The organism is Alteromonas sp. RW2A1, assembly GCF_001886475.1.
GTDB lineage: Bacteria > Pseudomonadota > Gammaproteobacteria > Enterobacterales > Alteromonadaceae > Alteromonas > Alteromonas hispanica.
The window spans coordinates 383,529-498,871 of record NZ_CP018031.1 but is presented as its reverse complement, the minus strand read 5'-3'; the positions used below and the strand labels follow the sequence as shown (position 1 = coordinate 498,871).

Annotated in this window: 90 protein-coding genes, 2 tRNA genes, 3 rRNA genes and 4 pseudogenes (2 of these 99 cut by a window edge); 49 read left to right on the top strand and 50 right to left on the bottom strand. The window is 44.6% G+C overall.

Going from position 1 to position 115,343, the window contains the following annotated elements; translation table 11 throughout:
• The 9 genes and pseudogenes from BM528_RS19035 to mobA form a co-directional block, all read left to right on the top strand.
• A pseudogene (locus tag BM528_RS19035) lies at positions 1-714 on the top strand (molybdopterin-dependent oxidoreductase); its annotated part reaches 768 nt to the left of the window's first position; the annotation flags it as partial.
• 3 nt (positions 715-717) lie between these two features.
• A pseudogene (locus BM528_RS19030) lies at positions 718-1,356 on the top strand (molybdopterin oxidoreductase family protein); the annotation flags it as partial.
• 54 nt (positions 1,357-1,410) lie between these two features.
• Positions 1,411-2,013 carry a (2Fe-2S)-binding protein gene (locus BM528_RS19025; protein WP_442855907.1) on the top strand — a complete coding sequence of 201 codons (603 nt, stop codon included), beginning with the start codon at positions 1,411-1,413 and terminating at the stop codon, positions 2,011-2,013.
• On the top strand, positions 2,010-2,906 hold the full coding sequence (gene cobA / locus BM528_RS02220) for a uroporphyrinogen-III C-methyltransferase (protein ID WP_071978473.1): 897 nt from the start codon (positions 2,010-2,012) through the stop codon (positions 2,904-2,906). Before BM528_RS19025 ends, cobA begins: the two co-directional genes overlap by 4 nt.
• Before the next feature lie 385 nt (positions 2,907-3,291).
• On the top strand, positions 3,292-4,695 hold the full coding sequence (locus BM528_RS02215) for a CmpA/NrtA family ABC transporter substrate-binding protein (RefSeq protein ID WP_071978472.1): 1,404 nt from the start codon (positions 3,292-3,294) through the stop codon (positions 4,693-4,695).
• 107 nt (positions 4,696-4,802) lie between these two features.
• On the top strand, positions 4,803-5,720 hold the full coding sequence (locus BM528_RS02210; RefSeq protein WP_232230626.1) for an ABC transporter permease: 918 nt from the start codon (positions 4,803-4,805) through the stop codon (positions 5,718-5,720).
• A gap of 29 nt (positions 5,721-5,749) precedes the next feature.
• Positions 5,750-6,598: an ABC transporter ATP-binding protein gene (locus tag BM528_RS02205; protein WP_071978471.1), complete on the top strand. Its 849-nt coding sequence runs from the start codon at positions 5,750-5,752 to the stop codon at positions 6,596-6,598.
• A 92-nt stretch (positions 6,599-6,690) separates the two neighbouring features.
• The gene (locus BM528_RS02200) at positions 6,691-7,902 is read left to right on the top strand and encodes an alginate export family protein (RefSeq protein WP_071978470.1); all 1,212 of its coding nucleotides are present in this window, start codon (positions 6,691-6,693) and stop codon (positions 7,900-7,902) included.
• 33 nt (positions 7,903-7,935) lie between these two features.
• Positions 7,936-8,592: a molybdenum cofactor guanylyltransferase gene (gene mobA / locus BM528_RS02195; protein WP_071978469.1), complete on the top strand. Its 657-nt coding sequence runs from the start codon at positions 7,936-7,938 to the stop codon at positions 8,590-8,592.
• Here mobA and BM528_RS19020 read toward each other — a convergent pair.
• Positions 8,483-8,728 (bottom strand): ATP-binding protein, encoded by a 246-nt coding sequence (locus tag BM528_RS19020; RefSeq protein ID WP_442855906.1) that lies wholly within the window; start codon positions 8,726-8,728, stop codon positions 8,483-8,485. The genes mobA and BM528_RS19020 overlap by 110 nt on opposite strands.
• Positions 8,677-9,126: a hypothetical protein gene (locus BM528_RS18615; RefSeq protein WP_071978468.1), complete on the bottom strand. Its 450-nt coding sequence runs from the start codon at positions 9,124-9,126 to the stop codon at positions 8,677-8,679. Before BM528_RS18615 ends, BM528_RS19020 begins: the two co-directional genes overlap by 52 nt.
• Here BM528_RS18615 and BM528_RS02180 point away from each other — a divergent pair.
• From BM528_RS02180 to BM528_RS02170, 3 genes and pseudogenes are all read left to right on the top strand, one after another.
• A pseudogene (locus BM528_RS02180) lies at positions 9,029-9,571 on the top strand (transposase); the annotation flags it as partial. The gene BM528_RS18615 and the pseudogene BM528_RS02180 overlap by 98 nt on opposite strands.
• Before the next feature lie 573 nt (positions 9,572-10,144).
• Positions 10,145-10,570, top strand: a complete 426-nt coding sequence (locus BM528_RS02175) for a cadherin repeat domain-containing protein (protein WP_071978466.1) — start codon at positions 10,145-10,147, stop codon at positions 10,568-10,570.
• A 90-nt stretch (positions 10,571-10,660) separates the two neighbouring features.
• Positions 10,661-11,989 (top strand): annotated as a pseudogene (locus tag BM528_RS02170) (IS4 family transposase).
• 51 nt (positions 11,990-12,040) lie between these two features.
• Here BM528_RS02170 and BM528_RS02165 read toward each other — a convergent pair.
• Positions 12,041-13,732 carry an NAD-dependent malic enzyme gene (locus tag BM528_RS02165; RefSeq protein WP_071981110.1) on the bottom strand — a complete coding sequence of 564 codons (1,692 nt, stop codon included), beginning with the start codon at positions 13,730-13,732 and terminating at the stop codon, positions 12,041-12,043.
• Positions 13,733-13,809: 77 nt separating this feature from the next.
• Positions 13,810-16,470 (bottom strand): penicillin-binding protein 1A, encoded by a 2,661-nt coding sequence (locus BM528_RS02160; protein ID WP_071978465.1) that lies wholly within the window; start codon positions 16,468-16,470, stop codon positions 13,810-13,812.
• Between the two features lie 138 nt (positions 16,471-16,608).
• On the opposite strand from BM528_RS02160, the gene pilM reads away from it, so the two are divergent.
• The 9 genes from pilM (at position 16,609) to BM528_RS02115 (ending at position 25,762) form a co-directional block, all read left to right on the top strand.
• Complete coding sequence (gene pilM / locus BM528_RS02155) at positions 16,609-17,673, top strand: type IV pilus assembly protein PilM (protein WP_071978464.1); 1,065 nt, start codon at positions 16,609-16,611, stop codon at positions 17,671-17,673.
• Complete coding sequence (locus BM528_RS02150) at positions 17,661-18,236, top strand: PilN domain-containing protein (protein ID WP_071978463.1); 576 nt, start codon at positions 17,661-17,663, stop codon at positions 18,234-18,236. Before pilM ends, BM528_RS02150 begins: the two co-directional genes overlap by 13 nt.
• Positions 18,237-18,241: 5 nt before the next feature.
• Positions 18,242-18,853 carry a type 4a pilus biogenesis protein PilO gene (locus tag BM528_RS02145; protein WP_071978462.1) on the top strand — a complete coding sequence of 204 codons (612 nt, stop codon included), beginning with the start codon at positions 18,242-18,244 and terminating at the stop codon, positions 18,851-18,853.
• The gene (locus BM528_RS02140; RefSeq protein WP_071978461.1) at positions 18,853-19,377 is read left to right on the top strand and encodes a pilus assembly protein PilP; all 525 of its coding nucleotides are present in this window, start codon (positions 18,853-18,855) and stop codon (positions 19,375-19,377) included. The genes BM528_RS02145 and BM528_RS02140 overlap by 1 nt, the downstream gene beginning before the upstream one ends.
• Before the next feature lie 2 nt (positions 19,378-19,379).
• Positions 19,380-21,152 carry a type IV pilus secretin PilQ gene (locus tag BM528_RS02135; RefSeq protein ID WP_071978460.1) on the top strand — a complete coding sequence of 591 codons (1,773 nt, stop codon included), beginning with the start codon at positions 19,380-19,382 and terminating at the stop codon, positions 21,150-21,152.
• 268 nt (positions 21,153-21,420) lie between these two features.
• Positions 21,421-21,936 carry a shikimate kinase AroK gene (gene aroK / locus BM528_RS02130; RefSeq protein ID WP_071978459.1) on the top strand — a complete coding sequence of 172 codons (516 nt, stop codon included), beginning with the start codon at positions 21,421-21,423 and terminating at the stop codon, positions 21,934-21,936.
• Between the two features lie 30 nt (positions 21,937-21,966).
• Complete coding sequence (gene aroB, locus BM528_RS02125) at positions 21,967-23,034, top strand: 3-dehydroquinate synthase (RefSeq protein WP_071978458.1); 1,068 nt, start codon at positions 21,967-21,969, stop codon at positions 23,032-23,034.
• 79 nt (positions 23,035-23,113) lie between these two features.
• The gene (locus BM528_RS02120; protein WP_071978457.1) at positions 23,114-24,649 is read left to right on the top strand and encodes an SPOR domain-containing protein; all 1,536 of its coding nucleotides are present in this window, start codon (positions 23,114-23,116) and stop codon (positions 24,647-24,649) included.
• A gap of 207 nt (positions 24,650-24,856) precedes the next feature.
• Positions 24,857-25,762 (top strand): Dam family site-specific DNA-(adenine-N6)-methyltransferase, encoded by a 906-nt coding sequence (locus tag BM528_RS02115; protein WP_071978456.1) that lies wholly within the window; start codon positions 24,857-24,859, stop codon positions 25,760-25,762.
• A gap of 3 nt (positions 25,763-25,765) precedes the next feature.
• On the opposite strand, the gene BM528_RS02110 is transcribed toward BM528_RS02115, so the two are convergent.
• The 3 genes from BM528_RS02110 to BM528_RS02100 form a co-directional block, all read right to left on the bottom strand.
• Positions 25,766-25,954: a DUF2970 domain-containing protein gene (locus BM528_RS02110; RefSeq protein ID WP_071981109.1), complete on the bottom strand. Its 189-nt coding sequence runs from the start codon at positions 25,952-25,954 to the stop codon at positions 25,766-25,768.
• 8 nt (positions 25,955-25,962) lie between these two features.
• The gene (locus BM528_RS02105; protein ID WP_071978455.1) at positions 25,963-26,271 is read right to left on the bottom strand and encodes a hypothetical protein; all 309 of its coding nucleotides are present in this window, start codon (positions 26,269-26,271) and stop codon (positions 25,963-25,965) included.
• A gap of 256 nt (positions 26,272-26,527) precedes the next feature.
• Positions 26,528-27,253 carry a TorF family putative porin gene (locus BM528_RS02100; RefSeq protein WP_071978454.1) on the bottom strand — a complete coding sequence of 242 codons (726 nt, stop codon included), beginning with the start codon at positions 27,251-27,253 and terminating at the stop codon, positions 26,528-26,530.
• Between the two features lie 397 nt (positions 27,254-27,650).
• Between BM528_RS02100 and rpe the strand changes: the two genes are divergently transcribed.
• The 8 genes from rpe to BM528_RS02060 all read left to right on the top strand — a co-directional run bounded on the left by rpe (position 27,651) and on the right by BM528_RS02060 (position 36,473).
• On the top strand, positions 27,651-28,328 hold the full coding sequence (gene rpe, locus BM528_RS02095; RefSeq protein ID WP_071978453.1) for a ribulose-phosphate 3-epimerase: 678 nt from the start codon (positions 27,651-27,653) through the stop codon (positions 28,326-28,328).
• A 29-nt stretch (positions 28,329-28,357) separates the two neighbouring features.
• Positions 28,358-29,365, top strand: coding sequence for a tryptophan--tRNA ligase (gene trpS, locus BM528_RS02090; RefSeq protein WP_071978452.1), 1,008 nt, complete (start codon positions 28,358-28,360; stop codon positions 29,363-29,365).
• 146 nt (positions 29,366-29,511) lie between these two features.
• Positions 29,512-30,129, top strand: a complete 618-nt coding sequence (locus BM528_RS02085) for an anthranilate synthase component II (RefSeq protein ID WP_071978451.1) — start codon at positions 29,512-29,514, stop codon at positions 30,127-30,129.
• Positions 30,130-30,287: 158 nt separating this feature from the next.
• Positions 30,288-31,556, top strand: a complete 1,269-nt coding sequence (locus tag BM528_RS02080) for an HDOD domain-containing protein (RefSeq protein WP_232230549.1) — start codon at positions 30,288-30,290, stop codon at positions 31,554-31,556.
• A 337-nt stretch (positions 31,557-31,893) separates the two neighbouring features.
• Positions 31,894-33,102, top strand: coding sequence for an aspartate aminotransferase family protein (locus tag BM528_RS02075; protein ID WP_071981107.1), 1,209 nt, complete (start codon positions 31,894-31,896; stop codon positions 33,100-33,102).
• Positions 33,103-33,122: 20 nt separating this feature from the next.
• On the top strand, positions 33,123-34,160 hold the full coding sequence (astA, locus tag BM528_RS02070) for an arginine N-succinyltransferase (protein WP_071978450.1): 1,038 nt from the start codon (positions 33,123-33,125) through the stop codon (positions 34,158-34,160).
• Positions 34,161-34,175: 15 nt separating this feature from the next.
• Positions 34,176-35,645 carry a succinylglutamate-semialdehyde dehydrogenase gene (gene astD / locus BM528_RS02065; RefSeq protein WP_071978449.1) on the top strand — a complete coding sequence of 490 codons (1,470 nt, stop codon included), beginning with the start codon at positions 34,176-34,178 and terminating at the stop codon, positions 35,643-35,645.
• A 21-nt stretch (positions 35,646-35,666) separates the two neighbouring features.
• Positions 35,667-36,473: a DUF1338 domain-containing protein gene (locus BM528_RS02060; RefSeq protein WP_071978448.1), complete on the top strand. Its 807-nt coding sequence runs from the start codon at positions 35,667-35,669 to the stop codon at positions 36,471-36,473.
• A gap of 107 nt (positions 36,474-36,580) precedes the next feature.
• On the opposite strand, the gene BM528_RS02055 is transcribed toward BM528_RS02060, so the two are convergent.
• From BM528_RS02055 to parC, 3 genes are read right to left on the bottom strand one after another with little or no spacing between them, the layout of a single operon-like run.
• A complete protein-coding gene (locus tag BM528_RS02055; protein WP_071978447.1) occupies positions 36,581-38,737 on the bottom strand; it encodes a putative bifunctional diguanylate cyclase/phosphodiesterase in 2,157 nt (718 codons plus the stop codon).
• Positions 38,738-38,745: 8 nt separating this feature from the next.
• The gene (locus tag BM528_RS02050; protein WP_071978446.1) at positions 38,746-39,285 is read right to left on the bottom strand and encodes a heme NO-binding domain-containing protein; all 540 of its coding nucleotides are present in this window, start codon (positions 39,283-39,285) and stop codon (positions 38,746-38,748) included.
• Positions 39,286-39,342: 57 nt separating this feature from the next.
• Positions 39,343-41,628 (bottom strand): DNA topoisomerase IV subunit A, encoded by a 2,286-nt coding sequence (parC, locus tag BM528_RS02045; RefSeq protein WP_071978445.1) that lies wholly within the window; start codon positions 41,626-41,628, stop codon positions 39,343-39,345.
• 313 nt (positions 41,629-41,941) lie between these two features.
• Here parC and BM528_RS02040 point away from each other — a divergent pair, with 313 nt between their 5' ends.
• Positions 41,942-45,061 carry a hybrid sensor histidine kinase/response regulator gene (locus BM528_RS02040; RefSeq protein WP_071978444.1) on the top strand — a complete coding sequence of 1,040 codons (3,120 nt, stop codon included), beginning with the start codon at positions 41,942-41,944 and terminating at the stop codon, positions 45,059-45,061.
• A gap of 45 nt (positions 45,062-45,106) precedes the next feature.
• On the opposite strand, the gene BM528_RS02035 is transcribed toward BM528_RS02040, so the two are convergent.
• The 3 genes from BM528_RS02035 to BM528_RS02025 all read right to left on the bottom strand — a co-directional run bounded on the left by BM528_RS02035 (position 45,107) and on the right by BM528_RS02025 (position 50,356).
• Positions 45,107-45,805: a DUF2982 domain-containing protein gene (locus BM528_RS02035; RefSeq protein WP_071978443.1), complete on the bottom strand. Its 699-nt coding sequence runs from the start codon at positions 45,803-45,805 to the stop codon at positions 45,107-45,109.
• A gap of 190 nt (positions 45,806-45,995) precedes the next feature.
• Complete coding sequence (locus BM528_RS02030) at positions 45,996-49,199, bottom strand: efflux RND transporter permease subunit (RefSeq protein WP_071978442.1); 3,204 nt, start codon at positions 49,197-49,199, stop codon at positions 45,996-45,998.
• Positions 49,196-50,356, bottom strand: coding sequence for an efflux RND transporter periplasmic adaptor subunit (locus BM528_RS02025; protein WP_071978441.1), 1,161 nt, complete (start codon positions 50,354-50,356; stop codon positions 49,196-49,198). The genes BM528_RS02030 and BM528_RS02025 overlap by 4 nt, the downstream gene beginning before the upstream one ends.
• A gap of 131 nt (positions 50,357-50,487) precedes the next feature.
• Between BM528_RS02025 and BM528_RS02020 the strand changes: the two genes are divergently transcribed.
• From BM528_RS02020 to BM528_RS02005, 4 genes are all read left to right on the top strand, one after another.
• Positions 50,488-51,156, top strand: coding sequence for a TetR/AcrR family transcriptional regulator (locus tag BM528_RS02020; RefSeq protein ID WP_071978440.1), 669 nt, complete (start codon positions 50,488-50,490; stop codon positions 51,154-51,156).
• A gap of 167 nt (positions 51,157-51,323) precedes the next feature.
• Positions 51,324-52,337, top strand: coding sequence for an aspartate carbamoyltransferase (locus BM528_RS02015; protein WP_071981106.1), 1,014 nt, complete (start codon positions 51,324-51,326; stop codon positions 52,335-52,337).
• Positions 52,338-52,341: 4 nt separating this feature from the next.
• Entirely contained in the window at positions 52,342-53,622 is a 1,281-nt protein-coding gene (hemL, locus tag BM528_RS02010; protein ID WP_071978439.1) for a glutamate-1-semialdehyde 2,1-aminomutase, read from the top strand.
• A gap of 286 nt (positions 53,623-53,908) precedes the next feature.
• A complete protein-coding gene (locus tag BM528_RS02005; RefSeq protein ID WP_442855896.1) occupies positions 53,909-54,991 on the top strand; it encodes an adenylate/guanylate cyclase domain-containing protein in 1,083 nt (360 codons plus the stop codon).
• Between the two features lie 5 nt (positions 54,992-54,996).
• Here the strand turns inward: BM528_RS02005 and BM528_RS02000 are convergent, their stop codons facing one another.
• The 4 genes from BM528_RS02000 to glnK form a co-directional block, all read right to left on the bottom strand.
• Positions 54,997-55,932, bottom strand: coding sequence for a Dyp-type peroxidase (locus BM528_RS02000; protein WP_071978438.1), 936 nt, complete (start codon positions 55,930-55,932; stop codon positions 54,997-54,999).
• 232 nt (positions 55,933-56,164) lie between these two features.
• The gene (gene ggt / locus BM528_RS01995; RefSeq protein WP_071978437.1) at positions 56,165-57,883 is read right to left on the bottom strand and encodes a gamma-glutamyltransferase; all 1,719 of its coding nucleotides are present in this window, start codon (positions 57,881-57,883) and stop codon (positions 56,165-56,167) included.
• A gap of 170 nt (positions 57,884-58,053) precedes the next feature.
• Entirely contained in the window at positions 58,054-59,301 is a 1,248-nt protein-coding gene (locus tag BM528_RS01990; protein WP_071978436.1) for an ammonium transporter, read from the bottom strand.
• Between the two features lie 32 nt (positions 59,302-59,333).
• A complete protein-coding gene (gene glnK, locus BM528_RS01985) occupies positions 59,334-59,672 on the bottom strand; it encodes a P-II family nitrogen regulator (RefSeq protein ID WP_071978435.1) in 339 nt (112 codons plus the stop codon).
• A gap of 256 nt (positions 59,673-59,928) precedes the next feature.
• Between glnK and BM528_RS01980 the strand changes: the two genes are divergently transcribed.
• The 3 genes from BM528_RS01980 (at position 59,929) to BM528_RS01970 (ending at position 62,493) form a co-directional block, all read left to right on the top strand.
• Complete coding sequence (locus tag BM528_RS01980) at positions 59,929-60,762, top strand: hypothetical protein (protein ID WP_071978434.1); 834 nt, start codon at positions 59,929-59,931, stop codon at positions 60,760-60,762.
• Between the two features lie 113 nt (positions 60,763-60,875).
• Positions 60,876-61,796, top strand: coding sequence for a DUF808 domain-containing protein (locus BM528_RS01975; protein WP_071978433.1), 921 nt, complete (start codon positions 60,876-60,878; stop codon positions 61,794-61,796).
• Positions 61,797-62,208: 412 nt separating this feature from the next.
• On the top strand, positions 62,209-62,493 hold the full coding sequence (locus BM528_RS01970; RefSeq protein WP_071978432.1) for a hypothetical protein: 285 nt from the start codon (positions 62,209-62,211) through the stop codon (positions 62,491-62,493).
• A gap of 254 nt (positions 62,494-62,747) precedes the next feature.
• On the opposite strand, the gene mrcB is transcribed toward BM528_RS01970, so the two are convergent.
• Positions 62,748-65,123 carry a penicillin-binding protein 1B gene (gene mrcB / locus BM528_RS01965; protein ID WP_071981104.1) on the bottom strand — a complete coding sequence of 792 codons (2,376 nt, stop codon included), beginning with the start codon at positions 65,121-65,123 and terminating at the stop codon, positions 62,748-62,750.
• A 198-nt stretch (positions 65,124-65,321) separates the two neighbouring features.
• Here mrcB and BM528_RS01960 point away from each other — a divergent pair, with 198 nt between their 5' ends.
• Positions 65,322-66,611 (top strand): lytic murein transglycosylase, encoded by a 1,290-nt coding sequence (locus BM528_RS01960; protein ID WP_071978431.1) that lies wholly within the window; start codon positions 65,322-65,324, stop codon positions 66,609-66,611.
• 112 nt (positions 66,612-66,723) lie between these two features.
• Here BM528_RS01960 and BM528_RS01955 read toward each other — a convergent pair whose 3' ends face one another.
• The 3 genes from BM528_RS01955 to hrpB form a co-directional block, all read right to left on the bottom strand.
• Complete coding sequence (locus BM528_RS01955; protein WP_071978430.1) at positions 66,724-67,866, bottom strand: HDOD domain-containing protein; 1,143 nt, start codon at positions 67,864-67,866, stop codon at positions 66,724-66,726.
• A gap of 9 nt (positions 67,867-67,875) precedes the next feature.
• Positions 67,876-69,135, bottom strand: a complete 1,260-nt coding sequence (locus BM528_RS01950) for an EAL domain-containing response regulator (RefSeq protein WP_071978429.1) — start codon at positions 69,133-69,135, stop codon at positions 67,876-67,878.
• Positions 69,136-69,654: 519 nt separating this feature from the next.
• On the bottom strand, positions 69,655-72,351 hold the full coding sequence (gene hrpB, locus BM528_RS01945; protein WP_083595167.1) for an ATP-dependent helicase HrpB: 2,697 nt from the start codon (positions 72,349-72,351) through the stop codon (positions 69,655-69,657).
• 306 nt (positions 72,352-72,657) lie between these two features.
• On the opposite strand from hrpB, the gene thpR reads away from it, so the two are divergent.
• Together thpR and purU are read left to right on the top strand one after the other, a co-directional pair.
• Positions 72,658-73,314 carry an RNA 2',3'-cyclic phosphodiesterase gene (thpR, locus tag BM528_RS01940; RefSeq protein ID WP_071978428.1) on the top strand — a complete coding sequence of 219 codons (657 nt, stop codon included), beginning with the start codon at positions 72,658-72,660 and terminating at the stop codon, positions 73,312-73,314.
• A 113-nt stretch (positions 73,315-73,427) separates the two neighbouring features.
• Complete coding sequence (gene purU / locus BM528_RS01935; RefSeq protein WP_071978427.1) at positions 73,428-74,282, top strand: formyltetrahydrofolate deformylase; 855 nt, start codon at positions 73,428-73,430, stop codon at positions 74,280-74,282.
• A gap of 48 nt (positions 74,283-74,330) precedes the next feature.
• On the opposite strand, the gene BM528_RS01930 is transcribed toward purU, so the two are convergent.
• Positions 74,331-74,849, bottom strand: coding sequence for a YgjV family protein (locus tag BM528_RS01930; RefSeq protein ID WP_071978426.1), 519 nt, complete (start codon positions 74,847-74,849; stop codon positions 74,331-74,333).
• Between the two features lie 284 nt (positions 74,850-75,133).
• Here BM528_RS01930 and BM528_RS01925 point away from each other — a divergent pair, with 284 nt between their 5' ends.
• Together BM528_RS01925 and BM528_RS01920 are read left to right on the top strand one after the other, a co-directional pair.
• Entirely contained in the window at positions 75,134-77,332 is a 2,199-nt protein-coding gene (locus BM528_RS01925; RefSeq protein ID WP_071978425.1) for a M3 family metallopeptidase, read from the top strand.
• Positions 77,333-77,832: 500 nt separating this feature from the next.
• Positions 77,833-79,743 (top strand): methyl-accepting chemotaxis protein, encoded by a 1,911-nt coding sequence (locus BM528_RS01920; RefSeq protein WP_071978424.1) that lies wholly within the window; start codon positions 77,833-77,835, stop codon positions 79,741-79,743.
• A 178-nt stretch (positions 79,744-79,921) separates the two neighbouring features.
• Here BM528_RS01920 and BM528_RS01915 read toward each other — a convergent pair whose 3' ends face one another.
• Entirely contained in the window at positions 79,922-80,674 is a 753-nt protein-coding gene (locus BM528_RS01915) for a hypothetical protein (RefSeq protein ID WP_232230548.1), read from the bottom strand.
• A 303-nt stretch (positions 80,675-80,977) separates the two neighbouring features.
• Here BM528_RS01915 and BM528_RS01910 point away from each other — a divergent pair, with 303 nt between their 5' ends.
• Entirely contained in the window at positions 80,978-82,804 is a 1,827-nt protein-coding gene (locus tag BM528_RS01910; RefSeq protein WP_071978422.1) for a cation:proton antiporter, read from the top strand.
• 333 nt (positions 82,805-83,137) lie between these two features.
• Here the strand turns inward: BM528_RS01910 and BM528_RS01905 are convergent, their stop codons facing one another.
• From BM528_RS01905 to rpsJ, 12 genes are all read right to left on the bottom strand, one after another.
• Positions 83,138-84,451 carry a 3-deoxy-D-manno-octulosonic acid transferase gene (locus BM528_RS01905; protein WP_071978421.1) on the bottom strand — a complete coding sequence of 438 codons (1,314 nt, stop codon included), beginning with the start codon at positions 84,449-84,451 and terminating at the stop codon, positions 83,138-83,140.
• A gap of 163 nt (positions 84,452-84,614) precedes the next feature.
• Positions 84,615-84,872: a 30S ribosomal protein S17 gene (gene rpsQ, locus BM528_RS01900; protein ID WP_071978420.1), complete on the bottom strand. Its 258-nt coding sequence runs from the start codon at positions 84,870-84,872 to the stop codon at positions 84,615-84,617.
• Complete coding sequence (gene rpmC, locus BM528_RS01895) at positions 84,872-85,063, bottom strand: 50S ribosomal protein L29 (protein WP_071978419.1); 192 nt, start codon at positions 85,061-85,063, stop codon at positions 84,872-84,874. The genes rpsQ and rpmC overlap by 1 nt, the downstream gene beginning before the upstream one ends.
• Positions 85,063-85,473, bottom strand: a complete 411-nt coding sequence (gene rplP, locus BM528_RS01890; RefSeq protein ID WP_032095149.1) for a 50S ribosomal protein L16 — start codon at positions 85,471-85,473, stop codon at positions 85,063-85,065. The genes rpmC and rplP overlap by 1 nt, the downstream gene beginning before the upstream one ends.
• Positions 85,474-85,475: 2 nt before the next feature.
• Positions 85,476-86,180, bottom strand: coding sequence for a 30S ribosomal protein S3 (rpsC, locus tag BM528_RS01885; RefSeq protein ID WP_071978418.1), 705 nt, complete (start codon positions 86,178-86,180; stop codon positions 85,476-85,478).
• Positions 86,181-86,189: 9 nt separating this feature from the next.
• Positions 86,190-86,522 carry a 50S ribosomal protein L22 gene (gene rplV / locus BM528_RS01880; RefSeq protein WP_032095147.1) on the bottom strand — a complete coding sequence of 111 codons (333 nt, stop codon included), beginning with the start codon at positions 86,520-86,522 and terminating at the stop codon, positions 86,190-86,192.
• Between the two features lie 11 nt (positions 86,523-86,533).
• The gene (gene rpsS, locus BM528_RS01875; protein WP_012516961.1) at positions 86,534-86,809 is read right to left on the bottom strand and encodes a 30S ribosomal protein S19; all 276 of its coding nucleotides are present in this window, start codon (positions 86,807-86,809) and stop codon (positions 86,534-86,536) included.
• A 15-nt stretch (positions 86,810-86,824) separates the two neighbouring features.
• A complete protein-coding gene (gene rplB / locus BM528_RS01870) occupies positions 86,825-87,649 on the bottom strand; it encodes a 50S ribosomal protein L2 (protein WP_071978417.1) in 825 nt (274 codons plus the stop codon).
• A gap of 14 nt (positions 87,650-87,663) precedes the next feature.
• On the bottom strand, positions 87,664-87,963 hold the full coding sequence (rplW, locus tag BM528_RS01865; RefSeq protein ID WP_012516959.1) for a 50S ribosomal protein L23: 300 nt from the start codon (positions 87,961-87,963) through the stop codon (positions 87,664-87,666).
• On the bottom strand, positions 87,960-88,565 hold the full coding sequence (gene rplD / locus BM528_RS01860) for a 50S ribosomal protein L4 (RefSeq protein WP_071978416.1): 606 nt from the start codon (positions 88,563-88,565) through the stop codon (positions 87,960-87,962). The genes rplW and rplD overlap by 4 nt, the downstream gene beginning before the upstream one ends.
• Before the next feature lie 18 nt (positions 88,566-88,583).
• A complete protein-coding gene (rplC, locus tag BM528_RS01855) occupies positions 88,584-89,222 on the bottom strand; it encodes a 50S ribosomal protein L3 (RefSeq protein ID WP_032095144.1) in 639 nt (212 codons plus the stop codon).
• Positions 89,223-89,240: 18 nt separating this feature from the next.
• Positions 89,241-89,552 carry a 30S ribosomal protein S10 gene (gene rpsJ / locus BM528_RS01850; protein WP_006012796.1) on the bottom strand — a complete coding sequence of 104 codons (312 nt, stop codon included), beginning with the start codon at positions 89,550-89,552 and terminating at the stop codon, positions 89,241-89,243.
• A 687-nt stretch (positions 89,553-90,239) separates the two neighbouring features.
• Here rpsJ and BM528_RS01845 point away from each other — a divergent pair.
• On the top strand, positions 90,240-92,456 hold the full coding sequence (locus BM528_RS01845; protein WP_071978415.1) for a GspE/PulE family protein: 2,217 nt from the start codon (positions 90,240-90,242) through the stop codon (positions 92,454-92,456).
• 80 nt (positions 92,457-92,536) lie between these two features.
• Here BM528_RS01845 and acnA read toward each other — a convergent pair whose 3' ends face one another.
• On the bottom strand, positions 92,537-95,254 hold the full coding sequence (acnA, locus tag BM528_RS01840) for an aconitate hydratase AcnA (RefSeq protein ID WP_071978414.1): 2,718 nt from the start codon (positions 95,252-95,254) through the stop codon (positions 92,537-92,539).
• Positions 95,255-95,569: 315 nt separating this feature from the next.
• Here acnA and BM528_RS01835 point away from each other — a divergent pair, with 315 nt between their 5' ends.
• Positions 95,570-96,043 (top strand): cupin domain-containing protein, encoded by a 474-nt coding sequence (locus tag BM528_RS01835; protein WP_071978413.1) that lies wholly within the window; start codon positions 95,570-95,572, stop codon positions 96,041-96,043.
• Between the two features lie 179 nt (positions 96,044-96,222).
• Positions 96,223-96,969 carry a 2,3-diphosphoglycerate-dependent phosphoglycerate mutase gene (gene gpmA / locus BM528_RS01830; protein ID WP_071978412.1) on the top strand — a complete coding sequence of 249 codons (747 nt, stop codon included), beginning with the start codon at positions 96,223-96,225 and terminating at the stop codon, positions 96,967-96,969.
• 126 nt (positions 96,970-97,095) lie between these two features.
• Here gpmA and BM528_RS01825 read toward each other — a convergent pair whose 3' ends face one another.
• From BM528_RS01825 to BM528_RS01795, 7 genes are all read right to left on the bottom strand, one after another.
• A complete protein-coding gene (locus tag BM528_RS01825) occupies positions 97,096-97,629 on the bottom strand; it encodes a PH domain-containing protein (protein ID WP_071978411.1) in 534 nt (177 codons plus the stop codon).
• A gap of 389 nt (positions 97,630-98,018) precedes the next feature.
• A 5S ribosomal RNA gene (gene rrf / locus BM528_RS01820) occupies positions 98,019-98,134 on the bottom strand.
• 308 nt (positions 98,135-98,442) lie between these two features.
• Positions 98,443-101,335 (bottom strand): 23S ribosomal RNA (locus tag BM528_RS01815).
• 395 nt (positions 101,336-101,730) lie between these two features.
• Positions 101,731-101,807 (bottom strand) — tRNA-Ile (locus BM528_RS01810).
• 117 nt (positions 101,808-101,924) lie between these two features.
• Positions 101,925-102,000: transfer RNA gene (locus BM528_RS01805), tRNA-Ala, on the bottom strand.
• 79 nt (positions 102,001-102,079) lie between these two features.
• A 16S ribosomal RNA gene (locus tag BM528_RS01800) occupies positions 102,080-103,607 on the bottom strand.
• The 16S, 23S and 5S rRNA genes sit together here with 2 tRNA genes alongside, the layout of an rRNA operon.
• Before the next feature lie 614 nt (positions 103,608-104,221).
• Entirely contained in the window at positions 104,222-105,142 is a 921-nt protein-coding gene (locus BM528_RS01795; RefSeq protein WP_071978410.1) for a cation diffusion facilitator family transporter, read from the bottom strand.
• A 208-nt stretch (positions 105,143-105,350) separates the two neighbouring features.
• On the opposite strand from BM528_RS01795, the gene BM528_RS01790 reads away from it, so the two are divergent.
• Entirely contained in the window at positions 105,351-106,838 is a 1,488-nt protein-coding gene (locus BM528_RS01790) for an esterase/lipase family protein (protein ID WP_071978409.1), read from the top strand.
• Positions 106,839-106,846: 8 nt separating this feature from the next.
• Here the strand turns inward: BM528_RS01790 and BM528_RS01785 are convergent, their stop codons facing one another.
• From BM528_RS01785 to BM528_RS01775, 3 genes are read right to left on the bottom strand one after another with little or no spacing between them, the layout of a single operon-like run.
• Positions 106,847-107,197, bottom strand: coding sequence for a YacL family protein (locus tag BM528_RS01785; RefSeq protein ID WP_071978408.1), 351 nt, complete (start codon positions 107,195-107,197; stop codon positions 106,847-106,849).
• Positions 107,197-107,721, bottom strand: a complete 525-nt coding sequence (locus tag BM528_RS01780) for a YgjP-like metallopeptidase domain-containing protein (protein WP_071981102.1) — start codon at positions 107,719-107,721, stop codon at positions 107,197-107,199. Before BM528_RS01780 ends, BM528_RS01785 begins: the two co-directional genes overlap by 1 nt.
• Before the next feature lie 8 nt (positions 107,722-107,729).
• Positions 107,730-108,386 carry a YigZ family protein gene (locus BM528_RS01775; protein ID WP_071981101.1) on the bottom strand — a complete coding sequence of 219 codons (657 nt, stop codon included), beginning with the start codon at positions 108,384-108,386 and terminating at the stop codon, positions 107,730-107,732.
• Between the two features lie 207 nt (positions 108,387-108,593).
• Here BM528_RS01775 and BM528_RS01770 point away from each other — a divergent pair, with 207 nt between their 5' ends.
• Both BM528_RS01770 and BM528_RS01765 read left to right on the top strand, forming a co-directional pair.
• Positions 108,594-109,919 (top strand): TMEM143 family protein, encoded by a 1,326-nt coding sequence (locus BM528_RS01770; protein WP_071978407.1) that lies wholly within the window; start codon positions 108,594-108,596, stop codon positions 109,917-109,919.
• A gap of 165 nt (positions 109,920-110,084) precedes the next feature.
• The gene (locus BM528_RS01765) at positions 110,085-110,522 is read left to right on the top strand and encodes an SRPBCC family protein (protein ID WP_071978406.1); all 438 of its coding nucleotides are present in this window, start codon (positions 110,085-110,087) and stop codon (positions 110,520-110,522) included.
• A 118-nt stretch (positions 110,523-110,640) separates the two neighbouring features.
• On the opposite strand, the gene BM528_RS01760 is transcribed toward BM528_RS01765, so the two are convergent.
• From BM528_RS01760 to BM528_RS01745, 4 genes are all read right to left on the bottom strand, one after another.
• On the bottom strand, positions 110,641-111,603 hold the full coding sequence (locus BM528_RS01760; protein WP_071978405.1) for a carbohydrate porin: 963 nt from the start codon (positions 111,601-111,603) through the stop codon (positions 110,641-110,643).
• Between the two features lie 360 nt (positions 111,604-111,963).
• Positions 111,964-112,941 carry a 5'-methylthioadenosine/S-adenosylhomocysteine nucleosidase gene (locus BM528_RS01755; protein ID WP_083595166.1) on the bottom strand — a complete coding sequence of 326 codons (978 nt, stop codon included), beginning with the start codon at positions 112,939-112,941 and terminating at the stop codon, positions 111,964-111,966.
• Between the two features lie 104 nt (positions 112,942-113,045).
• On the bottom strand, positions 113,046-114,503 hold the full coding sequence (locus BM528_RS01750) for an adenosine deaminase family protein (protein WP_071978404.1): 1,458 nt from the start codon (positions 114,501-114,503) through the stop codon (positions 113,046-113,048).
• Between the two features lie 508 nt (positions 114,504-115,011).
• Positions 115,012-115,343, bottom strand: partial view of a trehalase family glycosidase gene (locus tag BM528_RS01745; RefSeq protein WP_071978403.1) — the 3' portion only. 1,210 nt of this gene lie beyond the right edge of the window; only the last 332 of its 1,542 coding nucleotides appear in the window; its start codon lies beyond the right edge, outside the window — the gene reads right to left on this strand; its stop codon occupies positions 115,012-115,014.

Genomic DNA, 115,343 nt, shown 5'->3' with positions numbered 1-115,343 from the left:
GAGGCATCTACAAATGGGTTTGATGATGCACTAAAAGCAGCGTCATCCTGGTCTCTGGAAGCCGTATCTGAAGCTTGCGATGTGCCACAAGAGTATTTAAATACTCTGTTTAATTGGTTTGCTGAATTACCGCGCGTCATCAGCTTCTTTTCGATGGGTATTAATCAATCTACCACTGGTGTTGATAAAGGAAACGCTATTATAAACTGCCACTTAGCCAGCGGGAAAATAGGCCGAGAGGGATGTGGTCCGTTTTCAATTACCGGCCAACCCAACGCTATGGGAGGGCGAGAAGTAGGTGGTTTATCGACTATGCTAGCGGCGCATATGGATATTGACGACCCTGAGCATCACCAAACAGTAAGTACGTTTTGGCAGGCGCCAAATTTAATTACCAAACCGGGTTTAAAAGCCGTCGATATGTTTCAAGCCGCCGCCGATGGCAAGCTTAAATGCTTGTGGATAATGGCAACTAACCCCGTTGCAAGCATGCCAAACAGGGCTCTAGTTGAAAAGGCGCTGGCCAATTGCGAATTAGTGATTGTGTCTGAGACTGCGGCTAAAAATGATACGCTGCGCTTTGCTGATATTGTATTGCCTGCCACGGGGTGGTCAGAGAAAAACGGCACCGTAACTAATTCTGAGCGACGCATCTCCAGGCAGCGCGGCTTACTAGCCCCTATTGGCGAGGCAAAACACGACTGGCAAATCATCAGTATGGTGGCGCGCGCTATGGGGTTTAAAGATGCCTTTAATTATCATCATCCGCAGCAAATTTTTAACGAGCACTGCGCGCTAACCTCTGCAAATAATAATGGCGCTCGTGCGCTTGATTTAGGCCCGCTTGCCAATTTAACTATAGCTGAGTATGACGCATTACGGCCCCAACAATGGCCTCTTGAATCTGCACATCGCATAGGCTGTGAACGATTATTTGCAAATGGTGAGTATTACACCAAAGACGGTAAAGCCCGTTTTATAGCAATAACGCCCCAAAAGCCTGAACAACAAACCTGCAAGCAGTATCCTTTTATTCTTAATACAGGGCGAGTGCGCGATCAGTGGCATACCATGACACGAACTGGCAACGCGTCGCGTTTGCTTAAACATATCGATCGGCCATGGCTCAGCATTCATCCAGATGACGCAAAACTTAAAGGTATTAGCGATGGTTCGCTGGTAGTGCTCCACGCGGCTTGCAGTGGCGAGATCAAGGTTATATTGCCTGCTAAACTTGACGATAGGCAGCGAACTGGCGAGCTGTTCGCCCCTTTTCATTGGTCAGCTACATGGGGATCGCATTGCAAAGTGGGTGCGCTTCTTAGCGGGGCAAACGATGCGTTATCGGGCCAGCCTGAGTTGAAACACGGCGCGGTCAGCGCTACCCCTTTTGATGCCGCCACATTGGGAATGTTGTTTGGCGAAAGCGCTTTGGTTGATGCTATAAAAACGTCATGCTATTACTGGCTTGACACTACCTCAGGTAGTCTGTCGTGCACCCAAATCGCCGACATAGTTCCCCCAATGCAGCTGTTAAACAATGTTGTACCGCTGTTACCACAAAATACCCAGTGGTATACCTTTCAATGTGCAAATCAATGTTCATTAGTCGCCACACACAAAGGAAAAGTGGTGTTGAGTATCATGCTCAATGCATCTTCATTGTCTATACCTACCGATTGGCTAGAAAGTATGTTCAATAGTGACGATGCGCTAACGCAGGCACAAATAAACAGCCTATTGCATCAGCAACCCGACGAAGCTTTTATGCTAGGTAAGATTGTGTGCAGTTGCTTCAGCGTGCGCGAAAAAACCATTACTACAGCGATTGAACAGGGCACTAACAGTGTAAGCGGGTTAGGTACTGCACTTAAATGTGGAACTAACTGCGGTTCATGTAAAACGGAGTTGGCTTCATTACTTTCTGCTAATCACAAAGCCAGTACATTACCTAAACCGAACAATGATGACACATCGGCCAATACGCCGGTGACAGAGGAAACCCTATTATGAACGCTCGATTACATGCCTTCTCTGGTGCTTTGCATAGCGCCTTATTTCGTATTCAAAGCGCGTTTATCAATCGCGATACTGGCATTGATACTACTACGCCTTCTGCTATACACAGCAATAGAAAACACAGGGGCGAGGTGTTTATCGTTGGTGCCGGACCCGGTGACGCCGAGCTTTTAACCCTTAAAGCACACCGCCTTTTACAAACCGCTGATGTGGTACTGTTTGATTGGTTGGTTAGCCAGTCAGTATTAGACTGTATACCACGTCATATAAGTAAAGAGTTTGTGGGTAAGCGGTGCGGTAAACACAGCATGCCACAAACTATGATTTGTCAGCGCTTGGTTGAACTAGGCCTTGAAGGCAAGCGAGTGGTACGACTAAAAGGAGGCGACCCTGCCATTTTTGCGCGTACTAGTGAAGAAACAATGGCGCTTCACAGTGCAGGCATAAAGTTTGCCATTGTGCCGGGCATTACGGCGGCCTCTGGCGCTTCTGCCTATACGGGTATTCCCCTTACCGATAGACGATTTGCCCAGTCGGTAAAATTTATGACCGCGCAATTTCAAAACCCAGAAAAGCAGGCCGATTGGACTGCTATTGCTAACAGTGCAAAACATGAAACAACTGTTATTTACATGGGGCTTAAACGGTTACAGCAACTTTCTGAAAAGCTTATCGACGAAGGTATTGATAGTGGATTACCTGTTGCGGTAATAGAAAATGCATGTTGCCCTGAGCAGCAGGTGGTAACGGGGACAATAACAACTATTTATCAACGGGTTCTTGATGCGGTAGTAGCCGGTCCTGCACTGGTGATTATTGGTGAGGTGGTAGCAGCGCGACAAGCGGTGTCGGCAGATTTAATGAACGAGAGCACAATAAGTCAGTAGAGACATCTTTAGCTGAAAGTTGAATGAACGGACTTAGAGAAAAGCAACGGATGATTATTGTGCAGCAAATGCACTAATTTCAGTCAAACCAATGAGTGTAAAAAGAGGTGCACAATCTAAGTGTTTGAAAAATATATCTTTATATTTTTGGCACTAAACGTGAACAGTACAAAGTAGGTGGTAGTATTAAAAGTGTTTAATTCACTTTTGGTACACACAGGAAGCTCCGCCATAATGCTTGTTTTTTATTAGGGCGAGCTTTTAAACAAAATTTAGTGTTTTGTTACTTCATCTTAGTAACGAAACATTCGGCAACGAAGCCTACCCGCTATTGATAACACGGTTATCCATAGCGGGTGGTTTTTTTTTGGCTAAAGGAAAGTAAATGTTATCAATTATTGTAAATAGAAAACGCAGAAAACCAGCCGGTGCACTCTCTTTAGTAGCTGCATTATTTTCAGTATCGCTGTTGGCATCGGTTACTACTGTGAACGCGCAAGAACTTGGATGGCCAGAAAAAGAAGAGCTTAAATTCGGATTTATTAAGCTGACTGATATGGCACCACTGGCAGTAGCTTACGAGAAAGGATACTTCGAAGACGAAGGGCTGTATGTCACATTGGAAGCGCAAGCAAACTGGAAGGTCCTGTTAGACAGAGTGATAGATGGTCAGCTTGATGGCGCGCATATGTTAGCCGGGCAACCACTAGGCGCCACTATTGGTTATGGCACGCAGTCTCATATTGTTACTGCTTTTAGCATGGACTTAAACGGCAACGGCATTACTGTGTCGAACGATGTGTGGGCTGATATGAAAAAGGCGATTCCTCATGAGGATGGAAAGCCGGTTCACCCTATTAAAGCTGATTACCTAAAACCCGTTGTAGACAGTTATAAAGAAGCGGGCAAACCTTTTAAAATGGGTATGGTGTTTCCGGTTTCTACGCACAATTACGAACTTCGTTATTGGCTAGCGGCAGGAGGAATTCATCCCGGGTATTACGCACCGCACAAAGGGGATACCTCAGGTCAAATCGATGCCCAAGCACTTCTATCTGTAACACCACCACCTCAGATGCCTGCCACAATGGAAGCTGGCACAATTAATGGGTACTGCGTGGGCGAACCATGGAATCAGCAGGCGGTATTTAAAGACATCGGTGTGCCGGTGATCACCGACTATGAAATTTGGAAAAATAACCCAGAAAAAGTATTCGGTGTAAGCAGTCAGTGGGCAGAAGAAAACCCAAACACTCACATTCGCGTGGTAAAGGCGATGATCCGTGCTGCTATGTGGCTTGATGCCAATAACAACGCCAACAGGCCGGAAGCTGTAAAAATGCTTGCGAAAAGTAGCTATGTAGGTGCCGACGAAGAAGTTATCGCCAACAGTATGACCGGCACTTTCGAATATGAAAAAGGCGATAAGCGAGACATACCCGACTTCAACGTATTTTTCCGCCATAACGCTACGTATCCCTACTATAGCGATGCTATCTGGTATCTCACACAAATGCGTCGCTGGGGCCAAATTTCTGAGCCTAAATCTGATAACTGGTATTTAGAGACGGCCAAAAATGTCTACCGACCTGATATCTACACCAGGGCTGCAAAAGCGCTTATCAAGGATGGCTTAGCAAAAGCGTCAGACTTTCCCGACTTTGCCTCTGAGACTGGTTTTAAACCGCCGCAAACTGAATTTATCGATAATGTGACGTTTGATGGAACGAAGCCAAATGGATATCTCGAGCAATTTTCAATTGGACTTAAAGGTGACACGGTACTTTAACCGTGTTGACCTATACACAAAGAGGCATAACCATGAGTAAATCGGTACAGGCAATAAGCCAAATTGGCCAGCTAGACGGCAAAAGCAAGATAACTCAACTTGTTTCAATGCTACCTAAATTGCTCATGCCATTGGTCGGTATACTGTTATTTTTAGCCGTTTGGAATGGTGTTTCAAAATCTATTGATACGTCGTTAGGGCAATTTCCAGGGCCTGCACAGGTATGGGAACAGAGTATTGTGCTTGTTAGCGAGCACAACACGCAGCGAGAAAAAGCCGAAGCCTTCTATGAACGTCAAGAGGTACGAAATGCCAAGCGTTTGGCGCAAGACGAAAGCTACGTGCCTAAAATTCGCGAGTTTACCGGTGCTCCAACCTTTTTTGACCAAATTTGGACTAGCTTGTACACGGTCATGGTGGGCTTTTTTATTGCTAGCGTAATAGCAGTGCCGGCAGGTATTTTGTGCGGACTCAGTAAGTCTGCTTATGCTGCGATGAATCCGCTCATTCAAATATTTAAACCTGTTTCTCCCTTGGCCTGGCTGCCGTTGGTAACGATGGTAGTTAGTGCCCTTTATGTTAGCAACGACCCCATGTTTTCAAAATCGTTTATCACCTCGGCAGTCACCGTGTCTTTGTGTTGCTTATGGCCAACGTTGGTCAATACGGCGGTAGGTGTATCCAATATCGATTCAGACCTAGTTAACGTGAGTAAAGTATTGCGATTAACACCTTTAAAACATGTACAAAAAATTGTGTTGCCGGCTTCTATTCCCATGATATTCACAGGTCTACGTTTGTCCCTAGGCATCGGTTGGATGGTGCTTATCGCTGCTGAAATGCTGGCTCAAAACCCTGGATTGGGTAAGTTTGTATGGGATGAATTTCAAAATGGTAGCTCTGAGTCGTTAGCAAGAATTATGGTGGCAGTTATTACCATCGGTATTATTGGCTTCATGCTCGATCGTTTGATGTTAGCTGTTCAGCGCTTCGCAAGCTGGGATAAAAACTCGGTGTTGCGATAATTGAGCAACGCTTACAAGAGGAATAAATTATGCAAAACAAACATTTAGAGCTATCACAAGTGGGTATTGATTTCCCCACGCCCAAAGGGCCTTTTACCGCCCTTACCGACGTAAATCTGAAAATAAAGAAGGGTGAATTTATTTCGCTAATTGGTCATTCAGGCTGCGGTAAGTCGACAGTATTAAATATTGTTGCAGGCCTACATCAGGCTACAAATGGTGGTGTTATTTTAGATGGATGCGAGGTAAAAGAGCCCGGTCCAGAACGTGCTGTCGTGTTTCAAAATCATTCGCTACTGCCGTGGCTATCTGTGTATAAAAACGTGGAACTCGCGGTTAAACAAACGCAGAAAAGTAAATCGAAAAAGGATATTCGCGATTGGATTTTGCATAACCTTGAACTCGTTCATATGACCCATGCACTTGATAAGCTGCCGTCAGAGATTTCGGGCGGTATGAAGCAACGGGTAGGTATTGCTCGTGCCCTAGCCATGGAACCAAAAGTATTGCTGATGGACGAGCCTTTTGGCGCGTTAGATGCACTTACCCGCGCGCATTTACAAGACTCATTGATGGATATCCACGCCGAACTTGGTAACACGGTTATTATGATCACACATGATGTGGATGAGGCGGTGTTGCTGTCTGATCGCATCGTAATGATGACAAATGGGCCATCGGCCACTATTGGTGAAGTTCTTGAGGTCAATCTACCTCGCCCTCGAGACCGTTTAGTACTGGCGGATAACCCAGAATACAACCATTACCGGCATGAGGTGCTTACCTTTTTGTACGAAAAGCAAAAAAAAGTTGAGCCAGTTTCAAACTATAAAAAAACAAAGCAAAAGAACGCGTCAAAAGATAGCGACGCTGCATAGCACTTAAATACAACAAGCAATAAAAAACAATTGGTTAGCTCGACTCTTTGAGGCCGGGTCAGGTTCTCTCACACAAAATTTAGGAATTCACTATGAAAATTGCAGCAAAAATAAGTACACGGGGGATACTCTCAATTGGCATCGCAATGGCGTTAGCGCCGATTGCTCAAGCGGCCGATTGGTACGAGGCGCTATCAGACATTAAAGCAAGCGCAGACTTTTACTTACGTTATGAGGGCGCCTCTCAAGATAATGCGCTAAGCGATGCTAATGCACTAACGCTGCGTACTTTCGCCGGTATTGAATCGGGTGAGTACAACGGCTTTTCATTTAAAGTAGAAATGGAAGACAGCAGAATAGTGCTGGGCCAAGGTGACTATACCGTCGGGCCAACAGGTTATAATGTTGGTGAATATTCTGTGATTGCAGACCCCGAAACTACTGAGCTTGATCAAGCCTATATTCAATACAGAAGCGACAATATAAAGGTAAAGGCAGGGCGGCAAGTTATCGCACTAGACACTCACCGCTTTATTGGTAGCGTTGCATGGCGTCAAGACCGTCAAACCTTTGATGGCATATCGGTAAATTATAAAGTGAGCGATAACATCCACGCCTTTTATGCTTATGTTAATCAGCGCAATCGTATTTTTGCAGAAGCCGCAGATTTTGATTCAAAGGATCATTTTCTAAATGTAAGTTATAGCAACAATATAGGTAAATTAACGGCCTATGCGTATTTACTCGAAATAGATAACGATGTTGAGAACGCCCTTGATACTTACGGCCTGCGTTTTGCGGGTGCTTATAAAACAGATACTATTAAATGGCTTTATACCGCAGAGGTGGCAACGCAAAGCGCGCAAACCGACACTACAGATTTCGATGCTACGTACACGTTGCTTGAGGGCGGTGCTGTTGTATCTGGCATTACGGCGAAATTAGGGTACGAGGTACTTGGCTCTGACGACGGCAACTACGGTTTTGCTACTCCCTTATCCACATTGCATAAATTCAATGGTTGGTCTGATCAATTTTTGAATACGCCAACTCAGGGTCTGAAAGATTTTTCTGCCACAATTTCAACGAGGTTTGCAGGAGGTAAATGGACTGCGATTTACCATCAATTCGACGCCGATGAGGCAGCCATTGCCATTGATGATTTTGGTAATGAAATAAACTTTTTGTACACAACTAAAGTGGCTGAAAAGTTCAATTTAGGTGTCAAATATGCAAATTATTCAGCGCAAGATTTCAGTGTTGATACCGAGCGAGTATGGGTGTGGGTTTCAACGAAGTTTTAATCGCCAAAATCTAAGTCTACTAGGGTAACGCCCATGCTAGATGATTTAAGTATTCAACCTTATACAAAAACGCCGTTGCAACGTTGCCTTGGCTTTATTCTGGCTGGCGGACGTTCCTCGCGCATGGGCCAAGACAAGGCAACGGTCACCGTTGCGGGGCGCAGTATGCTGCAAACCGCACGCGACGTAATGAACCACACGCAGGTACACCGCCATATTGTAGTGGGTGGTCGCTTTGCTGATGTTCATGAAAATACAACAGGTTTAGGGCCTGGTCGGGCTATTTGTGAGTTAGTAACGCACTCATATTCGCATTGCCTTGAAAGCGAGGACTATTTGACGCAAAGCCAAGCTGTAGAGGAATATGCTTTATTCATTCCCGTCGATATGCCTTTTTTACAGCCCAAAAACCTGACTACGCTCATCCAACTATCACAACAACATCAATGCGCTTATTTTTATGAGCAATATTACTTACCTTTAGTGATACCAATATCGGCTAGCAACTCAAATACACTGAGTGAGCTAGTCATGCAAAAGCCTTCACCGTCGGTACGCAATGTTATCAATGCTGTTGGTGCTAGCGCCGCAAAATACAGAGGCGATGAAAAAGAATTTGCCAATATAAACAGTCCAGCGGAATTAGCTGAAGTGCTAATACGTACAAATGAACCTTGGGCAGCGCAATAGTAAAGCAAGTGCCTTCGCCCACCTGACTTTCAATGCTTATTTTGCCGTCATAGCTCTCAATAATACCGTGGCTTATTGCAAGGCTTAGCCCGGTACCGGTGCCAATTTCTTTTGTCGTGAAAAACGGTTTAAACAGCTTGTCGATATTTTTAGCGGGAATTCCGCAGCCGTTGTCTTTACTCTTACCTGTATAGTGTTACTCGTTTCTTCTATATCAATATCAATCACACCGTTTTCTTCAATGGCCTTTACCGCGTTTACAAGTAGATTAACAAATACTTGACTGAGCTCTGTTAAGTTACCGTTTACATAGCAATCGTCACCGGGTTCGTAATGTAAGGCAGCATTATGTTTTAACTCGTTATTAACCAGAGAAATAGCTAAGTTAATGGCAGATTGAACAGACATTCTATTTTGTGTTGAATCTGAAGGGTGAGCAAAGCCTCGCACGTTGTTGACCATTGCCGGTGACAAGCGACATCTGAGCGCTGAGATTGGCACCACCATGGTACTGTACACGTAGGGCTCAGCCATGACGCATCATCCGCATGTGCACTGCATTTTTCCTGGTGGTGGCTTTGATAACGCTAAGCAATGGAAAGGCTGCAAAAAAGGCTTCTTCTTGCCGGTCAGAGTGTTATCACGCTTGTTCCGCCGATTGTACATGCAAGGTGTAGCAGAGTTATATGCGGCTGGGCCGTTATTATGCTTCGGGAAGTTAGCTAGCGCTATTGGCTTCGAACACGCAGCGCACTTTACGACGTGGTGTAAACGGCAACAATTCATGAAATGGGTAGTCTATGCCAGACAAACGTTGCACTTAGCGCCGCAGCAAGAAACTAAAGAAGCGGTTAACGAATCGAAGGCCGACGCAACCCCCTTCGTGTGCAGGCACTGTCAATCACCGATGACGGTATCGGCGCTCACACTTCCGGCTTTCTTACCAAGAGCTCCCCTACATCGAATTAGGGGTTGCTGATGCGAAAAAAAATCGCCATAACTGACGAGGGTAGCGCTGTACTTGAAACCAGCTAAAACACATGACAAGGATTAAAATGAAGCAAACAAACTGAGTGGAAACGTGAAAATAGATGCGAATAGAAACAAAGTATAACTGGAAACAGGTGATCAAGACGCTCATCTTCTACGGCAGACTCACCTCAGTCATCGAAGTCCCCAAAAGCTCCACCACCGAAGTAACATCCCGCGGTTTCGTCCACAGGAGATTATCATCCATCTACCCCAGACGGGGACATCAACGTGAATCAGAATGGAGGGCAGATTGGAGGCGTTTTTGACGGGCAGGTGACATCCACAAGCGGTCATGCGTTTGCAAAACTGGATGAGAATTCAATACCCATTTACCAATACAAAATTAAGTATTGACGGTCTTCTGATGGGGCAAAACCAGACATTAAAATTTTGAACTCATTAGCAGAGAGATGACCATCCAAATTTTTAATCGTTTTACTCACTCATAGAGTTTCAGCATTGCTCTGAACCATTTGTAATTTGCGTCGTAATTTATTTATGACTGCTGACGAGAATCCCTATGAATATTAAAGATTTCAATTGCATTTCGTTTTTTTGGCTCTCACTGTTTTTGATTAGTTGTGGAGGAGGAAGTGTCAGCGATGATCCACCTTCTCAAAGCGTAACAAACCGACCTCCGGTGCTAACCTCATCCGTAGAAGCGTTTTTTCCGCAAACACTCTCTGGAAGCGTATATACCGTAACAGCATCAGATGCTGATGGTGATAGCCTGTCATATTCTATATCTGGAGAAGACGCTTCATCATTTGCAATTGACGAAAATACTGGTGATATAACATTTGTTTTTACGCCTGACGTTGACTTCCCCAGAGCCAGCGATGGAAGCAATTTCTACGTTATTGATGTCACAGCGACAGACCCATCCTCTTCCTCCGACTCGCAGTGTTTAGATATTGAAGTAACGAGACACGACCCAAATGGCTAATGCCGATCAGTTAAGAAATATTTTAGCGATCGGTTGACCGATCTTTTATAGATGTAAAAATCCGATGAGCATTCGCCATCGGATTTTTTTATGGATATCAAGACAGCGTTAGATACTGCTTTCAATGCCAGTACCCAGTTTCACTCATTTGAAAAACTCTCAACTTTCTTAGACTCTTCAATTATCGACGAGGCCTTTGTTGAAGCAGGTGTGGCAACCGTTGGAAAGCGTCGCTCACCGCTTGAGTCGGTGATTTGGTGTGTCATGGGAATGAGTCTTTTTAGGCAAGAATCAGTGTGGAATATTGCTACTAAGATGGATATTGCATTGCCCGGTAAGGCACCGCTCGTAGCGCCAAGCGCTATGGTTCAGGCGCGACAGCGCTTGGGAACTGAGGCCGTTAAACAGTCTTTTAAATAGATGGCGAAACATTGGTATCAACAGAATAAATTCGAAGCATGGAACGGCTTGAATTTACTTGGTGTCGATGGTGTCGTTTGGCGAACGTCAGATACCGCAGAGAACCGTGAAAAATATGGCTCTGGTAGCACACAATATGGTGATACAGCCTTTCCTCAGATTCGCATGGTCTGCCAGATGGAGCTGACAAGCCACCAACTCATCAGCAGTGCGTTTGATAAATACAAATCGAATGAGATGGTGCTAGCAGAGCAGCTGATTAGCGATACGCCTAATCTTTCACTGACCATGTTTGACCGTGGCTTTTATTCCTTAGGATTGCTTCATCAGTGGCAAAGCGCTGGAAAAGAAAGACACTGGATGATACCCGCCAGAAAAGACCTCCAGTTTGATGTATTAGAGAGCTATAGCCGTGTAGATAAACGGGTAAAACTAACAACCACATCTCAAGCGAGAAAGAAATTCCCCACACTTCCCAATGAGCTTGAAGCGCGATTAATTACAAAGAAAATTAAAGGAAAAGAGTGTCGAATGCTTACATCTCTTACCGATGACATGTGTTATCCCAGTGACGAGATTGTAGACTTATACAGCCATCGTTGGGAAATTGAATTAGGGTATCGAGAGATGAAGCAGACGCTACTGAATAGTGAATACACGCTTCGGAGTAAGCGGCCTGATATGGTTGAGCAGGAGTTATGGGGATTACTGCTGGCTTATAACCTGATACGAGTGGCAATGACTGAAGCTGCACTACACAAAGGCATCTGGCCTAATCAGCTAAGCTTCAGCGGATGCTCAAGCGCAGTGGTTGCATTTCTTCTTACAACAGGCCTTACAAGCCCAGGGAATCTGCCTGTGTTGTATGAAAATCTTATCAATCAACTCACTTACTACGAGCTACCGACACGGCGAGAGGACAGGTTATATCCGCGGTGTGTTAAATCCAAACAGAGTAAGTACCCCGCTAAAAAGAAAAATGCCAGTCAGCTTAACTGACTGGCATTAGGCTCTGCGCCTGCTTTTCCGTCATTTAAATACTCGTGAGAGTTAAATACTCACCCGCTTGTAAGGGCGATACTCGGCCTTCCAAAAGTTTCGCTCGATACTTGCGCGCAGTGCCTCTTCAGGCATTTCAAGCGCTAAGCCTTGTTGCATGGCAACTTTACCAACCTCAAAGGCGATGTCTCGGCTTAATTCTGCAATTTGCACGAGTGAAGGAAGTAGTGAGCCTTCACCGGTGTTGACTAATGGAGACGCTTTAGCAAGCGCGTTACTGGCCGCCATCAACATTTCATCGCTAATCAGCTTTGCTTTAGACGCCACAACACCTAATCCTATACCCGGGAAAATATAAGAGTTATTGCATTGGGCGATTGGGAACACTTTGCCATTATACTCAACAGGTTTAAACGGACTTCCCGTAGCGATAATGACTTCGCCATCAGTCCATTCAATAACCTGCTCGGGACGTGCCTCAACTTGTCTAGATGGATTGCTGAGCGGAAAGATAATTGGCAGCTCGCAGTTTTGCTTCATTGCACGAATTATTTGCTCGGTAAACAAACCTGGTTGCCCAGATACACCAATAAGCACGTCGGGCTTGGCACAGTGCATAACGTCAAGTAAAGACGCGTAGTCACCGCTAAATGTCCAATCGGCCAAATCGTCGCGTTTTTGCTGCAGCTTTTCTTGGAAGTCTCGTAAGCCTTCCATACCCTCAGTTAAAAGACCGAACCGGTCGATCATAAACACTTGCTTGCGTGCTTGCTCGTCGGTTAACCCCTCAAAAACCATTTGTTGAATAAGCATTTCAGCAATACCACAACCTGCTGAGCCAGACCCAACAAACACAACTTTCATGTCGCTTAGTTTTTGTTGTTTCGTTCTGCACGCCGCTAATATAGTCCCCAGCGTAACTGCAGCCGTTCCTTGTATATCGTCATTGAAACAGCAAACATCGTTGCGGTAGCGATTAAGCAGAGGCATTGCATTAGGCTGAGCGAAATCTTCAAATTGAATAAGCACATCTGGCCAACGGCGCTTAACGGCTTGAATGAACATGTCGACAAACTCATCGTATTCTTTTTGCTCGATACGGGGGTGACGAGCTCCCATATACATAGGGTCATTCAACAGTTTTTCGTTATTGGTTCCCACATCTAGCATTACCGGTAGTGTATAAGCAGGGCTTATACCACCACACGCCGTATATAGAGACAGTTTTCCAATAGGTATGCCCATTCCACCAATACCTTGGTCACCCAAACCTAAGATACGCTCGCCGTCGGTGACTACGATAACTTTAACTTTACGTTTAGTGGCATTACGCACGATATCATCTATTTGATGGCGCTCTTCATAAGACACGAACAAACCGCGAGAACTGCGATAAATATCAGAAAACTGTTCGCATGCATCACCTACCGTCGGGGTGTAGATCAGCGGCATCATTTCGTCGATATATTTTTGAATAAGGCGGTAAAACAGGGTCTCGTTATTATCTTGAATAGCGCGTAGATAAATGTGCTTATTCAGCGCTTCATCGAAGCTACTGTACTGCATATAAGCGCGCTCTACTTGTTCATCAATACTCTCGTAACGAGGCGGCACTAACCCCGTTAAGTTAAATGCAGCTCGTTCTCGTGCAGTAAATGCACTGCCTTTATTGAGCAAGGGCGTTTCCAGCAACGAGGGGCCGGAATGCGGAATATAAAGATAGCGCTGTGAATCTTCTGACATGATTTTTCCGGTTGTGGGTTCAGACAAGTGAATAGCCAAAGCCTGAAAGGGATCGTTATTTGACCCCTTTCCTTTTGTTAAAATATTTCTTCTGCCTCTGGCGTCGTTTTCTCATCTTGCTCGGCCGGATCTACTACTTCGTCATCTCGAACGTAAACAGTAGGCTCGGTTCCTTGCAAGAAATATTCGAATAGTGTCGTATGGTCTGTGCGATTGGTCAACTTTCCACTGGTACGATCAATGCGAACACGCACAATATCTTCGGGTATAGGAAGCGGTGAATAGGGCTTATCTTCTAGAGCGTACTCCATGAATCTTATCCAAGCTGGGCCTGCCGCCTTAGCGCCATCTTCGGTGCCTATTAATGCGTTACCAATCCAATTGAATTTTTCAGGGTTCTTATTGATTAGGTTTTGATTTCGAGTTGCACGACCAAGCTGTCTACTCATATTGTCAAACCCAACCCAAGCAGTGGCTACTATGTCTTTGTGAAAGCCGCTAAACCAAGTATCTCTTGAGTCGTTAGTGGTACCCGTTTTACCTGCGATATCGGTTCGCTGAAGTATATTCCGCGCTCGCCAACCAGTTCCCAGCCAATATGTTTTTTTATTCCAATTGCCGTTTGCTCGCACGCCCGTGCGCATCATTTCAGCAACTAAGAAAGCATTCTGTGGAGTAATTACCTGTGGCGCGATGATTTTCTCTTGCTCTTCATCCGCTTCACCGGTAATTGGTAATGCATCTCCAAATTCAGCAGCAAGCAAGGCTTCTACGTCGTTCTCATCTATAGACTCTGCGCTAACATTACCACTTTCATTTTCACAACGGTTACAGGCCCACACGGGGTTAGCCTGCCATAGTTGATTGCCACTTTCGTCGAGCACCTTGTTAATAAAATGAGGATTAACAAGGTATCCACCGTTGGCGATAACCGACATAGCACGAACCACCTCTAACGGTGTGTGAGAACTCGAACCCAGCGATACTGTTTCATCCAATGGTATGTCTTCTTTATCAAATCCAAAGCGCGTAAGGTAATTGGCGGTTTCACGCAACCCCACACCACGCAGTAATCTAACAGACACCACGTTTTTCGACTTACCCAATGCCTTACGCATGCGAATGGGGCCATCGTATTCAGCCGGTGAATTTTGTGGTCGCCAAGCCACACCAGTAGCCGCATTCCATTGGTTAATGGGTGCATCATTGATGATAGACGCTAACGTATAGCCACTATCAATAGCTGCCGAGTAAACAAAAGGTTTGATATTAGAGCCCACCTGACGTTTAGCCTGCGTGGCTCTATTAAATTGGCTTTGATAAAAACTGTAGCCACCAACAACCGCTTCTACTGCACCATTTTCAGGATTAAGCGCAATAAATGCTCCGCTGACTTCGGGAATTTGAGCGATACGCCAAGCATCATCTTGCTCGCGTATATAAATAACAGCACCTTCACGAGTAACATCAGAAGCTGTTTCTGGGTCGCTGCCTTGCCTGAAATCCGTTATGTATTTTCGCGCCCAATCAAGTCCATCCCACTCTACAGTGCGTAATTCACCATCTACGGAAAGTACCTCAATAGACTTTTCGTTTACCACTTTCACCACTGATGGTATCAGCGGTTTTATGTAGGGAATTTCTTCTAATACAGATATCAACGACGGGTCATCCCACATCGCTCGCTGCGTGCGATTACTGACATCAAAGCTCAGCGATAACTGGGGTATTTTATCGTCTTTAGACTCTGGTTTCGGAATATCCCATAAGTAACCAAGTGCACCTTTATAACCGTGTCGCTCGTCATAATCGTGTAAATTGCGTACTACCGCTCTTTGCGCTGCTAGCTGTAGGTCTGAAGTAGCCGTTGCGTAAACTTGATACCCGCCTGTTTCTGCTTCTTCTTTTCCGTAGGTTGCTACCATTTCGGTATAAATAACATCGGCTAAATAGGGGGCGTCCACCTCAATTTCAGCACCGTGTTTACGAGCCGTTACGGGTGCCTGAACAGCTTCATCGAATTCTGCTCTGGTGATGTATTGTTCATCAAGCATGCGCAATAAAACAACTCTTCTTCGCTCGACTGAACGTTCTGGACCACTAATGGGGTTGAGAACCGAGGGTGCTTTAGGTAGGCCAGCAATAGTGGCAATTTGAGCAAGAGACAGCTCGGTTAATGGTTTGCCGTAATAAACTTGCGCTGCCGCACCAAAGCCAAAGGAGCGATGACCCAACTCAATCTTATTGAGGTAAAGCTCCAAGATCTCTTGTTTTGATAACTCTTGCTCCATATGCAGAGCGATAAAAATTTCTTTTACTTTTCGGATATATGTTTTTTCTCGGGAAAGAAAAAAGCCTCGTGCAAGCTGCATAGTGAGTGTACTGGCACCCTGTCGTTTTTCGCCTGTTAAAATTAGGCTAACGGCAGCACGAGCTATACCAATGGGGTCAATACCGTGGTGTTCGTAAAAACGGCTGTCTTCTGTGGCCAGAATGGCATCTATCAATTGCTGAGGAACGTCCTCAAGTTTTACCGGTATCCGCCGTTTAACTCCATACTGAGAAATAAGTTTTCCATCTTTAGTATAGATTTGCATAGGTGTCTGTAGACGAACATCCTTAAGGACAGTAACACTAGGCAGGTCGGGTTTGATATAAAAGTAAATACCTACTAGCGCAGCAAAGCCAAGAAGGCCAGAAAGGAAGCTGAAAAGGATGAACGGTTTAATGTACTTCACTGTAACGGATACCAAGGAAATTTATGATGAAATGACGTATATTCTATACGTATGTGCTATCAACAGAACCATACATATAAATTATTTAGCGTAATATTGTACTTTAGAGCAACTACCTTTGGAACTAGGCACGAATAAATGAAATCGCTACTGAAAAAAAAGCTGCCACCCATTGTGGGCTTAGATATAGGCACGCGTCAAATAAAAGCGGTGTGGATAGAGCAAAGCAAAGAAGGCTTTGTTCTTCAAGGCTATGCCTGTGAATCCATAAGCAAAACAGCATTTTCAGAACGCGACATCAAAGATTACGAGTCAATAAGCGTAGCGCTTAAAAAAGTGAAAAAGGCATTAAAAACAAAAATTAAGCTTGCGAACGTAGCTGTAGCCGGTACCTCTGTAATCAGTAAGGTGGTATACATGGACCCAGAGCAAAGCGATTATGATTTAGAGAATCAAATTGAAATTGAAGCAGATAGTCTTATCCCCTATCCGCTTGAAGAAGTATACCTAGACTTTGAAGAGATGGGACCTAGCACTACTCACACAGGTAAAGTAAACGTGTTGCTTACTGCCGCTCATAAAGATTTAGTAGACAGCCGACTACTGTTGGCAAGAGAAGCTAACTTCGAGCCCAAAATAGTGGATATGGAAAACTATGCCATCGGTAATGCCATAGACTATTTTCATTCAGCGCCCGACGATGAGCCCGTGTGCTGTGTCAATGTCGGCGCATCACTATTGCAAGTGTGTGTGGTTAAAGACGGAAACGTCATTTACAACAAAGAGCATTCCTTTGGCTTAAATAACCTAGTCAGTGACATTAGCGCCATTCACATGATTGAGCGTGAAACTGCCGAGCGTCAATTGCTTGATGGCACATTATCTGGCAATTGGGTTGAAGACACACTGCCAATTTTTGCTGCTAATCTTCAACAAAGTATTAACCGCGCACTTCAGATGTATATGAGTACACTTCACGCAGAAAGACCGAAAAAGATTTTACTGTCTGGGGGGGCTGCCACCATCACACCGTTAGTCGATATACTCAATCAAGACCTTGGGCTAGATGTTGCCTGCTTTAATCCGTTTGCAGGAATGTCGGTGAATCCTAAGTTAGACGCCGCCAAGTTACAAAAAGTAGCACCTCAATTAGTTATTGCGGCGGGCTTGGCAAGCAGGAGCTTTACGCCATGGCACATGTAAACCTACTGCCCTGGCGTGAAAAACAGCGCCAGCACCAAAAGCAACAATATTTAGCTGGCTTATTAGCGGTAGCAGCCATTGTCGGTCTGATATTCTGGTTCATCGGACAAGCCATCGATCAACAAATTAATCATCAGAACTCTCGTAACCAATACCTAGAGCAAGAAATTGCCGCCCTCGACAGACAAATTGGCGACATCAAAAAAGTGAAAGAAAACAAAAGCGCCATTGAACAGAGAATGACGTTAATAGAGCAACTACAGGCTAGTCGAAATATCGCTCCAATTGTATTCGACGAACTGGCAAAGCTAGTGCCTTCCGGTGTTGCTTTTAATACCGTGACTCGCACTGGTAACAATATAAAGATTGAAGGTACCAGCGATTCTAACAATAGACTGTCTGATTTTATGCGCGCCTTGGATAAGTCGGACATATTTGTGGCCGCCGAACTCTCAACGATTAAATCTGACAGCAGCGCAGCACGAGCGGTAAGTGACTTTACGCTTAACTTTGCTATTGCCCCCAATGTAGTACCGTTAAACAATGCAGACGATGAGGCATAATAACGATGAAATTTGATGTCTCTAAACTAAAAGAACTCAATGAACTCGATTTCGAGCAAATTGCAATTTGGCCCAATGAGGTACGAATTGTCGTCGCTGCGTTTGTTGCTATAGCGGTAGGAGCATTAAGTTACTATCTCTTGATCAGCCCTAAGCTTCCTATTCTAGATGCGGCGAAACTCAAAGAAGATGAACTCAAGCTTCAATTTGAAGCAAAGTATCGAATTGCTGCCAACCTTGAGGCCTATCAAGCCCAGTTAGAGCAAATCAAAAAAGACTTTTCCTCTATGCTGAAAAGTTTGCCAACCAGTAATGAAACCCCCGGATTACTCGACGACATTACGTATGTCGGCACGTCTGCAGGCCTAACATTTAGACTGCTTAATTGGCAGCAAGAGGTACCTAAAGAATTCTACACTGAATTGCCGATAGAGATGGAAGTCAGCGGTGGGTATCACAATTTTGGCGAATTTGTTTCTGAGGTTGCAGACCTCCCGCGTATAGTAACGTTGCACGATTTTGATATTGCACGGGATGAAAGTGGTCTTACTCTCAAACTGCAGGCAAGAACCTATCGCTCTGATAACCCCTCACTGCTAGAGGGAGATAAAGAATAATGCGTTATCTTTTGTCTTTATTTATTTTTGCTATTATCTCAGGCTGCTCACCCGAATTGACTGACTTGCGTACTTACACGGAGAGTGTGAAGAATCGCGCTCAACCCAGTGTTGAGCCTTATACTAAGTTTGTAACACATCCACCTTTTGCCTACAGTTCTGCATCGTTAAGAAGCCCTTTTGAACAACCAAAAGGTACGCCGGCAGTTGTGAGTCAAACTCGGGTTGAAAACTGTCTTCAGCCCGATTTTCAGCGCGCAAAACAGACGCTAGAACAATACGGCTTAGATGCGCTGGCACTAACAGGAAGTTTTACTGTAGGCGGCGAAAAGTGGGCATTAATTAAAAGCAACGATGGCGCGCTGCACAAAGCCAAATTAAACAGCAGAATAGGACTGTTTTACGGCAGCATTACGCAAATTGACGCAGAATCGATTACTATAGAACAGTTATTACCAGATGGTGCTGGCTGCTGGCAAAGGAAAACAACGACAATGACTACAGCATCACAGGCGGGAGATTAAGCATGGCCGAACGATATATTTTTAATAAGTCACTCAATCGAAGCGGCCCGAGATGGTATTGGTTGGCAGGCGCCATTGCCGTATTTCTTTCTTTTACTTTGCTTGTTGCCCCGTCAAAAGCTCAAGACACTCTGTTAATTGACCCGCAATCAAAAAGTGATGCAGCACTTGTTACCACGACCGTAACAGATGTAGATTTTACGCAGAACGCGAAAAACACGGCGATTACTCTAGTGACGTTTGAAGGCGAAGTGCCTAAAACACAGCTAGTGGAGTCACAAGGAAAAGTGTCGGTAACGTTAATGGCAACAAATTTAGGTGAAGACCAGCTTGTAGAGCTAGATGTCGCAGACTTTGGTACGGTGGTATCCACCATAGAAACTTTTGAAGACGGCAAATCGTCTCGCATAGAAGTGAATTATGAAGGTGCGGTTGTTGTTAAAAACTCGGTAAAAGGGAATCAGCTGCAAATTGAAGTAACACCTATGGCGAAAGAGCAGCAAGAAGCGCTTGAGAGTGAAACCGAGTATACGGGCGAACCAATATCACTCGATTTTCAAGACGTTCCTGTTCGTCAAGTATTACAAATTATTGCCCAAGTTAACGGCTTCAACCTGGTCACTACCGATTCTGTTACTGGTAACGTAACCATAAGCCTTTCTGGCGTACCATGGGACCAAGCCCTCGATATGATTATGCGGGTGAAAGGCCTAGACAAACGTTTAGAAGGCAACATTTTACTTATTGCGCCGGCAGAGGAATTATCAGCAAGGGAAACCCAAGCCCTTCAGTCTCGCCAACAAGTGGCAGATTTAGCCCCTCTACAAACTGTAGATATTGCTATTAACTATGCGAAAGCAGCAGAACTGGCGGCTATTTTAAAATCGACCGAAGGCGGTATTTTGTCAGACAGAGGCGGTGTTACTGTTGATGAACGTACCAACACGTTACTAATCAGAGATACACTGGAATCGATTGACGAAGCGAGAAAAACGATTGAAGTGCTTGATATTCCCGTTAAGCAGGTGCTAATAGAGAGTCGCATGGTGACTGTGCTTGATAACGTAGATGAACAGCTTGGTGTACGCTGGGGATTTAGCGACAGACAAGACGACAATGGCGTATCAGGCTCTTTGGAAGGCGCCGATACTATTGCAGGTGGTATAGCGCCAACTATTAATGACCGACTCAATGTTAATTTACCTGTAAGCAGCGCAGCAGGAACTATCGGCTTTCAAATTGCTAGCCTTATTGACGGCACCATTTTGGATTTAGAGCTGTCAGCTTTAGAATCTGAAAATAAAGGGGAAATCATCGCAAGCCCCCGCATTACCGTCGCTAACCAACACGAAGCATACATTGAGCAAGGTACAGAAATTCCTTTTGTGCAGGCGACGTCTAGTGGTGCTACAGCGGTTGAGTTCAAAAAAGCAGTGTTATCACTCAAGGTTACGCCTCATATCACACCGGATAATAGAATTATCCTCGACCTTGTTGTTACTCAAGATACGCGAGGCGAGACTGTATCAACATCTACTGGTGATGCTGTAGCTATCGATACACAAGAGATTCAAACTCAAGTATTGGTAGAAAATGGTGAAACTATTGTTCTTGGCGGTATTTTTCAGCAAACCAGTAATGACGGTGTGAACAAAGTTCCGCTATTTGGCGACTTGCCAGTGCTTGGAGCCTTGTTCAGAAACACGACAACACTGCAGCAGAAACGCGAATTGCTAATTTTCGTTACACCGAAAATAGTGACTGAAAGACCGTAAGCCCCGCCCCTCTTAGTAAAAACGTGCATAACCTTGCACGTTTTTTACTTTTACAGCGTTTTTTAATAAGAAATTACAGGTATATGCATATTGTTGGTAACAAAACTTGCAACGCCTTACCGGAAACTGAGATAATCGCCGCCTCGAAATATTAACGAGGTTTAAGGAGTGGTGCTTATTGGACATTAAATAGGCACGAGTCAATGGGTAGGCTGGTAAGGCAACAGTGCACTGCCCCTAACATGATTAAGTTGTGATATAAGCAAATATGGCTGAAAAACGTAATATCTTTTTAGTTGGCCCGATGGGTGCTGGCAAAAGCACAATCGGTAGACATCTAGCAGACGAACTTCACTTAGATTTTTTTGATTCTGATCAGGAAATTGAGCGCCGTACTGGGGCTGATATCGCTTGGATCTTTGACTTAGAAGGTGAGGATGGTTTTAGAGCGCGGGAAGAAAACGTCATTAATGATTTGACCGACAAGCAAGGTATTGTGCTTGCGACTGGCGGTGGCTCTATCGTGACTAAAGCAGTACGTAACCGTTTATCTGCCCGTGGAATCGTTGTTTACTTGCAAACTACCATCGATAAGCAAGTTGCTCGCACACAACGTGACAAGCGTCGCCCTCTGCTTCAGAACGAAGATCCAGAGAAGGTACTTCGCGACCTCGCCGAGCAAAGAAACCCTCTTTATGAAGAGGTTGCAGACTACGTAGTTGATACCGACGACCAGTCGGCACGCGCCGTTGCAAATCAAATCATCAGTAAAATCGGTCTTTAATAGAATAGTGTATTAGGAGGTGCTACGCCCATGTCAACCTTAACTGTGGAACTTGGAGAACGTAGCTATCCTATACAGATAGAAGCGGGCTTACTTTCAAAGCCTGCTGTCTTTGCCCCCTACATCAAAGGCCCCTTGGCCGTTATCGTTACCAACGAAACCGTTGCACCTTTGTATCTCGACGCAGCAAAAGCCGCCTGTGGTGATGTGAGTGTTGAAACTATCATTCTTCCCGATGGCGAACAGCACAAAAATCTGACACAGTTTGAGGTGGTAATGACTCGCCTGCTTGAGCTTAATGCAGCTAGAGATACCACACTCATCGCTCTGGGCGGTGGAGTTATCGGAGATTTAACGGGTTTTGTAGCAGCAACTTATCAACGCGGCGTACCTTTTATTCAGGTGCCTACCACACTGCTATCGCAAGTAGACTCTTCTGTTGGTGGCAAAACTGCGGTAAATCACCCGCTAGGCAAAAACATGATTGGGGCCTTCTATCAGCCGGTATTTGTTGCAATAGATACACAGTCACTGTCTACCCTTCCAAAGCGAGAATTCGCAGCTGGCATGGCAGAGGTAATAAAGTACGGCATCATTTATGATGCCCCATTTTTTACATGGCTAGAGTCTGCTGTTGAGAAGCTAAAAGCACTAGACACCGAAATATTAAGCCAAACCATTTACCGCTGTTGTCAGATTAAAGCTGAAGTTGTGGCAAAAGATGAGCGTGAGGGAGGACTGCGCGCTATTCTTAATCTAGGGCATACTTTTGGACATGCTATTGAAGCTGAACAAGGCTATGGCAACTGGCTACACGGTGAAGCAGTTGCAGCTGGTACTATAATTGCCTGCTTAGCAGCACAAGAGCTAGCGTGGTTTGATGCGTCAGAAACTCGTCGAGTTGCCGACTTATTCAGCGCTTTCAACCTTCCAATCGAGGGGCCAAAAAGTATGGCGAAGGCGGATTATGTTAAGCATATGAAGCGGGATAAGAAAGTAGAAGCAGGTAGCATTCGCTTTGTTCTCCCTCAAGGAATAGGCAGTGCGGTTGTGACTAAAGAAGTGACAGGCGACATACTTTCTCGCGTATTACCCTAGCCTTTTATATTCGCTAACGCTTATTTGCGTTATTCAGTGTTGACGTTACGCGTCGCAAGGTTTTTATAGGGGCAAACACATGCAAAACGAACTGCATGAGCGTTTGGAATATCTGGTTAACTATTCATCGCAGCTGATTTTTGTCAGCGGCGACTCTATTGCTCAACAGCAAAAAACCTTAGAAGCATTCGTATTTCAACAGCACGATGATACCGAGATAGCTTACCTCACCGCACAAGATGCCATGGATGTGTCTGACTATCGCCGTCAACTATGTCGCCAGCTTCTTGGACAGGTAGTAGGAAGCTTTGTCAGGCCGCTTAATGAGTTACTCGTTGAGCTGAATAACCATGAAGGCCCAATATTAATTGCCATAACTCAATCTCATCACCTGCCTGATACTTTTTTACAAGAGCTCTGGGACCTCGTCTTACAAAGTCGGTTTGCAGGCAACCAACAACATTTAAATGTGCTGTTGTTTGCTGACAGTGTATGGGCTGAACGTGCGAAACAATGGCTTCCTGCGAAAAATACAGAAACCCCTCTCATAATCAGTAGTCAATCGGTTATTGATGAGCAGCCACGATTCGAGTCTGACCTCGATAAAATGATAGCAAGTCGTAGAGAAGCTTTTCAGGCTCACTTGGAAAGCCGCCAATTGCAATCTACAACAAGCTTTGCTAATCCGCTTAAGTCTAGATGGCTATATGTTGCATTAGTGCTTGTTTTTATAAGCACATTTGCAGGCCTGGTTTATTGGCAATATGGCGACGACATTGCGTCTCTATTCACCCCAATTGAACAAGTCGATGACAAAACCACTCCCCTAATCGCGCCTGGCTCGGCTTACGATACCATTGCAACAGATGACGACACCTTACTTGCAGATAATTCTTCTTCAGACGTCGGCCCCTCGCCGTTTATTTCAGGCGCAGAACATGTTGAAGTTATCGGCGAAAAAGTTATCGCAGAAGAAGTTATCGGTGAAGAAGTTATTGGCGAAAGCTCGCTAGAAACCAGCGCAATCGACAACAGTGACACCGCTGGTGATGCTAATGCCATCACTGGTGATAAAGTCGGCAACATTGAAGGCACCACTGCGAGCGCATCAGACATCAAGGCCTCCGACGCTGCACCTGACAGCAGTGAAGCTAATGACACATTGGCAAGTAGTGAGCAGGCCTTAGTTACTAGTTGGCAAGAAGCTATTTCCGATAGCAAAGAAAGCGCTGATGCTAAAGAAAGCTCGCAAGCAGCGCAGACCTTTGGTGCTCAAGAGCCTAAAGCGTACCAAACTGAAACTGTTACGACGCCCACAAGCAATCAGTCTTGGATCGCGCCATCAGAATATGCGCTACAATTGTTAGCGATGAAGGACCCTCAGGTTCTTAACGACTTTATCAATGAGCAGAATTTGCGCGATATTACGCGAATATATAAAACATGGCGTTATGGAGGTGACTGGTACGTTGTGGTTTACTACCAGCCTTTTGCCTCTGCAGAAGAAGCTCAGCTAGCCAAGCAGCAACTTCCTGATTATCCAAACAAAGCGTCTGCTTTTGCTAAGAGTGGTCAGCAAGTCATTCGCGAAGTTGATTTAGCAAAAGGCGAGTAAAACACATTGAAACCGCAGGCTTTTTAGGCACTTTGCAAAAGAAAGCTCTCTGGCCTGCACTTGCCGGTTGTCCGTTCAAACGATGACAGATACAATTAGCCACTAACGTGGTGATGTCGCAAGACTCTCTTACCCAGCAATAAGCCCAGAACGGCAACGTTAGGAACAACCACCGTCTTCTCTCCGTGTAGGTAGTAACGTTTACGCATGATGCAAAAAAAGAACCGTGCTTTTTTGAAGTGGGCCGGTGGCAAATACAGCTTGGTTGAGCATATTCAAGCCAGATTACCGCAAGCAAATAAGCTTATTGAGCCATTTGTGGGCGCTGGTTCTGTATTTTTGAATACGCATTACAAACGCTATCTGCTAAACGACATAAATCCCGATTTAATCAATCTGTATAACTTTCTCAAAGCGCAACCGGACGCGCTCATTAATGACGCTCGTGACTTTTTCAGTGGCGCTCGAAATAGCGAGCCTATGTATTATGCGTTAAGAGAAGAATTTAATGGCACAAAGGACGAGTATTATCGTGCCATTCTATTTTTGTATTTGAACAGGCATGGATACAATGGATTGTGTCGATACAGTCTCCAAGGCAAATTTAACGTGCCCTTTGGGCGCTATAAAAAGCCTTATTTCCCAGAGCATGAGATGTTTGTCTTTTCTGAAAAATCTCAAAAAGCCACATTCACTTGTTTACCATTTGAAAAGGTGTTTTCTCGCGCACGACAAGGCAGCGTGATCTACTGCGATCCTCCTTATGCGCCCATCAGCAAAACCGCGGCATTTACAAGCTATGCTAGTCATAGTTTTGGTCAAGACGCACAAGAAAAACTGGCGAGCTTAGCGGCTAAAACATCGCAAAAACGCGGTATTCCAGTACTGGTCTCAAATCATGACTTACCGTTAACTCGAGATCTGTATCAAGGTGCAGATTTTAGTATGCTTTCAGTTAAGAGGTCGATTAGTCAAAATGGGGCAAAACGAATGCCCGTTGATGAGATTCTGGCATTTTTTCCACCGGCTACAAACTCAAGCATTAAGCCAAGTTCTGCAATCGGTAAAAGTAAGGAAAAGGAAAAAGAAAAGCATAAGCGAACTCAAGCTTAGTCTTTAGCCAGCATACCATTTAACGAAAGAAAAAAGACTCACAACAAACAGTACCACCATCACTACGCCAACGACTGCAAATGTAATAAACGTCCCTCGCGTGAAATCCCGTTCATAGTTTTTATGGCTTTGGACACCAAACAAACTAGCAAGAACACTACCTACCGCAGCCCAAAAGCCAGTGTCAGACATGCGGAGCATTACTGGGTGTCGTTTGGAGATGAAGAGAAGTCGTTGTGTTTATCGCTGTGAAGCAATTCAAGTAAGTCGAAGAAGTGAAATTGAAATGACGATGACTTACCGGCAATCCAAGAGAACCAGCTGATCTCTTCAACTCCCTCTTGATAACGAGCACACTGATTCACCACATGGCTGGCAGGAAGTTTTGGATCAAAATCAGTGACAGGCTGAAAATCGCACACTGACGCCCGGGTGGTAGGTGCTGACACAGCAAAAACGCTGGTAAGCGCTATAACACCACATAAAGCAAAAAACGTGAGAACTTTCATCCTGAATACTCCTGTCACTCGGTTAAAATTTCACCTCATTATAATCCAAACAAGGCATTGAACAAGCACAATATACTTTCATATCAATTGTGTAATGTAAATGCAAAACCCAGCATGTTAATGCTGGGTTTAAAAGGTCCGTATACTTACGTATTTATCTGTGCCTACTTCTCACAATTCAGGCAGTGAGTCGACACTAGTTACGCCAACACAAACTGTGAATATGTAATGAACCCGCGCAGAATTGTACTAAGACTTAAAGCTCGAAATCCATGCCGTAGCTTACAGTAAATTTCACTGCATCATTGTCGTATGCGTCAGCGCCGGTGTCGTCTAGGTCTGTACCAGTAACAGCGAAGCTAAAACCGTCTTTAGATAGAGAGATCCCCCAATCTGCATAACCATCTGGAACGCCGTTGAATGCTTCAGCAAAGTCACCTTGCTGATAACCAATATGCAAGCCAAGTTCTGCACCATTTAAAACAGGTGTACCGTAATCTAATGACACATAAGATGCCTGACCAAAGCCGAAATCTTGTCCTTCGCCTTCATCTGCTTCTGTATGCGCAAGCAATGAAAGAGTAAGACTTAGACCACCCATACCTACTGAGCCGTATACTTCCGCGAAATCGAATTCCGCTTCTGCATCATAGTTGTAGTACAAGTAACCAAAATCGTACGCTACGCCGCCCTCTGATTCACCAGAAAAACCGAAGTACAAGTCATGCTCGTATGAGTAAATATCATCCGCACCATAGTTAACATTCGATGCCCATGTACCTGCGTAGAAACCGCTCTCGTGAGCGTAGTCAATACCACCTTGAACTGCCGCATCGTTCGTTGTTTGCGTAAGACCACGCCAAATGTAGTTACTGGTAAAGCTTGCGTTTGCAGTAACTTCTGCGTAAGTCGGCATTGCCGTTAATAGACACGCTGATGAAATGGCAGCGGCAACGAGTGTTCTTTTGATAGACGTTTTCATGTGTGTTCTCCAGTCAAATCTCAATTTGTTGTAATTTGTTTTTCTGTCTGTATTTTTATATTTGCAGTGGCTATCGCAAAACTGATGCCCGTTTATGACAACCTGTAAAAACAAGCCAAATAAATTTTAAATCATTGATATTAATTCTATTTTTAAATCATCCTTAAAAACCAAAAGGGATAGTCATGCAGTCTACATGAATAAAAATGCACCAGATTAACGCGCATTCACCAAAAGTGGGCAGGCCAGCACCACCTTCGAAGCACGCAAATAACAGCAGGTAGATGTTTTACTCAGGTGAAAGAAGGTCTGCATAGTAAACTTCGCTAGATTTAGTTAAACTTTCGCACTATTGAACGGTAATAATTCCAGATGTATTACTCACTAAGGATGAATGATGAAACCATATCTAATCGCACCTTCCATATTGTCTGCAGACTTTGCACAACTTGGTGCTGATGTAGAGAAAGTAATTAATGCGGGCGCCGATATCGTGCATTTTGATGTAATGGACAATCACTATGTTCCCAACTTAACGTTTGGTCCTATGATTTGTGATGCATTGCGCAATTACGGCATTACTGCACCAATCGACGTTCATTTGATGGTGAAACCGGTTGATGATCTCATAGAAAAGTTTGCCAACGCAGGTGCGTCTTATATCAGCTTTCATCCGGAAGCGTCTGAACATATAGACCGCTCACTACAGCTAATTATCGACTCAGGCTGTAAACCTGGGCTGGTCTTTAATCCGGCGACACCACTTCATTACTTAGATCATGTGATGGATAAACTCCATCACATTCTTATAATGTCAGTAAATCCGGGCTTTGGCGGCCAGAAATTTATTCCTTCCACGCTGGACAAGGTCCGCGCAGTCAAGCAGCGCGTACTTGAAAGTGGTTACGATATAAGAATAGAAATTGACGGTGGCGTAAAAGTAGATAACATTCGCGACATCGCAGAGGCGGGAGCAGATATGTTCGTCGCTGGATCCGCTATTTTCTCTCAGGATGATTACGGTGAAGTAATAGACGCCATGCGCAAAGAACTAGCTTCAATCAACCAAGCATAATTTAAAAACACAAACACAGGTAAAAAATAATGAGTAACAAACCCCTTGTATTAAGTGGCTGTCAGCCTTCTGGACAACTGACCCTAGGAAATTACATGGGTGCACTTAAACAGTGGGTTTCCATGCAGGACGATCACGACTGCCTTTATATGATTGTTGACCTGCACGCCATAACCGTACGTCAAGATCCTAAGCAGTTGTTTGATGCCTGTTTAGACGGCCTTGCGCTTTATTTAGCCTGTGGTATCGACCCACAGAAAAGCACCATTTTCATGCAGTCTCATGTTCCTGAGCACGCACAGCTCTCTTGGGTGTTGAATTGCTACGCACAAATGGGCGAATTAAACAGAATGACCCAGTTCAAGGATAAGTCTGCGAAAAATGAAAACAACATTAACGTGGGTTTGTACAGTTATCCTGTGCTGCAAGCGGCAGATATCTTGGCCTATCAGGCAGACAAAGTTCCAGTAGGTGAAGATCAGAAGCAGCATTTAGAATTAACGCGCGACATCGCTACACGGGTTAATAACCTGTACGGCGACGTATTCAAACTTCCCGACCCGTATATTCCAGACTTTGGCGCTCGCATTATGAGCTTACAAGAGCCTGAGAAGAAAATGTCTAAGTCGGATGTTAACCCAAACAACTTCATTGGCTTGCTTGAAGACCCTAAAAAATTAACCAAAAAGATAAAGCGAGCTGTAACCGATTCTGATGAACAGGCAAATATCTACTTCAACCCTCAAGAAAAGCCAGGGGTCTCAAATCTGCTTTCTCTTTTGTCGTTATCAACAGGTAAATCGGTAAAAGAACTTGAGCCTGAATATACAGATAAAATGTATGGCCACCTTAAAGGCGATGTTGCAGAAGCGGTAGTTTCGCTCATAACACCGATACAAGAAAAATATGCACAGATTCGTGCAGACAGACCTTTCTTAGACGAAGTAATGCGCAGTGGCGCAGAAAAAGCTTCTGAGCGAGCAAGTGTCACGTTGAAGAAAGTGTATGACGCAGTGGGCTTTATTCCTAAGCCCTAGGCTACCAAACGCTATATTCATTTTATAAGCACATGCTGGATACATTAATTTAATGTTTTTGATAACCATGTTGTTCAGCATGTAATGAATTTTGTTTACGTTTTGTTTCCCTCACTCCTTTTATCGCACCGAGGTCAAACGCTGCTGTGTTATTGTTAATAGACAATTTTGATTCGTTCACGCATAACTTAGCCCGTTATTTTGTAGAACTAGGTGTTGATGTGAAAGTTTTGCGCAACAATGCCATAACGCTGGATGAGATTACTGACTTAGCTCCTTCTCAATTGGTCATTTCGCCTGGTCCCTGCACGCCGAATGAAGCAGGTGTTAGTTTAAGCGCCATTGAAAAGTTTGCAGGTAGTATACCCATACTCGGTGTTTGCCTGGGGCACCAAGCTATCGGGCAAGTTTTTGGTGCAAACGTTGTGGGCGCAAAAGAAATAAAACACGGTAAAGTATCTTTGTTACGGCACAATAACGAAGGTCTTTTGACCGGATTGCCGAGCCCTTTCAATGTTACCCGATATCATTCGTTAGTTCTCAAACCACAAAGTTTACCAGCCGAATTAAACGTAGACGCATGGTGTAATACGCACTGTGGTGAACGCGAAGTAATGGCTATTTCACATAAAAACATGCCGATCTGGGGTGTTCAATATCACCCCGAATCCTTGCTCACTGAACACGGACATGCGGTATTACGTCGTTTCATTACTCTTTCTGATAACGTCCCTTCAGGCATTAGCGCTCCCGTTGATATTTAAATTTAGCGCCAAGTAAATTTTTAAGTAAATCTGAGTGTTGCCGATAGTTATCTGTATAGACAGAAGAACGCGCTGTTTTCTTTTGTTTATCACTAAGACAACCCATTTTTCATCAAAACACGCCGCTGGGTTACTCGGATGTGGGAAAGTGACATAAAATGTATGACAATACGGTAACGGAAGAGATATTAAATCAGGGAAACACATCATACGTGCCTATGAAATCAACTGAGCCGCCTAATGTAACGGAACGCTTTGAGAACTTTGTTATCTCAACGGATCGAGTTTATGACATGATCGGCAAGCGCCGTGCGGGTGAGGTGAGCTTTGAGCAATCAGAACAAGGCGATGCCCGCCGCCAGTTGCTCCACGTTGAGAAAGTGGCGATCGAAAATAAAAGACTGCAGAAAACGTCTGAAACGTCTTACATTGAATCTGTAAGCTATCAGCTTCACGATATCATTGTAGAGGAGATGTCTGAATATCTTAAAGACGTTCCTGATGTGATGGCAAATGTTCTCAACTTGCCGTCAAATACAGGTGAGCTTCTCGACGCATTGATCGTGCGCGCCTGCTCTGTTTCAAAATTGGAACCCATTGTTGCAACTATTCCCTGGATGTACGACGAGCTCATCAGTGTGGTCAATACGGCACGCTTTCGAAGAAAAGACTCCCGTGGGCGAGTTATCGTTGTCGAAACTCTTAGAACGGCGCTCAGCTTTTTAGGCATAGAAAACCTGAGGCTGCTTATTCCATTCCTCATTGTAAAGCGAGCAACCCCGCAAATAACCGACCCATACCCGCTCATAAAACAAAAACTGGCGAGCTATTCTACTGGCGTAGCTATTAGCGCGCAGTGCATCGCAGAAGCAGCAGGCACACACAAGGGCCACGGGTATATGTTGGGCATGCTTAGCAATTTAGGCCGCTGTGCGGTCACCCGGCTTTACTTTCGATTGTTCGACAAAGTACAAATGCACCTATTGCAAGAGTGCCAAAAAGATAGGGAGCATAAGCGCCATGATGCTCTGACTAAAATTATTCCCTCAGCCAACCATTTAATTGCTTTACAGCACGCATTTGCAGATACGTTTAATGCCGATTTGCTAGATGAGTTATCGTTAAAACGGCTGTTTATAGCACCGGCTATGCGAGCAGTTGCCAATCAACGCTCCGAAACAACCAGCGCGCTCAGCGACACAGCCACACTTAGCGAAACACAGACTCCTACTGACGTGCTTAAAAGTGCGCTCTCACAGGCTCGGATATACGCTCGAATTAGGTTGTTACACCAAAACAAACTCATTGAAGCTACAGCAGCCAATAGTGAATTGTTGGCACAACGCTTTCCCGCCGGAGCATTAGCTACGTTGAAAAATACCGACATTTTCGCTCTGCCACTGGTTAAAAGTGACATTGAAGATTAATTTTTTCTGGATATTCATGCATCCCTCCCACCGTCAACTCGACCCCATAAGTACAAATATTGTGGATGTTAAAGTAAGGTTCACTCACCTTTACGCTTCACTACGGGTCAAATCTGGCTTGTAAATTACCTTATTACTTAATGATATTGTTCAGCATTTAATAGTTATTCACTTTTCTTGCAAATTAAGCCAGAGTCCTTGTAAATCAAGGGCTAGAGCTTGTTCAACACAAGACAAATGTTAAAAAAAATGGCATACTGAGACAGTATTTAATTTAACTTTTTGCGCTTTATAGCATCGCATGTCGGTGAAAGCGCACAATGTAGAGGTAGTGATAATGAAGGTAACTCGCGCGACATTTGACGATGTAATGGTTCCTAACTACAACCCGGCTAATATGGTGCCGGTCCGCGGCGAAGGCTCGCGCGTATGGGACCAAGAGGGTGCTGAATACGTCGATTTCGCAGGCGGCATTGCGGTTAACGTACTAGGTCACTGCCACCCTGAGCTTGTTAAAGCGCTAAATGAACAGGGCTCACAACTTTGGCATTTGAGTAATGTATTCACCAATGAGCCGTCACTGCGTCTTGCGAAAAAACTTGCCGACTCGACATTCGCCGACAAAGTCTATTTTGCCAACTCTGGCGCAGAAGCGAATGAAGCAGCGCTTAAATTAGCTCGCCGCTGGGCTTTAGACAAATATGGCGAAGATAAAAATCAGATCATTGCGTTTAATAAAGGTTTCCACGGTCGCACGTTCTTTACAGTAACCGTAGGTGGGCAAGCTGCCTATTCTGATGGTTTTGGACCAAAGCCAGGTGCAGTAACACATTGTGATTACAACGATTTAGCTGCATTCGAGGCTATGATTTCTGACAAAACCTGTGCAGTAATGATGGAGCCACTGCAAGGTGAAGGCGGTATTATCACGCCGGATGTCGAGTTTGTTAAAGGTGTACGCGAGTTGTGTGACAAGCACAATGCACTATTAATTTTAGACGAGGTTCAATCTGGTGTAGGCCGAACAGGTCACCTCTATGCTTACATGGGGCTTGGCGTGACACCCGACATTCTCACTACAGCGAAATCGTTAGGTGGAGGCTTCCCTATTGGAGCAATGCTTACAACTGCAGATATCGCGGCACATCTTAAGCCCGGCACGCACGGCAGTACATACGGTGGTAACCCTTTGGCGTGTGCAGTTGCTGAAAAAGCATTAGATATTGTTAACCAGCCTGAAGTATTAGAAGGTGTTTTAAAGAAAGAAGCCCTTTTCCGTAAGATTCTTGGCGAAATTAACGACAAATACCATGTTTTCGAAGAAATTCGAGGGCAAGGTATGCTGCTTGGTTGTGCACTTAATGAAAAATATCAGGGCCGTGCGAAAGACTTCATGACAGCAGCAACTCAAGAACATCTTATGTGTCTAATTGCCGGTATGAATGTTATTCGCTTTGCTCCATCACTTGTTATTCCAGATGAGGACATTGTTGAAGGCCTAGCGCGCTTTGAGCGAGCTATCGCTGCTGTTGTCAGCGCTGAATAGTTTCGAGCAGAGAAGTGAATATGAATATCATTCGTCCCATAAGAAAAGCGGATTACGATGCGCTTAAAGCCATTGCCGTAGAGTCGGGCATTGGCTTTACGTCACTGCCCGTCAATGATGAGCTTTTACAGCGCAAAATAGATCGCGCCGAGAGTGCATTTCACAAAACAAATGTAACAGAGCCGGGCGACGAATCTTACTTATTCGTCATGGAAGATACAGCAACCGGTGAGGTAGTAGGTACCTCTGGTATTGAGGCTGCGGTAGGTATAGACGACGCATTCTATCATTATCATCTCAGTAAAGTGGTACATGCGTCTCGAGAATTAAATATCCATAACACAGTAGATATTCTCACCTTCTGCAATGACTACACTGGGGTGACAGAGATTTGTACCCTATTCCTCCGAGAGCAAGCGCGAGGCGGTATCAACGGCAGATTTTTGTCTAAGGTTCGCTTTTTGTTCATGATGGAGCACCGTGAGCGCTTTTCTGAAACTGTCATTGCAGAAATGCGCGGCGTAAGTGATGATAAAGGCCGTTCTCCTTTTTGGGAGTGGCTGGAGACTCACTTCTTTTCTATGGACTTTCCTACTGCTGACTACCTTACAGGTATTGGCAATAAGGTTTTCATCGCCGAATTAATGCCTAAATACCCTATTTATGTGAACTTGCTCAGTGAGGCAGCGCAGAATGTAATAGGAAAGGTTCATGATAAAACACGACCTGCTTTGCAACTGTTGGAAGAAGAAGGTTTTTCTTGCAGGGGCTATGTGGACATTTTCGACGCAGGCCCTACCGTAGAAGCAAACCTTAGTCATATTCGCACTGCGCAATCAAGCCTGAAGCTTCCTGTTGTCATTGATGATATGGCCGCAGCGCAAGGGCAAACACACTACATAATAAATACATCTATTGATGAATTTCGCGCCGTGGCGGCTGAAATGACAATCAGCGAAGAGCAACGCGTGGCCGTTTTATCGCGCCAAGCTGCTGCCGCCTTAAACGTAAACGAAGGCGAATTAGTGCGCTTTGCTCCTGTTACGTTTCGAGATTAATAAAGGATACCCTACATGCTACATACACATTACATAAATGGTGAATGGGTGGCTGGAGAAGGTCACGACCTGACTTCAGTCGATCCGGCGAAAAATGAGATTATTTGGGAAGGCAAATCGGCTTCTGCGTCACAAATTGATGCTGCTGTTAAATCAGCACGGGCTGCACTTGTTGAATGGAGTTTAAAAACTGTAGAGCAGCGTCTAGAAATCATCAAAGTGTTCGGCAGCAAACTTGAAGGCGCTAAAGAACATTTAGCCAAAGTAATGGCGAAAGAAACTGGCAAGCCTGAGTGGGAAACCGCAACGGAAGTGGGTGCCATGATGGGAAAAATAGGCATTTCTGAAAAAGCCTTTTTCGAGCGTACAGGTGATGTAGAAAACCCTATGCCTGTGGGCAAAGCATTTATTCGTCACAAGCCCCACGGTGTTGTGGCCGTCTTTGGCCCGTATAATTTTCCTGGCCACCTACCTAACGGCCATATTGTTCCAGCACTCATTGCGGGCAATACTATCGTGTTTAAGCCAAGTGACCTTACTCCGATGGTCGCTCAAGAAATGGTAAAACTATGGGATGCCGCTGGTTTGCCAAAAGGCGTACTTAACCTTGTTCAAGGTGAAGTTGAAACAGGTAAGGCACTTGCTTCTCATAACGATATCGACGGCTTGTTTTTCACCGGCAGCTCGCGCACAGGTAAAGTGCTGCATGAACAATTTGCCGGCCATCCAGGCAAAATTCTTGCCCTTGAAATGGGTGGAAACAACCCTTTAATTGTCAAAGATGTGAGCGACATTGATGCTGCAGCTCATGATATTGTGCAGTCTGCCTTTATTACATCGGGACAACGCTGCACCTGCGCCCGTCGTCTATTCTTACCTGCTAATGCTAATGGTGACGCCATCCTTGAGCGTTTAATTACCATTACAAAAAATATCAAAGTAGATGACTATGACGCGCAAGATCAGCCTTTTATGGGAGCGATGATCTCAAGCAAAGCAGCGGCTTCCATGGTTACTGCTCAAAATGAACTAGAGGCGCTTGGTGGCAAAGTACTGGTTCGATTAACGCAACCAGATTCGCAAAAAGGCTTCGCCACACCAGGTATTATCGATGTTACTGATATGCTGGCTTCCTTACCTGATGAAGAGCACTTTGGCCCTCTGCTCAAAGTAATTAGATATACAGACTTCGACGAGGCGATAGCGGAAGCCAATAATACAAGCTTTGGTTTATCTGCTGGCCTTCTAGGTGATAGCGAAGAGGACTATCGTTACTTCTTTGCTCGTATTCGCGCAGGCATTGTTAATTGGAATAGACCTATAACAGGGGCAAGTAGCGCAGCGCCATTTGGCGGTATTGGCGACAGTGGAAACCACAGAGCCAGCGCCTTCTACGCAGCAGACTATTGCGCGTACCCTGTGGCGTCAGTTGAGCTCGATAAAGTTACGCTACCGGGTAAATTAAGCCCTGGCTTATCATTATAAAAATGCAAGGACCCTACTAAAATGCATAGCAATATCGATACTTTATTTGCCAACATGTGGGAAGACTACGTAAAAATAACGCCGTCTGCACACAAAATTCATACACTGCTCGCCGGTGAAGAAAACAATAGCAATATTGTTAACGACCATGTGGCATTTAGAACCTTTGCGTTAGACAAGACCCGTCTTGATAAATTAGCAGCGCATTTTCTAGCACTGGGCTATGAAGCAAAAGGCGATTACAACTTTGAAGCTAAGAAACTGACCGCAAAACACTTTGAGCACCCAGACGAGACAAAACCAAAAGTGTTTATTAGTGAGCTTCGTGTTGATGAGCTGTCGGATGACGCACAAGATATCATTAAAGAACTTGTTGCTCAGATGCCCAGCAACATCACCGACGCCGACAACTTCTTGTATTCTGGTAAGCACTGGGATGTCAGCAAGGCGCAATACGACACCCTGCTAAACGAGTCTGAATACGCAGCTTGGATGGCGGCTTGGGGCTTTAGAGCGAACCACTTTACGGTAAGTGTTAATCACTTAAGTAAAACTAACGAATTAAGCGACGTTAATATGCTGCTTAAAGAGGCTGGATTTGTGTTAAACACGTCGGGCGGCGAAATTAAAGGCGGCCCAGATGTGTTCTTAGCGCAGTCATCTACTATGGCAGACAGGGCCGAAGTGGCATTTAGTGAAGAAACCCTATCTATCCCCAGTTGCTTTTATGAATTTGCTCAACGGTATGACATGCCAAACGGTAAACGTTATCAAGGGTTTGTGGCTGCTTCTGCAGATAAAATTTTTGAAAGTACCAATGCCAAATAAGGTATTGATAAAACAGCATTAACAGCTAAAGCCCCAATGTTCATAAAAATCGTGCACTGGGGCTTTTTTAGCGCTGATAGCGTTTTATAGAGATACTTGAACGTCTACTATCGCTTAGTGTCTGAAGTGTGGCGCGCCAAGAACTGATCATAAGGCATGGGCTTATCGAAATAAAATCCCTGCATTAATTGCACATCGGCCTGTTCCATAAAGGGTAAATAAGTCTCTAGCTCAACTCCTTCCGCAACAACATCAATTTCTAAACTGCGAAGCATGGTAATCAGGCCGCTAAATAAGGCATAGGCCTTACTATCTTCATGCACGCCTTTTACTAAGCTCCTGTCTACTTTCACCACTTGGAATTGAAACATTCTCAGGTAGCTAAGCGATGAGAAGCCGCTACCAAAATCATCTAAAGACAGCCTAAAACCTAGTTCGCGAAGCACGTTAAGCGAGCGCAAGGCGGCCTTTTCATCACGAATAAAAACCGATTCGGTGAGCTCTAGCTCTATGTATTCTGGTGATACATGGTTTGCACGACAAATATCAATTGCTTTATTAGGAAACTCGCTATCAAGCATTTGATTCGCACTAATGTTCACCGATAGGGGAATAGCTTCTCCCTGTTGCGATTCCATTATAGAGATATAGTCGCACGCAGCTTCTATTGCATACAAACCGATAGCGCTATCGAGATTGTGCTCCTCAGCAATGGGAATAAACACAGTAGGAGAAACCACACCGTGCAAGCCTGATATCCACCGGCATAACACTTCTCCTCCTTTTAAATTCCCATGTAGGTCATATTTGCCTTGGATATAAAAATCAAGAAGGTGGTTTTCAACAGCTTTTCGCAAGTCGTTTACCATGCTCACCTGCTGCGTCATACTCTCGTACAGCCCAGGTTCGTAGATAAATACTTGGCCTTTACCCAATTCTTTTGCCCGATACATAGCCGCGTCTGCACATTGAATAAGGCTTTTTATTTCGTCACTGTGCTCGGGATAAGTCGCAACACCAATACTAGAAGATAAACGCAATTCTGTGCCTTTAGCATAAATGGTTTCCTCCTCTATTTGTTCAATCAGTTTTTCACACTTCTCTTTCACGCTTTGCGAAGAGAGCCCTTTTAGCAGCACTAAAAACTCATCCCCTCCCCATCGTCCAACTTCACCGATAGGGCCGAACATTGCGGTAAGTAGGGCTGCCACTCGCTGCAACTCTTCATCGCCTTTCTCGTGACCAGCGCTGTCATTAATAGCTTTGAAGCCATCTAAATCTAGAAATACAAGAAGGAATGGTTCACCATTATCGGCGTATGAGTCGATAGACTCGCGAAGTGCATTTCGGTTAGACAGCCCCGTTAGGTCATCGTGTTGCGCCAACTGCCTAAGTCGCGCCTCGTTGCGCTTTCTGTCGCTAACGTCTCTCAGTGTTGCAATAAGATATGAGGAAGTTTGCCTGTGTGCTTCAAATAGTGCGATTGAAATATCAACGCTCCGAGTTACACCAGACAAGGAATCTATTTTCGATTCGAAACGAGCTTGTTTTTCGTGAAATAAAACGGTTTCATTAACGCGTTCGGCCACTAAAAGTTCGTTAAAATTTAAGCCTATGCAAGTCTCTTTAACTGGCGCTTCTAACATATTAAGAAACGCGTCATTGCATTCTGTAATAACAAGGTTAGGTGTTAACACCAGCATGGGTTCTCTAGAGCTGGCAAATGCCGAGGCCATTAAATCGAAAGACTGTTCCGCTTTGCGCTGTTGCGTAATATCTTTGGTAGTACCAACGATATTAAGAGCTTCATTCGAAGTGCCTCGTTTCAGTACTCGACCTCGTAGACGTATCCATTGAAAGTCGTTTTTAAACCGCAATCGAAAAGACACTTCAATACGATCTCGGTTGCCATGCACAGCCATAGACCAATGGAACTGTAGGTTATCAATATCGTCTTCATGTACCCGAGCGAGTAGCTGAATTACTGTGCCCGACCACATAGAACGATTTCCGCTATATAGAGAAAATGAGCGGATTTCCATGAGATCTGTGTCAGCATGCCAGCTCCAAAAAGACTCCTGAGAGGCCCACAGCGCAAGCTCTAAATCGGTTTGCGCTTCCTGACTTTTTTGTAACGCAATGTAAAGCGACTGAGACTTCTCCGTAAGCAGTGTTTCAGCATGTTCCCTTGCGTTTTTTTCTCGCTTTAATCGGCGCTCTAGTAACGCAATACGTTTGTCACCGTTTATTGAGTCTTGTGACATACCCTGCCCTATGAAATGACAGCTATACTGAATTCGTATGTGTGAGGAGTGGCGAGCTGGTGAGTTTCACGCTCCAATTTACAATTAAAATGATCTGCAGATGCATCCATTAAACCCTCTGCAAGAGCGAAAAGATCGCGCTCAGAATAATATTGAAGACGCATGGTAGTATCTGTTATCGATAACACTTTAAACCGCGGCAAATCTGCATCGGGATATAGCTTTTTGACCTGTACGTGAATATCGTCGTCAAGGTGGCCTAACATGTCTAGCATACCCTCGGTATTAGCCAACACATCGCCGTGAACCGCGGCTAGCTTGCCAAAAAGGTAGTAGCCAAAGTCATAAAGAAGTTCGTTGGCTGATTTTCCTGTTTTCTCTATCAGAACACCTAATAGACGCTCCATATCCGAATACGGATAGTAGCCCACAGCGGTATAAGCCCCGTCATTTTCAAGCTCTGCTGCCACGATGACGTCATCAGCGAACTCTGGAGAGACGTTTTCTTCCAGCATATCGATTAACGAAGTAAAGACGATTCCTAACATCTGACTATTCCTTTAAATACTTAAAAAAGTGTAGTTCACGGATGGCAAACTTGGTAATTAATCCGCTGTTTCGTCACTTTTATTCGTGCTGTCGAAAACAACTTCGACGCCATCGACTCGCTGTAGCCCTCTTGGAAGTTTATTGCCTCGTCTTCCGCGCTCTCCGTGATAGTGTGTTAAATCTTGAGCTGACAACGTCATATTGCGTTTACCCGCAATAACTTTAACGGAGGCGTCTTCAGGTACAACGGCAAGTACTTTCACATACTCTTCTCTCGATTGAGACTTTGCCGAAGGAATATTGATAAGCTTGTTGCCTTTCCCCTTGCCTAAACTCGGTAAGTCTCTAAGAGGAAACATAAGCATTCTTCCTTCGTTAGAGATGCTTAAACACATATCTGTCTCTGGGTTAGACACCGGTATTGGCGCTAGAACTTTCGCCGCAACAGGCAAGGATAGGTAGGCTTTACCTGCCTTATTCTTACTTACCATATCTTTGAATGTGCCTACAAATCCATAACCTGCATCTGATCCCACCAAAAATTTACTGTCATCTGATGCCATTATGACGTGCTCAAAGGACTCTCCGCCTACAATATTAAAGCGGCCGGTAAGTGGCTCTCCCTGACTGCGTGCAGACGGTAGGCCGTGAGCATCACACGAAAAAGTTCGTCCAGAAGAATCCATAAATACGGCAGGCTGATTGCTTTTACCTTCTGCACTTCCAAGGTATCCATCGCCGGCTTTATAACTTAAGCTTTCTGCATCAATATCGTGCCCTTTAGCACAGCGGGCCCAGCCTTTTTCGGATAACACCACGGTAATCGACTCGGCGGGTATGAGTTCTTTTTCAGACAGCGCCTTAGCTTCGCCTCGCTCAACAATTGGAGAGCGCCTATCATCGCCATATTTTTCAGCGTCGGCTAAAATCTCTTTCTTAATAAGTGTTTTTAAGCGTCTATCTGAGCCGAGAAGAGTTTGTAACTTATCTCTTTCCGCGGCAAGCTCGTCTTGTTCGCCCTTAATTTTCATTTCTTCGAGCTTAGCAAGGTGACGAAGCTTTAACTCTAAAATTGCTTCAGCTTGCTTATCGCTCAAACCAAAACGGGTCATAAGTTCCGGCTTTGGCTTATCATAGGTACGAATAATTTCTATCACTTCATCAATATTTAAAAAGGCGATGAGTAAGCCTTCTAATATATGCAGTCGAGCCAGAACTTTATCTAGTCGGTATTGCAGTCTGCGGGTAACTGTATCCTTTCGGTACTGCAACCACTCAGATAATATTGTGCGTAAATCTTTAACCTGAGGTCGTCCATCCAACCCAATCATGTTGAGGTTTACGCGATAATTTTTTTCTAAATCTGTAGTCGCAAAAAGGTGCTGCATGAGCTGCATTACATCAATGCGATTAGAGCGCGGCGTAACGACAAGTCGAGTGGGATTTTCATGGTCTGATTCGTCTCGTAAGTCACTCACCATAGGCAGCTTTTTAGCCTGCATCTGCGCAGCTATTTGTTCTAATATTTTAGCACCGGATGCTTGATGCGGCAGTGCGGTGATAACGATATCGCCATTTTCTTCGTGATATACAGCGCGCATTTTAATTGAGCCACGCCCGGTTTCGTAAAGCTTACGGATATCCGATTTGGGCGTTATTATTTCCGCATCCGTGGGATAATCTGGCCCGTTTACATGCTCAAGTACGTCGGTTAAATCTGCCTTGCTATTGTCTAAAAGCATTGCACAGGCTGAGGCTAATTCCCTCACGTTATGAGGAGGGATATCCGTTGCCATTCCTACTGCAATACCTGTTACGCCATTTAACAAAATATGCGGAAGCCGTGCCGGAAGCGTGCTCGGCTCCTCTAAAGTACCATCGAAATTCGGTACCCAGTCCACCGTGCCCTGACCGAGCTCATTCAACAATACTTCGGCAAAGCGAGACAGTTTTGCTTCGGTGTAACGCATGGCAGCAAAAGATTTAGGATCGTCAGGTGCCCCCCAGTTTCCCTGTCCGTCAACCAGTGGATATCGATAAGAAAACGGCTGTGCCATTAGCACCATGGCTTCGTAACAGGCCGAATCACCATGGGGATGAAATTTACCTAGTACATCACCCACGGTTCTGGCTGACTTTTTATACTTTGCGTTTGCACTTAATCCAAGGTCTGACATCGCATAAATAATGCGGCGCTGAACAGGCTTTAACCCATCTGAAATGTGGGGTAATGCTCTATCCATAATTACGTACATGGAATAGTTAAGATAAGCGTCTTCAGTGAAACGTCTCATGGCGAGCTGTTCCACGCCTTCGCTATTAATAATGATCTCGTCACTCATGATAATTTTTTCGTTTTGTTATTAATACCAATGCGCTTGTGGCTGCGAGGTCGCTGTAAAAATTGTGATAGCACGCCTTTTTGAATAAGTACAAGAGCGTTTAATCTCATTGTGAGGTAAACCGACTGTGGGTGCAAACTTTACCAATAGATAGCGCAATAAAAATGCGGCAAAGTAAACTGTGGTAGTGTTATCCACCGTTCTTTGTTATACAAAGAAAACGGTGTTAAATAAAGCGAGTTAGTTTGGGCTGAGATTGTTGCAAACAAAGACCAAACTACCCTAGAATAAAATCAAAAAAGAATAGACGTACATGCCCTTTTCACGCGCTTTGCTTTTGGCTTTCAGCATTTTATGGTCAGTTTTTGCATCTGTTGCCCATGCTCAGCATATAAAGCAACTTTACGATGAAGATAGTACCCTCGACCTTTCAGACTCCTTGTACTATTTGTACGAAACTAATTATCAACTTAGCATTAACGATATCGCGCGCCGGAAGAATGATTTTCTGGTACATCCGAGTAGTAATCCGAACTTTGGTTTTCAAAACAGCGCCGTATGGATTCTTTCGTCAGTCACTAATGTATCAAATACTTCTGACTGGGTTTTTACTATCAACTTTAGCCAGTTAGATAAAGTAGACTTTTATCTTATTCAAAACGGCAAGCTCCTCGCACAAAGCCGTCAGGGCAAAGTTCAGCTAGAACAACAGTTTCGGGTTCCTACCTTACGCGCAAAGATAGACTCAGCGAGTCCAGTGGACTTATACATACGTGTCGAAAGTCAATCATCCAGTATAATTGTGCCTCTTCGCGCGCAGGCTGCGGAACATCATAATCGTTATTTTCAACTCGATAGCTTGTTATGGGGTGTCTTTTACGGAGGGCTGCTGATATTAGCGATTTATAATTTAGTGCTGTATATCGGCGTGCGAGAAAAAAGTGTTTTAGCTTACGTAGGCTACATTTTTGCCGTAATCTTGTGGCAGGTTGTGTGGGGAGGCCATACTCACTTTATCTTTTCCCAAGGTATTCCCGTGTGGCTCGTGGGCCACACCGAACTCATTTTCGTCATTATTGGTATTACCTCAGGCCTATTCACTATTTCTTTTTTAGACAGTGAAAACAATGCGCCTACTTTGCATCCCATTTTACAGCTAATGCTGGTAGCACAAACGCTAATCGGCTTGGTTTGTTTTGCCGATCTTATTCCGCCGATGTGGAAGAATAACCTTGTATACGGCGTTGGTGTAGTATCGATATTAAGCTATGTCGCAGCTGGCTTTGAGGCCTTTTTCAATAAGTTTAAACCCGCGAGATATTTTATTGTCGCCTGGGGGTTATTAGCCACCGGCGCAATCGTTGGTATGCTCAGCTTATTCGGTATTCTTCCCACCAACGACTTTACCACCTACTGTTTTCAGGTTGGCGTATTTCTAGAGTCCAGCTTGTTCTCAATTGCCCTCATGGAAAAAAGTAGAAGTCAGCTTGAGTATGACGTGGAGCAAGCCACAAACGACTTACATAACAATATGGAGTTGATTGAAGAACAGAACGTACGTTTAGATATTGCCCGTAAAGATGCTATCAAGGCCAGCCACGTAAAATCGCAGTTTTTAGCCAATATGAGCCATGAAATTCGAACGCCTCTCAATGCTATTTTGGGTTTTAGTAAAGAGCTCAACAACGCGTCCCTGCCAACCGACCAGCAGGAGCAGGTGAGGATAGTCAATACGGCCGCCGACAGTTTGCTCACCATTGTTAATGATGTGCTCGACTTCTCTAAAATCGAGGCAGGTAAACTGTCGTTAAATAATCAACCCTTTTCACCTAACAAGCTGTTCGAAGAAATGGTCACCATTATGGCTAAGTCTTCTCATAGCAAACGCATTGAGTTTGTATTTGACCTCGCACCTTTGCCAGAAAAGCTGATTGGCGATGTCTTTCGAATAAAGCAAATTCTCAACAACCTACTAAGTAATGCACTTAAATTTACATCCACTGGCAGTATTACCCTTGCTGTGTGCGGGCGTGCGCTAGAGCACGGTCTACACGAAGTCAATATTGAGATTAAAGATACTGGAATTGGCATTAGCCGCCATGATCAGAAAAAGCTTTTCAACGCATTTTCCCAAGTTGATGACGCATTAAATAGAAGCTATCAGGGAACTGGATTAGGACTTGTAATAAGCCGCGAACTCGTTCGTATGATGAACGGTACTCTTACGCTAAAAAGCGCGCTTGGGCAGGGCTCAATATTCAACGTTTCGCTTAAGATGAATCAATTAAGTCAAAAAGTGGCGCCAACGCATCACCCAGATTGGATAGATAAAAAAGTGGTTATTTTCGATCCTATCCCCGCTACGCGAAGAGCTAGCGCCACCATATTAAAAGCCCTTGGCGCTAACATCACAAGTGTGGAATCTCTTGAGTACCTTGGCACATTACAAGGGCAGTACGATTACATTATGGCTGCTGCGCCAGTTAGCAAAGTAGAGAACAGACATGTGCATCTGCGCAAGTTTGTGCAATTCCCTGCTAAAAACAGAGTACTGTGGTACTCAGGTCCTGCCCCCTTTACAAAATATAAAAATCTTAATCAGCATTTTCACTCTCAAATTCGAATGCCGATGACGTTGACTAAGCTTGATACATTAGTGAGCGATCGGGCGTTACCCAACTTCAACCCGCTTAAAGAGCGCGTAGACTCGCTGCCTAAAGCAAAATTGCTTGCAGTAGACGACATGGAAATGAACTTAAAGCTTTTAAATACCTGGCTAGATGATTCGGCAATTTCGCTAACGACCACCATTAGCGGCCAAGACGCCGTAAATAAATGCCAGACACAAGAGTTTGATTTAATCCTCATGGACATTCAAATGCCCGGTATGGACGGTGTGCAAGCTACTCGTGAGATTCGCAAAACAGCAATGAATATGGGCACCCCTATTGTTGCTGTTACAGCACATGCGCTTAAAGAGGAGCGAGAAAGGTTATTAGCCTCAGGAATGGATGATTATCTTCCTAAACCTATTGAAATAGAGTCGTTAATTACACTGATTAAAACTTGGTGCCACGACGTAGAGCCTGGCGAAATTGTGTTTCCGTCTGTGGACTGGCAGCTTGCGTTAAAGCGGGCAAATCAAAACCAATCCACAGCTAAGGAGCTTTTGAACGACTTTGTTACCATGCTGCCAGACACTTTGCGTGTTATTGAGTCACTTCAACAGCAAGATGCAAGAGAAGAGCTTCTTGCCGAAGTTCACAAGCTTCACGGAGCCTGTTGCTACACAGGCTTACCGCGTCTTCAGCATTTAGCGAAGGAATTAGAAATTGCGTTGAAGCTAGAGCAAGCTCACCTTATCGATGAATATTTGCCCGATTTAATCAAAGAGGCGCACAAGATTATATTTGAAAATACTGAGAGCCACTGACCCTAACTCACGATTATTATAATTCGATTCACTGATCTCTGAATTCTAATCGCTACCTTGCGGCTCGCTTCGAGCGTTTTGGCACTGCACAATTAACGCCGCAAAGTCACACGGTTCCCTATCAAGCTCTGAGCTCGCAATGAAAATGTCGTACCCCAAACGCTTTCGCAACTCTACCATGCGATGAGCAAGCATAGCCTTTATCCCAGTAATGGCTGTTCCGTCGTCTAAAACAAAGTGCTTATCGTCAAACATCGACTGCTCGTAGCAGCTCCCCGTAGCGCAATTACTGTCTGAATTGTGCAATAGCAAGGGGCGCTGCTCCATCAACAAGTGCGTAGCTAAGCGTGGAGATATCGTGTTGAGAAAATCGGTATAGCTTTTCAGTTTGAAGCCCACTGTTTCCAGCGCCACGTGGTCGAGACCATGTCGTATTCGCGGGCAATCTGCGCGCTGCAGGTTATCCCAGTCAATTCGCCAGCTTCCCAGTCTATGTCGGTATGTAATGAAGTCTTTAGCGATCTCCAGGCTATAGTTGGGCTCGCGAACTTTAAAAAAACCGATAAGCAAACACACTATGGCTGCGCTTGTTAAAAAAATGCCAGCCAAAAATAACCATTCAGGTAGCAAACTAAGCCACAACGCAGACAATACGAGCCCGACACAGCCTAACACTATACTGGTTAAGCCATTGCTTTTTGACGCGGCTTTAATAAATATGGGTTCTACACTACTGCCAGACATATAAATACACTATCAACATTATAACGGCCCAAAGAACGTAAAGACGGTATCGCCTGCATGTGGCGCAGTCAGTGGTTAACCAACGTTTAACTAACGACTTTTTCTGCATATGCGTCGACACTTCCTACGACAAACTTTTACATCGCACTTTCTATACGCGATTTAAAAATAGATAGTTTACCTTAAACCGCTACGCTGGTTCGCTGCCTGTATTTGTAAGTGAAGCATTTAGTTGACTGCGTTTATGCTGATGGCGTTTAAACGCAGCCACTATAGTAGGCGTAAACACCAGCGACAGCATGACAGAAAAGCCCACGCCCCCCGCTATTACAACAGCAAGTGGTGGCCAAAAACTTCCCTCACTAAACAGTAATAACGGAATAAGCCCACCTACTGTGGTAAATGTAGTAGATAAAATATGACGACTACAGCTCATTGTCTCTTCGACAATGGCTTTGGTATCTCCACACCTCGCCTTAGGGTTTGCATTAATGGCAGCAATCACAACAATAGAGCCGTTTATCGCAACCCCTATAAGACCTGCGCAGCCAAGCAGTGGATTAAACCCTACCGGAAGCCCTGATAACCACAGACTGAACATGCCTAAGCCCACAGATAAAACAGCGACTAAGCCGATAACGCTGGCCATACGTAAGCTGGAGAAAGTAAGAATAAGCGTAGTAATCATAAGTACTAGTAGCACAGGTGCATAAGTTGCCAATTGACCTAACGCTTGCTGCTGCTCATCCGCATCACCCGCGAGATGAATTCGATATCCCTGAGGTAGCGTTAAGTTTTTATCAAGCAACTCTCTTAAGGTATTGCTAGCATCTATGGCCGGAACGCCGGGTAAAAGAAAAGCCTGAATTCGGTTAAGCCGCTCGCCATTTACCCGAGTAATGCTGCTTGTAGCAGGGTTGAGCGATAAGGTTGTTACAGCGGCAAGTGGAGACCACGAAATGGCGTTGTCAGCGGCTACTGGGATCGGCATTGCATCTACCCCCATTACGTCTTGCCTGAACGACTCAGCTAAACGCACTCGTACAGGTATTTCTTCTGTACTTTCAAGTACCGAGCCTCCGGTAATACCGGAGAAGTTTATTTGCATTTGAGCGGCCAAGTCTGCCAACGATATGCCCAGATACGACAGTCTATCGCTGTCTGTATCTATGTTCAGTTCGGGTTCTCCCATGGAGATACTGGCAATAGATTGAGAGATACCGTCAATCTCTGACATCAATGCTCTAACTTGCTCTCCCAGTTCATTCAACGTGTTTAAATCTGGCCCAAAAATTTCAACTTCTACAGGTGCCGCTATAGGCGGGCCTTGCCCAAATGCGCGTACCACTATTTGAATCTCTGGGTACAAATTATCTAGGTCTTGCTGTAGCTTGCCCACTAAGGATGATGCCCCCTCCACCGTGCGGGTTGTCACTACCGCATTAGCGAAGTACGGCATATTATCGCGGGTCATAGTTTGATTATAGTAAACGGAAGGCGCTGAGCCTCCAACCAGCCAGCTCACCTGCTCGACACCATCGTATTGTCTAATCTGCTGATCTACCCTTAAGGCATAAGCGCTTGTGTTATCAATACTGCTGCCCTCTTGTGTCCAAAGGTATACTTCAAATTGGTCTCGGTCGGCACTAGGGAAAAACACATTAGCAAGTTGAGTTGAAAGCGCAAAACCAGACAAACACAAAACGCAGATCGCAGAAATAACTAGCGTGGGTTGCTTTATCCAACGCCCAAGCTGCTTGCTGAATGCGGCAGTTAAATGAGGAGCTTGAATACCCACTTGCCACCAAGAAGACGAGGAGTTTTCTGTTGCCTGTTCGGCGACATTAGTGCCCTCGGCAACTCCATCATTTTTAGGCAAAAAACGTGCGGCTAATGCGGCAATGATAGTGAGCGAGATAAACAGAGATCCAATTAGCGCCATCACCACACTAATCGCAATAGGGCCGATAAAATCACCTATGTTTCCATTGAGCAAAAAGATAGGCATGAAGCCCAACACGGTTGTAAGCGTTGAAGCCAGTAACGGCGCAAACAAATGCGCTACGCTTTTTGCCATCGCCCCCACTCGTGTAAGCTGTGGGTCTTGCAGGTTGATACGTATTTCGTCGGTTATAACAATGGCGTTATCGATTAGCAGGCCAATGGCGATAATCATGCCAAAAATTGACATCTGATGTATTTGCTCGTCATAAAAACTCAACGAAAACAACGCAAACGAAGCGCAAAGCGGCAGCGCTAACCCCACAATCCATGCTGCTCTAAAGCCCATAAACAGTAAGATTACCAGCATGACCACAGCACAGCCCATCAATAAGTTCATCGACAAGTCTGCCAAGCGGGTAGCTGTGTATTCATTTTGTTCAAAGGCAACCGATGCGGTTAACGTGCCATCGAAGTCGCGGTTAAACTGTTCGACTTCTGCTAACGCCTTTTTTGTCCACACGTCAGAGCGCAGAGATGGCTGCATTCGCGCGGCAACAAAAATAGACTCTTTACCGTCTAGAAATGCCAGTTCGCTGCGGGGGGTACTAAAACCGCGGGTGACGCTAGCCACATCTTCCACTCGCAAATAGCGACCACCTTGATTTATAAGGGGGATAGCGGCAATCATATCAACACCACTTAGCCCCTTGCTCACACTAAAACGTAAATTACTCTGCTCGGTATTTAACATTCCGGCAGGCAGTTTAGGGTCGGCGTTTTGTATTCTTGCACTCACTTGCTGAAGGGTAAGCCCCGTTGCCGCAAGCTTTATGGGGTCGATGCTAACGCTGATTTCTTCGTTTGGTTCTCCATACACGCGAACAAGCTCGGTACCGCTTACATTTCGCAGGCGGTCCGTTAACTCTTGAGCAAGTCTTGCTGTCAACGTGATTGGGGTTGTATCGGGGTGCTCAGCACGCAAAGATAACAGCAGAGTAAACGCCGTCGCGCCCCGCTTTTCGTCAAAAATAGGATCGGAAGTGCCTTCGGGAAATAGGGCTGATGCGGCCCCTATAGCGTCTCGTATCTCGCTAAATAACTCTTCGTTACTGCTATTATCAATCCAATCTTGGGTTTCAATGAGAATAATTGATATACCCGCTCGCGAGGTAGATTTAACTTCTTTTATCTCGAATATTTCTCGTAGCCTATCTTCTAACACATCGCTAACAAGTGCCTCAACACGCTCTGCAGAAGCGCCAGGATACTGAGTAATGATAAGTGCGTTTCGAGTGTCAATTCGAGGGTCTTCAATACGTGGCAACGAGCCCAGTGCGGATAATCCGGCAACCAAGATGATCACTAAGCTGAGTACGAGTAAATGCCCTCTGCGATAAAAAAGCGTGTACCAAGGGTAAGCTTTATTGTCATCAAGGCTTGGAGTTTTCATGGCAACATCTCGCCCAGTTCAGCGCTTGCAGTACCAGCTTTAACGCGCTGGCCTGGTGCGAGTTTATGGGTACCGCCGACAACCACCTGCTCTTGCTCTTTTAGCGCACCTCGCACAAATGCTTTGCTTCCATCTGTATAAACTACGTCTACTACTCGAGCCTGAAGGGTACCAACACCATTGTCACCACCCTGATTGTCTAAAACGAGCACGCGCCACAGCCCCCTTAAACCGTTACTTAATGCTGAAACAGGAAGCCATGCTCCTTGCTCGGTATGAATGCGGGAGCCAGACAGAATAGCCATATCGCCAGGTCGCACCTGCGTATTACTGCTCAAGTCTACAAGAATATCGACGGTACGAGTTTGTACATTTCTTACGGCGAGACGCTGACTGACCGTTCCCTGCACATCGCTCTCTCCCACCTGCATTGTTACAGATTCACCAATCTCAAACTGATCCACAATATCAGCAGGCACTGCAAATCTCGCTTGATATTTATCGTTACTGGTAACGCCAATGACCGCCATACCGGCATTAATCACACTCCCTTCATCAAAAAGACGGCTATCTACCTGTCCATCGAACGGTGCATAAAGAATAGCTCTATCAAGTGCGACATTCATTGAATTTAACGATGCACTTATTTCGTTTACTCTTGCAGCGGCTACGTTTAACGCCGCTTGAGTTTCATCGAGTCGCTGTGCTGACTCTAATTTTTTTTTGACTAAGGATTGAGTTCTATCATTGTTTATCTTAGCTAAATTTAAATCAGCTTTTACCCTTTCTAAAGAAGCGCTTAATTCTTTTTGCTGTGCAACAAGGCGCTGTGTATCTAAACGAGCTAGGACATCCCCCTTAGACACTGTGTCACCTTCTTCTACCAGCACCTCTGTCACTTCTCCACTCGAGTCGAAGGACAACAGGGTCGACTTAGGAGACTCAATTAAACCGAAAACATTGATAGGAGTTTCAAATTGTTGGCGCATTTCTACCTTGGTTAGTACAACGGATACTGGTTCGCGTTGACCCATGGTTTGCGTTGCGTTGCCCTGCCCTGCTGCCATTAAGAGAGCAACGAGAGAGGCTATGAAGACCATTATTGCAATGTACAGAGGCATCTTATTTTCGTTAGACGCCGTATCAGTAGTGCTCATGCTTATATTCCTACCTGCAGTGATAACCTTCAAAATGATGAAATGTCATGCTAATATATAAATACTAGACCGTCCAGTATGATAATTAATTCTTTGCCTGGGCGTGGTTGGATCATCAAGCGAGGGTTGTAGTGTCGCAACAAAAGAAACAGGGAAGGCCTAAAAGTGAAGAAAAGTCTCGGCAAATACTTATAGCCGCTTCACAACTCTTTTTAGAAGAAGGTTTTGCCAAAACATCGATGGATAACGTAGCTAAGGCATCTGGCGTATCTAAGCAAACGGTATATTCGCACTTTGAAAACAAAGATGTACTGTTCCAAGCTGCCATCTCTTCCAAATGCCGATCTTATCAACTTGATACCGATGAACTGTGTGAGCTGCCACTTACTTCTGCTAGTTTTGAAGAGTGTTTAATTAAAATTGGTGTTCAATTTGTTCGCTTAATTCAAGACCCACAAACCATCGGTATTTTCAGAGTGATTATTGCCGAAGCAGTAAATAACCCTCATGTGGCTTCGCTGTTTTATCAAGCTGGACCGCAAGCGTCGCTAGATGCCTTGGGGCAACTTATTTTCAAACTAAGTGAAGACCCTCAGACAGGACAAAATGACTTAACGAAAGCGCGAGCTAATCAATTAGCCCTAGATTATTGTGCGCTGTTAAAAGGCGAATTCCATACCCTGCTATTGTGTGGTTTACACTCTCCCATGACCGACGCACAAACCTATCAGTATGCAAAACAGGCGGCAGAGAAAATATCAGTTTTGTTCACTTACTTTACTCATCAAGAGAGCAGTTAACACTCGCCAGTAACTCCCCCTGTGTCACACTGACAGCTAAGTGAAGAGTGAATACATTCGGCGCATTACATTCCGGTTTTAGCGGTCAAATTAAGCGCCGTTGGAGGATTACTTATTGGGCAGTTTGTTATACACTAGCGCCGTTTTCGTTGATGATTGAGTGGCTCATGTCTAACTTTACCGGTAACCATATTCTTTCGGTTAATCAATTCGATCGCGAGGCCATTGAGAAAATATTCTCAGTCGCCGATTCTATGCAACCCTATGCCAGACGAGAAAAGCGAACTGCAGTTTTAGAGGGCGCGATTCTGGGAAATCTCTTCTTTGAACCAAGCACGCGTACCCGAGTCAGTTTCGGTACAGCTTTCAACCTGTTAGGTGGTGAAGTAAGAGAAACCACTGGAATGTCTAGCTCTGCACTCGCTAAAGGGGAGTCGCTCTACGACACGGCCAGAGTACTCAGCGGTTATTCAGACATCATTGCCATGCGTCATCCTGCCGCAGGTTCTGTAGCTGAGTTTGCCGAGGGCAGTCGGGTGCCGGTTATAAATGGCGGCGACGGTGCCAACGAGCACCCCACACAAGCCCTGCTGGATTTGTTCACCATTAAACGAGAGTTAGAATACAACAAACAGGGAATAGACGGGCTTCATATCGCTATGATTGGCGATCTGCGCTACGGACGAACGGTGCACTCTCTTTCTCGATTATTATGTTTATTTAACAACGTGCGCTTTACCCTTATATCTCCCAGAGAATTGGCGATGCCACAGCCCGTTATTGATGCCATTGAAAACGCAGGCCATAAACTTACCATTACCGATACCCTTGAAGGCAATATGGACGCCGACATTTGCTATCAAACGCGCATTCAAGAAGAGCGCTTCCCGTCGCAAGATGAAGCAAACAAATATCGAGGCAAGTTTAGATTAAACCAATCAATTTACACACGACACTTTCAATCGAAGACCGTCATTATGCATCCACTTCCGCGGGATTCGCGTATGGAAGCAAACGAGCTGGATAACGATTTAAACCTTAATCCAAACCTAGCCATTTTTCGTCAAACCGATAACGGTGTGCTGGTGAGAATGGCTTTATTTGCTCTCACCCTTGGTGTAGAGCATCTGGTCACGAAATACGAGCGTGACGTTGTTTGGTACAGCAATAAGAGTAAGTAATTACATGACAAAATCTGAAACACTATTTACCCGAGCACAAAAAACCATACCAGGTGGTGTTAACTCCCCCGTGCGCGCTTTTAAAGCTGTAGGCGGCACGCCTCGCTTCATTACAAAAGCAGACGGCGCGTATATGTGGGATGTAGACGGTAAACAGTACATCGACTACATTCAGTCATGGGGACCAATGGTTTTAGGTCACAATAACCCCAAAATACGAGAAGCTGTAATTGAGGCGTCGTATAGCGGTCTATCATTCGGTGCGCCAACAGAGGCCGAAGTTATCATGGCCGAAACCGTGAGCAAGCTCGTGCCCTCCATGGAAATGGTGCGCATGGTAAACTCGGGTACCGAAGCAACTATGTCTGCCATTCGACTAGCCCGTGGCTATACCGGACGCAACAAAATTGTGAAATTTGAAGGCTGCTACCACGGCCATGCCGATTCGTTGCTTGTTAAAGCTGGCTCAGGTGCGCTGACACTCGGAGTTCCAAGCTCTCCCGGCGTTCCAGCCAATGTTGCCGAGCATACACTTACCGTTGAATATAATAATGTGGATTCAGTGAAAGAAGTGTTTGCTGAACATGGCAATGACATCGCTTGTATCATAGTAGAGCCAGTAGCGGGTAACATGAACTGTATTCCTCCTGTAGAAGGCTTTCTTGAAGGTTTACGTGCGGTATGTGACGAGTACGAAAGTGTCCTAATTTTTGACGAAGTGATGACCGGCTTTCGCGTTTCGCGCGGCGGTGCTCAAGAGCGTTATGGGGTTAAACCAGACCTTACTTGCTTAGGCAAAGTTATCGGTGGCGGTATGCCTGTGGGCTGCTTTGGCGGTAGAAAAGACATTATCACGCATATCGCGCCAACGGGGCCGGTTTACCAAGCAGGAACGCTTTCAGGTAACCCAGTTGCTATGGCAGCAGGCCTAGCTGCTATGGAGCAACTGCAGCAACCAAACCTATATGACTCTATCTTTGAGAACACTCAAGCACTGGTGGATGGTATGCAGGCGTTAGCTGACAAACATAATATTAGTCTAACTACTAATGTTGCTGGAAGCATGTTTGGGATATTCTTTACCGACGTTGAGAAAGTGACAAATTACAAACAGGCGATAAACTGCAATACCGAGCAGTTTAACAAGTTTTATCACGGTATGCTGAACGAAGGGGTTTATTTAGCCCCGGCTTCTTATGAAGCGGGCTTTGTTTCAAAGGCGCATGACGCTGACGTGATTGCAAAAACCCTCGAAGCCGCTGATAGAGTTTTTGCCACTCTGTAAGCTATTAGCGCTTTGTCAGTGCTTTAATAGCATGAGTTTACAAGGGCGAAGCCTTGCAAATTAATAGAGGGTACTTCAACGAAGTACCCTTTTTTGATTGTTCTGCGTTAAGAGTTTTTGTTTATGAGCTTTTCTTAAACCTCATATCTCAACTATTGTTCACTTGAATTAGACGGCTTAATACGTTTACTCTTTATACGCACATTTAGGAATACATGTCGAGCCTGACTGCTCGTTTAACTTTTTCTTCTGCACCTGAAGAAACGACTTAAAGTAAGAATAGCTAATGTTTTCGATGGAATGGTTGTTAGGAATAGGGATTGCTGTACTTCTTGTATACAGCATTGTCATTACTGTCCTACTTATTAAACGCAGTCGTCGTTTTGCTCGACGAGTAGCCCAGTTTAAAAAGAATAGACGCAGTGCAGATTATGGCGTTGAAAAAGAACTTCTTTTCCAGCGGGCAGCAGACGAAGCCCTGAGACTTAATCAAACCTTCCAGAAGTTTGTCCCAAAACAATTTGTCGAGCATATGGCTAACACCGATGTTGATAACCTCGGTTTAGGCTACGCCTCAGAAAACGAAGTAGCCATTATGTTTTGTGACATTAGAGGGTTTACAGGCTTTTCTGAGCGCATTACACCACAAGAGTTAATGAATTTTTTGAATTCATACTTTACCCGCATGAACGACCCTATTCATCAAAACAGTGGTTTTATCGATAAATTCATGGGCGATGGCATTATGGCGCTATTTGATCACCCAGGAGGCACAGCTCGGGATAAGGCAATAGACTCATTAAATGCGGCGTTAGATTTAAGAAAAGCGCTCACTATCTATAATGGCCACAGAAAAAATAGTAACTATGCCCCAGTAAACATGGGTATTGGCATACACTTTGGTGCAGTTATTATGGGTACGGTAGGCTCTGATGACCGAATGGACACAACGGTTATCGGAGATAGCGTTAATATTGCATCACGCTTAGAGGCGTTAACGCCTAAATACCATGCGGATATCATTGTCAGTGCTCAAGTTCTTCAAACCCTAGGCGCAGGTTATCCTATTAAAACTCGACTGCTCGACTGGGTTCGCGTTAAAGGCCGCCAAGCGCCTATTGAAATTTATGAAGTACTTAGCCATCTACCCGAAAGTGAGCAGCAAGAAAGACTGGCTGTTCAATCTAAAATTGCAGCTGGTTTAGCATGTAGAATTAATAAGCAGTGGGACGAAGCCATTGCCTACTTCGAGACTGCACTTGCTGTTAATCCGAATGACACTCTTGCTCACCATCATATTGATGTATGTCGTATTTATCGCAATGTTGATCTCGACGATGACTGGGACGGAGCACTAGTACTTCAATAAAGGGCTTAAGTGCTGTCTGTTGAAAGAGTCGCTTGCGCTTTAATAAAATTTACCGAAGGCGCAAAAAATGCAGCCCCTGTCTCTGCGCTTGTGAAGTCCAACCACCTATCGTAATCGCCTTCTCCATTACCGTATATTTGACTCTGTAACATGTGCTTAAACGGGCGGGCGCTTGCGCTGCAGCAAACTGACAATAAACCTTGCGAAGCCATATCTCCATAGGGCATGCCTTGTTTCATCAGCCTTGGCTCGTCTCCATCTGCGGTTGAACTGACTGCTCGCGCACAATGGGATGAAGCAGACTGCTCTACACTAGGTAAATTATGCTGCTGGGTTGTTCCCATAACCTGTTCTTTTTGACGTTCAGATAAACTATTCCAGCGTCTGAGATCGTGTCTGTACCGCTGTACATGCAAATAGCTTCCGCCTTGGAAATCTGGGTCATCGTCTTCGCTGATAACAGCAACTTTTCGACGAGTCATCCCTCTTGGGTTATCGGTAGCATAGAGAAAACCGTTCAAATCCCGTCCGTCTAGGTAACGAAAACCGCGTATTTGCTCTACCAACTCAACATGAATACGCAATAAATCCATCACTTCAATACCCACAGCGTGACAAATATCCAGCCTATCTGCTCGTATTTGAATAAACAGATCGCAAGGGGTGGTGGGCGCGCTACGATCTTCACATTGCATATCTGGAAAAGGCGCAAGTTCCACAGGTATTAAACCTGGATACACGTCGGCCCAATAACTTGTTCCCACAGCGATAACACCGGTAACCATGGCTTCATAGTGCTCATTTTCAAAGTGCTCGAAAATATCTAGCACTCTGGCTAATTTGGCTCTAACAGCTTCGCTGTCGTCATCGACAACGTTGAGCATTAAATATTGCGCATGCAAATTTGGCTCTGCACATATGCCTTTTTGTGGTTGTGTCATTGCTGCTCTTGTTATTATTTATCAGTCTTTTTAAAACTACTCACGGGTTATAACTAATCACGGGGTGATAGCAACATGCGTGCTCAACTGTGCTGACAGGTTCTCGGCTTTATTCACCGTTAAACACCGTTATTCATAAATAACCGGCAAAACACAGTAACGCCCTTGAAAAGCCTTTTACTGTGTATTGCGTATAAGTGGTTATGCTAATACGTACTGAATAATAGTGTGCTTAATAGCCAGCTGCTTGTCCATCTTTTCTGCTTTCAGAAGCACCAAAGTAAACGCCTTTTTTAGCGTCCCAGGCTATTGCTTGATAGCCACCAAATGCACCTACCACACGCTGCAATGTATGTCCTCTTTCCATAAGCTCTCGCTGAACCTCCTCGCTGAACCCCGATTCTAAGCTTACGTACCCCCCGTCTAGCATGAGCTCTCCAGTTGGGCTGCTTGAACCGCTATGAAGTATTCTTGGTGCATCTCCGGCCTCTTGCAGGTTCATTCCAAAGTCGAGAACATTCACGATTATTTGGGCGTGCATTTGTGGCTGCGTTCCGCCTCCCATTACCCCAAAGCTCATGACTGGGCGACCATTACGCGTAACAAAAGCCGGGATAATAGTATGAAACGGACGTTTGCCCGGTCGATACTCATTGAAGTGACCCTCTTCCAAAGTGAACATTTCCCCTCGGTTTTGCAGCACAAAGCCCAACCCTGGAGGTGTCATTCCTGATCCCATGCCGCGATAGTTACTTTGTATTAGCGACACCATGTTGCCTTCTTTGTCTGCTACCGTTAAATATATGGTGTCGCCTTCATAAATCCCTGCATCGACGCGAGTGGCGGCTTTTTCCATATCAATGAGTGATTGGCGCTCTTTGGCGTACTCTTTAGATATCAACCAGTCTACAGGAATATCGTTAAAGTCTGGGTCGGCATAGAACTTGGCTCTATCTTCAAAAGCTAGTTTTTTCGCCTCAACAAAGGTATGAATATAATCAGCTGAGTTGAACCCCATTCCTTCAATATCGAAGCGCTCTAGTACATTGAGTATTTGTAAAGCTGCAATGCCTTGACCATTAGGGGGCAGTTCCCAAACGTCGTAACCACGGTAATTAGCGGATACTGGCTCGACCCACTGTGATGTATGAGACGCTAAATCCTGATAAGAAAGAAACCCACCTTGGGCTTCCATATAAGCATCAATAGTGCGCGCTATATCCCCTTTGTAGAAGGCATCTCTGCCACCAGTAGCAATTTTCTCATAGGTAACAGCAAGCCCGGGATTTTTGAAAATATCGCCTTTTTGGGGTACTCGCCCATCAATTAAAAAAGTATCAGCAAAGCCATCATAATGACCAATTCTATCGGTGTTCATTTGCCAGTAATACGCAATGAGCTCTGAAACCGGAAAGCCATTTTTCGCATATTGAATGGCAGGGGTAAGAAGCTCAGCCATGGACAGCTTGCCAAACTTTTCATGAAGTTTAAACCACCCATCAACCGCTCCTGGCACAGATACGGGTAGCGGCCCAAACTTGGGAATTTTGTTAAAACCACGTTCTGCAAATACGGCTTTCGTCAGCGTACGAGGTGAGCGCCCCGATGCATTGAGTCCAACCAGCTTTTTTTCGTTCGCATCCCACACAATAGCAAAAAGGTCGCCACCTATACCGCTGCCTGTAGGCTCAACAAGACCTAGCATGGCGTTGGCGGCAATAGCTGCATCAACCGCGCTTCCCCCTTTCTTTAACACATCTAATGCAACTTGCGTAGCAAGAGGCTGGCTCGTGGCTGCCATACCGTTTTGCGCAATTACCTCAGATCGGCTTGCAAATGCTTTACCCGTTACTCTGTCATAAGCAAATGATGAAGATATACCGAAACAAACGCATAACGCTGTGATGAAAAGTGAAGTTACAGTCAGTAAACTCTTTATTTTTATTATCATAAAAGCCTCTTTTTAGTGAAAAGCGCTTTATTAGTGTAGCGCCTTACCTGCAATACGCATAGGCTTATTCTAGAACGAAAAAAGCCCCGCTATTGCGAGGCTTAAGAGATGTTATTCAGGCATTATTGTTGTTGCTTTATCGCCTACATCAATATGTATTTATTGTTAGCTTACGAGCGACCGCTGGTGAAGTCTGGATATGCTTCCAAACCACATTCGCTCATATCCACGCCGTCGAACTCTTCTTCTTCTGAAACTCGGATACCCATTGTCGCTTTCAGGGCTACCCAAACTACTAGGCTAGTTACAAATACCCATACAAAGATAGTTGCTGCACCAAGAAGCTGACCAGAGAAGCTTGAACCGTCGTTAGTGATTGGAACAAGTAGAAGACCAAGTAAACCAACAACACCGTGAACAGAGATAGCACCTACCGGATCATCAATTTTAAGCTTATCAAGACCCACGATGCTCAGTACGACTAGAATACCGCCAAGGCCGCCAAATAGTGTTGCTTCCAATGGAGTTGGTGTAGAAGGCTCTGCCGTAATCGCCACCAAACCTGCTAACGCACCGTTTAATGCCATTGTTAGATCTGCTTTACCAAACAAGATACGAGCTAAGATAAGCGCCGCAATAGTACCGCCCGCTGCAGCAGCGTTTGTGTTCATGAATACGATAGCAACAGAGTTTGCGCTTTCAACTGTCGCAGTAGCAAGTACAGAACCACCGTTGAAACCAAACCAGCCCATCCATAAAATGAACGTACCAAGCGTTGCTAGAGGTAGGTTAGCACCAGGAATCGCATTAACTTTGCCGTCAGCAGTGTATTTGCCTTTACGAGCGCCAAGAATTAACACACCAGCTAACGCCGCAGCTGCACCAGCCATGTGAACAATACCCGAACCTGCGAAGTCAGAGAAGCCAAGGTCACCTAGCGTATACATACCAAATACTGCTTCACCGCCCCAAGTCCAAGCACCTTCCATTGGGTAAATGAAACCAGTCATAACCACAGTAAAAGCTAAGAACGCCCAAAGCTTCATACGTTCAGCAACTGCGCCAGATACGATAGACATTGCAGTAGCAACGAAAACAACCTGGAAGAAGAAGTCTGCAGAAGGCGCATAGGTAGCAGGATCTTCCGCAACGTCTGTTGCGCCGTCACCTAAAATGCCACTTAGGAAAGGACCCCATTCGCCACCACCATACATAATGCCGTATCCGCAAATCATGTACATTGTGCATGCAATAGCAAACAAAGAGATATTTTTAGTTAGAATTTCAGTGGTATTTTTAGCTCGAACCAAACCGGCCTCAAGCATGGCAAAACCTGCCGCCATCCACATTACCAGCGCGCCGCAAATTAAGAAGTAAAAGGTATCTAGCGCATACCCAAGTTCAAAAGTGATTTCCATTATGGTTTTCTCCGCAAATATATCGTTATGGCTTACAGCGCGTCGGTGTCCGACTCACCAGTTCGAATACGAACGGCATGTTCAAGGTCGTATACAAACACCTTGCCGTCACCAATTTTGCCCGTCTTGGCAGCGCTAACAATGGCTTCAACCAAACGCTCTACCTGATCATCTTGGACCGCAATTTCTAATTTAACCTTGGGTAGAAAATCTACTTGGTATTCCGCCCCGCGGTAGAGTTCTGTATGTCCCTTTTGACGTCCAAAGCCTTTTACTTCGGTCACGGTTAGACCGTCGATCCCGATTTCTGAAATGGCTTCACGAACATCATCTAGCTTAAATGGCTTGATGATAGCAGTGACTAATTTCATGTGATGCTCCCAGTTTATTGTGATTATTCTGCAAAAATTGCGTACTTACAGGAATGTATACCAAGAGGTATGCCATAAATAATTATGCATATAAATCAGATAGATAATCATAGCGAGAGAGTGAAAAGACAAAAACAATGCACCAAGATGGTGCGGAAGAAATCTTATGCCCAAAAATGACGCGAACAAAGTTCACATAAAACAGGGGGGTAACTCAATATGCCGCGGAACTATCATTTGAAAGGTAGGTCTGTAAATGACGATGACAATGAACTACACCTCGATTTTTGCGCCTGAGCGCCTAATTCAAGACCATGCACGCAAACAGCACTTCGCATGGCGTGGTCTATTGATATCTTTATGTGTTCATATAGGTGGCGTAGTGATTATCATCTTGTCAAGCCAACACGGCATTGAAAAAAAGAAAGCGACCATAGCTAACTCTCCCTCAATAGCCACAATAAAGGCCGTACTTTTTAGACCATCGCCCAGTGTAGATAGAACGCAACCCATTAATAATATTGAAAGTAAAGAGGACTCTGGGAATATTGGAAATGAGGATAGAAGCGTATTGACCTCACCGGCTGCGCAAGAACCCGCTAGCACTGAAAGACAAATAGAAAAGGTGACACCCGAGCCACCTGCACAATCGCCATCTTTAGATATACAAACAAGCCAAAATCCTCCTGTCGCACCGGAGGTTCCTATTAAAAAATTGATACAAAAACAGCAGGCAAATCGTCAGGCGGGTCGTTTAAAGGTGTCTAGCGCCCAAGCAGCAGCAGAATATTTAGATAGTTATAACAAAGCGCGTATTGGCGAAGAATCTGCTAATGCGGCCTCGTCTTATGCAACGAAAAAAAGAAGCCCCGATATTTTCGACCTTCGAAAAGGCGAAGATAGAGATGAAAAATTATACAATCAGCGTCCAGAAAAAATCGTAAACTGTACTGGCACTACCAATAAAATCCTTACGACATTGAGTGGATTAGCTGGCGGCACGATGAAATGCTCTAATAGAAGTGGTCATCAGCGCTTTATCGAAGCCCGAATAAACAAGACACCTGAAGGTGATGAGCAAACAAATTAGGGCGCATTGACGTTCGCCCCCCTTTTGTAAACAACGCTACGGAATTGTTGTGTTGCCAAGCATTGGCGTAACGACGTATTCTGACTACATAATAATTTAATAAGGAATAATCTGTGGCTGGAGCTAATTTACTTGCCTTACTTGACGATATTGCCACCTTAATGGACGACATTGCCACTATGTCAAAAGTGGCGGCACAAAAAACCGCTGGCGTTTTGGGTGACGATTTGGCGGTTAATGCAGACCAAGTACAAGGAATTAAAGCAGACAGAGAATTACCCGTTGTGTGGGCGGTAGCAAAAGGCTCGTTGTTAAATAAAGCGATATTAGTGCCTGCAGCCCTAGCAATTAGCGCCTTTGTACCGTCACTCATTACCTTACTATTAGTGCTAGGCGGGCTTTACTTATGCTTTGAGGGAGCTGAAAAACTGCTGCATAAATACCTACCACACGGTGATGAGACGCAAGAGCGAGAGGCACGAATAGATGCCATTGCTCACGAAGACGTTGATATGGTGGCTTTCGAGCAAAAAAAGATAAAAGGCGCTATACGAACAGACTTTATTTTATCAGCCGAAATTATTGTTATTGCTTTAGGCACAGTAAGCGAAGCGCCTTTGACCACACAGGTTGGTGTATTGGTCGCACTGAGTTTGGCTATAACATTAGGCGTATATGGTTTAGTAGCCGGCCTTGTAAAAATGGATGACGTTGGACTTTACATGCTGCGTAAGTCATTAACAGGAAGCATGAATACTTTGCAACGCATTATCGGACGAGCCTTACTTGTTGCGGCTCCCGCCATCATGAAAACATTGGCAGTGGTAGGTACTATTGCAATGTTTTTAGTAGGTGGGGGTATCCTAACGCACAGTATTGGCGTTTTACACCACGTTACGGCATGGGCAACCCAATTAGTGCCTAGTGCAGACTTCGCGATGTCTATTTTAGCCGATGGCGTTGTAGGCATGTTAGCAGGAGCGGTTGTTGTTTTAGCAGTGACATTGATATCGCGCTTGCGCTCAGCTTCCTAATCAAAAACTAATCAGCATCAAATTAGAGCGCGCTTTTCAAACGACGTGCTCTCTTATCTCTTCTACTTCGTTTTTGGTGAAGGGCACAAAAGCCATCTTTCAACTCTTTAAAACTATCCTCACTCACAAGTTGGTTAATTTAACCAACCAACTTTCAAAACCACTAAATTTTAGTTTCACACATTCTACTCTCTACAACCGCCTTTTATCCTACACAAAATAAATCATTATAAATCAATATTTTAAACACAAAATAAAAAGTGGCACAACACTCGCAAAGAAAGAGATATCGAAAGATACAAAGAAAAATAGTTACTTGATAACGACCTAAAACTTTAGGGTCGAGAAAATCGAAAGCTGCCAGGCAGTATATTTTAGTGCAGTGTTCAACTCTTATTAAAAGGAAAAAGTTATGTTTACCCGTAAAAATCTTTTCACTGCATTAATATTAACATCTGGCGTACTAAGTGCTTCTGCAATGGCCAACGACAATGTTGCTGGGTTGCAATCACAAACCGATTATTTAGTGGCCAGCGCCATTGAGGAAGTAAGACAAGAAACTTCAATAAATATTGCCTATGACGTTATCACAGCTAGTCATACATTTGAGCCTGATGCGAACGAAGCAACTACACTACTGGCAGATATTACAATAACGCCTATCTCACCTGAAACGACCGATGATAACGACGCGTAAGGAGGGAGTTATGATTACTGGCAGTACATTATTTATGCTTGTACTCGGTCCTTTTATTGCTTTTGCCGTGAGTGCTATTGCGTTTTCAACAGCACGCATATTTTTCCAGAAAGGCCATTAAACAGTTTTGTTCCCCTAGCCTTCCCTGCCTCCTTGGGCCCTAGCTCTGGTGGAAGAGAGTACGCAACCTGCATATTGATATGTTTGCGTTGTTAGCTCTCTTCTTACTGGAGCATTTTTATCCTGGAGCATTTTTATCCGAAGATCCGCTCCCACCAGCTCTTCTTTTTATTCTTTTTATCACTGCCAACAGGTCGCCCTGAGCAATCTTGCTCGGGAGTAGGTAACACATCTAGAATTGCTGGCACGCTTAGACTGCCTGCACACCCAGCCACAACTACTGCACCGGTTTTAGCATCAAAGTGTGCAATACCTAAACCTTTTGGAAAACGCCTAGATAACGACTTTGGCGCCTGTGACCTCATATAATTTATAAAAACGGGAAGCGCACCTCCAGCACCGGTTAAGTTAACCGTTTTATTATCATCGTTACCTACCCACACAGTGACGACATGGTTCCTATCGAACCCGCTAAACCAACTATCTCGATAATCGTCAGTCGTCCCGGTTTTGCCCGCCATATTAATTTTACCAAATGTAGCACCTATACGCTTTGCGGTGCCTTCGGTGGTCACCTTGTAAAGTGCATAGTTCAATAGGTAAGTTGCTGCTTCATCTACACGCTGAGAGAAAAACTCCGCTTTTTTCCATAGCAACGCGTTTTCGGCAGTCACTACCGATGTAACTGTGTGTAGAGGAATGTAGCGACCATCATTAGACAGGGTCTGGTACATCTGATTGGTGGCAAATGGTGTGAGCTCAAACGCTCCGAGCGTCATTGAAGGCACCTCATCTAACGGCGATTTCACACCAAGGCGTTTAATGGTATCAGCGAGAGTATCTAGCCCTACCTGCATACCTAAATTTACTGTTGGAATGTTGAGTGATTCGGTTAACCCCTGCAATAGAGGCACTTGCCCTCTAAACTCTTTGTCATAATTTTTTGGAGACCACGGCTTGCCGTTTTTGCTCTCAAGGGTAATTGGCTTATCTTCTAGGGGTGTGGCCAAATTAAACTGCGTTGGATCTTCTAGAGCCGACAAATAAACCGCGGGTTTCACAAGTGAGCCAATAGGACGCCGAGCGTCTAATGCGCGGTTGAACCCGTTATAGGAAACATTTCGATCTCCCACAATCGCTCTTACCTCACCACTTGCGCTATCGGTAATAACCATTGCGCCTTGTAGTGTCGCTTTTCTGTCTTTTTGCAGGCTGTCTAATGTGCCGGACATTGCGCGTTCAGCTCGGCGCTGGGCAACAATATCGAGTGTGGTAAATACCTTTACACCAGAGTCTCTCAAGCTAGGCTCTGCCAATATTTCGTCAAGCTCTCTGCGAACTTGCTCCATAAACGCGGGGTGTTTACCGCTGGCTAAGCTTGCTCCACTTGCCAATCCAAGCGGCATATTAATATAACGTTCATACTCTTCTCTGCCGATCTCGTTCTCATCAAACAACACACGAAGCACTAAGTCTCGTCGTTCTTTTGCCCGTTCAGCGTATTTACGAGGGTTGTAGTAAGAAGGACCTTTGATGATAGCAACTAGGGTGGCGATTTCTGGCACGCTTAGCTCGTTAGCGGGTCTGTCAAAGTAAAAATAACTGGCAAGCCCGAAACCGTGCACCGCCATGTCGCCGTTCTGACCTAGAAAGACCTCATTTAGGTATGCCTCTATGATTTCTGATTTACTGTATCTGGCATCAATAATCACCGCCATAATGGCTTCTTTCGCTTTTCTCACCAACGAGCGTTCTCGAGTAAGAAACATATTTTTTACTAGCTGCTGAGTAAGCGTGCTGCCACCTTGAACAGTTCTACCTGCGGCAATATTAGCCAATAACGCCCGTATAATTGATAAGGGTGCGACGCCGTGGTGGTTATAGAAGTTTCGGTCTTCAACAAGGGTAAGCGCTTTGGGAAGTAGCTCAGGAATGGTATCTAATGACACTAACATACGATCTTCTATCGAGCCGCTTGTCATTCTTGTCACCAGCCAAGGTTCTAATCTCACAGAGCCAAACTCGCGCTCTTGAGTCTTGTCGTAAATTTCTGACACTCTCGCGCCGTTCCAGCTTACCACCAAATGACGAAGAGGCTCCGCACCCTCTGGAAATTGAAATGCTCGGCGCTGAACTGTTAGCACTCGATTTTGATAGCTAAATTCTCCGCTATCATTCGCAAAGGTTACCCTGCGATAACCCAGCAAGTTTAGTTCATCAATAACTTCCTGTGGAGTAATTTCCTCGCCTTTACTCAGGCGCAATGGACGGGCAAATATTTGAGCTGGGACCTCCCACTTATTACCAGAAAAGCCCTTTTTTATCTGAGCGTCGAGATAAAACGCATAGGCCGCGAGTACAACAAGCCCAACAAGTGACAGGCGCCAAAAAGCGCTGAAAAGCCATCGACGCTTGCCATTTTTCTCGTTATTTGATGCACTACGACTCGATTTGCCTTTACTGGTTGTCTTGCTTGCTGCTGAGGTATTCTTCGATTGTCTTTTTGCCACGATAAAGCGCCGTAAAATAGTAAGTGCTTTCACTTACCGGTCCTTAAATTTATGGAGTGAACATTACCACCGCACCCGCTGCGCAACAACTGCTAAACACAAGGTCTTCAGTTTAAACAAAACTGCCATATGGAATTTTGCTCGCACTTTGCAGTCACTATGCGATAGCATGCAAACAAGTATCAAAGGAAATTTACTATGCGCTTAGTTTCACTATTCTCTGCCACCGCCTCTTCAAAAGCGGAGGTTTTCAAATCACGTTTGTCTGTACCCGTGTTTTCCCGTGCTTTTTCTGCAATTTCGCTAGCCGTTCTGTTTTCAAGCTTTTCTGCATCGTATGTCAGTGCAAACGATGACTTTGCCACCTGCACCTCGGCTCTTGAGCAAAAAGCGCAGCAACAAGGAGTAAGTCAGCAAACCATTGATGCTATTTTTCCATCTCTCGTTCATCAAGATAACGTAATAAAATACGACAGAAGCCAACCTGAGTTTGTGCAAACATTTCCAGGCTACTTCAGTAAACGTGTTACTGAATGGCGCACCAATAAAGGTAAGGAAATGTATGCAAAACACAAAACGTTATTGCAAAAGCTCAATGACAAATACGGTGTACCTCCTCACTATTTGCTAGCCTTTTGGGGCTTAGAAACAAACTTTGGAAACTACAAAGGCAAAATGCCGGTGCTCGACTCACTTGCCACTCTTGCCTGTGACAAGCGCCGCAGTAGTTATTTCACGCAAGAGTTTTTAGTGGCTGTTAAGCTCTTTGAGAGAGAAAAGCTAAATCGTGAAGAAATGGTAGGCTCGTGGGCAGGGGCTATGGGGCACACTCAATTTATGCCATCGGCGTATACCCATTACGCTATTGACGGCGACGGCGATGGGCAAATTAACCTTTGGGCCAGTGAGGAAGACGCACTATCCTCCGCCGCCAACTTCCTTTCCAACTTAGGTTGGGAGGCAGGGTTCAGATGGGGGCGTGAAGTACAGCTACCCAATGACTTTAATTACCAACTTTCGGGCTACAAAAACCGCCAGTCTCTCAGTGAATGGAATGACATTGGCATAAAGCGCACCGATGGCAGCGAGCTTGGTAACGCTGACACGTCTGCTTATGTGATTGTGCCAGCCGGTCATCAAGGGCCCGCATTTATTGCTTATAAAAATTTCAGAGTGATCATGCGCTGGAATAACTCAGAGTTTTATGCCATTTCTGTTGGTGTACTGGCAGATAAAATATCCGGAGCGTCTGGTATTCAAGCACCTCTTCCAGATCTTCCAGCGTATAGCCGAAAAGACATCATTGCTCTGCAAGGAAAGCTAAACACATTAGGGTTTGACGTTGGTAAGCCCGATGGAATTATTGGGCCTGCCACACGTGAAGGGATCCGCAATTACCAGCTCGCCAATAAGATGATTGCCGATGGTTTTCCCGGGCTTGATGTGATGAATGCATTAGATATTTCGCTAGAAAAACGCTCTTCATAATGACAAAGCCGCGCCTTCGCTTACTAGAACGCGCGGCTATTATCTGTGATGCGGGTTTTGTTTAGCGCTTAATGGAATTGTGTGAAAAGTTTGGAAATCACTTGGCCTTGCCTTAAGAGCTTTCTTGAAAAGCGCTTATTGCATCTCGCCATTGTGCTACGAAAGCGTAGTCATCGGCCCTTCTATCACCATTGCTCGGCAAATCGGCAAGGTTATTTTCGATGGGCTCATGGGCTAAACGGCGTGCCAAATAAAATACCTCAGAAAAGTGACCCGAACACTTCACCTCACTAGAGGCTCGAAAGATATCTTCAACTAAGCGCTCTTCAATACCCCACAATGTCAGCAAATAGTAGGTAATAAGCGCACTTAGAGGTTGCGACGCTTGCTGCAAGTCCTCGTTGTAGACAGTGTCGGGCGAACCAATTAAATAGAGTTCACCAATGCAAGCGAGCATACACATTGAAAACGCATATTCGGCTTGCTCGCTTGGAAACTCTCTTAACCGCATTAACCTGCTAGCGATAAATGCTGAGGCAAAAGCGTGCTCAACAATGTCGCGAAATCGCGAATCGTTGACATCGTATGTTTCACCCAGACTTGAAGCAATAGCAATAGATTTTATCGTATTTAAGCCAACTCGCTTTACCGCCTTATCAATAGAGGACACTTGAGTGCGAAAGCCTAAAAATGGTGAGTTAGCAGCCTGCAAAACTACCGCTACTAACGTAGGATCTGTTTCTACTACCTTGGCGACGTCGCTAAGTTCGACATTTTGATTTTTGAACAATTCGTCTAGTTTTTGGCAGGTTTCGTTTAGTACTGGAAGATGTTCCAACCGACCGAGCGCTCTTCTTATATCGATGTTTAGGGGAAGCGCCTTAAGACGAATAACCCTGTTAAACACGTTATTAATATCATCGTGCTCGAAAGGTTTTGAGATATAGATATGTACATTTGAAGCAACAATCTCTTTTATATCAATGCGAGTGTCGCCAGTCATTAATAGTCTAATTGCCTCTGGATTATGCATTCTACATTCAAGCAACACATCGTCGCCACGCGTTCCAGGCATCAGCCTATCGCACATGACCAAATCTGGTTGAATGACACCACTTTTAAGATCGCTAAGCGCCTCTTGGCCAGACTCATAAAGATGGACCGTCCATAATGGCGCTATCCTTCTCAGCGCCCTCTTTAACGATTTTAAAATCAATTGTTCATCATCAACAATGAGCACCTGATTATTAGACATCCCTTCTCCTCATACTTTAAAGGGTTGTTGAGCTAACACCTTCAACAACTGCTCTTCCGTTAGCGGCCTACTGTAATGATAGCCTTGCAACTCCTCGCAGCCCATGTTCTTTAAACATAGCGCATGTTGCGCAATTTCAATACCTTCGGCCACTACTTTCATGCCGATAGACTGGGCCATCGCCACAACATTTTTCACCACGTTATAGCTTTTTTCCTCACTCTCAACACCTTGAATTAAGCTTCTATCTAGTTTTACCACGTGAGCAGGCAATTTTAATAGGTAGTTTATCGCGGTATGGCCTGTGCCAAAATCATCGATAGCCACTTGAATGCCCAAATCAGACAGCCTGGTTAGCTGTGTACAGCAGCGTTCAAAATCATCGATAGCTGCCGACTCTGTAATTTCAATACAGGTGTACTCAGGAATTAAATCGCCACTGTCGATGAGGGCTTTTACTTTATCAACGAAACAGCCGTCGAGTAGTTGTTTTGGCGACACATTGAAGGCCAACCTAAAACCATCTGATAACGTAAACGAACGCCATCTCATTTGGAAACGTGCGGTCTCATTAAGTACCCACTCGCCGATATCGTTAATTACTGAACCCTCTTCAGCAATGGGAATAAAAACATCAGGTGCTATAACTCCGGCAATGGGGCTATTCCAACGCAACAAGCTCTCCAAACCAACAATGCGGCCGGTTTTGGCGCATACTTTAGGCTGGTAAACTAAGCTAAATTCATTATCAAAATTAGCTGACTTGAGGTGCTGCAGTACGTCGTGAGATTGCGCTAGATTGTTCCCGGAATATTCGCCTACCGGTGGAGGCATTTTTCCTGAAGATTCATTAGCAAGTATTTGGCTTAATAAATGGGCTTTATCTCGTTTTCGCACTCCAGCGTTTACCTCTTCAACAATACGCTTATTGTCCCAGGGTTTACGCAAAAAACGTTCGGCAATATCATCGTTCATACACTCGATAACGTCATCGGTGTCAGCATCGCCACTTAAAATAAAGTTACATGAAAAAGGTTGGAAACGACGAGCCTCTCGTAAAAAAGTAACTCCGTTCATTATTGGCATTCGATAATCGGCAATGATCACATCAAACGATTGATTTTTAACAACTTCAAGAGCTTCTGCAGGGCAAGACGCTTTAACTACGTGATAGTCTTCGTAAAGAAGCACGCGCCCTAATGCTTTTAGTACACTTGCCTCGTCATCAACGAGCAGTACCTTAGATTGTTGCTGCTGCTTTAACATCATCGTTTACTCGTTACTTATAAACTGCTCACTACATAAGAACGCCGCTTATTCAAAAAACTCTCCAGCAGATTAGCTGCAAAATAGAATATGAGTGCGAACATCGTGTGCCCGATTTTACTAATATAAAAGAGGCTTAGAACTAATCCATTAGTACTTTCTTCTGCGCTAACATAAACCCCTTTTTATGGGCAAGTCACATATTAGATACGTATAAATTGCGTATAAAAACACCACAACTTTTGCAAATGCCAGCAAAAACTAGCTAAGAGTATATTTTACCAGCTAATTAGAAATAGACATCATTAAAAAGTTGATACATTTACGACAATAGCGACACAGCATGAAATTTCCACTCAAAAAATGGCTTTTTTTTGAAATTATCCCTTCTCTAACGCGACAATTCTGCACTCAAACCGTCAAAACGTCATATATAAGGCATTACTTATAAACAACCGAGTAGAGATTAGACAAAGTAAAGTATGCATTAAAATACTTAAACCGTTCTTTTTAACCACATTGTTACATTCGCTTTTTAGTCTTATTTGTAGGTTTAGCGATAGCAGGGTCGTCGGGCCAAAAGTGCTTTGGATATCGCCCTTTCATTTCCTTCTGTATCTCTTTGTAACTGCCCTGCCAAAATGTATTTAAATCACTGGTTGTTTGCAGCGGCCGGCCGGCGGGAGAGAGAAGTTCGCAGATCACAATAACCTTCCCACCAGCAATGACGATAGGAACTGATTGTGAGTACATTTCTGTGAGCTTTACGGATAAGACAACATCTCCATTTTCTCTGTAATCCAATTTACCCTCTCGCTGGGTTGGAAGAGTTACCGATGTCGGTAACATTTGCTCTAGCGCATGCTGTTGCGACCAAGTGAGGCCGTTGCTCAATGCAGTCTTCCAGGAAAGGCGTTGTAATGCTTTTAATGAAGTGCAGTTCGCAAGTTGCTCTGAAAGCCACTGCCTCGCATGCTGCACAAGGTCATTGAGTGAGTTTGGCCAAGTAGCATCACTGTCAAACCCTTGCTGTAAAGGCAGGTTGTGCTTCGCAGCTAGTTTTACCCGCCGCCACCACTGCCAATCAGAATCGGACAGTGGCCACTCTTTCAGCGGTATCGCTTCCAAATAGTTCAACCATGCCTCGACAGTGGATTGCTGCCAGTAAGATTTGTTTTTTCCCCGTTCCTCTTTCGAGACAGGTTTACTCTCAAGATCTATTGCATAAAAACCGGTAATAGTTCTTGCCTCCATGTCACCGGTTGCCTGATTAAGCCGAACTTGTTTTTTCTCATTGAAAGCGTTGGGAAAGACAGCGCGCAAATAGCTATTGGAAACAGGCTGGGCTAGACGAATTTTTATTGTATTGTCGATATGCTGTCCGTGCAAAACTGCTAGCCATTGATACGGCGATGCGGCTGTTAAGCTGTCAATAGTGGCTCCCTTTCCACTTGCTAACTTGTAATCTGCAGATACAGTATTGCTATGAGGCCCTTGTTTATGCCTTTTCTGCTGAAGCGATTTTATATCTTGCGTGCTCCCTGTGCGCAGATAAGCAACCTGTAACGGAAAGGCAATGGCAATACATAATCCAATAGCGTCATCATCAAGCATTGAAAGTGAGAGCCCGTTTTTTTCTAGGCCAACAAAGCGTTCAAACCGGCTTGCAAGCTTTAGAAGCTGCGCCCTATCTTTTGCACTCAACCCGCGAAGCGTGTCTCCTACCAATGGGCTATTTTGCCCCTGATTACGTTGGCCTAGTTCGGTGCTTTCGCTTAGTGCCACAATAAAGGGCGCTGCTTGCCTCATGGCGTTTTGCATGGCTTGACTTATTGAGGCTTCACCAAAAGCACGACCTCCCCGCTTACAGGTTAAGAGCAAATTTGCTAAATGAGGCTGACAAGGAAGCTCGGCTATTGATTTACCATAATTGGTTATTGCTCCGTTTTGGTCGACACATCCTAGCCGCTGCAACTTTTTAAGTGCTACAGATTCTTGAGTAGCACTAGGCGCCGTTAACAGCGCCAGCTCGCTTGGCCTGCTTCCCCACGCGTAAGTATCGAGTAACAAACCAGTAATATCTTCTTTTTCAATTTGCGCAGCACTGTGTTTGGCGAGACGTTCAAAGCTCTCTTTACTGCAAAGCCTGTAGCATACGCCTTCGCTTACCCTACCCGCTCTTCCCGTTCGCTGCACTGCAGATGCTTGAGAAATACGCTGCATAATAAGCTGTGTCATATCGCTAGAGGGGTGATATTGAGCGCTATTTTCCCACAAACTGTCTATTACCACGGTAACCCCTTCAATAGTTAGACTGGTTTCAGCGATATTAGTGGCTAATATAATTTTTCGACGACCGTGCTCATCAGGAAATATAGCGCGCTCTTGGGCAGCTTTTCTCAGTGCACCATAAAGAGGTAAAACCACCGCGTTGTCATGGCTGCTCATGATGTCGATATCGCGCTCAACTGCATTAATAACACCGCGATTTGGCAAAAACGCCAATATATCTCCATGATGGCGTGACACCGCATTTTTTATGGCCAAAACAGTATTGCTAACAATATCTTTCGCTAGCGTGTCCTTACCATAAAACACTTCCACAGGATACGCGCGACCTTCTGTACTCAAGTGACTAACCGTGATTGGACTGTGCTCTTCAAGGAGCTGGTTTAACGGCTCAAGTTGAAGAGTTGCCGACATCACCACAAGTCGCAGGTCTTCACGAAGTCCTGCCTGCACTTCTAAGGCTAACGCCAGCCCGAAGTCACTATGGATACTTCGTTCGTGAAACTCATCGAATATGATAACTGCAACACCCTGTAACTCTGGGTCTTGTTGAATCATGCGAGTTAACACACCCTCGGTGATTAACTCTATGCGAGTTTGTTGACTCACCTTAGTTTCACCACGAATACGATAACCTATGGTTTGTCCTACCGGCTCACCAAGCTGCTTTGCCAGAAAACCGGCTAGGTTTCTCACCACTACTCGTCGCGGCTGCATAAGCAACACCTTGCCTTTCAACTCGCTGGATAACAGCGCCAAAGGCAATATTGTCGATTTACCAGCCCCCGGTGGAGCACCTATAACGATGTTATTTTTTTGAATATCTCGGCATAATGACTCTACTAGAGAGAAGGCGGGTAGATGTGCAAGGTTGTTTGCCACTGCCTTTGACGAATGATTTGACAAACTATCTGATGAATTGGAATGCATAACGCCTAGTAACGAAGAACAAGCTGATATCGGCAATGTACCTTAAATATGCACCGCAAGTGTACCCATAGGCATGACTAATTGGGCTTTTCTACAGATTTTCTTAAGTTGCTCATTTCTATCGCAGTTTTTCCAATAGTTTGTGCCGATTAGCCTAGCTAGGTTACGCCAACATATATTGCTGTCTTTGCTATTTTGTAAACCTTTGCCGTTATCAATTGGTAACTATAAAGGTGCAACTAGGGCGACAGGACAGATATCGGCAGCATGTATTAATGATGAGGACCAACAGATGAGGACCAACATATGCGATGCTTCATAGGTTTAGATTTAAGTGCAACACAAAAGTTAGCATTAGAAAGTTGGCAGCAAAAGGCGATGCCAGAAGTGATGCCTCGCCAAAAAGTGAAAAGTAAAGAAAGTACTTTTACTGGTAAAAAGCGTGATAAAAAAGCCAAAGGAAACTTTGTCGCTAACGAGCCAGCTGCACCTTACGCTGTTCCAGCGGCAAACTATCATATGACATTGTGCTTTTTAGGCAGCATTTCGCACCGACAACATGAGTCACTGTTAGCTGAGTTAGATGCACTCTCTGAAGAACCTTTTGCATTTACCCTCGATAACGTTGGTGTATGGAATGGCCCTAAAATACTTTTTGCTTCGCCAACCTCCCCTCCCAAGCCACTCATGACTTTAGCGAAACAAGTTCGCAAATGTGCGAGACGTTCTGCAATAGAAATAGACAGTAAAGAATATAAACCTCACGTTACTATGGTACGAAAAGCGACATCTGCTATGCCGCTTCCGCTTTTTTCGCCAAACATTGATGTTCAGGTTGACGCATTTCACTTGTTTGAGTCGGTTTCAACACCACAGGGAGTCACCTATCCTATTCGCCATTCTTGGTCACTGGAATACAGTATGTCTGTTAGAGAAAAGCTCAGAAGAGGGATCACTGAGTAGGGTATTCATTATTATAGTCAAGGCTTACCAGACCATTGGTGCGCTAATTTCTTTACATCACTATCGTTGACAGGTAAAAAGGGGTCAACCTTTATCGAAGTCTCCTTTTATCAATGCAACAAACTTATAAATTAGTCATAGATTGTCCGGATCAGGTTGGTCTTGTAGCCAGTGTTTCTCAGTTCTTAGCAGACCATAACGCCACTATAGTAGAGGCAAGTCATCATACCGATCTGCAAACAGGCCGTTTCTTCATGCGCCATGAAATTGGTGCCAGTACGCTTACGCTGAATGCCGAAAGTTTTGTGAAAGAATTTACTCCTCTTGCCAACGAATATCAGATGAATTGGAAGTTTACTGATTCATCGAAAAAGCAACGAGTTGCGCTTCTGGCTAGCTTAGAGTCCCATTGTTTAGTCGATATTCTTCACCGTTGGCACACGGGTGAATTGTACTGTGACATCCCCGTCATTATTGGAAACCACCCGCAAATGAAACAATTTGCTGACTGGTATAAAGTCCCTTTCCACTGGGTAGACTTTAAAGCCTTGGGAAAAGAAGCCGCATTTGCTCAAATTAAAACGTTACTGCAAGAATACAAAATTGACCTAACTGTTCTTGCACGTTTTATGCAAATACTCCCCGATACGCTGTGCCAAGAGTTGCAGGGCAAAGCAATTAATATTCACCATAGTTTCTTACCAAGCTTTGCCGGCGCGAAGCCATATCAACAGGCCTACGACCGTGGCGTAAAATTAATTGGTGCAACGTGTCACTACGTTACTAAAGACTTAGACGAAGGCCCTATTATTGAGCAAAGTGTAAAGCGAATTAGCCACAGTGATAATGCAGCAGATATGGTGCGCAAAGGTAAAGATTGTGAAGTCACCGCTCTTGCTCACGGTGTGCGTTACCACTTAGAAGACCGTGTCATTATTCACAGAAACAAAACCGTGGTATTTGCGTAAACGTTCATTTTAAAGGAGGCAATCTAGCCTCCTTTAACTATGCTTTTGTTACACCGGACTCACACGCATTGCGCGTCTGAGTTTCATGTAATACCACAGGTTGGATAACGCAAATAGCGCTTCTGTAATAGCCAGTCCCCAGGTACCCGTTACTATGCCGTACAGAGTAAAGTTTAACGACCCCACTATCATGCAAATTCTTAACCCCGCCTCTTTGCAGTGAAGCTCACCGAAACGATACGCCATAAACGTAAATACAGGCATGGTTTCAATAAATGACGTTTTCCCCGTTAGGTTGTTCACCGTTAACACAAGGCACATCATAGATATCAGCGTTATATAAGTGGCAATAGGTGACAGCAGTTTCTGTTTTATTAGACGATAGCTGGTACTTAATCCCGCCACCGTAATAACGATTGCTCCTCCCCACGCTTGCTCAAATACCAGTAATGAACCAATGGCCACACAAAGACCCAGATTCAACAGCAGCAACTTGCGTTCTGTGTTGGACCAAAACGAGGCAACGGCAAACGCAACCGGAAAAGCATGTAACAAAAATTCAAACATCGCGCTTCACTCATAAAAATAAGAAGAAAAAAGGTTTTTAACGGCAGAGATTTTTACCGGCGAAGTGTAATTTTTAGCATTCAAAATGCCAATCAAAAATTAATCAATTTCGACGAACTACATACGCCTTCGCCGTGCTGCGAATTTGCCGTTTAAACCGCGATAGGCCTACGAATTACGGTAAAGAGCATTTATCTTATATTTGCATTGCCTTACTATGGGGTTACGTCGAAGTCATATAGCAATACGACGATATAAAAACATAACAAATGACAGGAAGTATCATGGGAAAATTTAAAGCCTCACTTACCGCTATGGCTGTTGTTGTAGCATTAAGTGCATGTTCAGAACAAAAAGTAGCCGAAACATCAGTAGCGCCAGTACCAGAAACAAGCACTGCAGACGCTTCAGGTACAGCACAATTCGATAATGTCTTATTACAAGAATTCAAAGGCCCCTACGGCGGCGTACCGGCATTCGATAAAATGTCGCTGGAAGATTTGAAGCCTGCGCTTGAAAAAGCTATGGAGTTAAACCTAAAAGAGATTAATGCCATTGCCAATAACGAGGCGCCACCAACGTTTGAAAACGTAATCGTTGCTATGGAGCGCGCTGGTGATGAACTAGGCCGGGTATTTACCTATTACGGCATCTGGAGTTCAAATAAATCTAGCCCTGAGTTTCGTGCAATTCAGGCAGAGATGTCTCCAAAACTTTCTGCTTTTTCGACAAAAATCACGCAAGACGAAAAACTGTTTGCCCGTGTAAAAGCTGTTTACGAATCTGATGAGTTAAACACGCTTACGCCTGAAGAACAGCGTATTGCTTGGATGACATATAACCGTTTTGCCCGCAATGGCGCAACGCTAGATGGTGAAGCGAAGAAACGCTATGCCGAGATTAATCAAGAGCTTGCTACCCTGCATACCAAGTTTTCTAATAACGTACTTGCGGACGAAGAAAATTACGTAACTTACATTACAGAAGACCAGCTCGACGGTCTTCCATCCTCGTTTGTTACTGCGGCGAAAGCGGCGGCTGAATCTCGTGGTGAAGAAGGCAAATATGCCATCACTAACACACGTTCTTCTATGGACCCGTTTTTAACGTATTCAACAAACCGTGACCTGCGCGAGAAAGTATGGCGTACCTATTATAATCGTGGCGACAATGCAGACAGCTTTGATAATAACGAAATTATCAAACGCATTCTGACCTTGCGAGATGAGCGTGTTGAACTGTTAGGTTACGAAAACTATGCTCAATGGCGCTTAGAAGATCGTATGGCAAAAAACCCCGAGAACGCCATGGACCTTATGATGAAAGTATGGCCAGCAGCCATTGCTAGGGTTGAAGAAGAAGTCGCCGACATGCAGGCCATTGCCAATGAAGAAGGCGCAGATATTACGATTGAGCCTTGGGATTACCGCTTCTATGCTGAAAAAGTGCGCCAGGCGAAATATGACTTAGACTCAAATGAAGTAAAACAATATCTACAGCTTGATAAACTTCGTGAGGCTATGTTTTACGTAGCGGGTCGCCTTTTCAATTTTAACTTCACTCCTGTTGAGGAAGGAAAAGTACCAGTATTCCACGAAGACGTAAAAGTGTGGGAAGTCACCGATAAAGACACCGGTGAACACATTGGTTTGTGGTATCTAGACCCCTTCTCTCGTCAAGGTAAGCGCTCGGGCGCATGGGCAACAACCTACCGCTCATACACAACATTCGATGGTAAGAAGACCGTTCTTTCTTCAAACAACTCTAACTTCGTAAAGGGTGCTGAAGGCGAAGCTACACTCATTTCTTTCGATGACGCTGAAACGTACTTCCACGAGTTCGGTCATGCCCTTCACTTCTTATCGGCAGACGTGAAGTATCCATCGTCACACTCTGGCGTTAGAGACTACACAGAGTTTCAGTCGCAACTTCTTGAGCGTTGGTTAACCACAGACGAAGTGATCAATAACTACCTTGTGCATCATGAAACTGGTGAGCCTATCCCTGCTGAACTTGTTGAAAAGATTAAGAAAGCATCTACGTTCAACGAAGGCTTCAAAACCACTGAGTATATGGCTTCTGCTATCATGGATCTGAAGTATCATACAACTGACCCAAGCAAGATTGAGCCAGATGCATTTGAAAGCGAAGAGCTGAAGAAAATAGATATGCCTGAGGAAATAGTGATGCGTCACCGTTCTCCACACTTTGGGCATGTTTTCTCGGGCGAAGGTTATGCTGCTGCATATTATGGCTACATGTGGGCAGAAGTGCTGACAGCAGATGCAGCAGAAGCCTTTATGGAAGCGCCGGGCGGTTTCTACGATAAAGAAGTAGGTGAGCGTTTAGTGAAATACTTATTCTCTGTACGCAATGCCATGGATCCAGGTGAGGCCTACCGCAAATTCCGTGGAAGAGACGCAAAAGTTGATGCACTAATGCGCGACAGAGGTTTTCCAATTCCATCAGACAGCGACCAATAAACAACCTGTTTACAAAGGTCACATTCCGCTTACAAATCCGCCAAATAGGGCTGTCTCTTATACACAAATCCCTACTAAGTAATTAGTGGGGATTTTTTTGAACTCTTCCTTCCAACTCTGATCAGATCTTTCACTTAACTCATTTGAAAGTCATATGGCAAGGATGGTTCAAACTGCAAACCATCCTTGAAGGCTATGAGCTAGCCCTGTCTCTTGATATCGACTTGTGATCAAGAGACAGCCAAATAGGGCGGCTTTTTTCATTGACCCTATGGTCAATTATGCCGCACAATTACGAGCCTGATATTGTTACCACTTAAGGTTAACTTTAGCGGACACTGGTCGATATTCTCTATTCGACAGCTTTAAAAAAATCTGTGCGGCAAAATAATAAGAATACTGCATAGTGTAATCAGCCAAATAGCGCTGTTTTCATTCGGACGTTGCTATGCCTCAATGCCACGTCACTTTTTCAGCATTAACTTACGTGGTCGAAAGCTATGACTTTCAGTATTAAACAAAAACTCATTATTTCTCTCATTGTTGCTGTGTTAGCAGCATCCATTTTAGTTGGTTCCATTAGCCAATGGATTGCACGAGATCTCGTTAAAGAGAATATGGAAACCCTGCAACTTCCTGCACTCCTTAAACAAATTGGCAACCGGGTTGATAGTGAAGCAAGCGTAATGCTAACGGTAGCTCATGGCATAGCGTCGAACCCAGATATTCTCGCATGGTCGGCTGCGGGTGCCGACAGAAATGGCGAGCAAAGGTTGCTGAGCTATCTCAACAACATAGTGAATTTTAACGACCTCACCGTTGCTTCTTTTGTAGATAGAAACACCTACAAATATTGGAATCAAGACGGCTTTTTACGCACATTAAAAAATGATGAATTTGACGGTTGGTTTTTTGCCTACAAAGACAGCGGTGAGCCTATTTCGCTGAGCTTATATAACGAGCCAGGCGAAGGCTATCGACTGTTTGCCAATTATCAGGAGGTCAACGGTCGCGGTATGTCTGGCGTTGCAAAATCGGTAGACGAGTTACTTACTATCATCAATGCGGTTAAGATTGCACAAACAGGCTTTGTATATTTGGTTGATGGCTCGGGCACTGTGATTGCGCACCCCGATACAAGCTTATTGGGTAAAGCCAAGCTGGCTTCTGTAAGTGATAGCAAAACCGCCTCTACGCTTCTTACAAAGCAAGATTTTGCCATGGCCACTAGCGAGCAAAGCAACGGTAAAATGCTGTTTGCGAGTACCTATGTGAAAAAGGCGGGATGGTATGTCGTTGCTCAGGTACCAGAGAGCGAACTTTACGCTTCGCTAAACGCAGGTAGCCAACAAATTATTATTTGGGCGCTCATTATTGCTGCGGGTTTTGCTGTGATCGGAATTTGGTTAGCAGGAACGCTCACAAAGCCTTTAGAGTCTCTGGCGGATATTTTTCAACAACTAGGTCAAGGCGGCGGTGATTTACGGGCTCGGATTCCCGTGCCCGAGCAAAAAGAAATTGCCAGACTGGTAGAGGGTTTCAATCAGTTTATTGGTCATCTGCATGCCACTATCACTCAAGTCGCTACAACGAGCCAGGCACTTAAAAGCTCTGCTGCAGACGTAACGCAACAATCGCAGCAAACTGAGCTTTCAACCAAGAGCCAGCGAGACCAAACGCTACAAGCAGCAGCGGCTTTAACTCAAATGGGAAGCACAGTAAATGAGGTGGCGCAATCTGCTACCCATGCAGCACAAAATGCAAATCAAGCGAATACTAATTCTGTTGCAGGCCGCCAAATAACCCAAAAGGCCGTTATGGCCATTCAAGACTTATCAGGGCAGATTCAATCAGTATCTGGTGTTATTCAGTCTCTTGATGAGCATACTGCAGCGATTGGCGGCATTCTTGATACCATTCGAGGGATTTCAGAGCAAACTAATCTACTTGCGCTGAATGCGGCTATTGAGGCTGCGCGAGCCGGTGACCACGGAAGAGGATTTTCGGTGGTAGCGGACGAAGTGAGAACCCTTGCGCAACGTGCAGCACAGGCTACAGACGAAATTCAGGTGAAAATTGATAAATTTCAACAAGACTCCAAGTCTGCTGTAGATCAAATGGAAACCAGTCGCGCTAAGACTGACGACGTTGTATCTGCAACTAACGAAATTGATGTATTACTGCAAAAAATCACGCATGAGATCTCAACTATCAACGATGTAAACACACAGGTAGCTACTGCGACTGAAGAGCAAGCTGTAGTGGTTGAGGATATTAGTCGCAATATTAATGACATCAGTGCCTCAAGCGAAGAGACATTAAACGCTACACATATTTTGGTAAGCGTTAGCGATAAATTAGATGCACTTGCAAAGGCGCTCTCGGTAGAGGTTAACCGATTTAAAATATAATACTGCTCTTTTCTCGTGTGAGTCTGGCTTTAACCTGAAAGCCAGACTCACTAATGTGCTTGATGTGAGAGCTCCTCTAACTGGGCATTATTGCCAACGTGTTGGTATAAAAGCTATGTTGTATTGTGGGATTTTTTTACAGTTGTTGTACGGTTTGTATAAGTTGCTGCTATCGCTGCTATAAAACCTGGGCTTTTGAAAGTGAAGCAGCACGCCCTTCAGTGGCTTCTTCGCTGAACCAGTAAGCCCCTTCGCTATCTACGCATACCCCTTCAACTTGTTTGTATCCTTCCAGCGGCCAAATATTCACTACCGCAAATGTGCTAGAGAGTGATGCCATAAACGCTGCGAAATTTCCAAACGGATCTGACTTGTACCCTACAACCACATATTGATTTTTGCTTGCGTCATAATCGACGCCCGTTACTACACCCGGTAACCCTTCTATTGATGCGAAAGGTGTGAGCATTTGCGCTAGTTTTTCCTCATTAACTCGATCATTGATTTGGTAAATATGGGTATTACCAGAGCGCCAACTTTTCGAAAATAAAAGTAATTCACTGCCTTTCTTTACCAAAGCTTCAGCGTCAAAATCATGGGCATAGGGAATATTACCCGCAGGGTTATTATCTGCATATTTTATAACAAGGGGCGTTACATTATTGATGTCTTGACGACTAACCTTATACACTTCTAGCTGTTCTCGCTGCCCTTTATTGTTGCCAATGTCTGCAACAAATAAGTATTCGTCGTCTGCGGTAATGGCTTCCCAATCATTATTTCTGATCGATAGTGCTAATTCTTCTGTTATCGTCCCATCATAACTCACGCTATACACCACTGGTGCATTTCCAGAATCGTTAATAGACAATATTTGATTGTCGTCGGCACAAGACAACCCGGATGTTTCCGAAAGTGCTTTTGGGAGCATAATCGTCTTAGTAATATTTAAGGGAGTCGAGGGCACTGGAATCGAGGAGCACGCACTTACAAGTGCGGTTGCAGTAAAAGCGAAGGTTAAACCCAAGATTAATTTCACACGAATTCTCAATGTAGCGTATTCATTCCATTATATGAGGTTATCAGATATTGTTTATCCGTCTTGCAAAAAATCGCAAGTAATGAGGTATTGGTCTAAACATTGTGTGCTAGCGTAACCATAAACAAATATTAATAAAGTAGCAGCACGTAACGCATCGCTACGGAATTAACGGGTGTAAATAAGGAAATAATCGTGTCTGACCCCTTGCTCTCTCTTGTTTCTGTTGGTTTGCTATCTATTGGTTGCCAATACCTAGCCTATAGAATTCGACTTCCCGCTATTCTCCCCTTGTTAATAGCAGGTATATTAGTGGGGCCAGTTTTTGGCGTACTCGATGCAGACGCATTGTTTGGCGACCTTCTATTCCCAGTAGTCTCGCTGTCTGTTGCTATAATTCTTTTCGAAGGGTCTCTTACACTCAAATTTAAAGACATAGCCGGTCATGGCAATATGGTGCGTAACTTATGCACCGTTGGGGTATTAATTACCGGCGCTATTTCTGCTGCGGTTGCGCACTATAGTTTGGATCTTACTTGGCAGCTTTCGTTTTTGTTTGGCGCTATCGTAACGGTAACTGGGCCCACCGTGATAGTTCCAATGCTAAGAACGGTAAGACCGCATACTAACCTAGCTAACATTCTTCGATGGGAAGGTATAATTATCGATCCGATAGGCGCCCTGCTCGCCGTTTTGGTTTTCGAGTTCATTGTTGCCTCGCAAGAAAATGCAATCTCACAGACGTTTATTGCTTTTGGTAAAACTATCGGCATAGGCTCTGTGCTTGGGCTAGCATCTGGCTATTTCCTTGGGCTATGCGTTCGCAAAGATTGGATCCCACACTACCTTCTCAACACTGCGGTTCTAACAATTATCTTAGGTGTCTTTGCGGCCTCTAACTATGTTGCTCACGAATCTGGGCTATTAGCCGTCACGATTACCGGCATGGTAATGGCAAATATGAAAAATGTGGATGTGGAAGATATTCTTGAGTTTAAAGAAACCCTGAGTGTGCTTCTGATATCTGGGTTATTTATTTTGCTAGCCACTCGACTCAACCTTAATTCAGTTGCAGAAGTTGGCTGGGGCTCTGTGATAGTGCTGGCCACCATTATGTTTGTAGCAAGACCCGTGTCTGTTCTTATATCGAGTATTGGCACTGGCTTAAAGCTGAATGAAATAGCGTTACTAAGTTGGATAGCTCCTCGTGGTATTGTTGCCGCAGCAGTGTCGGCGCTTTTTTCCTTGAAGCTTGAAGAGATTGGTTATGAGGGCGCTGGTATCATAGTGCCCATTGTGTTTATGGTTATCATTGCCACTGTGGTTGTGCAAAGTGTAACAGCGCGAACGGTAGCAACTCTTCTTAAAGTGCGGGCACCAGCGCCAACGGGATATTTAATATTCGGTGGCAGTAAATTTAATCGAATGCTAGCCGCTGAAATGATCAATCAGAAACTCGACGTAATTGTTACAGATACAAATTGGGATGCCATACGCGAGGCCAGAATGATGGATATCCCTGTGTACTTTGGCAACCCTATGTCAGAGCATGCAGCGCGCCACCTAGATATATCGACTATTGGCACAGTGCTTATTATGTCACCGTACAAGCAGCTTAACCCGCCAATTGCCTACCACTTTGAGCATACGTTGGGAAAAGACAAAGTTTGGGCACTGACTAACAACGAACAATCCACGAGACCTAGCCATCAAGTTAGTGAGCAGTATGCAAAAAAACTTACCTTGTTTGATGAAGGCGTAACGTATGGCTATTTAGCCTCTGCCGTGGCTAGGGAGTCAACGATAAAAACAACGCCACTGTCAGAAGAGTTTGATTATGAGCAGTACATCCACAAATACGGCGATAGAGCGACGCCACTTATTGCCATAGATGCTGATAATAAGAGCTTTACTTTTGTTAACGGTAGAGAACTTGAACCTAAGCCGGGATGGCGTCTTATCAGTCTTGTGGAGCCTGAAAGAGTGTCAGTGTCTGAGGAGGCGTCAGCGGAGCAAGGCTAAGCGACAAAGCAGTGTATAAAGAAATGTAGTAAGAAAACCTCCTGCCAGCGGCAGGAGGTCTCTCCCTGGAAAACGCGTGAAACAGTGCCCATTAGTTTGTGAGCTTTGTTATTTGAGTTTTACCGAAGTCACGTCGTCTACCGTCTTATAGCAAAGGTCGAACCACTTTTAATATTCTTTTTATTTTCATGCGGTTACATAAAATTTAATGTAATTTAAGAGTATGGCGAATCATACAACGTCCCAATTCTGTGCAGGAGCGCACAGTTTCGGGGTTCGATTATTAGCCAAAAGTATAAGGTATCAAAGAGTAGGCTGAGTGTTTTACTCACATTACCGTTCAGTAAATCCTGCTATACACTCAATGGTCTTATCAAGCGCCCCACTGTTTTCTTCGAGCACCAAGCCTGCAGCTCTTCCTGCTTTTTTGCAAAGCTGATCTGAAGATAAAAAAGTATTGCACGCCTCGGCAATACTCACTGCATCATGAATAATCGTTAGTGCCCCTCGTTCTACTAAATAGTCGCAGATTACAGGGTTATTATAAACGTTAGGCCCCATTAGAATGGGCAAGGAAAATGCGGCAGGCTCAAGCGCATTATGTCCGCCCTTTTGTGCAATAGAACCTCCAACGAAAGCTAGTGTAGCCACAGAATAAGCATCATTGAGTTTGCCCATCTCATCAAGTAGCACAACGCTCACGCCAGCGTGCGAATTTGTCCCGACTGAACTACGAGTAAAAGGTATGTTTTTTGTCGTTAACAGCTCTGCTACTTCATCAAACCGCTCTGGGTGTCTGGGCACAATCACCACTTTCAAATTCGGATGCACGTTCCACAATATGGCAGCGGCTTCTAATATTTGAGATTCTTCGGGTGCATGGGTACTTCCCGCCACCAATACGGGGCCATCATGCTGTTCTAGCTTCATGAACCCTTTGATATTCTGATTTACCGACGCTGCTTGATCGAACTTAATATTATTTGTCAGCGTTAGCTTGTTTGAAGAAAGCCCTAGAGAGAGGTAATTCCGGTAGTCATCTTGCCCTTGAGCACAAACGTGACTGATTTTGAGCAGTAGAGGTTTAAATAGCTTACCTATTTTTTTATATCGAACTGCAGATCTACTCGTCATTCGCGCGTTTATCACGATAACCGGGATGTTTTGCTTCCAACATGTATGTATTAGATTGGGCCATAACTCAACTTCAGTGATAAGCATAGCCTTTGGTTGTACACGCCGTAACATCAGTAACATGAAGATTGGCAAGTCAAACGGTAAATAGAAATGATTGACCTTGTCGCCGAAGATATCCCGCACTCGAGCAGAGCCTGTAGCGGTTGTAGTGGTCACCGTTATGCTTGTGTTAGGTTCTGCTACAAGTAATTGCTTTATAACGCAGGACGCCGCTACGACTTCGCCGACTGAGACACAATGGAATAAATAGCCATTCTTTTGACGAGGCGCAGGTACCATACCAAAGCGCTCAAAATGCCCGTGAGAATTGTCCGCACCTTGACTATTTTTCTTTCCCGCGAGTTTGAATAAAACCAGAGGTATGAGTAAAAGAAGAACGAGCGAATACAAATAGCGACATAGTTCATCGATGAGAGTGGGTTTTACACTGTCTCGCTGGTCAGCAGACATAATGTATCCTTGGTCCTTAATACAATGAGAATAGCTAACACGTTATGTGTTAACCATAAGGTATATGGTAGGTGAGTATACTCGTTTAAAGAGTTTCTATCAGCGCCAAAAAACAAAAAAGCCGCTCAAGAGCGGCTTTTTTAGAGACTAAAAAAGAGAACGATTAAACGCCTGCTTTTTCAATAACGTCTACAAGCATCCAAGTTTTGTTCTTAGATAGTGGACGACATTCACGTACTGTTACTACGTCGCCTTTATTGCATACATTACTTTCGTCGTGGGCGTGAAGCTTAGTAGAGCGCTTGATGAACTTCCCATAGATAGGGTGCTTAACAAAACGTTCAACTACAACAGTAATGGTTTTATCCATCTTGTTGCTAACCACACGACCTTGCACTGTACGAATTTTTTGCTCAGTCATTACGCATCAGCCTTTTGAGTCAGAATGGTTTTAACACGCGCGATGTTACGACGTACTTTTTTCAACTGGTCAGTTTTTTCAAGCTGGCCTGTTGAGTGCTGCATGCGCAGGTTGAACTGTTCGCGTAGCAGGTTAATCAACTCTGCGTTCAGCTCTTCTACGCTTTTTTCTTTCAGTTCAGTCGCTTTCATTACATCACCGTCCGAGTTACAAAGGTTGTTTTAAATGGCAGTTTAGCCGCTGCCAATTCAAACGCTTCGCGTGCAAGATTTTCAGGAACACCTTCCATCTCATAAAGAACACGACCAGGCTGAATTTGGCATACCCAGTACTCAACGTTACCTTTACCTTTACCTTGACGCACTTCAAGAGGCTTCTCAGTAATTGGCTTGTCAGGGAAAACTCGAATCCAAATTTTACCTTGACGCTTAACGTGACGAGTCATAGCACGACGCGCTGCTTCGATTTGACGCGCAGTCATACGACCGCGGCCTGTCGCTTTAAGGCCGTAAGTACCAAAGGCTACAGTGCTTCCCGCAGCCATGCCGCGGTTGCGGCCTTTGTGCATCTTACGGAACTTCATGCGTTTTGGTTGTAACATGATTAGCCCTCTCGCTTAGCGTTGCGGCCTTTCTTCTTAGGTTGAGCAGCTGGTTGTTGCTCTTGAGCTGTAGGTAGTCCACCTAGAACCTCACCCTTGAAGATCCATACCTTAACGCCGATGATGCCGTAAGTAGTTGATGCTTCTGAGGTTGCGTAATCGATATCTGCACGGAAAGTGTGCAGAGGAACGCGACCTTCACGATACCATTCAGAACGAGCAATTTCTGCTCCGCCTAAACGGCCGCTAACTTCAACTTTAATACCTTTAGCGCCTAGACGCATTGCATTTTGTACCGCACGCTTCATAGCGCGACGGAACATAACACGACGCTCTAGCTGGCTAGAAATGCTGTCAGCGACTAACTGACCATCTAGCTCTGGCTTACGTACTTCAGCGATATTAATCTGAGCTGGCACACCGGCTAGCTTAGACACATAGTTACGCAACTTTTCTACGTCTTCACCTTTCTTACCGATAACCACGCCTGGACGAGCTGTGTGAATAGTCACACGGATGCTCTTAGCAGGACGCTCGATCACGATTTTAGAAAGTGAAGCGTTCTTAAGTTGCTTAGTCAGATACTGACGTACCTGATGATCGTTATACAGGTTGTCCGCATAGTCTGCAGTATTAGCGTACCAGGTAGAAGTCCATGGTTTACTGATACCCAGGCGTATACCTGTAGGATGTACCTTCTGTCCCATTATCTACTCCTAGTTATCCGCTACAACCACAGTGATGTGACTGCTGCGCTTGAAGATGCGATCAGCACGGCCTTTGGCGCGTGTTTTGATTCGCTTCATAGTTGGACCTTCGTCAACAAAGATTTTGGCTACGACAAGCTCGTCGATATCCGCGCCTTCGTTGTGCTCTGCGTTAGCAATCGCAGACTCCAAAACTTTCTTTACTAGCGCTGCGCTTTTCTTCGGGCTGTACGTAAGAACTTCAAGAGCTTTCTCTACGTGTAAACCGCGAACCTGATCCGCAACCAAGCGTGCCTTTTGAGCCGACGTGCGGGCAAAACGGTGTTTAGCTAATGCTTCCATCTTCCTACCCCTTAACGTTTAGCTTTCTTATCCGCGACATGGCCGCGGTAAGTACGCGTTGGCGCAAATTCGCCCAACTTGTGGCCGACCATTTCGTCACTAATAATGACAGGTACATGTTGTCGACCGTTATGGACCGCAATGGTCAACCCAATCATATCTGGGATGATCATGGAACGACGAGACCAAGTCTTAATTGGTTTACGTTCGTTCTTTTCCACTGCAGCCTCTACCTTCTTCAGCAAGTGAAGGTCGATAAATGGACCTTTCTTGAGAGAACGTGGCATGGTGAATCCTCGCTATTACTTGTTACGACGACGTACGATAAGTTTATCGGTACGCTTGTTGCTTCGGGTTTTCTTACCTTTAGTAGGAACACCCCAAGGAGATACTGGATGACGACCACCCGACGTGCGTCCTTCACCACCACCGTGTGGGTGATCAACCGGGTTCATGGCAACACCACGAACGGTAGGACGGATACCACGCCAGCGCGTTGCACCAGCTTTACCCAATGAACGAAGCATGTGTTCTGCATTACCAACTTCACCAATAGTGGCGCGGCAATCAGATAATACCTTACGCATTTCGCCAGAGCGAAGACGTAGAGTAACGTAGTTAGTGTCACGTGCTAAGATCTGAGCGTAAGCGCCAGCAGAGCGTGCGATTTGTGCACCTTTACCAGGCTTCATTTCAATTGCGTGTACAACACTACCAACAGGAATGTTACGCATAGGCAATGTGTTACCAGACTTGATCGGAGCACCCGAACCAGACTGGATTGCATCACCAGCTCTCATACCTTTTGGAGCCAGAATGTAACGACGTTCACCATCTGCGTACAATACTAGAGCAATGTTAGCAGAACGGTTTGGATCGTATTCTAAACGCTCAACTTTGGCTGGAATGCCATCTTTGTTGCGTTTAAAGTCAATCACACGATAGTGTTGCTTATGACCACCACCAATGTGACGAGTTGTAATACGACCATGGTTGTTACGACCGCCAGATTTGCTGTTCTTTTCTAGCAAAGGTGCGTACGGTGCACCTTTGTGCAGGTCAGGGTTAGTAACCTGAACAACGTGACGACGACCGGCAGAAGTTGGCTTAGCTTTCAATAATGGCATTTCTAATCCCCTTCTTACTCAGCGCCACCGACAAAGTCGATGTCCTGACCTTCTTTAAGAACCACGTAGGCCTTTTTCCAGTCGCTGCGTTTACCGAAAGACATACCGTGACGTTTAGTTTTACCTTTAACGTTCACTGTGCGAACACCTTCAACTTCAACTTCAAACAGTTTTTCAACTGCAGCTTTAATTTCGGCTTTATTCGCGTCTTTGGCTACTTTAAATACAACTGTGTTGTTCGCTTCAGCAGCCATTGTAGACTTTTCTGAAACGTGAGGTGCTACTAGCACCTTCAGTAGACGTTCTTCTTTCATGCTAACGCCTCCTCAAGTTGTTTAACCGCATCAGCAGTAATTAGCACTTTTTCGAATGCAATCAAGCTCACTGGGTCAATGCCTGCTACGTCGCGTACGTCAACTTTATATAAGTTACGAGCCGCTAAGAACAAGTTTTCATCTACTTCAGGAGTAACGATAAGAACATCATTTAGTTCATATTCGTTAAGTGCAGAAATAAGTTCTTTTGTCTTAGGTGCTTCAACACCGAACTTTTCAACCACGATCAAACGATCTTGGCGAATTAGTTCTGACAAAATGCTCTTAATCGCACCGCGATACATTTTCTTGTTAACTTTTTGTTCGAAGTCACGAGGCTTAGCTGCGAAAGCACGGCCACCGCCAACCCAAATTGGGCTACGGATTGTACCAGCACGAGCTCGGCCAGTACCTTTTTGACGCCATGGCTTCTTACCGCCACCACGAACTTCAGCGCGAGTTTTCTGCGCTTTTGTACCCTGACGCGCGCCTGCACCGTAAGCTACAACGACTTGGTGTACCAAGGCTTCGTTGAATTCACGTCCAAAGGTCGCTTCGGATACTTCAAGAGCGCTTTGCGCGTCTTTCAATGTTAATTCCATCAGTTCACTCCCCAGACGTTACGCTTTAACAGCTGGCTTGACGATAACGTCATTACCAGTTGCGCCAGGTACGGCACCTTTAACAAGGATAAGGCCGTTCTCTACGTCAACACGTACAACTTCCAAAGACTGCGTAGTCACTTGCTTGTTACCAAGCTGACCAGCCATTTTCTTGCCTTTGAAAACTTTACCTGGTGATTGGTTTTGGCCAATTGAACCAGGAGCACGGTGAGACAAAGAGTTACCGTGAGTCATACGCTGAGAACTAAAGTTCCAACGTTTGATCGCGCCAGCAAAACCTTTACCTTTTGATGTACCAGTGACATCAATCTTTTTGGTATCGTTAAAGATTTCAACAGTGATTTCACCGCCGACTTCAATATCGTTACCTTCGTTATCTTCTAGGCGGAATTCTGCTAGAGTGCGACCAGCTTCAACACCAGCTTTAGCAAAGTGACCTGCTTCGGCTTTGTTGACGCGGTTAGCTTTCTTAGTTCCAGCAGTAACCTGAAGAGCGCGATAACCGTCTGTTTCTTCAGTACGTAACTGAGTAACACGGTTTGGGGTCGCTTCAATAACAGTCACAGGGATTGACGTGCCATCTTCAGTGAAGATGCGAGTCATACCCACTTTACGACCGATTAGACCAATCGCCATTGTTATAACCCTCTCTTGTTAGCCCAGGCTGATTTGAACATCAACACCAGCAGCCAAGTCCAAACGCATCAACGCGTCAACTGTTTTATCAGTTGGCTCGATGATGTCTACCAAACGCTTGTGAGTACGAATCTCATATTGGTCACGTGCATCTTTATTTACGTGAGGAGATGTCAATACCGTATAGCGTTCTTTGCGAGTAGGCAGTGGAATTGGACCGCTGACCTGAGCACCAGTACGTTTCGCCGTTTCAACGATTTCAGCCGTAGACTGATCGATCAACTTGTGATCAAACGCTTTCAAACGAATACGAATTCTTTGATTTGGCATCGATTAAGCTCCAATCGAAAGAACAAAAAAATTCACCCCTTCTTTTCTATTTTGTTCAGAAAGAAAGGATGTGCGTAAACCGATGGTTCCCAATTGGAACCCTGTTCTTATTTTTAGCACGCTTGTAATAGCTTGGTCGGTAAAGACAAATCTCTTACGTCGGCAGCCACCCTAAAAGCAGTGTGGTTGCGGCTAAAAAATCAATGCCCTATTCAGGCAGTGGGCGCGAATTATACAGAAGCGTTGAGGTAATGCAACTACTAGATTGCTTTTTGTTCTATATTTAGCGCATAAAATTTGAATTCAGTGAGGTTCCTCAACCCTAATGATTATTTTACGTCTTTGCTATTTTGTTGCTAAGTCATTAGTTCAAAGTTTTATATTCAAAGTAGACTTATTGCCCCACCTGACGTAAATGTATATTGTTGCTGATAACATAGCGAAACGCAGCGCTTGGTGTAATTTACGATCGTCTGCCTAGGTGCGATAAACAGGTAACATTGTTAAACTAAAGTTAAACGTGTCTGTAAGTCTTTTGTGCGCAAGTATGCAAACGCAAACCGTAAGGTCCAGCCGTTTATACCGTTGTTCTTAAAACTGGCTTTGTTGGCTTTGCTTAAGGTCGCGCCCGGGAATTTTTATTAAAGGAATGAGACAAAAGGTCTTACTCCGCAAAGTAGTGGGAATATGGAAGTAGTCAATAATCAACAAACGTTCTCTCAAATCAGGCGTATTCTGAATAACCATTCTACGCTGCTCGATGCTTATGGTTTGTTAGAGCCTATTATCTTAGAACTGTTTGGTGCTCAGCGCATGAGTATTTTTCAGCGCAGGCGCCAGCACCAAGACTTGGTTGCCCGTTTTAAAACTGGGAAAGAAACACAAGAAATTAAAGTGCCTATCAGTCCAATGTCTATTGCAGGGTACGTTGCACTTTCTCAGAAGCCTGTTGTTATTGACGACCCTTACAACACAACCATGCTTCAAAGTATTCACCCTCGACTCAGGTTTGCTGGCAAATTCGATAAAGACAGTGACTTCAAAACCTTAAATATTCTCTGTGTCCCTATAATGAATGCCGGAGTGCTAATGGGTGTAATCCAGATTATCAATAAGGTAGAAAGTGCCTTCTCCGAAGATGATCTTAAACTGGGTAACGCGCTCGCTTTAATACTGGGTGACAAATTTCGTTTTGAATTAGGGGGCACCAATAACCCATTCGATCTATTAGTTCACAAAAGTCTTATCGATGAAAACACCCTCGAAGAAATAAAGCTTTCGACACCAGATATACGAGCCCTTGTTCAACGTCTTGTTTCTGAGCACCGTATTTCAGAAGAAGAGATTGGTAACTCTTTATCAATTCACTACCAAGTCCCTTTTATTCCCTATTTGCCAGATAAATACCACCGCTTTGAAAATGAAAGTAAGCTCAATGTTTCCTATTTAAAGCGTAACTATGTTGCAGTTATAGCAGATGCTCACGAAAAGCCTATCGTATTGATGGCCGAACCTAACAACGCAGCACTTCTAATGGAAATAGAGAGTGCAATGGGCATTGAGAGTTATGAAATTGCGGTTAGCTTACCTAGCTTAGTCTTGCAATATCTCGGTGAAAACAGCGGGGGCGGTGGCCCTGGCGAGATGAGTGAAATACTGGATGAAATTGGTACCTCTAGCGACGAAAAAGAAGACCAATTTGATGAGTTATCCGATGATGCACCTGCGGTAGTTCGTTTAGTAAGCCGTGTATTGCACGATGCCAAGCGTCTTAATGCCTCAGATATTCACATAGATCCCGAGAAAAATGCGCCTACCCGTGTTCGTATGCGTGTAGACGGTGTGTGTAGAGACATGAACCAAGTTCCTCACTCGCACCATAACGCAGTGATAGCGCGTATAAAGATTATGTCGAATTTAAATATCGCCGAAAAACGTGTTCCGCAAGACGGTAAGCTGGCATTTAGAATGAACGGCCAACTTGTAGAGGTTCGCGTAGCCACTATTCCAACCGTTGCAGGCGAAGGCGTAGTAATGAGGATATTGGCCTCTGGTGGAGCCATGCCCATAGAAAAAATGAACTTGGCTCCCAACAACCGGGCTCGCCTTGAAGATATGATTAAAAAGCCTCACGGCATTCTTCTTGTTGTTGGGCCAACAGGCTCGGGTAAAACCACAACACTACACGCCATACTTGGGTATTTGAACACACCTGAGAAAAAGATATGGACTGCTGAAGATCCCGTAGAGATTACCCAGCCAGGTTTACAGCAAGTTCAAGTGAGCCCAAAAATTGGATTTACCTTTGCCAATGCTCTTCGCGCTTTCTTACGTGCAGACCCCGATATTATTCTTATTGGTGAGATGCGTGATAAAGAGACTGCCCATGCGGGTATTGAGGCCTCACTAACAGGTCACTTAGTATTGTCTACGCTGCATACCAACTCAGCACCTGAAACCATTACTCGTTTACTTGATTTAGGGTTAGACCCAGTTAACTTTTCAGATGCCTGTGTAGGAATACTTGCTCAGCGTCTTATTCGTACATTGTGCGGTAAGTGTAAAGAGAAATACGTAGCGACTGAAAAGGATATGGCGTTTATTGAACGCCAGTACGGCAAAGAGCACATGCACGAGCTAAACCTATCTGGTATTCCAGAGCTTTATAAAGCGAAAGGGTGCTCAGAGTGCGGTAATACCGGCTATAAAGGTAGAACCGGTGTGCATGAATTACTGGGTATGACACCAGAACTGCGCTCGTTAGTGTATAAAGAGTCAAGTGTAGCTCAAATGAAGAAGCAGGCTACGGACGATGGAATGCGCACCTTGGTTCAAGACGCTATATTCAAAGTGATAAAAGGCGACACTGATTTAGCGCAAGTTCAAATAGTCAGTGGAGATTAAACTACGCTAAAAATAAAACGCCCCTTCGTGATTTATTCACCAAGGGGCGTTTTTAACTCTACTTTATATACCTGACAACTCTACTTACGAAGATATTCTCGAATGACGTAATGTAAGATTCCGCCATTTTCAAAATACGTAAATTCGTTAGACGTATCAATTCTAATATCCATGGTAAATTCTTTTGATTCACCATCGTCAGTGGTCATGGTAACGCTCACTTCTTTTTGTCCACGCTCTACGCCACCAATTGAGAAGGACTCGTTACCCTTGATATCACGCGATGATGCCGAATCTCCCTTTTTAAACTGAAGAGGTAAAATTCCCATACCGATTAGGTTTGAGCGATGTATCCGTTCGTAGCTTTCGGCTAATACGGCTTTCACGCCCATCAAAGAAGGCCCCTTCGCAGCCCAGTCTCTACTTGAGCCTGTTCCATATTCTTTACCGCCTATGACTACGGCTGGTACGCCGTCATCTTTGTATCGCATGGCGGCATGGAATATCGACATGCTGTCACCACTTGGATAGTGAGTGGTTGCACTTCCCTTGGTCCCGGGCGCAAGCTGGTTTTGCAAGCGTACATTGGCAAACGTACCCCGCATCATTACCTCGTGGTTACCCCTACGTGATCCGTAAGAATTAAAATCTTTGGGATCGACGCCTTGAGCTTGCAAGTATTCTCCCGCAGGACTGTCTGGTGCAATGGCACCTGCCGGCGAAATATGGTCTGTAGTAATCGAGTCACCTACTTTTACAAGACAACGTGCATTATCAATTGACTGAAGCGCAGCAGGCTCTTTCTCCATCACCTCAAAAAATGGTGGATGTTTGATATAAGTTGAATCAGGCCAGTCGTAAACTGATGTTTCACTCACACTTAACTCGTTCCATTCACCGTTGCCTTTAAACACGTCAGCATACTTTTCTTTAAATAGCTTACCGGTCACATTTTCGGAAATATACTTTTGAATCTCTTCCTCTGAAGGCCAAAGATCTTTTAAGTAAACTGGCTCGCCGTCTTTTGACATGCCTAATGGCTCTTTAGAAATATCCGCATTCATATTGCCTGCGAGTGCGTAAGCCACTACCAAAGGAGGCGATGCTAGATAGTTTGCGGCAACATCGGGATGAATTCGCCCTTCAAAATTACGATTACCTGAAAGTACCGACGTTACCGTAAGTTTCGCTTTTCTTATCGCGTCGGTAATGGGGTCTGGAAGCGGCCCCGAATTACCAATACAGGTAGTACAACCATAGCCCACCAAATTAAAACCTAAGGCTTCAAGGGGCTTCATTAAATTAGCATCTTCGAGATACTGGGTGACTACTTGCGAACCTGGTGCTAACGAGGTTTTCACCCACGGTTTACTGGTTAAGCCCTTTTCAACCGCCTTTTGCGCAAGCAGTCCTGCAGCAACAAGCACAGATGGGTTAGAGGTGTTAGTACAGCTAGTAATAGCAGCAATGACTATTGCACCATCTTCTAAATTGAATTTGTTGTCTCTAAAGTTAACGAATGAGTCGTGCGCTTCGTCAACATCGCTACCACCGACTAGACCGCCTTCAGCGACGAACTCTGTTTCTTCATCCAGCACTTTTACGTCTATTTGAGAACGATGCCATTCATTGAATGCTTCTGCGGCTTTATCTAGAGCAATTCTATCTTGCGGACGTTTAGGGCCGGCAATAGAGGGAACCACGTCGTTTAAATTTAGTTCAAGCGTCTCGTGGTATTCAGCATCCTTCGAATGATCGTCATGCCATAAGTTGCTGTATTTAGCGTACTTCTCTACCAGCTCTATTTGCGCTTCGTCACGACCCGTTAAACGTAAATAATCTAGCGCGACGTCATCTATAGGGAAGATACCGCATGTGGCGCCGTATTCTGGTGCCATATTAGCAATGGTAGCTCTATCTGCAGTGGTAAGATATTTTAAGCCTGGCCCAAAAAATTCGACGAACTTTCCTACTACACCATGGGCTCTAAGCTGTTGGGTAATAGTGAGTACCATGTCTGTTGCGGTAACGCCAGCGGGTAGCCTACCGTCTAGCTTAAAGCCTACCACGTTAGGAAGTAGCATGGTGACAGGCTGACCAAGCATAGCCGCCTCGGCCTCAATTCCGCCAACACCCCATCCCAATACGCCTAAGCCATTTATCATTGTGGTATGCGAATCTGTACCAACAAGCGTATCTGGGTAGACAAAGTTTCCGTCTTCAGTCTCTTTGATAAACGCACAGCGCGCTAAGTATTCAAGGTTAACTTGGTGAACAATACCGCGACCGGGAGGAACCACCTTAAAGTTATCGAAGCTAGACTGTCCCCATTTTAAAAACTGGTAACGCTCTCTATTTCTTTCAATTTCAATGTCTGTGTTTTTCTGTAAGGCATTCTCTTCGGCGAAATGATCAACCATTACAGAATGATCGATAACCAGCTCTACAGGGTTGAGTGGGTTGATAGCTTGCGCATCTCCACCAAGACGGTCAACGGCGTCACGCATTGCAGCCAAATCGACAATGGCTGGAACACCTGTAAAATCTTGTAAAATAACGCGGGCTGGAACGAAAGAGACTTCAAGCTCTTCATTATTCGAGGTGTCCCATTTGGCTACGTGCTCTATATCTTCACTAGAGACGAATTCTTTATCTTCGTGACGAACGAGGTTTTCTAAAAGTACCTTAATACAAAACGGAAGGCGATCTAGGGGATATTTTTCGTTTATACGATCGAGGTTAATAGCCTTGAAAGTTTTACCCTTTACTTCAAGGTCTGAAAAAGACTTATAAGTCATATGGTCACTATCCTTTTTTGCCTGTTCGAAATTTATATCATTCGCTGAACGAAAGGACTGTAGGAAAGACCTATAGTGCAGCGTATACACCTAAACGTTCAGCTGCTATGTTCTTATACGGAAAATACATGAAAAAAAGTTCATGTAACTGCTAAGTTTTTGTCCGCTTAGCTAACACACACCGCTTCGAAAGCGTGTCCCCACCCTTTATTTTTGAATTAAAACCAAAACATCATTACCTTTTAACGATATGAGTACCCAAATATGCTTAAAACACCTGCGTTAACTCAACGCGCTTTATATAGAGTTTAGCGAATGCATACACTTATTCAAAAATATGGGCTAATGCCACATCCTGAGGGTGGTTATTACAAGCAAATATATCGTTCTTCAGACATTACAGCTTCGCACGTTCATGGCAAAAGTAGACCTGCACTAACACACATCTACTTCTTACTTTTAAAAGGGCAAGTGAGTCGGTTTCATCGTGTGTTGCACGACGAAGTATGGAATCATTATGAAGGCGCACCATTGCAATTAATTCAGTTTGAAACTGACACACTTGCACAAAACGGGCTTTCAAAAAAAATCATAGGCAACTCAGAAAATGGCTATGTACACATTGTACCGGCGGGTCATTATCAAGCCGCTTACAGCACCGGAGATTACAGCTTAGTAGGCTGTACCGTAGCACCAGGTTTTGACTTTGAAGACTTCAGCTTTATTGAAGACCCTTCCACAGTCAAATGGCTAAACGATCATCATTCAGGTATGAGTAAATTTATATAGGCTCAAAGTGACGAAGCTGATTGTACAAAGGTTGGTCTTACCTTTGATTTTATGGGGGTTAGCGCTGGATTTTTTGTTACGTATCAAGGATGATAATATGCAACTTCAATATACGTCTGCACGTCTATTCTAAAACAGACGGGCAGGCTTTTTTACTCAACCCCGCAGGTAACCCAACTATGTATAAATTGGTACTTATTCGTCACGGAGAGAGTCAGTGGAACTTGGAAAATCGTTTCACTGGTTGGCATGACGTTGATTTGACTGATACTGGCGTAGCACAAGCAAAGAACGCTGGTAAAATGTTAAAAGACGCAGGATTTGAATTTGATCAGGCTTACACGTCTGTATTACTTCGCGCTATTAAAACACTTAATATTGCGCTTGAAGAAATGGGACAGCACTACCTACCCGTTGAGCGTCACTGGCGTTTAAATGAGCGTCACTATGGCGCACTTACTGGCCTAGATAAGGCAGAAACTGCTGCCAAGCATGGTGAAGAGCAAGTTAAAGTATGGCGTCGTAGTTTCGATATTCCACCGCCAGCAGTAGAAACTGAAAGTGAGCATTTTCCTGGTCACGATCGTCGCTATAATAATGTTGATGCTGACATTCTACCTCGCGGTGAGAGTCTTAAGCTTACCATAGAGCGCGTATTGCCATATTGGCACGATGTAATTCGTCCGCAAATTCAAGATGGCAAACGTGTGATCATTGCAGCGCACGGCAATAGTTTACGTGCTTTGGTGAAATACTTAGACGGTATGTCTGATGAAGAGGTACTCGGCCTCAATATACCAACGGGCGTGCCTTTGGTTTACGAACTTGATAAGAATCTAAAACCTATTTCAAAAGACTACTTAGGAGATCCAGAAGCAATTAAAGCAATGATGGATGCCGTGGCGAAACAAGGTAAAGCTAAGTAATAGAGTTACTCACCGGTTTTGAATCGATGTAAAAAGACCCTTTCTAATTCATAGTAATCAGTAAGGGTCTTTTTTCTGCTAGTCATATTCTAAATATACAAACACACGCTGGGGGAGTTTTAGAAACTACTTTTCCTTTAGCAAGGCTTCCAACAAACCTTCAATGCGCTTTACGCTATCTATAAGAACTGACATTTCAGATTGCTTATCTTCAGACTGGCCGCTAGTAGAAGTTCCTGTAACCGATATCGCATCTTTTTGCGATAGTATTGTTTCTCGAAAATTAGCGGCGTCATCAATACCAAGAAGGGAAACGAGCGCGCCTTGGGCTGACTGTCCAGCCGTTTCAAATGACAGCCTGTAAAGGTTAAAAACACGCATTAAGGGCCCTTGAACCATAGCTACATCTGTAATCTTTTCCAAGGGTATAGACTTTTCTTCTTTATGAAATATCCCTCTTTTAACAACAAGTTTGCGTTCTGTGATCGTTGCCGACATTGCAGCCAACGTTCTATTGCTTATCACTAAAAATAAAGGGATTGATATAATAAGAAAGGGTATGCCAATCACTATTAATGTCGAAAACAGCAAAAGGCTTACAAGCCAGTAACGCTTCACCGCCGGATTAAATGTGGCTTCTAAAATAATTCGCTCTGCCATTAGTTCGTCCTATTTACTTCGACTAAAATATTATTCGCAAGAGTTTACCAAAAAACCTGCACATTGCTAAAAGTAAGTCGATTCTATTAAGGCTTTTATCGAATAAGAATGTCTAGAAATACTGACAACACAAAAATAATGGGGTCAGAGTACATTCCTACACTGTAAACAACGAAGTTAGGGTGCGTTGTTGTGCTGTTAAAACCACCCGTTCAAAAAAGTACACTGACCCCATTTTGATGTGTGTTTGTACGGTGGGGAATAAAGTACTTTGACCCTTTTTTAAGGTGTTGCTGGGAGAGTAATGGGATTAATGTACACTGACTCCATTATTTTTTTTCTGGTCCAGAAAGCAAAAAACCCGCCGTTAGGCGGGTTTCTTTAATGGGACCTGGCAGTGTCCTACTCTCACATGGGGAAACCCCACACTACCATCGGCGCTAATACGTTTCACTTCTGAGTTCGGAATGGAATCAGGTGGTACCGTATCGCTATGGCTGCCAGGAAAAACTTTTAGTGCAGAATCACGATGCTTTTTGTCGTGACTTCTGCGCAAGGAGGACTAACAGTACTCTTTAGAGTCTATTTAATCATCGTTGCTTAATAACTAACAAATCGGAAAGATAATATTAATTCAATCAGTGAGTAACTACTTTTTACTCTATTTGTCGTGCAAAATCATGATTGCTTTTTATCATGACTTTTGCGCAAGGAGGACCAACAGTACATATTGTTGTTTGTCACATCCTATCGATTTGCTTATCATTTGCTTACAACGCCAACTTCTCTTCGAAGCCTTTTAGGCGTTGTTGTATGGTTAAGCCTCTCGGGCAATTAGTACAGGTTAGCTTAACGCCTTACAACGCTTCCACACCCTGCCTATCAACGTCATCGTCTATAACAACCCTTCCAGACCTTAAAGGTCAGGGATGACTCATCTCTGGGCCGGCTTCCCGCTTAGATGCTTTCAGCGGTTATCCGTTCCGAACGTAGCTACCGGGCAATGCCATTGGCATGACAACCCGAACACCAGCGGTTCGTCCACTCCGGTCCTCTCGTACTAGGAGCAGCTCCCATCAATCATCCAACGCCCACACCAGATAGGGACCGAACTGTCTCACGACGTTCTAAACCCAGCTCGCGTACCACTTTAAATGGCGAACAGCCATACCCTTGGGACCGACTTCAGCCCCAGGATGTGATGAGCCGACATCGAGGTGCCAAACACCGCCGTCGATATGAACTCTTGGGCGGTATCAGCCTGTTATCCCCGGAGTACCTTTTATCCGTTGAGCGATGGCCCTTCCATACAGAACCACCGGATCACTATGACCTACTTTCGTACCTGCTCGACGTGTCTGTCTCGCAGTTAAGCTAGCTTATGCCATTGCACTAACCTCACGATGTCCGACCGTGATTAGCTAACCTTCGTGCTCCTCCGTTACTATTTGGGAGGAGACCGCCCCAGTCAAACTACCCACCAGACACTGTCCACAATCCCGATAAGGGACCAATGTTAGAACATCAAACATACAAGGGTGGTATTTCAAGGACGGCTCCACACAATCTAGCGACTGTGCTTCGAAGCCTCCCACCTATCCTACACATGTAGGTTCAATGTTCAGTGCCAAGCTGTAGTAAAGGTTCACGGGGTCTTTCCGTCTAGGTGCGGGTACACAGCATCTTCACTGCGATTTCAATTTCACTGAGTCTCGGGTGGAGACAGCGTGGCCATGGTTACACCATTCGTGCAGGTCGGAACTTACCCGACAAGGAATTTCGCTACCTTAGGACCGTTATAGTTACGGCCGCCGTTTACCGGGGCTTCGATCAAGAGCTTCGCTTACGCTAACCCCATCAATTAACCTTCCGGCACCGGGCAGGTGTCACACCCTATACGTCCTCTTACGAGTTTGCAGAGTGCTGTGTTTTTAATAAACAGTCCCAGCCACCTGGTCACTGCGGCCTCCATTTGCTTACCACGCGAAGTGTTCACAAACAGAGGCGTACCTTCTCCCGAAGTTACGGTACAATTTTGCCGAGTTCCTTCACCCGAGTTCTCTCAAGCGCCTTAGTATTCTCTACCTGACCACCTGTGTCGGTTTGGGGTACGGTTCATATAATCATAAGTTTAGAAGCTTTTCCTGGAAGCAGGGCATCAACAACTTCACTCCCTTGGGAGCTCGTCTCGCGTCTCAGCTTTAAGAACCCGGATTTACCTAAGTTCTCGGCCTACTCGCTTTCACTTGGACAACCAACGCCAAGCTTGCCTAGCCTTCTCCGTCCCTCCATCACTGATTATATAAGTACGGAAATATTAATCCGTTTCCCATCGACTACGCATTTCTGCCTCGCCTTAGGGGCCGACTTACCCTGCCCTGATTAGCATGGGACAGGAAACCTTGGTCTTCCGGCGTGGGAGTTTTTCACTCCCATTATCGTTACTCATGTCAGCATTCGCACTTGTGATATGTCCAGCAAGCTTTACAACTCACCTTCATCCACTTACACAACGCTCCCCTACCCAGCACAGTAAACTGTGCTGCCGCAGCTTCGGTATATTGCTTAGCCCCGTTACATCTTCCGCGCAGGCCGACTCGACTAGTGAGCTATTACGCTTTCTTTAAAGGGTGGCTGCTTCTAAGCCAACCTCCTAGCTGTCTATGCCTTCCCACATCGTTTCCCACTTAGCAATATTTTGGGACCTTAGCTGGCGGTCTGGGTTGTTTCCCTCTCCACGACGGACGTTAGCACCCGCCGTGTGTCTCCCGGATAGTTCTCATTGGTATTCGGAGTTTGCAAAGGGTTGGTAAGTCGGGATGACCCCCTAGCCTTAACAGTGCTCTACCCCCAATGGAATTCGTCCGAGGCTCTACCTAAATAGATTTCGGGGAGAACCAGCTATCTCCCGGTTTGATTGGCCTTTCACCCCCAGCCACAAGTCATCCGCTGACTTTTCAACGTCAGTCGGTTCGGTCCTCCAGTTGATGTTACTCAACCTTCAACCTGCCCATGGCTAGATCACCGGGTTTCGGGTCTATACCTAGCAACTCAACGCGCAGTTAACACTCGCTTTCGCTACGGCTCCGCTATTCGCTTAACCTTGCTACTAAATATAAGTCGCTGACCCATTATACAAAAGGTACGCAGTCACCCCATCACTAAGCACCCTGCTTGGGGCTCCCACTGCTTGTACGTATACGGTTTCAGGTTCTATTTCACTCCCCTCACAGGGGTTCTTTTCGCCTTTCCCTCACGGTACTGGTTCACTATCGGTCAGTTAGGAGTATTTAGCCTTGGAGGATGGTCCCCCCATATTCAGTCAAGATAACACGTGTCCCGACCTACTCGATTTCACTGTAAAGCACGCTACGTGTACGGGGCTATCACCCTGTATCGCTCCTCTTCCCAAAGGATTCCACTACACACTAAACAGCTTAAGGGCTGCTCCCCGTTCGCTCGCCGCTACTAGGGGAATCTCAATTGATTTCTTTTCCTAAGGGTACTTAGATGTTTCAGTTCCCCTCGTTCGCCTCGTTACACTATGTATTCATGTAACGATACCTGTAAACAGGTGGGTTTCCCCATTCGGACATCTGTGGCTCAAATGCATTTTGTCGGCTCACCACAGCTTTTCGCAGACTTACACGTCCTTCATCGCCTCTAACTGCCAAGGCATCCACCGTATACGCTTCGTCACTTAACCATACAACAACCCTAAAAAGCCTTGAGTATCGGCCTCATGTCCGCCTTTTGAATTCGGACAAGGGTAATGTTGCATGCATGACAAGCTAATCGGAAGAATTGCCTTGCTATCAATCAATGTTGATAACAAGCAATTCAAGTCAAGTAGAGTAAAAAGTACGTCTTTCGACTTCTCAGTTACTCAATTTTGATTGATTACTATTAATATCAGCTTTCCAAATTGTTAAAGAACATAGTGCAAAATCATGACGCTTTTTGTCATGACTTTTGCGCAAGGAGGACCTACATTACTCTTTAAAGTATCGTAAATGCTCCCTCAGGGTAAAAAACCCTAATCAATGCTTACTGAAACAGTAAATATTCATTAGGATTTCGGGTCCAACGTGACACAAGAATTGGTAGGCTTGGGCAGACTTGAACTGCCGACCTCACCCTTATCAGGGGTGCGCTCTAACCAGCTGAGCTACAAGCCTATTTTTCAAGCCGGTCGGCGTTGTGACCTCACCGCTCTTATTCGAGGGCAGGGCTGCAACCATCCGAGCTACAAGCCTTCAGTAAACTTCGCTTATGCAAGCTCAGTTTCAAGTAGATGGTGGAGCTAAGCAGGATCGAACTGCTGACCTCCTGAATGCAAATCAGGCGCTCTCCCAGCTGAGCTATAGCCCCATAAACTTGTGTCGTTCTTCATTTTTAAACAAGACTATCTGTGTAGGCACTGCATCAAGTGCGTCTATCGACGTAATGGTAAGGAGGTGATCCAACCCCAGGTTCCCCTAGGGTTACCTTGTTACGACTTCACCCCAGTCATGAAACACAAAGTGGTAATCGTCCTCCCGAAGGTTAGACTAACTACTTCTTTTGCATCCCACTCCCATGGTGTGACGGGCGGTGTGTACAAGGCCCGGGAACGTATTCACCGCAGTATTCTGACCTGCGATTACTAGCGATTCCGACTTCATGGAGTCGAGTTGCAGACTCCAATCCGGACTACGACATTCTTTAAGGGGTCCGCTCCACATCACTGTCTCGCTTCCCTCTGTAAATGCCATTGTAGCACGTGTGTAGCCCTACACGTAAGGGCCATGATGACTTGACGTCGTCCCCACCTTCCTCCGGTTTGTCACCGGCAGTCTCCTTAGAGTGCCCAATGCTGGCAACTAAGGACAAGGGTTGCGCTCGTTGCGGGACTTAACCCAACATCTCACGACACGAGCTGACGACAGCCATGCAGCACCTGTGTCAGAGTTCCCGAAGGCACCAATCCATCTCTGGAAAGTTCTCTGCATGTCAAGTGTAGGTAAGGTTCTTCGCGTTGCATCGAATTAAACCACATGCTCCACCGCTTGTGCGGGCCCCCGTCAATTCATTTGAGTTTTAACCTTGCGGCCGTACTCCCCAGGCGGTCTACTTATCGCGTTAGCTTCGCTACTCACGACTTAAAGTCACAAACAGCTAGTAGACAGCGTTTACGGTGTGGACTACCAGGGTATCTAATCCTGTTCGCTACCCACACTTTCGCACATGAGCGTCAGTCTTTGGCCAGGGAGTCGCCTTCGCCACTGATGTTCCTCCAGATATCTACGCATTTCACCGCTACACCTGGAATTCCACTCCCCTCTCCAAGACTCTAGTCTGCCAGTTCTAAATGACCGTCCCAGGTTGAGCCCGGGGCTTTCACATCTAGCTTAACAAACCGCCTGCGTGCGCTTTACGCCCAGTAATTCCGATTAACGCTCGCACCCTCCGTATTACCGCGGCTGCTGGCACGGAGTTAGCCGGTGCTTCTTCTGTTGCTAACGTCACGGTGAGCAGGTATTAACTACTCACTTTTCCTCACAACTGAAAGTGCTTTACAACCCGAAGGCCTTCTTCACACACGCGGCATGGCTGCATCAGGGTTTCCCCCATTGTGCAATATTCCCCACTGCTGCCTCCCGTAGGAGTCTGGGCCGTGTCTCAGTCCCAGTGTGGCTGATCTTCCTCTCAGAACAGCTAGAGATCGTCGCCTTGGTGAGCCTTTACCTCACCAACTAGCTAATCTCACTTGGGCCTCTCTCTGCGCCGGAGCCTAAGCCCCGTTTGGTCCGTAGACGTTATGCGGTATTAGCAGTCGTTTCCAACTGTTATCCCCCTCGCAAAGGCAAGTTCCCAAGCATTACTCACCCGTCCGCCACTCGTCAGCGATGTGCAAGCACATCCTGCTACCGTTCGACTTGCATGTGTTAGGCCTGCCGCCAGCGTTCAATCTGAGCCATGATCAAACTCTTCAATTAAATATAAATATATCGAAATATGAATCGTCGTTGTGACACTCTTAACGAGTGCCCACACAGATTGTCTTGTCTAAATTGTTAAAGAACATCGTGCAGAATCATGACGCTTTTTGTCGTGACTTCTGCGCAAGGAGGACCAACATTACTTTCAGTTGATTCGTTTTCCTTGCTGTTGGACAACCTTGGTCGCCGCAATTCACTAGAAGCCGTTGCTTCTTAGTGGCTCACCCTGTTCGAGTGAGGTGCGCATTATACGCTGGAAGTTTTCGTTGTCAACACTTTTTGAAAATTTATTTTCTAAAGCGTTTCTTCTAAACTCCCGTCTTTACTGGCCTATGTAGGTAGTAGAGACTTACTTCAGGAGGTTTGCTGTTTTGCTTTTCCCCCGAAGCGGATGCGCATTTTAGGGAAATGAGCGCTCACGTCAACACTTATTTCGAAAAAAACCTTATTTTTCGATCATTTGCACAAACAACAATCAAAACGTTTATTTAACCTACTAATTCACACGACTTTTAACTGACTATAAGTTTAGTTAAGTGGTAACAGCCGCGTTGTACTATAAATTAAGTAAGTCGTTACGATTACAAATACGCCCTTATTAGGAGCATTCTCTAATCAGCCAGCGCTGGGTTAGCGATAAACAATATATCCATAATAATGGCTGGATCCCACTGTCGCATTGCGGTCTCACTGGCTATGCGGATATCGTCTAATTCACTAATGGTTGCCACGGAAAACGATTTATCAACAATAATATGCACGAGTAAATAAATGTCTCTTCCGCTTTTACTTATCCGTACTTCAACATGTTGATAGGGCACTGCAATCAAGGTTTGCTTTAAACGTTTTTCTATCACGGCTGTCACCGACTCTGGTGGCGCTTTATTGATAACTTCTTTAAGGCTGTCAAGCATGATTTTAAAAGGCACTGGCAATATCGCGAGCCCTAATATTATTAGCAAAACGGGGTCGATAAAGGAGGCATACTCAGCAAAACGGGTTTGCTCAATTCCGTATGCAATAGCAAAGCCCAGTAAGATTGACGCACTCAATACGCCATCTACAAACCAAGTGTGAGCTTCTACTGCCACTAGGTCTGAACGCAATGGCTTACTTTGATACTTCATGTAGCCAGACACAGCAAAGCACGCAGTAGTAGCAATAACACCGTAAATTATTGCATAGCCATATTCAGCCTTTATGCCACCGTCTGCAAGGCTACCAATAGCTCCCACCACGGCATATAAGCATGTGGCAATGATAATAATGGATTTGAATAAGTTTAACGTAGGCTCTATGGCCGTGTAGCCAAAATGAAAACGGTCGTCATCGGGCAACTGCACTAAATTTGCTACTTTTAGCGTGAGCAACGACATGAAAAAGGCAATGAGTGAGTAGGCGCCGTCAAACAGGATGGCGGCTGAATGGGTAATAAAAGCAAAGCCAAGTGCGATAAATACAAACAAACCCGCTACGTAAAACGATACCCGCAGTAAGGTTTTTTCTTTAGTGTGGTGAAAACCTATGGCCATTTTTGGCTCAAAGACTCAGGTGTTAATATTCGGCGAATAATACGCTTGTTTTAAAAATAAGATAGCGAATTTATGCAGGGTGACAAATAATTTTTTTGTCCTTATTTAGTACACTTTTTTATCAAAAAACAGCGCAGTTTAATAAATAGGTTCTCCTTGCGCTGATACTGCTATGCTTAGATCAACTTGATAATAGAAAGGGCATGCTTTGCCTAACTCAAAAACAGATGTCCAAGCTACTGATGCCAAGGCTACTGATACCAAGGGCACTTATACCAAAAGTACTGGTGTCTCAAATACTGACAAACAAACTCAAACAAAAAAGCTCTCTCAGGCGCAAGAAGCTAATCGGCTAATTGCCGATGCGGTTATTCAACTTACCTTGGTAATTGAAACAATGCACAACCGTATTAATCCGCTGAATTGGCTGGCGCCATCAACACAATCATCAACACAAAAATCAAAGCAGCAGCTTAGCAGTGGTATTACAGGCATGGTTTACGAAAGTATTCGTGGCATTACTAGCGAGGTAAGCAAGCGCATTAATACGCCGCTTTCTGTATTAAACGACAGTTTGAATGACTGTTTGAATGACTGTTTGAATGACAGAGGTAGCGACAGCCTTAAAGGCAATGTTGGTGACAGTGATAATAGTGTAAATGGCAATGTAAGCGAAGCTGCAACGCCATCATCAACGCATTCACCATCACCTTCATCAATAAAGCCTACATTACTCTCAGCCATAAATGGCGTTATCGGCGATTACCTTCATACACAACAAAATCCGCTGTCCATCGCCATGACATTTCGTCAACACGGCAACGATATAGAGTTAGATGCATTGGCCCAGCAAATCGTAGATTCCGAAGGTAAGGTTCTTATTATGGTGCATGGCTTGTGCATGAATGATGTGCAGTGGCGGCAAGGTGAGCACGATCATGGTGAGCACCTTGCTAATGCTCTCTCATGCACCACGGTTTATTTGCACTACAATACGGGGCGGCACATTTACCAAAATGGGATGGAGTTAAACGCGCTATTAGGTGAGTTGGCGAGCCAGTTTCACTCTCTACAAAGCCAGCATTCATTAGATATTTCAGTTGTTGCCCATAGCATGGGCGGGTTGGTCACAAGAAGCGCGCTTTATTATGCTAAAGCTGCAATATCAGAAGAGGCGGCAATTACAGAGGCAGCCGAAGAAAAGGCACAGTGGGCCGAGTATTTACAAAAAATAGTGTTTCTTGGCACCCCACATCACGGTGCGCCTCTTGAAAAAGCAGGCAACTGGGTAGACCTATTTTTAGGTATGCATCACTTCACGGCTCCGCTAACCCGCATTACTCAAATTCGCAGTGCAGGTATTGCCGACCTTCGGCACGGATATATTGTTGAAAGCGACACACACTCTGAACGGCTTTTTGATTTTGTTAACGATCAACGCGAACCCATTCCACTGCCTGATGGGGTAGCGTGTTTTGCCATTGCAACAACGTCCTCGGCATCGCCAAATGCTATTAATAAGCATCTCGTTGGTGATGGTTTAGTGCCCCTTAATAGCGCACTAGGTATTCATGAAAATGAAGCGTTTAATCTAGATTTTAAACCGGAGAATCAGTGGGTGGGGAATAACATCAGCCACCTTGGTTTACTGGGAAATAAAACAATTTACCACGTTATTCACCGGTGGCTTTCGTAAATCGTTTTTTAACGAATGAATGCCTTCCATTCTTGCAGTAAATGTTTGAAATCTGCCAAGCCGCAACCTGCTTGCATCTCTTCGTCGTAATCTTCGGCAAATTCTTTGTGACTGGTTTCGTTGTGATTGAGGGTGAGTATTACTTCGTCGTCTTCAATGGTTAACGTATATTCCTTGCCAATAAATTGGTACTCAGGAATGTTGCGACACAGCAGGTTTTCAATGGCATCTAGCACCGTATTAATGCTTTCGCGATCGGTGCCTAAATCGTTACTTAACCAATCACCAAAAGCTTCGCATTCAATATCACATTTGGCGGAAGGCTCTCCTAACATGTCAGTGCGAAATTGAAAATCCATCAGGCCTCCTTGGGAACATCATAAACATACCCTGTTAATTCTAGTTCAGTTAAATAGACTCGCACGTCAAATTCAATTTGATGGTAATCGGGTAGCATGTGTTGGCAGAGCTTGTAAAAGGCTTTGTTATGTTCTTTTTCTTTAAGGTGGGCTAATTCATGCACTACTATCATGTTCAAAAATGGCTCGGGCGTGTTTTTAAACAGGCTGCTTACTCGCAGTTCATTTTTACTCTTTAATTTACCGCCTTGTACCCGCGATACATAGGAATGCAATCCAAGGGCGTGGTTCACTATATGAATTTTTTGATCGTATATGACCTTACTCAACGGTTGAGTTTTTTTCATATACTGGTTTTTAAGTCCCATCACATATTCGCGCAAGTCGTTGTCGTTTGCCACTGAGTGAGTGGCAGGGTAACGAGTGCGCAGCCAATCTCCCAACGCGTTGTCGTCAATCATCTGTTGAATTTGTTGTTGCAGTCTCTTAGGGTAGTGTGAGAGATATTGAAGCCTGCTACTCATATCGGCACTCATATTGACGAATCATTCAATTTGCCTTGCTTGCTTTCAACGTCCGGGCTGCCACCTTGCTGGTCCTTAATGTCTTGATTAACAATTGGCGCCAGTTGCTGCTTTATTTCTTCTACGTGGGAAATGGGTATTTGAATATCAATACTTACCTGCTGTGCATAGCGACAGTCGGCAATATTCCCCGACGCTTGCTGAACCAAATGTCTAACAAATTGTTCGTGTTTAAAGTCTACATCAACGGTAAGCGTATGAAGAGTAACTTCTTCTCGTACTGTAAGTTGTTCAATGGCTTGCTGCGCCGACGCAGAATAAGCGCGAACGAGTCCGCCAGCGCCTAGCTTTACACCGCCAAAGTAACGAGTCACTACAATCATTACATCGCCAATATCTTTATGCTGAAGCACGTTCAAAATAGGTTTGCCGGCAGTGCCACTTGGCTCTCCATCATCGGCCATAGCAGCGCTTACTGGAGAGCTTGGAGGACCAAAAATATAGGCCCAGCAGTGATGTCGTGCATCGGGGTAGCGCTTCTTTACTTCATCAAGCACAGCCATTGCGCTCTCGCGAGAGTTGGCAAATGATGCCATCGCAATAAACTTGCTTTTCTTTACTTCAAACAGGACTTCAACCTGATTGGCGGGAACGGGATAATTCATTTGGTAAGTATACCCCATTGCCTTCATTCAAATAAGAGCCTTAAGTCGTACCTGTACAGAGCATGTAGCCTTTAGATGCATTGTGTTATCGCTTATTTATGGTTTACTGAGCACATGAACTTGTTTCGTTAGCCACTTGTATAACGCTACTGACTAAATAAAAAACGGTGCGCCAAGTGTTAGTGAATTACCTACGTTAGAACGGTTATGTCCTCAGAACGATTTATACCTTTTCGCAAAGCCGATGTTGTTTCCATGTGTAACGATGTCCTCATTAACAAAGAACCCGCTGACGCTGATAGCACTGCTAACTCCTTTGAGGTGTTTTGCAATTTGTTGGTGAACCGCATTCACTTTCAGTATCACGAGCAGCTAGAGCGCTTGAAAAACAGCTACGCGCTTTTCGACCCTAACAAAGATACCCGCACGCTAAAAGACATTACAGATAGCGAACGCAAGGCCGTTCAAAAAGACTTCGCCAGTGAGTTTTCCACATTATTAGATTCTGCAAACTTTGAAAAAGTCACCGATACTGATTTAGAAGATGCGCTGCATGAAGAGTCGCTGTTTAAAGTTCGTTTGGCGGTAAGTTTTGACGATTTTCAAGAAGTCGTGTTTTATCGTCGAGGTGAATCGGTTAAAACAGAAACGCTACGTACGTTCTTTGGGTTACGTAAAAAATCGATATCGTTTACCAACTACGAGCGAGTGGCGGTTTATATTACCTTTAAAGATAAAGACTACTTCGAGCAACGGAAAGACACTAAAAAACAGCTTCCTGTCACTTTCACCCCTGGAGCCACCATTATTAAGCTGTTTCAAAACGTACCCAAAGCAGATTTGGAAATGCTATTTCCAAACAGTGAAGTGAAAATGCGTCCGCTCGATAAACTTATCATTGGGGCGTCGGCAACGGTAGGTGGCATTGTTGTGCTGGTGACGAAATTAGGGGCGTCTATATTACTGCTGTCGTCATTTTTAGCGTTTTGGTTAGGGCTTAAAGATGAGTCGGTAGAGCTTACAAAGCAAAGCCTGATTACCTTTGGTATTGGTATGGGAGTGTTCGGTAGCTTTGTCTTTAAAGAATGGACGAAGTTTAAAAATCGAAAAATACGGTTTATGAAAGCCCTTTCGGACAACCTTTATTTTAAGAATTTAGATAACAACGCTGGCGTGTTTCACACTCTGGTAGATGCCGCAGAAGAGGAAGACTGTAAAGAAGCTTTATTGGCTTATACCTTCTTATTAAAACATGAAGGAGCAGGGATGAGCGCAGATGAACTCGATAAAGAGATTGAAGCTTGGTTTGAGCACACTCACAATTGCACCTTAGACTTTGATGTGTCTGATGCTATCGATAAATTGGTTAAAATGAAGTTGGTAGATACAAAGCCAGTAGAAACAGGACTCGTAGCAACAAAGTTCGTAGAAACCAAGCTCGCAGATAAAAATAACGTGCTTTTCACGGCAAAGCCGTTAAAAAGTGCCATTAACGAATTGGACGAGTATTGGGATAATATTTACCAAGGCTAGCTTTGTAGGTTTAGTTGAAAAGGCACAGCTTCCCTATAAACAGTTCTATTCTAGTAATGGCCGAATTGCCTATAGTTGCAGATAAAAAGTGGTTATTTGAGCTATTCACACATTGCTCTATATTCAAGCAACCAATAGGCTCACGTTTTTTCTAATAGGTATCTAATGTTTTCAATTCATGTAGAGAGAGTTATCGATAAACCTATCCACGATGTGTTTGCGATGCTAAGCGATCACGAAAACTATGCGCAGTTTAAAGGTGTGGACGAAGCGCACTTACTTGTGCACGGTAAAGACGATAAAAACGGGTTAGGTGCTGTACGTGAAATTATCGCAGGTGGCGCTAATCTACATGAAGAAATTGTCGCGTTTGAGCCTCCTTATAAACTTGGCTACAAAGTTATAAAGTCTAAACCTCTTCCTTACGATCATCAGTTAGGCGAGATTACGCTTAAAGAACAAGACGGCAAAACCCATGTCACTTGGCGTTCGAAGGGGCAAATTACTATTTTCTTACTGGGCAGTTTGTATTTCGATAAGCAAATTCAAAAAAACGGTGGCAGAGCGTTTGGTAGTATCTTAAAGCAGATTGGCAACTCATAACTATGGCTAAAATGTTCCGTTGAGAGGATGCTTGTTTAGATAGTAGATAGTAGATAGTAGATAGTAGATAGTAGATAGTAGATAGTAGATAGAAGGCTTGTTTAGATAGGAAGACTGTTTAGATAGAAAACTCCACTCTCATTGTTAAAACAATGGCGTCTTTTGCTTCCTTATCGGCGGCTGGGTTTGCAATAAACTGTATGTCTGGTTTAAGCGCAAGGGTATCTGTTAACTGAAAACGATAAAACAGCTCTATCGCTGTTTCGTCTCGCTTGTATTGAGATGCTACAAGGGGGCTGGTGGTAATATGAGATATGCCAAGTCCTAACACGTCGTCTTTTCGATTATTTATACTGTACCACGTTAGTCCAGCGCCAATATGGGTGTCTATCTCACTGGTTGTATCGCTACTTCGCCCATACTGCAAAAACCAACCACCATTTTGTGCTGCAAACAGTTCAGAGCTAAACTCACCAGACAGGGTGGCGAAAAGCCCGCTTGCATCCTGAGGAGGCGTTGATTCGTCACCTTCATTATCTACTAATGGCGTAATGTCGCCCGTTTGAATCCAGCCGCCAATGGCAGCCGTAACGTTGTCTATATGTTGTGTCCATTGCCCCACGGTGAAACCGTTACTAAAGCTGCGATTTTGATTGGCGTAATGCCCAATGGATAGCTGTGTATTTTGCGTGGCGCTATAAAACGCATTCACCGATAGCCGGGGGCTTGGATAAGTGGGGAAATAGGAAACTGTCGGGCTAAAACCCATGGACGACTGAATAAACTCTCCAGCATGTTCAGCATAGGCGAATTCATTATTTGCATCGACTTGACCTATTTTGAAGCGCAGGCTTTCTTCATAAAATGACTTCTCTACCCAAACTTCATATATTTTTGTGAGCTCAGCTTCATCAATATTCGAAAATGCCTGAAGATCGCCAACAGAGTCACTGGCATTGTTCCCCCGTAATACTTGAGCATCTGCAAAAAATAACGTGCTGTCGTTAATACGATATTCATAGGCAGCAATACCGAGCGTTCTATTTATCGTAGTGCGCTCCTCTAGTCCACCCGATGCCACATAGCTTGTGTCGTTAACGAGAGTAAGTGAGAGGAAGTTTGCAAAGGTGTTGGCAGCACAAAAAATGGCGCCAAAACCAAACTGAGCTTGAGCGTGTTAGGCCGTGCAGTTCGTTTTTTTAATTGTGAAATACCGAATAGAATGGGAAAAACCTATCTTCCAATTTACTGATTGAGTACCACTACCAACCAGCTTTTATATCACTTTCTACGTAGGTCAGATATGAATTAGCTCAACTGAACTTTCAAAAGAAACGACTATTGAAAAATAAGCTCCCCAAAAACAGCTTTAAAACAAGCGGCTCGAATTAACTGCCCAGGTGAAAAATGTGCAGAGATTAACAGCGCATAAACTGTCAGCTTAAAAGCTTCTTGACTGCGTTGGTAAATGTGGTTCTGACCCGCTTTCTATTAGGTGTTCTATAAGCGCTTTAACGAACTGTTGGCAGTCTTTTGCTGTCGATGGGTCGTAGTGGCCTTCGTTGGTAAGGTTATTCGATAGCACTCTAACGCCTAGGAAGGGAACACCGTAGCCATGAGCTATCTGCGCCGCTGCTGCGGTTTCCATTTCTTCTGTACTAGTACCAAATTTCTCGTGCAGCCATGCAATTCTATCTAGTTCATTATTCCAAAAGTTACCGCTTGCTATAGTGCCTTCTACTACTTTGCCTCGCTTGTATTCTGGCTTTACTTCCCGTGCAGCATCAAGCAGGGCTTTGTGTCCCATATAATAGCGAATTCGTTCGGCATCTTTTGCCGAGTCACCCTCACCTGCGCTACCTTGTGAAGCCAGCAAATCCATAGGTAACCATTGCAATGGCGCAGAGCCTTCACCTCTTTTTCTAAACGGGGTTTTAAAGTTACTAGCATTTACTGCGCGCTTACCCAGCACAATATCGCCCACATTGAGAGTAGGATCATGACCGCCGCTTGTGCCTTGATTGATAATGGCTACAGGGTGGTAACGCTCTATACCTACTGCTGTAGCGGCAGCAGTGTTTTCTAACCCTTTTCCCGTTTGCGCAACAACGATTGGATATCCATTGAGCTTTCCAAGGTAAAAAGTAGCGTGGCCTGCTTTTTCAATGCGCACATCTGTTAATAAACTAGCAAAATATTCTGCCTCTATTGGCATTGGACCTTGAATCATGAAAGGCGCGGGGTTAGCCACAGAAGTATCGATTTCTATCTTTTTAAAGCGAAGTTGTGCGACATCATCATTACTCTCGGTTACGGAGCTTGCTGACACTGCAGCAACACTGAGCGCGCAGAACAACCAGCTTGATAGCGTAATCAATACTGTGAGTGTTTTTGTAGCCTTTGATTTTGAAACCCTCATTTAAACCCCAAATAGATAAATGAATATGAAAAGGAATGTTTTGCGCTGCTACACCGAAAACACCACCTAAATCGAAGTGTTAAGTACGCAGCGCTCTATTGCTTTTAACGCTTACTGGTTTTATTGCAAACCTGCGGATCGTAGCTGCAAATAAACGGAAAATGGTTTTCAATATTGGGTAGCGGTGTATTGTTCAACCGCTCATTTATAAAGTCTTCGGTTTGTTGCTCTAGCTTTAACAACAATGCCTGACGCTTTTCTTCACCAATAAAGCTGTGTTTAATTGCATTACTATTAAGCGCGACCAATTCCTCCCACGACAGGTTAAAGTGCTTTACAGCAAGGTAATACTCATCGGTTAAGTTGCTGCTCCACATGCCTCTGTCATCGGTTGAAAGAGTAACAGGTACGCCTGTTCGTAGGTACTCTGGAAAGGGATGCGAGTCTAAGGAGTTTGTATACTCTAATAAAAGGTTCGATATAAGATTTATCTCAATGAGGTACGGTCCATTACGCATCATCAATAGCGTGTCAGGGTCTTCAATAAGGTTAAATCCATGTCCAATTCTGTCGGCACCTAGCAATAAGGTATCTTTAATATGTGTATTGGGCTCATCCGACTCACCTGCGTGAATACTAAGCGGAATTGCCTCAGATTTAGCTCGAAGCTTGCGCAGCGTGGGCAAAAATCGAAGAGGATAGCCCTTGTCATTGTCTTCCCTTCCCACCAGGTTTATGCCAACGAATAACTCTCTGTGCGCATTTACAGTCGCCCAGGTTTTTTCTAATTGCTGTTCAGCATCAGGTAGAAAGCGTACTAGAGCGAGCTGAAAGCGAACCGTAACATTGGTTTTTTTTGCAGCATCACTTTTTAACGTGTCACTTAGTATTTGAACTACTTCATCTGACGTGTATGGAGTGCCATCAGGATAGCGCATTTGCGATATTTGTAGCTGAGTCTCCAGATACAATACGTTTTCGCGCTGATAAGCCTGCATATTTTTAAGCAGCAAATGGCCATAAATATATGGGTTTTGCAGCATGTCTCCCATGCGTTGCCAGTGCGCCTGAAAGAATTCATCTCTGCCTTCATGGGGTTTATCTAACTTTATGCTGTTTAAAAATGCCTGTTTTTGTTTTTGGTTTAGCTCGCTAAGCGCTGTGTAATTATCTTGTTCACATGTTGAAAGCTTTTCATAACTCAACGTTGAAACAGTATGGAACAGCAATAATTGTGGGTTAGTGCCAAATTCGTTAGTACCGTATCCTCGACACAGAGAAAGGTCTGTTTTGGTGTAGTAGGTGTAGCCGCCATTTTTATTTAAATTAGTGGCAATATCCCACCACCAATTTCCCATACCAGAACCGGAAAGATGATGATGAATGTCGCCGCCTTTTGGCATAGCGTGCAGAAAATCGTATAGCTGTGCTGGCGCGGCTTGCTGCTTAAAATCACGAAACCAATCGGACATTACCAATGAAGTATTCGATGCTCCAGCGGGCATACTCGAAACTAGCAGGTATAAAAAAAGGCACACAAACACCTTTATACGATTTATCAAAAGCTATCTCCTATGAGACTGATAATTGAGTTTAATGTTGTAATTTAGTGATTGGGGTCATAATTCTGTAAGCAATTCACAACTGTTTTTCTTGGGTATTTGTGCTTTGCTGTGCAGCTGCAGCCGCTTATGTGCCATATTATATGTTACTTCGGCAAAGCTATAATCTTAGTTGGAGGTTGTTGCAATTATCTGTGCAATTCTCTGACCACTCAGTCTATTTTAAAGACTAGTGGTAAAACACTGTTTTGTATATTAATAAAAACTGATTAAAGCAAATAGCTGACAGCTAAATTATGTTAACTGCACCTAAAGTAAGAGTGTGGTGAAAAATGGTGCGCAGTAATAAGTAACAAGAAATATTTTTGGTCTGAAGCCATAGAGCGATTCCCATTGCCGTCTGCAAATCATGCCCCAAAAATAAGCTTTTGGGGCATGACATAGCAACTTCAGCGAAAGCTAAAATTTAACCATTGTTTGGATAGAAATTTATTTGGCTTTCTAAAGCCTAACTTTTCTTATTGAGTGCTTTTTTGAAATAGGTATACACACCATTCGTCCAGCCAAAGCCTAATTGAACATCGTATTCACCACCGCCAGCCGTTTCATTCGGCGTGCAGACGTTGTATTTCTCCAACAAGGCTCCGGTAGCTGCAAAGCGGTCTTCTACAGTATTACAAAAGCGTTGCATAATATCGTTTGCTTCTTTCGTGAACCCATATGATTCTAGCCCCAGGGCAGAAAAAAACTGCAGTGGGGCCCAACCATTTGGTGAATCCCATTGTTGAGAGGTTGTATTCTCTGTTGTGACTATACCGCCTTTTTTGAGCAGTTTTTGAA

What these genes read in the sequence shown, in the direction of transcription:
- BM528_RS19025 (WP_442855907.1), top strand. Translation starts at nt 1,411, where the DNA reads ATGTTGTTTGGCGAAAGCGCTTTGGTTGATGCTATAAAAACGTCATGC.
- cobA (WP_071978473.1), top strand. Translation starts at nt 2,010, where the DNA reads ATGAACGCTCGATTACATGCCTTCTCTGGTGCTTTGCATAGCGCCTTA.
- BM528_RS02215 (WP_071978472.1), top strand. Translation starts at nt 3,292, where the DNA reads ATGTTATCAATTATTGTAAATAGAAAACGCAGAAAACCAGCCGGTGCA.
- BM528_RS02210 (WP_232230626.1), top strand. Translation starts at nt 4,803, where the DNA reads ATGCTACCTAAATTGCTCATGCCATTGGTCGGTATACTGTTATTTTTA.
- BM528_RS02205 (WP_071978471.1), top strand. Translation starts at nt 5,750, where the DNA reads ATGCAAAACAAACATTTAGAGCTATCACAAGTGGGTATTGATTTCCCC.
- BM528_RS02200 (WP_071978470.1), top strand. Translation starts at nt 6,691, where the DNA reads ATGAAAATTGCAGCAAAAATAAGTACACGGGGGATACTCTCAATTGGC.
- mobA (WP_071978469.1), top strand. Translation starts at nt 7,936, where the DNA reads ATGCTAGATGATTTAAGTATTCAACCTTATACAAAAACGCCGTTGCAA.
- BM528_RS18615 (WP_071978468.1), bottom strand. Translation starts at nt 9,126, where the DNA reads ATGGCTGAGCCCTACGTGTACAGTACCATGGTGGTGCCAATCTCAGCG.
- BM528_RS02175 (WP_071978466.1), top strand. Translation starts at nt 10,145, where the DNA reads ATGAATATTAAAGATTTCAATTGCATTTCGTTTTTTTGGCTCTCACTG.
- BM528_RS02165 (WP_071981110.1), bottom strand. Translation starts at nt 13,732, where the DNA reads ATGTCAGAAGATTCACAGCGCTATCTTTATATTCCGCATTCCGGCCCC.
- pilM (WP_071978464.1), top strand. Translation starts at nt 16,609, where the DNA reads ATGAAATCGCTACTGAAAAAAAAGCTGCCACCCATTGTGGGCTTAGAT.
- BM528_RS02150 (WP_071978463.1), top strand. Translation starts at nt 17,661, where the DNA reads ATGGCACATGTAAACCTACTGCCCTGGCGTGAAAAACAGCGCCAGCAC.
- BM528_RS02145 (WP_071978462.1), top strand. Translation starts at nt 18,242, where the DNA reads ATGAAATTTGATGTCTCTAAACTAAAAGAACTCAATGAACTCGATTTC.
- BM528_RS02140 (WP_071978461.1), top strand. Translation starts at nt 18,853, where the DNA reads ATGCGTTATCTTTTGTCTTTATTTATTTTTGCTATTATCTCAGGCTGC.
- BM528_RS02135 (WP_071978460.1), top strand. Translation starts at nt 19,380, where the DNA reads ATGGCCGAACGATATATTTTTAATAAGTCACTCAATCGAAGCGGCCCG.
- aroK (WP_071978459.1), top strand. Translation starts at nt 21,421, where the DNA reads ATGGCTGAAAAACGTAATATCTTTTTAGTTGGCCCGATGGGTGCTGGC.
- aroB (WP_071978458.1), top strand. Translation starts at nt 21,967, where the DNA reads ATGTCAACCTTAACTGTGGAACTTGGAGAACGTAGCTATCCTATACAG.
- BM528_RS02120 (WP_071978457.1), top strand. Translation starts at nt 23,114, where the DNA reads ATGCAAAACGAACTGCATGAGCGTTTGGAATATCTGGTTAACTATTCA.
- BM528_RS02115 (WP_071978456.1), top strand. Translation starts at nt 24,857, where the DNA reads ATGATGCAAAAAAAGAACCGTGCTTTTTTGAAGTGGGCCGGTGGCAAA.
- BM528_RS02110 (WP_071981109.1), bottom strand. Translation starts at nt 25,954, where the DNA reads ATGTCTGACACTGGCTTTTGGGCTGCGGTAGGTAGTGTTCTTGCTAGT.
- BM528_RS02105 (WP_071978455.1), bottom strand. Translation starts at nt 26,271, where the DNA reads ATGAAAGTTCTCACGTTTTTTGCTTTATGTGGTGTTATAGCGCTTACC.
- BM528_RS02100 (WP_071978454.1), bottom strand. Translation starts at nt 27,253, where the DNA reads ATGAAAACGTCTATCAAAAGAACACTCGTTGCCGCTGCCATTTCATCA.
- rpe (WP_071978453.1), top strand. Translation starts at nt 27,651, where the DNA reads ATGAAACCATATCTAATCGCACCTTCCATATTGTCTGCAGACTTTGCA.
- trpS (WP_071978452.1), top strand. Translation starts at nt 28,358, where the DNA reads ATGAGTAACAAACCCCTTGTATTAAGTGGCTGTCAGCCTTCTGGACAA.
- BM528_RS02080 (WP_232230549.1), top strand. Translation starts at nt 30,288, where the DNA reads ATGTATGACAATACGGTAACGGAAGAGATATTAAATCAGGGAAACACA.
- BM528_RS02075 (WP_071981107.1), top strand. Translation starts at nt 31,894, where the DNA reads ATGAAGGTAACTCGCGCGACATTTGACGATGTAATGGTTCCTAACTAC.
- astA (WP_071978450.1), top strand. Translation starts at nt 33,123, where the DNA reads ATGAATATCATTCGTCCCATAAGAAAAGCGGATTACGATGCGCTTAAA.
- astD (WP_071978449.1), top strand. Translation starts at nt 34,176, where the DNA reads ATGCTACATACACATTACATAAATGGTGAATGGGTGGCTGGAGAAGGT.
- BM528_RS02060 (WP_071978448.1), top strand. Translation starts at nt 35,667, where the DNA reads ATGCATAGCAATATCGATACTTTATTTGCCAACATGTGGGAAGACTAC.
- BM528_RS02055 (WP_071978447.1), bottom strand. Translation starts at nt 38,737, where the DNA reads ATGTCACAAGACTCAATAAACGGTGACAAACGTATTGCGTTACTAGAG.
- BM528_RS02050 (WP_071978446.1), bottom strand. Translation starts at nt 39,285, where the DNA reads ATGTTAGGAATCGTCTTTACTTCGTTAATCGATATGCTGGAAGAAAAC.
- parC (WP_071978445.1), bottom strand. Translation starts at nt 41,628, where the DNA reads ATGAGTGACGAGATCATTATTAATAGCGAAGGCGTGGAACAGCTCGCC.
- BM528_RS02040 (WP_071978444.1), top strand. Translation starts at nt 41,942, where the DNA reads ATGCCCTTTTCACGCGCTTTGCTTTTGGCTTTCAGCATTTTATGGTCA.
- BM528_RS02035 (WP_071978443.1), bottom strand. Translation starts at nt 45,805, where the DNA reads ATGTCTGGCAGTAGTGTAGAACCCATATTTATTAAAGCCGCGTCAAAA.
- BM528_RS02030 (WP_071978442.1), bottom strand. Translation starts at nt 49,199, where the DNA reads ATGAAAACTCCAAGCCTTGATGACAATAAAGCTTACCCTTGGTACACG.
- BM528_RS02025 (WP_071978441.1), bottom strand. Translation starts at nt 50,356, where the DNA reads ATGAGCACTACTGATACGGCGTCTAACGAAAATAAGATGCCTCTGTAC.
- BM528_RS02015 (WP_071981106.1), top strand. Translation starts at nt 51,324, where the DNA reads ATGTCTAACTTTACCGGTAACCATATTCTTTCGGTTAATCAATTCGAT.
- hemL (WP_071978439.1), top strand. Translation starts at nt 52,342, where the DNA reads ATGACAAAATCTGAAACACTATTTACCCGAGCACAAAAAACCATACCA.
- BM528_RS02005 (WP_442855896.1), top strand. Translation starts at nt 53,909, where the DNA reads ATGTTTTCGATGGAATGGTTGTTAGGAATAGGGATTGCTGTACTTCTT.
- BM528_RS02000 (WP_071978438.1), bottom strand. Translation starts at nt 55,932, where the DNA reads ATGACACAACCACAAAAAGGCATATGTGCAGAGCCAAATTTGCATGCG.
- ggt (WP_071978437.1), bottom strand. Translation starts at nt 57,883, where the DNA reads ATGATAATAAAAATAAAGAGTTTACTGACTGTAACTTCACTTTTCATC.
- BM528_RS01990 (WP_071978436.1), bottom strand. Translation starts at nt 59,301, where the DNA reads ATGGAAATCACTTTTGAACTTGGGTATGCGCTAGATACCTTTTACTTC.
- glnK (WP_071978435.1), bottom strand. Translation starts at nt 59,672, where the DNA reads ATGAAATTAGTCACTGCTATCATCAAGCCATTTAAGCTAGATGATGTT.
- BM528_RS01980 (WP_071978434.1), top strand. Translation starts at nt 59,929, where the DNA reads ATGACGATGACAATGAACTACACCTCGATTTTTGCGCCTGAGCGCCTA.
- BM528_RS01970 (WP_071978432.1), top strand. Translation starts at nt 62,209, where the DNA reads ATGTTTACCCGTAAAAATCTTTTCACTGCATTAATATTAACATCTGGC.
- BM528_RS01960 (WP_071978431.1), top strand. Translation starts at nt 65,322, where the DNA reads ATGCGCTTAGTTTCACTATTCTCTGCCACCGCCTCTTCAAAAGCGGAG.
- BM528_RS01955 (WP_071978430.1), bottom strand. Translation starts at nt 67,866, where the DNA reads ATGTCTAATAATCAGGTGCTCATTGTTGATGATGAACAATTGATTTTA.
- BM528_RS01950 (WP_071978429.1), bottom strand. Translation starts at nt 69,135, where the DNA reads ATGATGTTAAAGCAGCAGCAACAATCTAAGGTACTGCTCGTTGATGAC.
- hrpB (WP_083595167.1), bottom strand. Translation starts at nt 72,351, where the DNA reads ATGCATTCCAATTCATCAGATAGTTTGTCAAATCATTCGTCAAAGGCA.
- thpR (WP_071978428.1), top strand. Translation starts at nt 72,658, where the DNA reads ATGCGATGCTTCATAGGTTTAGATTTAAGTGCAACACAAAAGTTAGCA.
- purU (WP_071978427.1), top strand. Translation starts at nt 73,428, where the DNA reads ATGCAACAAACTTATAAATTAGTCATAGATTGTCCGGATCAGGTTGGT.
- BM528_RS01930 (WP_071978426.1), bottom strand. Translation starts at nt 74,849, where the DNA reads ATGTTTGAATTTTTGTTACATGCTTTTCCGGTTGCGTTTGCCGTTGCC.
- BM528_RS01925 (WP_071978425.1), top strand. Translation starts at nt 75,134, where the DNA reads ATGGGAAAATTTAAAGCCTCACTTACCGCTATGGCTGTTGTTGTAGCA.
- BM528_RS01920 (WP_071978424.1), top strand. Translation starts at nt 77,833, where the DNA reads ATGACTTTCAGTATTAAACAAAAACTCATTATTTCTCTCATTGTTGCT.
- BM528_RS01915 (WP_232230548.1), bottom strand. Translation starts at nt 80,674, where the DNA reads ATGCTCCCAAAAGCACTTTCGGAAACATCCGGGTTGTCTTGTGCCGAC.
- BM528_RS01905 (WP_071978421.1), bottom strand. Translation starts at nt 84,451, where the DNA reads ATGTCTGCTGACCAGCGAGACAGTGTAAAACCCACTCTCATCGATGAA.
- rpsQ (WP_071978420.1), bottom strand. Translation starts at nt 84,872, where the DNA reads ATGACTGAGCAAAAAATTCGTACAGTGCAAGGTCGTGTGGTTAGCAAC.
- rpmC (WP_071978419.1), bottom strand. Translation starts at nt 85,063, where the DNA reads ATGAAAGCGACTGAACTGAAAGAAAAAAGCGTAGAAGAGCTGAACGCA.
- rplP (WP_032095149.1), bottom strand. Translation starts at nt 85,473, where the DNA reads ATGTTACAACCAAAACGCATGAAGTTCCGTAAGATGCACAAAGGCCGC.
- rpsC (WP_071978418.1), bottom strand. Translation starts at nt 86,180, where the DNA reads ATGGGACAGAAGGTACATCCTACAGGTATACGCCTGGGTATCAGTAAA.
- rplV (WP_032095147.1), bottom strand. Translation starts at nt 86,522, where the DNA reads ATGGAAGCATTAGCTAAACACCGTTTTGCCCGCACGTCGGCTCAAAAG.
- rpsS (WP_012516961.1), bottom strand. Translation starts at nt 86,809, where the DNA reads ATGCCACGTTCTCTCAAGAAAGGTCCATTTATCGACCTTCACTTGCTG.
- rplB (WP_071978417.1), bottom strand. Translation starts at nt 87,649, where the DNA reads ATGCCATTATTGAAAGCTAAGCCAACTTCTGCCGGTCGTCGTCACGTT.
- rplW (WP_012516959.1), bottom strand. Translation starts at nt 87,963, where the DNA reads ATGAAAGAAGAACGTCTACTGAAGGTGCTAGTAGCACCTCACGTTTCA.
- rplD (WP_071978416.1), bottom strand. Translation starts at nt 88,565, where the DNA reads ATGGAATTAACATTGAAAGACGCGCAAAGCGCTCTTGAAGTATCCGAA.
- rplC (WP_032095144.1), bottom strand. Translation starts at nt 89,222, where the DNA reads ATGGCGATTGGTCTAATCGGTCGTAAAGTGGGTATGACTCGCATCTTC.
- rpsJ (WP_006012796.1), bottom strand. Translation starts at nt 89,552, where the DNA reads ATGCCAAATCAAAGAATTCGTATTCGTTTGAAAGCGTTTGATCACAAG.
- BM528_RS01845 (WP_071978415.1), top strand. Translation starts at nt 90,240, where the DNA reads ATGGAAGTAGTCAATAATCAACAAACGTTCTCTCAAATCAGGCGTATT.
- acnA (WP_071978414.1), bottom strand. Translation starts at nt 95,254, where the DNA reads ATGACTTATAAGTCTTTTTCAGACCTTGAAGTAAAGGGTAAAACTTTC.
- BM528_RS01835 (WP_071978413.1), top strand. Translation starts at nt 95,570, where the DNA reads ATGCATACACTTATTCAAAAATATGGGCTAATGCCACATCCTGAGGGT.
- gpmA (WP_071978412.1), top strand. Translation starts at nt 96,223, where the DNA reads ATGTATAAATTGGTACTTATTCGTCACGGAGAGAGTCAGTGGAACTTG.
- BM528_RS01825 (WP_071978411.1), bottom strand. Translation starts at nt 97,629, where the DNA reads ATGGCAGAGCGAATTATTTTAGAAGCCACATTTAATCCGGCGGTGAAG.
- BM528_RS01795 (WP_071978410.1), bottom strand. Translation starts at nt 105,142, where the DNA reads ATGGCCATAGGTTTTCACCACACTAAAGAAAAAACCTTACTGCGGGTA.
- BM528_RS01785 (WP_071978408.1), bottom strand. Translation starts at nt 107,197, where the DNA reads ATGGATTTTCAATTTCGCACTGACATGTTAGGAGAGCCTTCCGCCAAA.
- BM528_RS01780 (WP_071981102.1), bottom strand. Translation starts at nt 107,721, where the DNA reads ATGAGTAGCAGGCTTCAATATCTCTCACACTACCCTAAGAGACTGCAA.
- BM528_RS01775 (WP_071981101.1), bottom strand. Translation starts at nt 108,386, where the DNA reads ATGAATTATCCCGTTCCCGCCAATCAGGTTGAAGTCCTGTTTGAAGTA.
- BM528_RS01770 (WP_071978407.1), top strand. Translation starts at nt 108,594, where the DNA reads ATGTCCTCAGAACGATTTATACCTTTTCGCAAAGCCGATGTTGTTTCC.
- BM528_RS01765 (WP_071978406.1), top strand. Translation starts at nt 110,085, where the DNA reads ATGTTTTCAATTCATGTAGAGAGAGTTATCGATAAACCTATCCACGAT.
- BM528_RS01755 (WP_083595166.1), bottom strand. Translation starts at nt 112,941, where the DNA reads ATGAGGGTTTCAAAATCAAAGGCTACAAAAACACTCACAGTATTGATT.